The organism is Rhodococcus sp. SORGH_AS_0301 (genome assembly GCF_030818285.1).
Lineage (GTDB): Bacteria > Actinomycetota > Actinomycetes > Mycobacteriales > Mycobacteriaceae > Rhodococcoides.
Genome location: NZ_JAUTAC010000002.1, coordinates 3,539,510 through 3,652,071, shown reverse-complemented (window position 1 = coordinate 3,652,071; position 112,562 = coordinate 3,539,510). Strand labels below are relative to the sequence as shown.

Genomic DNA, 112,562 nt, shown 5'->3' with positions numbered 1-112,562 from the left:
GGCACAGGCTCGACGACGTCCACCAGGGTGAGAGCGTCGGTGCGGGCAAGCGCGATCCACGCGACTTCACGCTGTGGAAGACGGCCAAGCCCGGCGAGCCGTCGTGGCCCACCCCGTGGGGACCCGGCCGGCCCGGGTGGCACATCGAGTGCTCCGCGATGGCGGAGACCTACCTCGGGTCCGCGTTCGACATCCATTGCGGTGGACTGGATCTGGTGTTCCCGCACCACGAGAACGAGCTGGCCCAGTCCCGCGCCGCGGGGGACGGTTTCGCGCAGTACTGGCTGCACAACGGCTGGGTCACCATGAGCGGCGAGAAGATGTCGAAGTCGCTCGGCAACGTCGTCTCCATCCCGACGATGCTCGAGACCGTGCGTCCGCAGGAACTGCGCTACTACCTCGGCAGCGCGCACTACCGGTCGATGCTCGAGTACTCCGCCGAGGCACTGCAGGAAGCGGCATCGGCGTACCGGAGCATCGAGGCGTTCGTGACGAAGACCGCGGAGCGCGCGGGCGAGGTGCCGATCGGTACCTGGACGCCCGCGTTCGCCGAGGCGCTCGACGACGATCTCTCGGTGCCCAAGGCGCTCGCCGAGATCCACGGACTCCGCCGCGAGGGCAACAGTGCGTTGGCCGCGGGGAAGCTGGACGAGGCCGTCGAGGCCGCGTCGTCCGTCCGCGCCATGACGTCGATCCTCGGCGTGGATCCCCTCGATCCGCACTGGGCGTCCGGCTCGGCCGACGCGTCGGCGGAACGGGCGGCGCTCGATCTGCTCATCGCGGACGACCTCGAGCTGCGCAGCGCCGCCAAGGCAGGCAAGGACTGGCCGACGGCCGACCGTATTCGTGACCGCCTCGCCCGCGCGGGCGTGGAGGTCACCGACACCCCGAACGGCCCGGAATGGTCGATCGCACAGCCGGAAGGCACGGAGAAGTAATGGCAGGCAATTCGAGTCGACGCGGAGCGGTGCGCAAGACCGGCACCAAGAAGGGCCAGACCGTCGGGTCCGGCGGCAAGCGCAGCAAGGGCCTCGAGGGCCGCGGAGCGACCCCGCCGGCGGCCGAGCGCACCAAGCACGCCCGGCGCGCCCGGCCGACCAGCCGGGACGCGTCCGGTTCGGGTCGCGGCCGTCCGCCGGTCCGCAAGACCGAGGACGGTCCGGAGAACGTGCTGGGCCGCAACCCGGTGCTGGAGTGCCTGCGCGCGGGAGTGCCGGCGACGGCGCTGTACGTCGCGTCGGGCACCGAGGCCGACGATCGGCTGAAGGAGAGCGTCCAGATCGCCGCGGACAAGGGCATCTCGATCCTGGAGGTCTCCCGCACCGATCTCGATCGGATGAGTGCCAACGGCATGCACCAGGGCATCGCGCTCCAGGTGCCGCCGTACCGGTACGCCCACCCCGACGATCTCCTCTCGCAGGCGCGCCAGCGTCAGGAGCCGCCGCTGCTGGTCGCTCTCGACAACATCACCGACCCCCGCAACCTCGGTGCCGTCGTCCGGTCGGTCGCAGCATTCGGTGGACACGGCGTGGTCATCCCGCAGCGACGCAGCGCGAGTGTCACGGCCGTCGCGTGGCGCACCAGTGCCGGCGCGGCAGCGCGTCTCCCCGTCGCCCGTGCGACCAATCTGACTCGGACGCTGAAGGATTGGGCCGACAAGGGTGTCATGGTCGTCGGTCTCGACGCCGACGGCGATACCTCGCTGGACGACTTCGACGGCACCGGGCCGATCGTGGTGGTCGTCGGGTCCGAGGGCAAGGGTCTGTCCCGCCTGGTCCGCGACAACTGTGACAGCATCCTGTCGATCCCCATGGCCGGTCCGGTGGAGTCGCTCAACGCGTCCGTCGCAGCGGGTGTCGTGCTCGCGGGCATCGCACGGCAGCGCCGGGGCTGAACCCGGCTCAGTGGACGCGGACCGACTCGATGAACGGGGCCGGCAGCTGAGCTCCAGTCTGGGTCGGATGGGGTGCGCACACCCATTGCCTGAACCGCACACCCTCTGCAGCTGGCAGTGAGGTGTGTGCGCTCACCGGAGAGGGTGTGCACACCCCCCCCGCAACGTGCCCGGCCGCAAGCTCGATCGGTGTCGGTGGTCGGGTGCAGAATCACCCTGTGACCAGGACCACTTACTTCACCGCCAGCACGCTCGACGGCTACCTCGCCGACGAGAACGACTCTCTCGAGTGGCTCTTCCGTCAGGACATCGACGAGCACGGCCCGATGAACTACGGCGACTTCATCGCGGACATCGGCGCGATCGTCATGGGAGCCACGACCTACGCCTGGGTCCTCGAGCACAACGCGTCGACCGGTGAGGCGTGGACGTACGACATGCCGGCCTGGGTGGTGACCCATCGAGACTTCGCGGACTCCGAGCACGACGTTCGATTCGCCGCCGGAGACGTCGCCGACCTCTGGCCGGCGATCGAGGAGTCCGCCGGCGGCAAGGACGTCTGGATCGTGGGGGGCGGTGATCTGGCAGCGCAGTTCGCCCAGGCCGGACACCTGGATCGGATCGTCGTCTCGATCGCGCCGGTCACCCTCGGCGCCGGCAGGCCGCTGTTCCCGCGTCGGTTCGATCTCCGACTCGTGGACTTCGCGCGCAACGGCGCGTTCCTCTGCGCGGAGTACGACGTCGTGGAACCGCACGCGCAGACCTGAGTCCTGTCATCATCTGTCCATGACAGCGGCGGGTCGCAGAGTGCGCGGTGTGGTCCTGGTGGCCGTGGTGATCGCCGCGTACGTCGCGGTGGTGCTCACCTACGCGCTGGGAAGCCCGCCGAACGGCCCCGACCTCCGTGAGGCCGCACCCGACGCCGCGCTCGTCTACCTCGACGTGGACACCGTCTCCGGTGAGAACTTCTCGCTCGACGCCCGCGTGTCCGTGTATCCGGGGACCGAGTTGACCGATGCCGACGGCAACCTGGTCGACGACCTGATCGTCGACGTGACGCCGACCGCGAGCGCCGGCACCCTGACGTTCCCCAGCGGGACTCGCGTGGGCCCGCTCCCGGTCTCCCTGTACGCGGACGGCGACATCCGGCGATGGCCGTTCGACACCTACGACGCGTCGTCGATCCAGGTGCGGGTGTTCTCCGGCGCCGTCGCGGACCGGCAGCCCGTACCCGCCGAGATCGTGGTGACCGACTCGCTCACGTCCTGGGCGGTGGAGGCCGTCGACATCGACTCCTCCTCGGCGCAGGCCTTCGACATCCGCGTCGGGCGCACGGTGGGCACCACGATCTTCGACATCGCGATCTGTGTGGTCCTGGTAGTGCTGCCGCTGTGCACGCTGTTCGTGTCGATCCAGACGCTGCGCCGCCGCAAGCAGTTCCTGCCGCCGATCATGACGTGGTTCGCGGTGACGCTCTTCGCGGTGCTGCCCATCCGCAACCTGTTCCCCGGCGCTCCGCCGATCGGGTCGTGGGTCGACTACACCGTGGTGCTGTGGGTGGTGGCGGGTCTGGTGACGGCGATGGTGCTCTACGTCGTCGCGTGGTGGCGCCAGGGCCCCTAGGTCGAGCGCGACCGGGGTGGGGCTCGTCCGCGCGTACCGTCGAGTCATGATCGAGCGGCTGAGGACGACGGTGACACAGGTGGCCGAGGCCGCACTGGGAATCGTGGGGGTTCGTGTGGGTACCGAGGAACCACCCCACACCACCGAGGCGCTCACGGGGGCCGTCGAGATTCGCCGATACGAACCCCGGATCGCGGCGGAGACCGTCGTGGACGCCGACGAGGAACGCGCGCGCAACGAGGGCTTCCGTCGGCTGGCCGGATACATCTTCGGCGGCAATCGGAGATCCGACTCGATCGCGATGACGGCTCCCGTTGCCCAGTCGGCGTCGCGCGGGCAGACCATCGCGATGACCGCACCCGTGTCGCGCGCCGCGAGCGACGAGGGATGGGTCGTCCGGTTCTTCATGCCATCGCGATGGACGATGGACACTCTCCCGGCGCCGAAGGATGATCGGGTGCGCCTGGTGGAGGTGCCGGCCGAGACGGTGGCGGTGCTGCGGTTCAGCGGTGACCGCGGTGCGCGGGCCGTGGCCGAGCGCACCACGGAGCTGCTGGAGATCCTGAAGTCCCGCGGCATCGACACGACCGGCGAGCCGATGTCCTGGTTCTACGACCCGCCCTGGACGGTGTCGTTCCGCCGCCGCAACGAGATCGCCGTTCCTGTCGCCCGATGATCAGACGCTGAAGCGGATCGCCTGTCCCGGCGCACACTGCGCAGCGGATCCGAGATCCGCCGACGCCACGACGGCGATCACCGGGTAGCCGCCGGTCACCGGATGGTCGACGAGGAACAGCACCGGCAGTCCCGACGGCGGCACCTGCAGTGCACCGGTCACCATGCCCTCGCTCGGGAGTTCGTCCTCCCGCGATCGCGACAGTGGCTCGGCGCCCTGGAGTCTCATGCCGACGCGGTCCGAATCCGTCCGCACCGTCCAAGGTTGGGCGAGCAGCAGGTCGAGCGCGTCGTCGGTGAACCGGTCCGCGCGCGGGCCGGGAATCACCCGCAGGGTCGTCCGGTGCTCGAACGGGTACGGATTCACGTCAGCCCGAGGCCAGTCCTCGGCGTCGTGACCGATCGGCAGCAGGGCGCCGGGCGCCACTCGCTCGGGTCCGATACCGGACAGGGAGTCGGTCGATCGGCTCCCCAGAACCCGGGGCACGTCGATGCCGCCGCGGACGGCGACGTACGTGCGCAGTCCCACCGGTGCCCAGTCGAGGCGGATCTCTGCGCCCGACCCCACCACGACCACGGCGCCGTGCCCCTGCGGTACGCCGTCCACCGTGAACGGGGTCGGAGCCCCCGTCACCGCCAGAACCACCTCGGTGCGTGCGCGCAGCACCAGTCCGCCGAGTGTCACCTCGAGCGTCGCGGCGTCGATCATGTTCCCCACCAACCGATTCGCTGCGTCGTGCGAGCGTCGATCGGCTGCGCCGGACGTGCCGACACCGAGCGAGGACCACCCGGTGCGTCCGCGGTCCTGCACAGTCGTCAGCGGCCCGGTCGCCAGTACCTCGAGCATCACGTCACCGCGCGGAACTGCACGCGCGTGCCGGGCGCGAGCAGCGCGGGGTCGTCCCGGTTCACGTCCCACAGCGCCGCGTCGGTGCTGCCGATGATCTGCCACCCGCCGGGCGACGAGGTCGGGTACACCCCGGTGTACTCGCCGGCCAGCGCCACGGATCCCGCCGGCACCGAGGTGCGCGGATCGGCGCGGCGCGGGATCGACAACGGATCGGATCCGACCAGGTAGGCGAAGCCGGGGGAGAAGCCGCAGAACGCGGCGGTCCACACCTGACCGGTGTGCATTGCGACGATGTCCAGTCCCGTTGTCGCACAGACCTCGTCGAGATCGGGCCCGTCGTATCGGACGTCGATCGTGATCGTCTCACCGGAGCGGCCGAGCACCTGCGCCGGTGGCGTCTCGCGGAGCCACGCCGACACCCGTGCGGGTTCCGCGTCCTCGGTGAGGATCACCAGCACGGTGGCGGCGGCGGGGATCATCTCGGCGATATCCGGGTGCCCGACGGCCCACCCGGCGTGGTGAGCCGCGACCGTGCGGACGTCGTCGAGATCGACCAGCAGGGCGCGGTCGCCCGCCGGGGCGATCCTCACGACACGAACGGGGTCAGGGTGACGCCGTTGCGGGACAACACCGCACGCACGGCCAGTGCCATGTCCACCGCGGCGGGGGTGTCGCCGTGCAGGCACACCGAGTCGGCGTTCACCGGCACCGTCACCCCGTCGACGGAGTCCACGACGCCCTCGGTGACCATCCGCAGCACGCGTCGTGCCACGGCGTCGACGTCGGACAGGACCGCACCGGGGTCGCGGCGGGAGACGAGGGTTCCCGCTGCCGTGTAGCCGCGATCGGCGAACGCCTCGGTGACGGTCCGCAGGCCCGCCCGCGCGGCGATCTCGAGGAAGGCCGAGCCGGGCAGCCCCAGGACGGGCAGGCCGGGGTCGTACGCGGCGACGGCGTCGACGACCGCCTGTGCCTGTACTCGGTGGTGCACGATCGTGTTGTACAGCGCTCCATGTGGTTTGACGTACCGCACGCGTCCGCCGACGGAGCGGGCCAGGCCGTCGAGAGCCCCGATCTGGTAGATCACGTCGGCGCGCAGGTCCTCCGCAGTGATGTCGAGGAAGCGCCTGCCGAAGCCCACGAGGTCCCGGTACCCCACCTGGGCGCCGATACGCACGTCGGACCGGACGGCGTCGGCGCACGTCCGCAGCAGCGTGGCCGGATCACCCGCATGGAAGCCGCACGCGATGTTGGCGCTGGTGACCACACGCAGCATCGCCGCGTCGTCACCGAGCGTCCAGGTGCCGAAGCCCTCGCCGAGATCGGAGTTCAGATCGACCATCCACACGAGGGTAACGGTCAGGCGTGGACGACGGTGCGGGACGGTGTGCGTCGACCGACCGCCCGGCAGACGAGGTAGATGACGAACGAGATGGTGGTGACGAAGGTCGAGACCGGCACCCCGGGAGCGAGCGAGAGCAGGATGCCGCCCACGGCCGCGACCTCGGCGAAGAGAATCGAGAGCCACGTCGCCGTGACGGGGTTGGCGGTGACGCGGGACGCCGCTGCCGCGGGCGTGATGAGGAGCGAGAGCACCAGCAGGGCGCCGACGATCTGGACGCCGAGCGCACACGCGACACCGACGAGGATCGCGAACACGATGGACAGCAGTCGCATCGGTACGCCGCGCGCCTCGGCGCCCTCGGGATCGGTGCTGGCGAACAGCAGGGGCCGGTAGACCACGAAGAGCACGACGATGACGACGAGCGCCACCGCGAGCAGCAGGCCGAGACCCGTGCTGCCGACGCCGACGATCTGCCCGACCAGCAGCGAGAAGCTGGTGCCGGTGCGGCCGGGATACGCCCACAGGAAGAGGACCGACAGGCCGAGCCCGAAGCTCATGATGACGCCGATGACGGAGTCACGTTCGCGCGCACGACGGCCCAGCAGGGCGAACAGGACCGCCGCGATGACGGATCCCAGGATGGCGCCGACCCCGACGGCCAACCCCACCAGCAGGGCCGCGGACGCGCCGGTGAGGGACAGCTCAGACGAGCCGTGGACGGCGAACGACCACTGTCGACTGACGATGAGGGGGCCGAGCGCCCCGGCGAGCACACCGAGGATCGCCGCGGCGATCAGCGCCTGCTGCACGAAGTCGTAGGTGAGGAGATCGGCCGTCGTACCGAAGTCGAATGCCTTGCTCAGGGCGTCGAGAACCTTGTCCATGCCTACTCCGACTCGTCCACGTGGTGCATGCCGCCGGCGCTCCCGAGGGCGTCCATGGCGTCTCCGGTACCGACGACCACCAGCCGCCCGCGGACGCGCAGGACCTCGACGTCGGTGTCGTACAGCTCGGAGAGCACCTCGGAGGTCATCACCTCCTCGGTGGTGCCGATGCGGAACTTGCCGTCGACGAGGTAGACCACCCGGTCGACGATCGGCAGGATCGGGTTGAGCTCGTGCGTCACGAACACCACCGAGGTGCCGTGCGAGCGCCGACGCTGGTCGATCAGGTGCGCGACGACCTGCTGGTTGGCGAGGTCGAGGCTCAGCAGCGGTTCGTCGCAGAGCAGCACGTCCGGATCGCCGACGAGTGCCTGCGCGACGCGTAGCCGCTGCTGCTCACCGCCGCTCATCTGCCCCAGCGGCGCGTCGGCGAACGCGTCCGCACCGACCGAGGCGACGGCGATGTCGACGGCCTCGCGACGGGCATGGCGCCCACGGAAGCCGATGCCCCAGCGGTGTCCGTCCCACCCCAGGCCGACGAAGTCGCGCCCGCGCAGCGGAACGCCCTCGTCGATGGCCTTCTGCTGGGGGATGTAGCCGACGGAGGATCGACCGCCGGCGATGGTCGCGGTGCCGGCGGTGAGGTGGGCCTGCCCGAGCAGCACCTTGAGGAGCGACGTCTTGCCGGAGCCGTTCGGGCCCAGCACGGCGACGAACTCGCCCGGTGCGACCTCGAGGTCGAGATCGGACCAGAGCACCCGGTCGCCGTAGGCGAGGGTGGCTCCGGTCAGTCGGACAGCGGTCACACGACCCCCAGCGCGTCGGCGAGATCCTGCGCCGCCGTGCGCTGCCATGAGACGTAGTCCTGCCCTGCGGGCAGGGTCTCGGTGACCTCGACGACGCGGATGCCGTTCTCTTCGGCGATGCGGCGCACGTCCTCGGTCACGGCGTCCTCCGTCTGAATGTTGTAGACCAGTACGTCGACGCCCTTGCCGGTGAACAGGTCACGCGTCGCGGCGACGGCGGCGGGCGAGGGATCGTTGCCCTCCTCGATCGCGTCCTCGAAGTCCTCGGGGGTCTTGTCGTCCACCCCGGCTCCTTCCAGCAGGTAGTGCGCGATCGGCTCCGTCTGAGCGACGGGTGCGCCAGGCTTCTGCTGGGCGATGCGATCCGTGATGTCGGTGATCTCGTGGATGTCGTCGTGGAACGCCTCGGCGTTCTCGGTGTAGTAGGCCGCGTTGTCGGGGTCGACCTTACCGAGTTCGGTGGCGATCGCCTCGGCGGTGGCCGCCGCGATCTCCGGGTCGTACCAGACGTGCTCGTTGGTCTCGCCCGAATGGTCGTGGGCACCCGCCTCGTCGGCATGGTCGGCGTCGTCCGCGTGCCCCTCGAGCAGCGAGTACGCGTCGACGGAGGGCACGTCGCCCGCGGAGCCGAGCACGTCGTCGACGAACTCGTCGTAGCCGCCGCCGTTGTACACGACGAGCGAGGCCTCGGACAGTGCCGCGGCGTCGCCGGGGCTGGCCTCGTAGGAGTGCGGATCCGCGGACGGATCCGAGATGATCGCCGTGACGTCCGCTCGGTCTCCGACGACGGCCTCGGCGACCGAGCCCCACACGTTCGTCGACGCGACGACGGTGGGCCGACCGGACTCGGCCGTCGCGGTGTCGTCGGAGCTGCATCCCACCAGGGCGGTCGCCGTCAGGGCGGTCATACCCAGGGCGGTGACGAGCGTGCGGAGGGGAATTCGGGCGGGTGCGTACACGAGGGGTGCTCCTGGGTCGGTCGAACGTTATCGTTAATGGAAACCGTTGTCGTGACCTTACCGCCCCACCACCCCGACGGCGAAACCGTGCCGGAGCCGACGTGCGCGACCCCGACCGGATACCGTCTCTTCATGGCGAGGTCGACGGAACCGCGACGGATGGCCACGCTCGCGTCGCTGGCCGCCGAACTGAACGTCTCGCGCACCACCGTGTCCAACGCCTACAACCGCCCGGACCAGCTCTCACCCGAGATGCGGGAACGTGTGCTCGACGCGGCCAGGGCCCGCGGTTATCCGGGGCCCGATCCGGTCGCCCGCTCGCTGCGCACCCGGCGCGCCGGTGCGGTGGGGCTCGTCCTCACCGAGGCGCTCAGCTACTCGTTCTCCGATCCCGCCGCCGTGCAGTTCCTCACCGGCCTCGCCGAGTCGTGCGAGCGGGCCGGACGCGGTCTGCTGCTCATTCCCGCGGGGCCCGCCTCGACGCCGGAGGACGCCGCGGCCGTCGTGCAGCAGGCGGGGGTCGACGCATTCGTCGTCTACTCGGTGTCCGACGACGATCCGCACCTGACGGCGGTCCGTGACCGTCATCTGCCGACGGTCGTGTGCGACCAGCCTCGGGACGCGGAGGACACCTCGCTCGTCGGAATCGACGACAGGGTGGCGATGCGACGGATGGCCGAGGAGGTGCTCGCGAGGGGCCACACTCGCATCAGCGTGGTCTGCATGCGGCTGCGCCGCGACCGGCACGACGGACTCGTCGATCCGGAACGCCGGAGCGGCATCACCTTCCATGTCCAGCGCGAGCGTCTCGCCGGCATCCGCGACGCGATGATCGCGGCCGGCGTCGATCCCGACATCGTGATCGTCGAGCGCTTCGACCACACGCGGGAGGCCGGACGGTCGGCGGCCGCCGAGGCGCTCCGGGCGGCGCCGGACACCACCGCGCTGGTGTGCACGTCCGACGTGCTGGCTCTGGGTGCGCTCGATCACTGTGCCGCGCAGGGTGTCTCGGTACCCGAACAGATGTCGGTCACCGGTTTCGACGGGGTCGACGAGGCGCGCCGCATCGGCCTGACGTCGGTCCAGCAGCCGGTCCTCGAGAAGGGTCGGCTCGTCGGTGAGATCGTGCTGGGCGTCAGCCATTCCGGGGTGGACCGGACCGAGCACCTCCCGACGCATCTGCTCGCCGGGGTGACGCTCGGCCCGGTGCGGACCGGCTAGCGGGCCAGCAGCTGGGCGCAGCGCAGCAGGCCGAGGTGGCTGTAGGCCTGCGGGTGGTTGCCCAGCGAGCGCTCGGCCACGGGGTCGTACTCCTCGCTCAGCAGGCCCGTCGGGCCTGCCGCGGCGACGAGCTGGGTGAAGAGCGCTTCGGCCGGAAGTCGCTGCCCGATCAGAAGATACGCCTCGACGAGCCAGGCGGCGCACAGGTGGAACCCGCCCTCGCCACCGGGGAGGCCGTCGTCGTGGTGGTAGCGGTACACCGTGGCGCCGCTGCGCAACTCGGCCTCGGTCGCGGTGACCGTCGCCGCGAAGCGCGGGTCGCTCGGATCGATGAGACCGGACAGGCCGATGTGCAGGGTGGCCGCATCGAGATCGGTTCCGCCGTACGCGGCCGTGAAGGACTGCGCCTCGTCGCTCCAGCCCTTGTCGAGCACCTGACGACGGATGACGTCACGCAACGTGCTCCAGCCGAGTTGCGCCTCGCGGCCGTATGCCTCGGCCAGAGTGATGGCGCGATCGACGGTGAGCCAGCACATCACCTTGGAGTAGACGTGGTGGCGCGGGTTGCCGCGGATCTCCCAGATGCCGTTGTCCGGCTCGGACCAGCGTCGCTCGACGGCGTCGACCATGGCGCACACCAGGTCCCAGTCCTGATCGGTGAGCACCTCGGCGTTCGCGGTGACGCCGCTCGCGGTGCGGGCGCGTGCCAGTGTCGCGATGAGATCGACGATGGGTCCGAAGACGTCGAGCTGCACCTGCTGGTTGGCCGCGTTGCCCACCCGCACGGGGCGGGATCCCGCGTACCCGGGCAGGGCGTCGATGACGGCCTCGGGCGGCAGCGACTGCCCCCACAGCGTGTAGAGCGGGTGCAGGCGTTCCGGTCCGGGGACGGTCTCGAGCACGTCGTGCACCCAGTGCAGGTAGTTCTCCGCCTCGGACAGCGAGCCCAGGGACACCAGCGCGGACGCCGTCAGGGCCGCGTCGCGCAGCCAGCAGTAGCGGTAGTCCCAGTTGCGGACACCGCCGATCTCCTCGGGCAGCGACGTCGTGGCCGCGGCCATGATCGACCCGGAGTCGGCGTGCACCAGCCCGCGCAGGGTGAGCGCGGACCGCTTCATCAGATCGGGCTTGAGCTGGGGGAGGGTCAATCCGGCCGCCCAGTCGTGCCAGTAGGACTCGGCCTCGGCGCGACGCTCGGCTTCGGGCACCTCGGACGGGCCCAGATCCGACGTCCCGCAGCGCAATTCGAGGATCACGGGACCGGTGGACGGATCGATCTCCGCCCGCGCGGTCTCCTGGCCGTGCTCGCTGGTGACGGTCCAGGTGATGCCCGGCGCGCGCAGCACCATCGGGTCGTTGGTGCCGAACACGCGGAGGCCGTCGTCCTCGGCCTCGAGCCGGACGCGTGCCTGCCCGAACTCGGGGCGCGGCGCGAACGTGACCACGGCCTTGGCCTTGCCGGTGATCACGCGGGTGAAGTCGGTGCGATCGCTCGGCACGTCGTGCGCGAGGTAGTCGTCGACCTGCAGGCTGGCCCAGCGGGTCTGCACCGTCATGGTGCTGTCGATGTACTGCTGGCTCAGCGGGAGGGACGGACGCAGTGGGCCGACGGTGAAGTGGCCCGCCTCGTCGCCGCCGAGCAGGTGTGCGAAGACGGCGGCGGAGTCGGGTTCGGGGTGACACAGCCACGTGAGGCCGGCCTCGGGCGTCAGGAGTGCCACCGATCGTGGGCTCGCCATCATGGTGAGACGCTCGATGCGCGGGGCGTCCGCACCGGAGAGCCAGGTGCGGCGCTCCTCCAACAGGAACGCGAGCGCCGCGGCCACCTGCTCGAGGGTGTCGACGCGGTAGCCGGCGAGCGACTCACCGTCGCCGACCTTGACGCCGATGTCCGGCCCGTGCAGCCGTCGGAACGCCTTCTCGTCGGTGACGTCGTCGCCGAAGAAGACGGCGGCGGAGGCGCCGCCCTGGTGCCGCAGGATGTCGAGGGCCTGGCCCTTGTCGGTCGCGATGACGGCGAGCTCGATCACGGACTTGCCCTCGGTGACCTGCACGCCGTCCCAGGTGGCTGCGCCCGCACGGACCTCGTCGAGGGCGCGCTGTCCGGCCTCGGGGTCGGCGTTGCGCACGTGCAGAGCGGCGCTGGCGGGCTTGGTCTCGACGCTGATGTGCGCGCCGCGGGACGCGACCGTGCGGAGCTCGGCGACCACGCGCTCGAGCAGTGCCGTCGCCTCGCCGCCGAGCTCGGTGACGAAGCCGGCGTCGAACTCGGACCCGTGGCTGCCCACGAGCTGTACCTCGACGGGCAGGCGGGAGAGGATCGCCAGGTCACGCAGCGCGCGCCCCGAGATCACAGCAGCCTGGGTGCCGTCGAGACCGGCGAGAGCGCGGAGTGCGCGGACCGATTCGGGCAGCGGAAACGCCTTCTGCGGGTCGGAGACGAACGGCGCCATGGTGCCGTCGTAGTCGGAGGCGACCAGCAGTCTCGGCACCCGCGCGACGCCGACGAGGGCGCGGCGAAGGTCGAGGGGGAGGTCCACAGCGCTCACAGCGCACGACCTGGACGGTGACCGGGGCTTCTCACTCGGTCAAACCTAGGCGACGGGGGCCCTGCTCGCCTCATCGGGGAGAGAGGTCCGAGGAGCGGCCGCGAGGGTGTCTGTGACTCGCGATGACTGGAAATCGTGTGTCACGACTATTCGCATTAACTTTTTGGACGATTGTTCGTAATGTAATACTGAGAGCGTGACGTCGCATACGAGGCGAACAACGAGGAGCGTCATGTCGAAGCCCGTCCAGTTACCCGAGCCGATTGCCACGACGTGGGAGTGGCAGTTGAACGGTTTGTGCCGCGGTATGGATTCTGCCGTCTTCTTCCATCCGGAAGGTGAACGGGGACATAAGAGAACAGCCCGCGAGGAGCAGGCCAAACGGGTCTGCGAGCAGTGCCCCGTGCTGATGCGGTGCCGTGATTACGCGGTGGCCGCCGGTGAGCCGTACGGCGTCTGGGGTGGTTTGTCGGCGCCCGAGCGGATGCTGGGAAATGCGCTTTCCGATCAGCGCGCAATCGGTTGAACAGATGAATTCACGGTGATCGAAAACTGCACGAAGCTTGAATTGGTGGACATTATCCGACGCGGTGCCTGTACAGCGTAAAGCTCTTCGGGTGTTCCCCTCGGACGGCGCCCGGTCTACCGTGATTCGCATGTGCCGAAACATCACCGAACTGCGCGGCCTCGAGCCTGCGGCGACGGACGAGGAGATCGAGGCGGCCGCGCGTCAGTACGTGCGCAAGGTCAGCGGACTCCGCACACTGTCGGACGCGAACCGGGACGCCTTCGAGACCGCCGTGGCCGAGGTCACCGCGTCGACCACCCGGTTGCTGAGCGTGCTCCCGCCCCGCAAGCAGCCGCCGCAGACGGTGCCGCCGCTACGCCGCCTGGCGCACGCGCACCCTCACTGACCCAGGGGATCGTGCTGGACGTTCTGCATCGGCGTCCCCACCTTGCGCAGTGCGTACAGGGTGGTGCGCACCATCGACGGTGACCCACACACCTGGATCTGCCGATCGGCCCACGATCCGAACCGCGTGACCACCTGCCCGAGCTTGCCCACCATGGTGTGGTTCATGCCCGGCGGGAACTCGCGCGCCGGACCGGGCCGCCACCACGGCTCCTCGGGCTGCTCCACGACCGGCACGATGGTGAGCCACGGGTTGGTGCGTGCCAGGTTCCACAGCGTGTCCAGGTCGTAGAGGTCGCTCGGATACTCGCCGCCCACGAACAGATGCACCCGCGGATTACGGCTCCGCATCGCCATGTCCATCAGCTGCGCACGCAGGGGGGCGATGCCGGTGCCACCCGCGATCATGAGCACGTCCTCGCTGCCAGGCGACGTGTCCACACTGAGTCCGCCCAGCGGCGGCCCGAGCAGCCAGCGGTCGCCCACCGTGGTCTCCGAGACGATGGCCGGACTCACCCAGCCGGCCGACACCCGCCGGACGTGGAACTCGATGCCGCGGTAGTCGTTGGGTGCGATCGCGGGGGAGAGGTACCGCCACATCCGTGGACGCTGCGGGATCTGCACGCTGAGGTACTGGCCGGCGGCGAAGGGAATGTCGGCGTCCGTCTGCAGGCGCACGATCGCGAGGTCGTCGAGCACGCGATGGTGCTCGACCACCGTCGCTCCCCAGTACGGCGGCAGGTCCTCGGTGTCGGCCCCGACGGCCATCGAGTTGCAGATCATCGACACCACGCGGCGCCACGCCGCGTCGGTCTCGTCTGTCCAGACGTTCGGGTCCGCCGTGGTGCGGAACGCGTCGACCAGCGCGTTCTGGGCGGCGAGAAAGTGCGCGCCGGTCAGGCCGTGCTTGCGGTGGTCACGCCCGAGTTGATGCAGGAAGGGCAGGAAGTCGCGGTCGTCGAGGTGCCGGACGACGTGGTCGACGGCGCGCAGGAGGCGGTGCCGCTGCTGATCCATGGCGGCGGGGAAGAAGCCGCGGAAATCGGGGTACTCGGCGAACAGCCGAGCGTAGAAGGCGCCGGCCACGGTGTCCGCGCCGTCGTCGGACAGCGCGGAGGCAACTCCGGCGCGCACTCGCGCCAGGGCCTGCGGGTCCAGCAATGGGCACCTTCGATGGTCGTGGCGGGTGACGGGTTCGTGCGCGAGTGGTGTGTCCGAGAGTAGTGGTCGTGTCCGGTCACGGCCAGCGCGCTGGGCGGCGCCCTCCTGCGTGGTGGGGCGGCAACAAACTTGAGCGGAATAGACTCAAGTCGACTAAGGTTGTTCTCGTCGACACACCCGTTCGACCCGAAGGAAGGTGACCGGTGGACTCGTTCACTCCCACCACGAAGACCCAGGCAGCGTTGACCGCTGCACTGCAGTCGGCATCCGCAGCGGGCAACCCGGACATCCGGCCGGCTCACCTGCTCGTCGCACTGCTCGACCAGACGGACGGCATCGCCGCGCCGTTGCTGAAGGCTGTCGGCGTCGACCCGAGCGCGATCCGCTCGCAGGCGCAGACTCTGGTGGACCGTATGCCGTCGGCCACCGGCTCCACCACCCAGCCGCAGCTCGGACGTGACGCGCTGGGCGCGATCACCGCCGCTCAACAGCTGGCCACCGAACTCGACGACGAGTACGTCTCGACCGAGCACCTGGTGGTCGGACTCTCGACGGGCGATTCCGATGTCGCGACGCTGCTCCAGAGGAACGGGGCGACACCGGCGGCGCTGCGCGAGGCGTTCACCACCGTGCGTGGCAGTGCCCGCGTCACGAGCCCGGACCCGGAGGCGACGTACCAGGCTCTGGAGAAGTACTCGACCGACCTCACCGAGGCCGCACGCAGCGGCAAGCTCGATCCGGTCATCGGTCGCGACACCGAGATCCGTCGTGTGGTGCAGGTGCTCTCGCGCCGTACCAAGAACAACCCGGTGCTCATCGGTGAGCCCGGCGTCGGCAAGACCGCGATCGTCGAGGGCCTCGCGCAGCGCGTCGTCGCCGGCGACGTCCCGGAGAGCCTGCGCGGCAAGACCGTCGTGTCGCTCGACCTGGGATCGATGGTCGCGGGCGCCAAGTACCGCGGTGAGTTCGAGGAGCGGCTCAAGGCCGTGCTCGACGACATCAAGAACTCGGCCGGCCAGGTCATCACGTTCATCGACGAGCTGCACACCATCGTCGGTGCGGGCGCGACGGGCGAGTCCGCCATGGACGCGGGCAACATGATCAAGCCGATGCTCGCGCGTGGTGAGCTGCGGTTGGTGGGCGCCACGACGCTCGACGAGTACCGCAAGTACATCGAGAAGGACGCCGCACTCGAGCGCCGGTTCCAGCAGGTGCTGGTCGGTGAGCCGTCCGTGGACGACGCGGTCGGCATCCTGCGCGGCCTCAAGGAGCGGTACGAGGTGCACCACGGTGTGCGCATCACAGACTCCGCCCTGGTCGCCGCCGCCACACTGTCGGATCGCTACATCACCTCACGGTTCCTGCCGGACAAGGCCATCGACCTCGTCGACGAGGCCGCGTCCCGCCTCCGCATGGAGATCGACTCGCGTCCGGTCGAGATCGACGAGATCGAGCGTGTCGTGCGCCGACTCGAGATCGAGGAGATGGCGCTGGCCAAGGAGACCGACGACGCGTCGAAGACCCGTCTCGAGAAGCTGCGCGGTGAGCTGGCGGACAGCAAGGAGAAGCTGGCCGAACTGAGCACGCGCTGGCAGAACGAGAAGAACGCCATCGATTCGGTGCGCGACCTCAAGGAGCAGCTCGAAGCGCTGCGCGGCGAGTCCGAGCGGGCCGAGCGCGACGGTGATCTGGGCAAGGCCGCGGAGCTGCGCTACGGACGCATCCCGTCGCTGGAGAAGGAGCTCGCGGAGAAGACCGCGGCCACCGTTCCCCAGGGTGACGTGATGTTGAAGGAAGAGGTCGGCCCGGACGACGTCGCCGACGTGGTCGCGGCGTGGACCGGTATCCCCGCGGGCCGGATGCTCGAGGGTGAGACGGCGAAGCTCCTCCGGATGGAGGACGAGCTGGGCAGGCGTGTCGTCGGTCAGGACGACGCGGTCCAGGCCGTGTCCGACGCGGTGCGCCGCGCTCGTGCCGGGGTGTCCGATCCGAACCGGCCCACCGGGTCGTTCCTGTTCCTCGGACCGACGGGCGTCGGCAAGACAGAGCTCGCGAAGTCGTTGGCGGACTTCCTGTTCGACGACGAGCGTGCCATGATCCGCATCGACATGAGCGAGTACAGCGAGAAGCACTCGGTGGCTCGACTGGTCGGTGCCCCGCCCGGATACGTCGGGTACGAGGCCGGTGGTCAGCTCACCGAGGCCGTGCGTCGTCGGCCGTACACGGTGGTGCTGTTCGACGAGGTCGAGAAGGCGCACCCGGACGTGTTCGACATCCTGCTCGCCGTGCTCGACGAGGGCCGTCTGACCGACGGCCAGGGCCGGACGGTGGACTTCCGCAACACGATCCTGATCCTCACCTCGAACCTCGGTGCGGGTGGCGACAGGGACCATGTGATGGCGGCGGTGCGCAGCGCGTTCAAGCCGGAGTTCGTGAACCGGCTCGACGACGTGGTCGTCTTCGACGCCCTGAGCGAGGAGCAATTGCAGTCCATCGTCGACATCCAGCTGCTGCAACTGCAGCGCCGCCTGTCGGCTCGTCGACTCACGCTGGACGTCACGCCGTCGGCCCGGTTCTGGTTGGCCGTACGGGGTTACGACCCGCAGTACGGCGCCCGGCCGCTGCGTCGACTCATCCAGCAGGCCATCGGCGATCAGTTGGCCAAGCTGTTGCTGGCGGGCAAGGTCGTCGACGGTGACACGGTCACGGTGGACACGTCGGAGGACGGTGCGACGCTCGAGCTGAGCTGAGATCGACGCGTCAACCGTGCACGTGAACATCGATCGTCCACTCGGGCAACGGGTCCGGATAGCCTCTCCAGGCGTCCGGGCCCGCTGCCGTCTCCGCGTCCGTCAGGAGCGCGGTGTCGAGAAGATCGCGGATCAGGTGTGCGCGCAGTCGGACCCCGATGATCACGATCTCCTGCCCCGCCGGAACCTCGATCTCCCGCCAGGGCTGCGCGCCGTCGATGGTGAGTGTCGGGCCCGCCTGTGACCACACCGCAGCCTGGTCGGGTCGCGAGGCGATCCAGCAGAAACCCTTGCTGCGCAGCACACCCTGCAACCGGTCGAGTATCCGGTCCAACCGCGCCGGGTGAAACGGGCGATCAGCTGTGTAGACGAAGCTCGAGATGCCGAACTCCTCGGTCTCCGGCACGTGTGTGCCGATCAACTCGTCGTCCCATCCCGGTGCGTGCAGCGCGGCGTCGGGATCGTAGAGGCCGGTGTCGAGAATGCGGGCGGGGTCGACGACTCCCTTCACCGTGCGCACCACGTCGGCACGTGGATTCAGCCGTCGCACAGCGGTTTCGGTGGCGCCGGCGAGCGCGTCGGACACCAGATCCGTCTTGCTGACGAGGACGACGTCGGCGAACTCCACCTGGTCCACCAGAAGGTCCGAGATGGATCGTTCGTCACCCTCGGCGACATCGAGGTCACGCTCGTCGAGCGTGTCCCCTCGGGAGATCTCGGTGAGGAAGGTCGTCGCGTCCACGACCGTCACCATCGTGTCCAGTCGGGCCAGGGTGCCGAGGCTGACGGGGGAGTCGCGGTCGGCACCGTCGAAGACCCAGTCGAACGATGCCGCGACGGGCAGGGGCTCGGAGACACCTGTCGATTCGATCAGCAGGTAGTCGATGTCGCCTGCCGACGCCAGCGTGCCCACGGCCTCGATGAGGTCGTCGCGAAGCGTGCAGCAGATGCAGCCGTTGGTGAGTTCGACCAGCCGCTCCTCGGTGCGGACCAGCGTGGTCGACCCGGTGACCGACCCGTCGATGAGCCTCGCGTCGATGTTGATCTCGCTCATGTCGTTCACGATGACCGCGACCCTGAGACCCTGCCGGTTCGCGAGCACGTGTTCCAGGATGGTGGTCTTGCCGGCGCCGAGGAAGCCGGACAGGACGGTGACGGGGAGCAGAGGTGCCATGCCGTAATGATAATCATTGTCATTAAGCAGTCGGGTGGGGGGTGTCCCTCACGAGCAGTTCCGAGGCGGGTGCGGGGCGGCCGAGCAGGTACCCCTGCACCAGATCCGCTCCCACCTCGCGCGCCGTGGCGAGTTCCTCGGCGGTCTCCACGCCCTCGAAGATGCAGACGGCACCGATCTCCCGCGAGAACGTGACGATGCTGACGGCGGCGGCGCGGCGCATGGGGTCGGTGTCGATGCCGCGCACGATCGAGGCGTCGAGTTTGACCACGCCGGGACGTAGTTCCACCAGTTGGCGCAGACCCGAGTAGCCGGTTCCCACGTCGTCCACCGAGATGAGGACGCCCGCCGAGCGCAACATCTCGACGGCGACGCCCATCCCGTCGTAGTCGTCGATGCGGTCGTGTTCTGTCACCTCCACGATCCAGCGCCTGCCCCTGTCGCCGCGCCCGATCAGGTCCGCGGCGAGATCGCTGGACAGGATGGTGTCCGCCGAGGTGTTGACCGCCACGAACGCGCCCGATGGCAGCACGCTGGACGCGGTGATCGCCGCGTGGATGGCACTGAGTTCGAGGTCCACGCGCAGGCCGACGGTCGACGCGTCGGTGAACCACGTCTGCGGAGAGCCGTACCCGTCGGGGAATCGCGACAACGCCTCGTAGCCGACGACGGCTCCCGTGTCGGTGGTGCAGACGGGCTGGAAGACGATGCTCGGGCCGCCCGACGCGATGAGCGCCGCGATGCGGTCGCGCAGGTCCGCCGACGCGGACGCCCGACTGGCGTGGCGACGCTGCATCGTCGCCTCCGCGCGCGTCATCAGGTGGTGCAGCGTGGTGCCCACGTCGGCATGCGGATCGACGGTCTCCGCCACCGAGCCCGTCAGAACCGTGACCGGTGCGCTGCGCAGAGGGGTGCTCTCGAGTCCGGTGGCCAGATCTCGCATCGCGCGATCGGCGGAACCGTCCGGACCGACGAGAAGTACACACAGGAACTGCGAGGTGCTCAACCGTGCCGCGACGGCGTCCGCCGGAGCCTCGGTGGTGAGCCGCTCGGCGATCTCCTCGAGCACCTCCCGGCCCGAGCCGCGGCCGAAACGCTGCTCGACGTCCGCGAAGTCGGCGATCTCGACGAAGACGCCGAGAGCGGTGCGGCGACTCTGCACGGACTGCGATTGCGACGTCACCCGGTTGTAGAGCCCGCGTCGCGTCAGCAACCCCGTGAGTGGATCACGTTGCGAGGCCTCGACCTGTCGGCGGAGGTAGGAGACGTACATGCGGATGACGAAGGGCGTGGCGAACATGCTCATCAGCGCGAGCGTGCGTGACAGCACGAGCCAGATCTCCGTGCCCTGCTCGACCGAGACGGCGGCGAGCACGACGAGCAGGCCGCAGGAGAACGCGACATGCAATGTGAGGGTGAGGGTGTCGGTGAACGCCGCTGCGAACAGGGAGACCAGCACCAGTACGGCGCATGCCGGCATCGACAGGAACGCGGAGTCGTACATCGTCACGACGGTGAGCACGCCGACGTCGGAATAGACGACGTAGGCGGTCTCGAAGTGCCTCGGACGCGTGGTCGTGAACCAGGCGACCGCGACGGGAACGGTCGTGGCGGAGAACAGAAGTATCCACACCGCGCCGCCCGGTCGGAGGGCGTCGGAGGGCAGGAGCAGCAGGCCGGCGACGCCGACGAGCACCGTGATGCCCGCGATGACGGCGCGAGATCGTTCTGCTGGTCTCGGCGTCAACGCGAGAAACGACAGAACCGGATCAGGACTGATCCGCTGTGATCTCACGACGACTCGTTTCGACGGTCTGCGGCGCCGGAGTGCGCTGGGAATCAGCACACTCCGACGTCAGACTACCGGCGGCGAGTTCGTGCTGCGGCCAGAACCGAGTCGGCGGCGGGCTTCCACGGCATGCAGATCGCGACGGCCACGGCGCACGCCAGGCACGCGGACACCGTGACGTACGAGGCGAACTGGAATCCCTCGAGGCTTGCGGACTTCATCGCCAGAATCAGTTCCGCCTTCTGCTGTTCGAACAGCGACGGCGTGGGACGCTTCGCCATCTCGATCACCGCGATGACGGTTTCGGACGCGAAACCCTTCTCGCCGTCCGTCATCAGCGACGAGGGCACCGCATCGACCAAGGGGGTGACCCGCGCGGAGTAGACCGAGGCGACGATCGAACCCAGTACCGCCACACCGAGTGTGCCGCCGATCTCGCGTGTCGTGTCGTTGACCGCCGACCCGGCGCCTGCGCCGTCCAGGTCGACCGCGGACATGATGGAGTCGGTCGCGGGTCCCTGGACGACGGCCAGTCCCAGCCCCATGAGGACCATCGACAGCAATACCGGTCCGACGTAGGGCGTGTCCACGGTGGTCTGGCCGGCGATGGCCATCCCCGTGCTGACGATGAGCAGACCCAGCACGATGACGGCGGTGGCACCGAAGCGCTGAGCGATCAGCGTGGCGATCGGTGCGCCCACGCCCACGGCCACCGCGAACGGCAGTGAGTGCAGGCCGAACTCGAGCGGTGAGTACTCGCGGACGCCCTGGAAGTACTGGGTGATCATGAACAGGAAGCCGAACATGGAGAAGTAGCCGACGGCGATCGACAGGGCCGGGAGCGAGAAGCGACGGTTCGCGAACAGAGTCAGATCGAGAACCGGAGCGGCTGTGCGCTTCTCCCACGCGAGGAAGCCGGCGATCGCCACGGCGGAGAGCGCGTAGCCGGCGAGGGAGGTGGCCGACAGCCATCCGCGATGCGGGGCCTCGATGATCGTCCACACCAGTGCCGTGATCGCCACCAGTGAGGACACGAGTCCGACGACGTCGAAGCGGCCGACGTGCTCGGCGCGCGACTCCGGGACCAGAACCCGAGCGGCGAGGGCCACGACGAGTGCCACGGGCACGTTGATCCAGAAGACCGAGTGCCACGAGAAGTGTTCCAGCAGATAGCCACCCGCGGTCGGACCGATCGCGATGGCGAAGCCGGCCATGGCCGTCCAGGCGGCGATGGCCAGTGCCTTCTCACGGGGGTCGGTGAAGATGGTGATGATCATGGCCAGCGTCGCCGGGAACACTGCCGCCGCGAAGACGCCCATGACGGCGCGTGCCGCGATGACCTGGCCGAGGTCACTCGACAGCGCCCCCACCACAGACAGCGCCGCCACCCCGAGCAAACCGATGATCATGACGCGGCGGCGTCCGTACCGATCGCCGAAGTGCCCGAGCGCCAACAGGAAGCCGGCGAACGTCAGTGTGTAGGCGTCGACCACCCACTGCAGGCCGGACATCGAGGTCTGGAGCTCGACGCCGATGGACGGCAGCGCGACGTTGACGATGGTGTTGTCGAGGACTACCAGCAACTCGGCCGCGCAGATGACGAGGAGCGCCAGCGCGCGGCCTCGCCCTGACAGCGAGGTGGTGGGTGGTGCCTGATGCAGTGCCATGGAACCCCGCTCCGTCGGTTCTATGCGGTGGAGCATAGAAGATGGACAGAAGGTAACTGTGTCGCTGCGTCACGGTCAATCGAGTGTGGTGGCCGTCACGCTCGGGTCAGTCGACGGGGGCGACCCGGACATTCGTGGTACGGCTGGACGCAGATGTCGATCAGATACTCGACCATCGAGGGGGTACGGCAACTGCTGCAGTTCGCCGATCACCTCGAGGTGGTGGAGCCGCACGAGGCGCGGACACGCGTCGCGGAACTCGCGGCAGACCTCGCTCGTCGACATTTCTGACGGTGTCGGTGGCTCCTGTTATCTTCGTACACATGTTCGAGTCGGGGTGGGCGCAGCAGAATCCGGAGGCCATGGGCCTTCCGGTGGCGCTGACCGATGCGTCGATCGAGGAGGCTCTGGACACCGTCGTTCACGCGACCGCCGGCCTCGGCTTCCTGGAGTGGACTCGCTACCGGGCGGCCGCGCACCTCCACGCCCTGATCGTCGCGCCGGTCGAGGCCTCGGACCGCCGACGCCTGGACGCGGCGACACAGTGCGCCGCCCGCATCGCCACCGTGCTGTCCGTCAGTCAGGGTGCCGCCGACGGCATTCTCTTTCGCGCCCTCGTGTTGCGCGATCGCCTGCCGCGTGTCGCAGAGTGTCTGCGGGACGGGCTGCTCGCGCCGAAACACCTGCACACCATCGTCACTCGTACCGATCTGGTGGACGGCCGCGACTACGCCGACGAGGTCGACGCCGAGATCGCTGCCGCCCTTCGGCGTCGCCGTTCGTGGTCCGACACCCGGCTGCGGGACATGGTCGACTGCATCGTTCATCGTCATGATCCTGATGCGGTGCGCGAGAGGCGCATCAAGGCCAAGGAGAATCGCTCCTTCTGGGTCGAGAACGCTCCCGACGGCATGGCGGCCGTCGGTGCCACCCTGGCGGCCGAGGACGCGCTGCTCGTCGCAACCCGTGTCGAGGCTCTTGCTGCGAACGTCTGCTCGCGCGATCCGCGCAGCCGCAACGCTCGCGCGTCCGACGCACTGTTCGCGCTCGTCACCGGCACCGGATTCAGTTGTCAGTGCGGCGATCCCACGTGCACACACACGGAGACCGACCCCGACTCGATCAGCGCGACCACCGTCGTCGTGCACGTGGTCGGTGACGCGGCCACCCTGGATACGTCAAGTCCCGACAGTTCGCCACCCGATACCGCCTCGGACACCTCCGGCCGCTCCGGCTTCCTTCACGGTCACGGTGTCATCTCGCCCGACCACCTGCGGGATCTGGCGGACCGTTCCGATGCCGTGCGTCGACCGATGGATGCGACGCCCGCAGCCCATCAGCCGGCCGACCCGTATCGGCCCAGCGCGGCACTCGAGACGTTCGTCCGTGCCCGGGACCAGTACTGCACGTGGCCCGGATGCAACAACCCGGCGGTGACGGCGGACCTCGACCACGTGACCGAGTACGACCACGACGACCCGGCCGCCGGTGGACAGACCACGGCGGTGAATCTCAACGGCAAGTGCCGTTTTCACCACACTCTGAAGACGTTCACCGACTTCCTCGACGATCAGTACCCCGACCCGGAGCTACCCGGCAGAGTCCTCTCGACCGTCACCACCCCGGAGGGTCGCACCGTTCCCGGTCCGGCTCACAACGGATACGACCTCCACCCGGAACTGGCCGACGTCACCTTCGACGACCCAGTGGTGCACCCGCCGCCCGGGACCGAGTCGCCACCGACGAGACGACGCACTCGCCTTGCGGGCCGTTCATGCGCGGCGACGCGCTGAACGGGCACGCAACCGCCGAGCTCGAGAAGCCGCAGCGATCGACGACCCGCCACCGTTCTGAACGACGGTGGCGGGGCTGTCAGACGCGCGCGGATTCGGCGGCGGTCACGCGTCGCTGACGCAGCACACCGGCCACCACGGTGACCGCTGCCAGCACCGCGGAGAAGCCGATGGCCGTCCGCTGCTCCGGCATGATCACCATCATCACGAGGACGACGACGATGAAGCCGATCGCCAGATACGTCAGCCACGGATACAGCCACATGCGCACCGGAGGTCGGCGACCCTCCCGGTCGAGCGTGCGCCGCAACACCAACTGGCTGGCCGCGATGGCGAGGTACACGAAGAGAGCCACGGCACCGGTGGTCGCGAGCAGGTACCCGAACAGTTTCTCCGGCAGCGCGTAGTTGCCGACGACGGCCACGAATCCTAGTGCGGTGGAGGCCAGTACGGCGACGTAGGGCACGCCGCGGCTCGATGCCTTGCGTACCGCCGCGGGGGCGTCGCCACGCTCGGACAGCGAGAACAACATGCGGCTCGCCGTGTACAGCGCGGAGTTCAGGCACGAGGCGACGGCGGTGAGGATGACGACGTCCATGATGCGGTCCGCGTGCGGAATGTTCATCTGCCCCAACACGAACTGGTACGAGCCGGTCTCGGCGTCGAGCTCCGCGGCCGGCACCAGGGCGACGACGATGAAGATCGAGCCGAGGTAGAAGATCATGATGCGCCAGATCACCGAGTTGACCGCGCGGGTGATGCCCTTCTTCGGATCGGGCGACTCCGCGGCGGCGATGGTGACGATCTCGGTGCCCATGAACGAGAACATCGTCGTGAGCATGGCGGCGATGACGGCACCGAAACCGAAGGGCATGAACCCGCCGTCCGACCACAGGTGCGATACCCCGCTGACGTCGCTGCCCGGCAGCAGACCCAGGATCGCGAGCACGCCGAGCGCGATGAACCCGATGATCGCGACCACCTTGATGAGCGCGAACCAGAACTCGAACTCGCCGTAGTTGCCCACGCTCAGCAGGTTGGTGACGGTGAGGATCAGCGTGATGGCGAGCGCCCAGATCCACTGGTCACCGCCGATCCACGACGACATGATCAGCGCACCGGCCGTGGCCTCGACCGGGATGACCAGCACCCAGAACCACCAGTAGAGCCACCCGACGGAGAACCCGGCCCAATGGCCGAGCGCGCGGGTCGCATACGTGGAGAACGACCCGGTGTCGGGGTTGGCGGTCGCCATCTCCCCGAGCATGCGCATCACCAGGACGACGAGGATGCCGGCGAACAGATACGACAACAGCACGGCGGGGCCGGCCAGGTTGATCGCGGTCGCGGATCCGACGAACAGTCCGGCGCCGATGACACCGGCGATCGAGATCATGGTGATGTGACGTGGTTTCAGGCTGGTTCCCAGAGCGCCGGGTTGTCCGGTCGCGCTGACTGGGTCCGCGTCCTTGTTGTCGATCGACATGTCAGTTCTCCTCGTGAGATGCGAACCTTCCGAGTCGATCACAACGGTCGGTTCGGTGCCCGGCGCACGGCACATCTCGTCCGATTTGCCCGGTCTTTTCGGGGACTATCCTGAGGTCATGACGACGCCGACCGGACCGCGCGACAACGACGACTCGGCTCGCGACCGCGACCAGCCGACGGAGTACCTCGGCACTCCCGGTCACACGTCGGATCCGGGCCAGGCCTACGGGCAGTCCGGTTACAACCCGACCGAGGCGCTCCCGGCAGGCGACTGGTACGCCCAGCAACCGCCGTACGAGCAGGGCTACCCCCAGCAGCAGCAGTATCCGACTCAGGGCTACCCGGCACAGCAGGGTCATCCGCAGCAGCAGGGCTACCCGACACAGGGCTATCCCCAGTACCAGCAGCCCCCGTACCAGCAGCCCCCGTACCAGCAGAACCAGTACCAGCAGAACCAGTACGGCGAGGCGCCCTTCCTCGAGAACGGCGACAGCAAGCCCCCGCGCGGTCCGAAGACCACACTCATCGTCGTGGCGGCGCTCGTCGTGATCGCACTCATCGGCACCGGGGCCTATCTGCTGTACGACTCGACGTCGTCCTCGCGCACCGCGGCGCCGGCCATCACGCCGCGCTCCGCCCCGCCCACGACCACGGCGCCGCCGTCGACGAGCGTCCCGCCGCTGGGCTCGCTGCCGGGTCTGGAGCAGATTCCCGGGGGAGTGGGGGAGGCGCTGGGGTCTCAGGGGGCCTCCGTGGGCACGATCATCTCGAACGACGGCACCACCATCGTCATGGACGGGATCGGCGGGTCCACCGTCACTGTGGTGACGAACGCGAACACGCAGATCCTCGCACTCGGCGCCGCCACGGTGGCGGACCTCGCGCCCGGCACCTCGATCGTGGTGCAGGGCACCCCGCTGGCCGACGGGTCCATCACCGCCGAGGTCATCGTCAGCGCCGGTATCGGCTTCAACTGACGCTGGGGCGTCGACCGACACCACCGAACGAGAGACACCCTCCCCCGCACAGGCGGGGGAGGGTGTCTCTCTGTCGATCAGGTCAGGCCTGGCGGGCCATTCCGCGCTCGATCGCCGCGACGATCTGCGGGCGCAGTTCGGCGGCCGCCACGATGTGGTGCACCGAACCGACGGTCCGCGCTCGCTCGATGTTGTGCACCGCCTCGAACTCGGACGCCACCTCACCGAGCTTCTCCGAGCGCACCGCGGTGCGGGTGGCCGACAGCTCCACCTGCAACCGGGCCCGCTCCGTGTCGTCCTCGGAGGAGTTCATGCGTGCCTCGAGATCGCGGACGGACGGGTCGGATGCGGTGCGCTTGTTGACGTCTCGCGTGAAGACCACTGCCGCGGCCGGTGCACCACCGAGGACGGACGCGAACGATCCCTCGACGGCCAGCACCTCCATGTTCTCGTTGAGCGCTCCGGAGAACACCACGAACGCGCCGCCGTGATACCGGGAGACCACGCAGAACACGATCGGTCCGTCGAAGTTGACGATGGCACGGCCGATCTCGGCGCCGTACTCGAGCTGCAGGTTGCGCAGCGACTCCGGTGATCCGTCGAAGCCGGACAGGTTGGCCAGCACCACCAGCGGGCGGTTGCCGCTGGCGGCGTTGATCGCACGGGCCGTCTTCTTGGACGAGCGGGGGAACAGCGTTCCCGATGTCCACTGGTCGGGGCCGTCGGACGGGAACCATCCCTTGCGCGAGATGGCGCGCGATTCGATGCCGATCACCGACACCGGGTAACCGGCGAGGTGGGCGTCGAAGACGACGGACGTGTCCGCGTCGGCCATGTCGGCCCACCGCTCGAGCACGGCGTGGTCCTGATCGACCACGGCGCGCATGACGGTGCGGATGTCGAACGGCTTCTTGCGCTCCGGGTTGGTGGCCGAGGAGAAGATGTCGCCGACGGTCTTGAAGTCGCTCGACGGGTGGACGTGCGGGTAGGTCCGCACGTCGCGGTCGACCGGGTCGACGGTCGTGGTGCGGCGCGGGAAGCGTTCTCCCGGTGCGCGATACGCATGATCGTAGTGGGCGAAGAGGACATCGCACGCTGCTCCGAGGTTCGGAGCCCAGTACTGCGCCTGCCCGTTGGGGCCCATGACGCGGTCGTAGCCACCGATGCCGAAGTTGTCCTCCGCGGAGACGCCACCGGAGTAGTCCAGGGACTGCTTGCCGGTGAGCACCATCGCGCTCTCCGGCGTCATCACCAGGATGCCCTTGGTGTGCATGAGCATCGTGGCCTCGGCGTTCCAGTACGGCTGCGCGCCGACGTTGATGCCCGCGACGATCACATTGATCTCGTGACCGGCCTGCGTGAAGGTGATGATGCGGCGCAGAGCCCGCGACACCCAGTCCATGTTCTCCGTGCCGCTGCCCATGGAGATGGTCGCGCCGGAGGAGAGCGCGAACCACTCGACCGGGACGTTCATCTCCTCGGCCAGGTCGATCGCGGCGACGACGCGCGCGCACACTCGGCCTCGGCCACCGTGCCCAACGCCTTGGTCGGATCGCCGAACAGGGCGACGCGGGTCATGCCCTCCGGGTAGAGCGCCGTCGGCGTGGACACCAGGCCCACGATGATGCCCGCGGTGTTCTGGCCGTACGGACGCGAGATGGGCTGCAGCGCACCGGACTCGTCCAGGTCGTACTCGACGAAGGAACCGTCGCGCTTGGTCAGCACGGGGATCAGCTCGTACGGGTAGACGGTGCCGCGTGCCTGCGAGCGCTGCACATTCTGCGTGTACGTGTCCAGCGGGCGCATGGGCTCGGTGGGCGGGTCGGTGATCTTGGTGACCACTCCGGTACCGGGTCGGTACGAGAAGCGCAGGGCCTGCATGGTGGGCTCCGCGCCGGGGCGCACCACGACGCGGGCCATCATGGTGATCTCCTCGAGACCGGCGGCCACGGTGAGCGGCGCGAGATGCCGGGCCACGATGCGCAGCTTGTCGAGCGGCAGGTTCAGCACCGGCCACACGTAGAGGACGACGCGATTGTGGTCGAGGCGGCGGTTGCCGCGGCGAGCCTGGGCGCGGCGGATGCCGTCGAGGCACGCGGAGAGCGTGCGCTCGATGGCGGGAACCGAGACCACGTTGCCCTGGGCGTCGAACTGCACTGCGGCGTCGCGGATCTCGGCCAGGGCGACCAGTCGCTCGTCCTTGGGGTTGTCCTTCGCCACCAGATCGAACAGGTACGTGCCGGGTGCGGAGGGGATGCGGGTGCCGTTGAAGTTCTTGAGGCGCCACAGGTCCAGTCGCTGACCGGTGAGCGGATGCAGGTCGCGGAGCGAGACGTCCTCTGTCAGAACGCCTGCCTGCGGCCGGAACGTCACCTGGCGCGAGATGCCGGTGCCGCGTCCGAAGACGGTGACCGTGACGCGACGCCACGACGTGGTCGCCGGGTGTGCGGCGATCTCGGTGCGCAGCTCCTCGACCACCTGGTCGCCGTCCTCGGGAGCTGTCGGCCACGAGAGGTACAGATCCACCGCGAGGTTCTCGGGTGCCGGCCCCGCGGTCTCGGTGAGCGCCACCAGCGTCGACGAGAGGCCCGCGCGATCGGTCATCGTCGAGAGCAGGTTGACCTTGCCGCCGACGAGGGTGAAGGTGCCCGAGACATAGTGCTGCCCTTCGCGATCGAAGGCCTTCACGTCCTCGAAGTCACGGATCTCGTAGTACTGGCGGGTGATCACCTCGAGCAGGGCACCCGGATCGGACATGCGCTGGGAGAGCAGCTCCACGAGCGGCTCCTCCGTGGCGACCAGGGCGTCGATGCGCTCCTGGTGATCGTCGGCGTCGGGCCGCTCGGCCAGGTACTGCAGACTGCCGCGGACACCGTCGTAGACCTGCTCGCGCGCCTTGCGGATCTGCGGCTCGTCGAACAACTGGAAACGGAGGTTGCGGGCGACGTCGCCGATCACCGGGTACCGCACCTGGGTCGCGACGACGAGGCGGTCGAGCACCTCACCGACGGCGCTGTCCGCGTCGGGGGCGACCGACGGGTCGGCGATCCACCGATCGAGGAGCGCCGCGATGGCCGGCACCTGGTTCTCGATGCGCTGCTGCGCCAGGAAGAGTCGGTAGACGGCCTCCTCGAGATCGGTGCCGCGATCGAGATCGTTCTTGTCGTAGTGCCGCAGTGCGCGAGCCAGCTTGTCGCGGAACTCGTCCGGCAGGCCCTGGACGTCGGCGTCGAGCGACTGCAGGAACGCGTGGAAGTGCTCGCGCGGACTGTGGACGCGCTCGTCGGTGCCCTCCTCGTCCATGGTCGGACGGTTACGCGTCAGCTCGCACATGTCGGCGAAGGTGGTGAGCAGGTCCAGCTCGGCGCGGACCAGCTCGCCGTCCTTGCGCGGGAGTGCCCCGCGCAGAGCGTCGTACTCGGCGATGGTGGCGAGCGCACGGGACGCGCTGACGTCGAATCCGCTGAGGAGAGCCCGCAGTTCGTCGAGACGGGCCAGTGCGTCGATGCGGTCGTCGCGGTCGGCGTCGCCGCACGGCGAGCGGAACTCGACCCGGGCGGTGGTGGAGGCGGCGGCCGTCTCACCGATCGGGTCGACGCGCAGCAACGCCGCGCCGTTGTCGACCTGTGCGTTGACGACGGCGAGCACCTCGCTCACCCGACCGGCCGAGGCGGCGCGCACCGCGGTCTCCATCTTCATGGCTTCGAGGACCACGAGCGTCTGTCCCGCCTCGACCTCGTCGCCCACGGCGACCGGCACGGCGACGACGACGGCGGGGGCAGGTGCGCGCACCAGGCCGGCCTCGTCCTGGCTGATCTGGTGGCTCACGCCGTCGACCTCGACGAGATACCCGGCGGGGCCGGGCACGGTGACGACGGAGTAGCGGGTGCCGTCGATCTCGGCGCGACGCTCGAAGGTGCCGAGCCGCTCGATGTCGATGGTGATCTCGTGGTCGTCGACCGCGACCAGGTAGCGGTGCGGTCCCACCTGGCCGACGGTCAGGCGGTAGCCCTGGCCCTGGTAGTTGAGCTCGACCGTGCGGCCGATGTCGTGGCTGGCGCGGGGACGGCCGCCGCGGGCGGACAGCAGGAACTTGGCGCGCTCACGGGCCTCGTCCGCGTCGTAGGCGTCGACGGCCGCGGCGATCAGTGCGACGTCGGCGACGCGGGTGGGGCCCTCCGCGGTGCCCGCGCCGGTGCGGTCGAGCCAGCCGGTGTCGGCAGTGGCGTCGATGAGCTCCTCGCGGTCGAGCAGGTCGAGCAGGAACGACTTCGTGGTGGTGCCGCCGTCGATGACGACGGTGGTCTCGCGGAGCGCGGTGCGCAGCCGGGCGAGGGCCTCGGAACGGTCACGGCCCCAGGCGATCACCTTCGCGACCATGGAGTCGTAGTCGGGCGGGATGACGTCGCCCTGGGCGATGCCCGTGTCGACGCGCAGGCCCGATCCGAGCGGGAACTTCAGCAACCGGACGGTGCCGGGCGCCGGTGCGAAACCGTTGTCGGCGTCCTCGGCGTTGAGTCGTGCCTCGACGGCGTGACCGAACTCGGTCGGGCAGTCGCCCTCGAGCGCGTGGCCGCCCGCGACGAGGATCTGCAGCTTGACCAGGTCGAGGCCCGTCGTCACCTCGGTGATGGGGTGCTCGACCTGCAGGCGCGTGTTGACCTCGAGGAACGTGAAGATCTTCTGCTCGGGCTGGTAGAGGTACTCCACCGTGCCGGCGCCGTGATACCCGGCGGCGCGGACCAGCTCCGCGGAGGCGGCGCGCAGCTCGTCGGCCTGCTCCCGGGTCAGAACGGCCGAACTGGACTCCTCGATGACCTTCTGGTTGCGACGCTGGATCGAGCAGTCGCGGACGCCGGGTGCCCACACGTTGCCGTGGGTGTCGGCGATGACCTGGACCTCGACGTGGCGCGCCTCGGTGACGAGCCGCTCGAGGAAGACGACCGGGTCGCCGAACGATCGTTCGGCCTCACCCTGGGTGCGCTCGAGTGCGAGCTCGAGCTCGTCCTCGGCGAAGACCTTGCGGATACCGCGACCGCCACCGCCGCTGCGCGCCTTGATGATCAGGGGATAACCGATGGCGGCGGCGTGCCGACGTGCATCGGCGCGGGTCTCGACGGGACCACCGCTCCACGGCGCGACCGGGACGCCCACCTTCTCGGCGAGGATCTTGGCCTCGACCTTGTCGCCGAGCAGGCGCATCGAGGCAGCGGACGGGCCGATGAACGTGATGCCCAGGCGAGCGCAGATGTCGGCGAAGGTCGGGTCCTCGGCGACGAAGCCCCAGCCGACCCACACGGCGTCGGCGCGGGCCTCGACGAGTGCGCGCTCGAGTTCTACGTAGTCGAGGTACGGGTTCTGCACGCCCGTCTTGCGGAGCGTGACGGCCTCGTCGGCCTGGCGGACGAACATCGCCTTCCGCTCGGCGTCGGTGTGCAGAGCGATGACGCGCAGAGGCTCGGCGGACCGCGATTCGTTGTTCAGCTCGCGTACCGCTCGGATGAGGCGAACAGCTGCTTCGCCTCGGTTGACTACTGCTATGCGTGTGAACATGCGCTCCGCCGTCTCGAAGGGAAAGTGTCTTCCGAGCCAGTGTGACGGTCCACGAGCGTACTGGCGAGTACATCTCACCAACGCCCGAAAGGGTCGTGATCGGTCACTGACCTGTGGCGATGCGCTACCCACGGGTATACCGGCGGGTAATGACACGATGGGCCGACGACGGCGCCGTGCCCCGGGAAAAGTACAGTGGAGAGCGATGACAGCGATGTGGTTCGGCCTTGCTCTGATCGCACTCCTCGGTGCGGTGGCACTGCTGTACATCGATCGCGCCCGCCGCGGACAGCAGGGCCGGGTGCGTCAGATCTGGGCGAAAGCGCAGGGCTACCACTACGTTCCCGCCGATCCCGACCTGCCGTCGACCTTCTCGCGCGCGGCCATGGCGAACCAGGAGTTCCTCGGTGCCGTCGACGTGGTCGAGGGTGTGCGACGCGGCGAGGAGTTCGTCCTGTTCGACCTCGAGGACGCCGCGACCGTCGTGGCGGTGCGCCGCGAGGTGGGATCCGACGTCGACCTCGATCTGCGGTCCCGCACGACGCCGCCGCCCAAGGAGGCCGACATGCAGCTCCTCGGCTCGCTGGGTCCGCGCATCATCTTCGCGACCGACCTCGACGTGGCACGGCGAGTCTGTGACCAGCGCATGGTCGCATTCACGCACTCGGTGCCCGATGTGGTGCAGCTGCTGTGGAGCGAGGGTCCGTGGACGCTGGGCACCGTTCCGGTGGGCAGTTCGGGACGCGACTGGGACGCCGCGATCGACGCCGTCACCCGCCTGTCCGGCCTTCTGCACGTGTTGCCGCCCTCGCGACGCCGCGCAGCACCCGGACGCGACGACTGATCGTTTCATCAGCCACGTGCTGCCGTGAGGAACCTCACCCGTTAGTCTCGTGCGCATGTCGACTCCAACACCGCGGCCCATCGCACTCGTCACCGGTCCGACGTCCGGCATCGGCGGCGGGTTCGCCCGCCGTCTCGCCGCCAGTGGCCACGACCTCGTCCTGGTCGCCCGCGACACCGTCAGGCTCGAGGCACTGGCCGACGAGCTACGCGCGTCGTACGGCACCTCGTCGGAGATCCTGGGCGCGGACCTCGCGACCGAGGAGGGCCGCGCTGCCGTGGTCGCCCGACTGCAGGAGGGCGTGCAGGTCCTGATCAACAACGCCGGCTTCGGCACGTCCGGCGAGTTCTGGACGGCGGATCCCGCGCTGCTGCAGTCGCAGCTCGACGTCAACGTCACCGCCGTCATGCAGTTCACCCGCGCGGCGCTGCCGTCGATGATCGCGGGTGCGAAGGGCTCGGTGATCAACGTGGCCAGCGTCGCCGGCCTGCTGTCGGGTCGCGGTTCCACGTACTCCGCGTCGAAGGCGTACGTCGTCTCGTTCAGCGAGGGTCTCGCGGGCGGTCTCGCCGGCACCGGCGTCCGCATCCAGGCTCTGTGCCCGGGCTTCGTGCGGACCGAGTTCCACGAGCGCGCCGGCATCGAGATGTCGTCGATTCCGTCGTTCATGTACCTCTCCGTGGACCAGGTCGTCGACGCCTCGCTCGCCGACCTGGAGAAGAACACCGTGCTGAGTGTGCCTGGGCTTCAGTACAAGTCACTGACTTCGGTATCGCGTCTGGTGCCCCGTACCATCGCTCGCCGCGTGGTCTCCCTGGTCGGCAGCGCGCGCGGTCGCACGTAGGCTCCGGCGGCCGGGGCGAACCCTCGACCTCGGGTCGACGTTCATACTCGACGGCGCTATGTTTCTGGTGTGACTGTTGTGGCCCTGGTGGCGTTCGTGATGATCATCGGTATCGGCTGGATCGTGTCGGTCGTCCGGCGGACACGTCGGTCGGCCGACTCCGTCGCTGCCGGACTGAACCTGCTCGAGATCGAGCTCGATCGACGACGGGCCGTGATCCCCGATCTCGTGCGCGCTGCCGTCGACGCAGATCTCGACCGCGCCGCCGTGAACCAACTCGTCGGAGCGCGGTCGCTGTCGGCCATGATGCGGGATCGGCGCGCCGAGCTCGGCGCCCGGGCCGGCGCCGAGAACGCGCTGTCGGTCGCGCTGCACGAGGTGCTCTTCGACGGTCGGGCCAGTGGGCCTCTCGGGTGGGACTTCAGCTCGCCCGCAACGGAACTCGATCGCATCGAGCATCGCGTCGCCGGGGCCGTCCGCGTGTACAACACGCAGGCCTCGTCGTTGGCCTCGCTCGCCGACTCGCCGCTGTCCGGACCCGTCGTCCGGCTGTTGGGCGTCCGGGCGCCCGCTGTGTTCGCCGAGACCGCGGACGCCGACACGGCGTGGTTGCGGGCGCCGCAGCACGCCGCCTGAGCGCACCCGATAGATTCACTGGTCGTGGCAGCTACCGAGAAGTCCGAACTGGCAGAACTGGTCCGCGAGTTGGCCGTCGTGCACGGGAAGGTGACGCTGTCGTCGGGCACGGAAGCCGACTACTACGTCGACCTCCGCCGTGCGACGCTGCACCACCGCGCCGGTGCCCTCATCGGGCAGCTCATGCGAGAACTGGTGTCGGACTGGGATTTCGACGCCGTGGGCGGACTCACCATGGGTGCCGACCCCGTCGCCTTGGCGGTCATGCACGCGCCGGGCCGTCCCATCGACGCGTTCGTCGTCCGCAAGGCGGCCAAGGCCCACGGCATGCAGCGCCAGATCGAGGGCCCGGACATCGTGGGCAAACGGGTCCTGGTCGTCGAGGACACCACCACCACCGGCAACTCCCCGCTCACGGCCGTCGCGGCTCTGCGTGACGCCGGTGCCGTCGTGGTGGGCGTCGCGACGGTGGTGGACCGCGCCACCGGCGCCGACGCGGTCATCGCGGCCGAGGGTCTCGAGTACCGGTCCCTCCTCGGTCTGGGCGACCTGAACCTCTGAGCTCTACTGCCAGCCGACGGCGGTGAAGGGCGCGTTCGTCGTCACGCGGCCGACGATGCCGGCGTGCGCGAAGTCCTTGGCCGTGGCCACCGCGTCCTGGACCGAGGAACCCTTCGCCAGCTCGGCGGTGATGGCGGCGGCGAAGATGCAGCCGGCTCCGGAGACGCGCTCCTCGCCGATCTTCGGCGCACGGAACACCGAGACGTCGGTGCCGTCGAACAGGACGTCGACGGCCTCGTCGCCGGGCAGACCCGCGCCGCCCTTGACCACCACGTAGCGCGGTCCGAGGTCCGCGATGCGGCGGGCGGCCTCCGACAGATCGTCGACGGACTCGATCGAGTCCATTCCCGACAGGGTCTGCGCCTCGAAGAGATTCGGCGTGACGACGGTCGCGAGCGGGAGGATCTCGGCGCGCAGGGCGTTGTCCGTGTCCAGCGCCGCGCCCGGCTCCTGGCCCTTGCAGATGAGGACGGGATCCACGACGACGTGTCGCCACGGCTGCTGACGGAGCGACTCGGCGACGGTGGCAACGGTCTCGGGTGTGCCGAGCATGCCGATCTTCACGACGTCCAGTGAGTGGGCAGCCGTCGCCGCCTCGATCTGGTCGGCGATCACCGGTCCGGCGATGGGGACGAAACGGTGGCCCCACCCGGCCTTCGGATCGAACGAGACGATGCAGGTGATGGTGCCGACGCCGTAGACCCCGAGCCGCTCGAACGTCTTGAGGTCGGCCTGCAGGCCGGCGCCTCCCGTGGCTTCGGATCCGGCGATGACGTAGGCGAGTGTCGGCATGTCTTCATCATCCCAAAACGCCGAGAGCGCGTGGGTGCGGGGCCGAGAGAGCCCCCGCACCCACGCGCTCGGTCGTCAGGAGCGTGTGCCCTTGCGACGCGAGAGTGCGAACGCACCGACACCCGCGACGGCGACGACGGCCACGCCGGTGCCGATCGCGGCGACGGGCAGTCCGCCCTCGTCGTTCGAGGCACTCGCCTGATCCGACCCCGCGAGGCTCGACTCGGACGACACGAGACCGATCTCCGGCAGTTCGCCGGCGACGATGACGTTGCCCTCCTTCGTCGTCGGTGAAGTAGTCGACCACCTTGAACGTGCGCGTCGGGCCGTCGACGTAGAAGCCGATGAGACGGATTCCGGAGGCGGTGACCTCGACCGTGGTGGAGTCGATGGTCGCGACCTCGACGTCCTCCTTCTTCTCGTCGCCGACCTCGACCGTGACGGTCTCCTCGGCGGCGTTCTCCGCGGCAGCCTCGTCGGCGGCCTTCTTGTCCGCGGCATCCTTCGCAGCTGCGTCGGCCTCGGCCTTCGCTGCTGCGGCGGCCTCGGCTGCTGCTGCCGCCTCGGCGTCACCGGCTGCTTCGAGCCGCTTCGCGTTCTCCTCGGCGACCGTGGCGGCCACCTGCGTCGTCGCTGCCTTGACGACAGCGGCGAAGAGCGTCGACGCCTTCGCGTACGCGGCCTGGATCGCCGTGGTGACCTTGGCGGCGTCGAGCGTCGCGAACGCGTCACCGACGGCCTTCAGCGACTCCTCGGCAGCCTTCGTGGCCTCCTCCGCGGCGGTGCGCGCGGCGGCTGCGGCCTCGGCCTTCGCATCGGCGTCCGCACGCGCGGACTCTGCCTCGGTCGGATCCGCGGCAGCGTCGCCCTCGAGCTCGTCGGCCTTGTCCTTCGCAGCGTCGGCCTCGGCCTGAGCGGCGTCCGCCTTGCTCTTCTCCTCGTCCGCTGCAGCCTTGGCGGCGTCCGCCTCTTCCTGCGCCTTGGCGGCGACACCGGCGGCGACGATGCTCTCCTGCTCGGCGACCGACGCCGATTCCTCGGCCTTGGATGCCTCGAGCTCGGCCTTCGCTTCGTCGACCTCGGCCTCGGCAGCGGCGTCGCCGCCCTGCGCTGCGGCGATGGCGTCGTCGAGGAATGCCTGCGCCTTCTTGATGGCGTCGACGGCGGCCTTGGTGGCGTCCTTGGCCACCTGCAGTGCCTTCTTCTCGTCCTCGGTCAGCTTCGCGTCGATGTCGACCTTGATGGAGGAGTTGCCCTCGTCGTCGACAACGACGGAACCGGTGACCTGCGGCAGCGGCCGGGCCGGGGGAGCGGTGGTGGGCACGGTGGTGACCGGCGGCGCATCCGTCGCCGAGGGTGCCTGCTCGGTGCTCGACGTGGCGGGAGCCTCGGTGGTGGTACTCGAGGAGGACTCGCTGCTCTCCGAGCTGTCCGGCGGATCCTGCTGGGCGACGGCCACGGCGGGTGCGGCGACAGCCAGCGACACGGCGAGCACGGCGCCTGCTGCAGCGAGCCGCGTCCTGCGGGCACGGGTGATGGACTTGTCCGACATGAATGGCCTTTCGATACCGAAGACGGCATTCCTGCCGTATCCGAGAAGCGGTGAAGAATGGTGTACGCGTCCCCCGACCGAACAGAACGTACCTTCCGGTCCGCCTAGACCTTTACTTCAGATTTACTTCGTCATCGAAGTGTGACCTTTGGTGCAGATGGTGTTCATGCGGTGAATGTGACTGGTGTGATTCGGTTTTCCCTGGTCAGTCGCCGACGGTGAGCGCTGTCGCCTCGTCGACGCTGTGCGGTGCCGGGTCGTGATCGTCGACGTGTGCGAGGACCTTCCGGCCGGTCGCCAGGACGCCGATGGCCAGGAAGGTGCAGGCGGCGCCCACCCAGAACGGCACGTGCACATTGGATTCACCGAGCTTGCCGGCGAGGTACGGGGCGGCAGCGCCGCCGGCGAACCGCACGAAGCTGTAGGCCGCCGAGGCTGTCGACCGTTCGACCGGCGCCGAGATCATGACGGTCTCGGTGATGAGGGTGTTGTTGACGCCGAGGAACAGTCCGGCAAGGACGACGCACACGATCAGAACCGGCTTGCTCTCCGTGAACAGAGCCATCGCGGCGAGGTCGGCGGCGAAGAGGAGCAGCGCGAGCATCATCATGTTCAGCGTCCCGAACCGGCGCTGCAGGCGCGGTGCGAGGAACACCGAGGCCACCGCGAGCGCGAGTCCCCAGCCGAAGAAGATGAAGCCGATCGCGTAGGTGCCGAGGTCGAGCGGGAACGGCGTGTAGGCGAGCAGGGTGAAGAATCCATAGTTGTACAGCAGTGCCGTGATGCCGACCGTGAGCAGCCCGCGGTGCCGCAGTGCGCGGAAGGGGTCCGCGAGAGAGGTTCGGTGCGTGGGCTTCTCGCCCTCCGGCAGCATGACGACGAGCAGCACGACGGCCACGGCCATCAGGACGGCGACGCCGAAGAACGGGCCCCGCCAGCTGATGCTGCCCAGGACGCCGCCGACCAGCGGGCCGGTGGCGATGCCGATGCCCAGTGCGGCCTCGTACAAGATGATGGCCCGCGCGACGCCACCGCTCGCGGCGCCGACGATCGTCGCCAGGGCGGTCGCGATGAAGAGTGCGTTGCCCAGTCCCCAGCCGGCGCGGAACCCGACGATCTGGGTGATGGTGCTCGACGAGCCTGCGAGCGCGGCGAACACGATGATGATCGCGAGACCGGCCAGCAGTGTCTTCTTCGGGCCGAAGCGCGACGAGACGACGCCCGTGACGAGCATCGCCACGCCCGTCACCAGCATGTAGGACGTGAACAGAAGAGACACCTGCGAGGGTGTCGCGTTCAACTGTTCGCCGATGGGCTTGAGAATGGGATCGACGAGGCCGATCCCCATGAAGGCGATGACACTGGCGAACGCCACTGCCCACACGGCCTTCGGTTGCTGCAGAAGGCTCGGCTGGGACGCGTCCTTCTTCTCCTCGATCGTCGTCACGGGTGTTCCTTTCGTGCTGTGTTCTTGAGTACCGAGCGCAGGTCGTCGAGGCCCTCGACGATGCGTCGGAGTTGGTCGGGATCGGGCTCGCCCAGGTGGCGGAGCAGTCCGTCGCCGATGGCGCGACGCGAGTCGGCGAGCCAGGTGCGTCCGCGGTCCGAGATCGACACGACCACGGCGCGGGAGTCGGTCGGATCCGTCATGCGGTCGACGAGACCGTTCTCGTGGAGCGTGCGCAGCAGGGCTGTCGCCGAGGGTTGCGAGCATCGGTCGAGGCGGGCGAACTCGCTGATCCGGATCGCGCCGTACTCGTCGAGCAGGGAGAGCGCGCGCGACCACGTACGGGGATGCTCCGCGGGCGCGACCGAGGCCGCGAGCCGGGTGAAGCGCGAGGTCGTGGTGACCAATTCGGACAGCAGTGTCCTCAGTTCGTCGGTTCGCATCGCCGTGGTCTGCACTCCCTTAACGTTACATAAGCTAACTATCGAAATCCAGTGTGGGGTCGGTTACGGTGTCCGCATGCCGTCCGGGTCGTCCGCCACGCTGGTCCGCAGGGCCACGGCCCTGGCCTACGCCGTCGCTGCGGCGGGCACCATCGTCGGTGCCGCCACGCACCGACCCGTCGTGCAGACGGTGTGCAAGCCGCTCCTCATGCCGATTCTCGCGGTGCGATCCGGCGCCCACCGCTCGCCACTGCTGGCTGCGGGGCTCTCGGCGGCGACGCTCGGCGACGTCGCGATGATCGATCCGGACGACGATCGCCGGTTCACCGCGGGGGCGTCGTCGTTCGCCGTCATGCAGGGGTGCTGGTCGGTACTGTTGCATCGCAACGGTTCTCGCGCGCGGCCGCACCATGCTCTGCTTCGAGCGGCGGGATGGGCGGGCGGCGCCGTGCTGGCCACGAGACGCGCCCCGACCATTGCACCGATCTCCATGGCCTACGGCGTCGCCCTCGGTGCCATGTCCGTTCTCGGTGCGGACGGCGACACCCGTGCCGTCGTCGGATCGACGCTGTTCACCGTCTCCGACGGCATGGTGCTCGTGCGGCGGACCACGGCCGACGCGCGCCTGCGCGACGTCCTCGAGGTCGCGGTGCTCGCGACCTACATCGGCGCTCAGTACGCGCTCGTCGACTCCCTCACGGGAACAGCGTCGGGGTTCCCGACTCGAGATCGAGCAGCAGGCGTTTGCGCTCGACGCCGCCGGCGAAACCCGTGAGGCTGCCGGACATTCCGATGACGCGGTGGCACGGCACGACGATCGACAACGGATTGCGGGCGTTGGCCGACGCCACCGCTCGCACCGAGGTGGGCCGGCCGACGGCGACGGCCAGAGCGGAGTACGTCCACGTCTCGCCGTAGGGAATCGTGCGGAGCGCGGCCCACACTTCGTTCTGGAACTCGGTGCCCACCGGGGCCAGCTCGAGATCGAAGCGGCGCCGCCGGCCGCCGAAGTACTCCGCCAACTGATCGCGGATCTCGTCGAACCCGTCCGCCCTGGCGGTGCCGATCCGGCCGGGTGCCGGTGCCGGACGGTGACCGGGAAAGTAGACGCCCGACAGCGCCGTCCCGGTGCGCACGACGGTGAGAGGACCCACCGGGGTGTCGAGAACGGTGTGGTGCCGGGGCGAGTCGGTCGGTGTCACAACCGGATCCGCGTCCGGTCGTCGGGATCGACGACGACGGGAACGGTCGCGCCGACCTCGTACCGGACGGACCCCGTGCGTCGGACGGTGCCCGGGTAGGACCCCGACCCGGGCACGGTGATCGTGAGGTCGACCTCCGTCTCGGCTCCGACCTCCCGTATCTCGTCGACGACGGCCCACCCCTCGAGCCCGTGGTCGCGCATGCGGCGTTCGTCGGCGGTCGGGCGCCCGGCAGCCATCATCGCGAGTCCCAGTGCCGCGCCGAAGCCTGCGACCAGCGCAGCGATCTGATACGGAACGGTGCCGTCCGGGGCCTTGGGCAGGAGCACGAGCGCCCAGACCGCCAGCACGACGACGTAGATGGCGGTGACCACGGCCACCGCCCGACCCACTCTCTCGTGGTCCATCGACTCGGATCCCTCCCGTGAGCGCCTCCGAGGACACCGGAAGCTACTCGGCGGTAAGTTTTCGGCTCACCGCTCTGTTGCAGCTCAGCCCGACCCTTTACTCTTCAGACATGTCTCAACCTACTGTCTTCATCACCGGCGCAGCAGCCGGCATCGGGCGGGCCACCGCACTCACGTTCGCCGCCGCCGGGTACCACGTCGGTGCGTACGACATCGACGAGACGGGACTGGCCTCTCTCGCGAAGGAGATCGCGGCGAAGGGCTCGACGTCGACGACGGGAATCCTCGACGTCACCGACACCGCGCAGTTCACCGAGCGCCTGAAGGAGTTCGACGAGGCGGCGGGCGGGCGACTCGACGTGCTCATCAACAACGCGGGCATCCTCATCGCGGGCCAGTTCGCCGAGCAGGCCATCGAGACGCACCGCAAGCAGTTCGACATCAACGTCGGCGGCGTGCTGAACGGGCTGCTGGAAGCGTTCCCGTACCTGAAGAAGACGCGCGGCGCCCAGGTGGTGAACCTGTGCTCCGCCTCCGCCATCTACGGCCAGCCCGAGCTCGCCACGTACGGCGCGACCAAGTTCGCGGTGCGCGGGCTCACCGAGGCGCTCGACCTCGAGTGGCACAAGCACGACATCGCCGTGAAGGCCATGTGGCCGCTCTTCGTGCAGACCGCCATGACCAAGGGGATCCAGACCGGTACCACCGGTTCGCTGGGCATCAAGTTGACCGCGCAGGACGTCGCCGACGCGATCTTCAAGTCGACGCAGCCCGCCAAGCGGATCTACCACAAGGTGCACTTCCCGGTGGGGCTCCCGTCCAAGGCGCTGTCCATGGGCTCGCGGTTCTCCCCGGTCTGGCTGACCCGCGAGGTCAACCGCCGTCTGTCCCATTCCTGAGTTGACCGAGAACGACCGCCGCGACGAGGCGGGTGCCACCGAGTGGGGTGAGCACCCGCGCGGCGTACCCGCCTGGGACGTCGAGCGTGACGGGCCTCGGCCCACCGATCCCCGCTACGACCCGGAACTCCTCGACGAGGGGGATCGGCGCAACGTCGTCGACGCGTACCGGTACTGGACGCGCGAGGCGATCGTCGCGGACCTGGACACGCGCCGGCATCCGATGCACGTGGCCATCGAGAACTTCGCGCACGACGCCAACATCGGGACGGTCGTCCGCACGGCCAACGCGTTCGGCGCCGCCGCGGTGCACATCGTCGGACGTCGGCGGTGGAACCGTCGCGGTGCGATGGTCACCGACCGCTACCAACACATCGAGCATCACGAGACCGTCGAGGCGCTGACGGCGTACGCGGCGGAGGCGGGCCTGACGGTGGTGGCCGTCGACAACGTGCCCGGGTCCGTCCCGCTCGAGACTGCCGTTCTCCCGCGGAATGCGCTGCTGCTCTTCGGTCAGGAGGGCCCGGGCGTGACCGACGACGCGCGCGCCGCCGCGTCGATGACGGTGTCCATCGCGCAGTTCGGCTCCACCCGCAGTATCAATGCCGGTGTCGCAGCCGGGATCACGATGCACGCCTGGATCCGGCAGCACGCGGATCCCGACCTGGCCTGGTGACCGTGCCCGACGGCTCCCGAGCCGAGGGGTACTGGCAGGATCGAATCATGCACGACACGTGGTCCTCCAGGGCGGACGCCGCCGAGGAGGCCGTCTTCTCTCGCCACGTCCGCCGTCTGTGGGGACTGCCGGGGACGGCTCTGGGTGTCGTGGCGTGGCCGCCGGTCCGACGGGAGCGGTTGTTCTTCCGCTGGCACTACTGGTGGCAGGCGCACCTCATCGACTGTGTGGTCGACGCCGAGGAGCGGGCGCCGTCGGCGCGCCGCCGACGACGGCTGGCCCGGATCGCGCGCACCCACCGGCTGCGCAACCTCACCGGCTGGACCAACTCGTACTACGACGACATGGCGTGGCTGGGGCTGTCCCTCGAGCGAGCGCAACGTCTGCACCTCGTCGACAATCGCACCGCGATCGCGGCCCTGGAGTCGGAGCTGTTCGACGCCTGGGATCCGGCGCACGGGGGCGGTATCCGCTGGTCCAGGAAGAGCGACTTCTTCAACGTGCCGGCCAACGGCCCGGCGGCGGTGCTGCTCGCACGGACCGGCAAGCTGTGGCGCGCCCAGGCCATGGCCGACTGGATCGACGCGACTCTCGTCGATCCGACGACCCATCTCGTGCTCGACGGCATCCACGCCGACGGCCGCGTCGAGACGCCGATCTACTCCTACTGCCAGGGCGTCGTGCTCGGCGCCGAGACCGAACTCGCGATCAGCCTCGGTGACGACAAGCACCGCGAGCGCGTGCATCGACTCGTCGCCGCCGTGCAGCAGCACCTCACGAAGGACGGCGTGATCATCGGCGGCGGGGGAGGGGACGGCGGCCTGTTCAACGGGATCCTCGCCCGGTACCTCGCACTGGTGGCGACGTCGTTGCCCGGAGACGACGACGAGGACCACGAGGCGCGCTCGGTCGCCGCCGACATCGTGCTGGCGTCGGCGGAGGCCGCGTGGGACAACTGCCTGTCCATCGAGGGCCTGCCGCTGTTCGGGAGCGACTGGTCCGCCATCGCCAAGCTGCCCTCGTTCGGTGCGTCGATCGCCCGGTTCAGCGCCGGCACCGTCACGTCGTCGTCCGTGCCGGAGCGCGACTTCTCCGTCCAGCTCGGCGGCTGGATGTTGATGGAGGCGGCGCACAGCCTCGGCTGAACGTCAGCCGTCAGAGATCGTGCACTTCGGTGGTCTCCACCGGCTTCTTCATCTCCTTGCGGTACTGGTACAGACCGAAGATGGTGCCGACCACGATCGAGACGATCATCAGCGTGAGCACGGTGGGGAACAGCCACGACACCTTGTCGAGCACCGCTCCGAAGTAGAATCCGATCAGCAGCAGCACGGGTGCCCAGATGAGCGCACCCAGCGTGCTGGCGATGGTGTAGCGGCGGTGGTTCATCCCACCGGCACCGGCGACCATCGGGCACAGGGTCCGCACCCACGGGATCCAGCGCGCGACGAGCACCGCCCAGAAGCCGTGATTCTCGAGAAGTCGGTTGACCTTCTCCAGATTCGCGGTGTTGACGTACTTGCCGTTCTTGCGCGCCACGAGGCGATGACCGGTGCGTTTACCGATCATGTACCCCACCTGATTACCGGCGATGGCGGCCAGGAACGCGCCCGCGGACAGCGCCCACACGTGCGAGGTGCCCGAGGCGTGGGCGGCCAGTCCGATACCGGCGGTGATCAGCAGCGAGTCGCCGGGAAGGAAGAGGCCCACGATGACGGCGCACTCGAGGAACACGAAGGACACCACGATGAGCCAGACCAGGGTGGGCCCGGCCGATTCGAGGAATCCCATCGCGCCGCCTTCGGCGAGCACGGTGCTACCGGCGAGAAGCATGAACGGGGGACCGATCTACGAGGACGAGTCGCGCGGAGCGGGCTCGGTGCGCTGGACGGGCTCGGACCACTGAGCTGGTTCCGACCGCTGAGCAGTGTCCGGCCTCTGGGCCGGCTCGGACCACTTGGACGGCTCGATCTTGCCGTCGAGCTTGCCGTCGAACGCGTCGACGGCCTCACCGAGCGGGGTGCGGCGCGAGGAGACGATCCGCTTGCCGACCTCCCAGGCGATGGGCAGGACGGAGACGGCGACGATGAGCAGGAAGATGATGTCGACGTTGTCGCGGATGACGGCGATCTGGCCCAGCAGGTAGCCGAGCAGCGTGACGCCCGAGCCCCAGACGATGCCGCCGACGACGTTGTAGGTGATGAATGTGCGGTAGCGCATGCCCGAGGCGCCGGCCACGACCGGCGCGAACGTACGCACGATGGGCACGAAGCGCGCCAGGAATATGGTGATGGGACCGTGCTTCTCGAAGAACGCGTGCGACTCGTCGATGTAGCGCTTCTTGAGGAAGCGGGCGTCGTCCGTGAACAGGCCCGTGCCGGCCTTCTTGCCGATCAGATATCCCGCCTGATCACCCAGCACCGCGGCGATCGGAATGGTCACCAACAGCACCCACAGTGGCGCGAACGGCTCGATCTCCGCGCTCTTCGACGCGGCGATCAGACCGGCCGTGAACAGCAGCGAATCGCCCGGGAGCAGCGGGAACAGCAGGCCCGACTCGATGAACACCACCAGCAGCAGACCGACCAGGACCCAGGTGCCGAACGAGTTCAGCAGGTTGACGGGATCGAGGAACCCCGGCAGCAGGGCGAGGTCGGTCACGGAGGCGGCCACGGTAGTCACAAGCGCCCACAGTACCGGCGAGAGCAGCCGATACCCGCACGCCGAGTTTCGGGTAGTACAACTCACGAGCAACTCTCAGCAACTACCGGCGAGTAGATCGGGCAGGGCGCGACCGGCGTCACCTCGGTTGACATACTGCTAGTGACCGCACCTGATCGGGTGCCCCGTTCGCTCACCGTGGAGGTTTCTTCGTGCCGATCGCAACTCCCGAGGTGTACGCCGAGATGCTCGGCCGCGCCAAGGAACACAAGTTCGCTTTTCCCGCCATCAACTGCGTGGGATCCGAGTCCGTCAACGCGGCCATCAAGGGCTTCGCCGACGCGGGCAGCGACGGCATCATCCAGTTCTCCACCGGTGGCGCGGAGTTCGCGTCCGGCCTCGGTGTGAAGGACATGGTCACCGGCGCCGTCGCGCTCGCCGAGTTCGCCCACGTCGTCGCCGCGAAGTACGACGTCACCATCGCGCTGCACACCGACCACTGCCCCAAGGACAAGCTGGACACCTACGTGCGTCCGCTCCTCGCGGTGTCGCAGGAGCGCGTCGACGCCGGGAAGAACCCCCTCTTCCAGTCGCACATGTGGGACGGCTCCGCGGTGCCGATCGACGAGAACCTCGAGATCGCCAAGGATCTGCTGGCCCGGGCCGCCGCGGCGCGCATCATCCTGGAGATCGAGATCGGCGTGGTCGGCGGCGAGGAGGACGGCGTCGAGGCGGAGATCAACGACAAGCTGTACACCTCGAACGAGGACTTCCTGAAGACGGTCGAGGCGCTCGGTGCCGGCGATGCCGGATCGCGCTACCTGTTGGCCGCGACGTTCGGCAACGTCCACGGTGTCTACAAGCCGGGCAACGTCAAGCTCAAGCCGTCGGTGCTCGCGGACGGCCAGCGCGTCGCCACCGAGAAGCTCGGACTCGCCGCCGGCTCCAAGCCCTTCGACTTCGTCTTCCACGGCGGCTCGGGCTCGGCCAAGAGCGAGATCGAGGAGGCCCTCGAGTACGGCGTCGTGAAGATGAACGTCGACACCGACACCCAGTACGCGTTCAGTCGGCCCATCGCCGGCCACTTCTTCAGCAACTACGACGGCGTGCTGAAGGTCGACGGCGAGGTGGGCAACAAGAAGGCCTACGACCCGCGCAGCTACCTCAAGAAGGCCGAGGCCGGTATGACGGCGCGCGTCGTCGAGGCGTGCAACGACCTGAAGTCCGCCGGTCGGAGTGTGTCAGCGGGCTGACGCCCGTGCGCCTCTTGCGCATCCCCGGATGCGCAAGAGGCGCACGAGCGCGGTCAGGCGCAGACCTTCCAGGTCTCGCCGTCCAGCGCGAGGTCGAACGTGCGCGCCGAGGGCTCCGCGCCCTCGGTGCGCGCGGTGACCTGTGCGATCGCCGTCGTCTGATCCGGCGGTTCCGCTTCGGTGATCTGAATGGTGTCGACGCTCTGTACCACCGGCACCGTTCCGGATGCGACGGCGGCGTCGTGCGTCGCGGCGAAGTCGGGCTCGGAGATGCCGCCGTAGAAGGACGCCAGCGCGCCGCACGTGACGCCGCGCAGAGCGGTCAGGTCGCCGTCACGCAACGCCGTGGTGAAGGTGTCGATCGAGGTGCGGATCTTCTCGTCGTCGCTCGGACCCGTGACGCTCGTGCCGCCACGCAGCAGCGCGAACACCACGACACCCGCGATCGCCAGCAGGGCCACGAGGGCCGCCGCGATCCACGGTCCGCGCCGCCGTCCTCCGGAGCGCGTCGACACCTTCTTCGGTGCGGCGCTGGGTTCGATGCGGCGCGGTGCGGCGGGGCGCGAGTTATCCGGGGACACGCGTGCACCTTATCCAGCGCCCGACGTCTCCCGCGCGCTCCGTGGGAGACTGTCGTCATGACTTCCTTCGGTGATCTCCTCGGTCCCCAGCCCACCCTGCTGCCCGGCGACGACGAGGCCGAGTCCGCTCTGCTGAACCACACGGCGCCCGAGGAGGTGGCCGCGGCGCACCCCACCGCGTCGATCGCGTGGGCCTACCTCGCCGAGGCCGCCCTGTCCGACGGCCGCACCATCACCGCGTACGCCTACGCACGCACCGGCTACCACCGCGGGCTCGACCAGCTGCGTCGCAACGGCTGGAAGGGCTTCGGACCCGTGCCGTACAGCCACGAGCCCAACCGAGGCTTCCTGCGCTGCGTGGCCGTCCTGGCCCGCGCCGCGCAGTCGATCGGGGAGACGGACGAGTACGCCCGCTGCCTCGACCTGCTCGAGGACTGCGATCCGCGCGCCGCGGACGAACTCGGCGTCGGCTAGCACCAGCTTCATGGGCCGATTCGGGAGCTACCCACGATTCACGGCCCCGCATCTCGGCCTGCGCACCCGCGGCTCCGCGCGGATCGACGCCTCGTTGCGGCGACTGAGTGTCTCCGGGTTGCCGATCATCCAGTGCGCGCTCGCCGCGGGCATCGCGTGGTTCGTGGCGACGGACGTCGTCGGGCACGTCACGCCCTTCTTCGCACCGATCGCGGCCGTCGTCTCGCTCGGCGTGTCCCTCGGGGCGCGGATGCGACGCTCGGCCGAACTCGTCGTCGGCGTCACGGTCGGTATCGGTGTCGGTGACGCGATCATCGCCCTCATCGGGACCGGCCCGTGGCAGATCGCCCTGGTCGTCGCGCTCGCGATGTCGACCGCAGTCTTCCTCGACAGCGGCGCCATCATCGCGATGCAGGCGGGATCGTCGGCCGTGCTGGTGGCGACGCTCATCCCGCCGGGCAACGCCGGCGGACTCAACCGCATGGTCGACGCGTTGATCGGCGGTCTGGTGGGACTCGCCGTCGTCGCCGTCGTGCCGACGCACCCCGTGCGCCGCGCACGCAAGGACGCGGCCACCGTCATCGCCACGTCGGGCCGGGTACTGCAACTCGTCGCGGACGGTCTCCTGGCCAACGACGCGGAACCGATCGCCAAGGCACTGAAGGCTGCGCGCGCCACACAACCGGCCATCGACGCGATGCGCACCGATCTCAAGGGCGGGCGCGAGATCAGCCGCATCTCCCCGCTGTACTGGAACAGCAAGCAGCGCTTGGCCGAGCTCGCCGCGACGGCGGATCCGCTGGACAACGCGGTGCGCAACATCCGGGTTCTCGCCAGGCGCTCCCTGTCCCTGGTGCGCGACGACGAGATTCTCGACCCCCGACTGGTCGACCTCGTCGAGAAGCTCGCGCAGGCCACCGAGGTGGTGCGGAAGATGATGCTCGCTGATCCCGGCGAGCAGCCCGACCGAGCCGAGGCAGCGCAGGTTCTCCGGCACGTGGCGGTCGGTGCGAAGGCGGAGCTCATGCAGGACGCCGGCCTGTCCGCGGTGGTGGTGCTCGCGCAGATACGGTCCATCGTCGTCGACCTGCTCCAGGTGGCGGGGCTCTCGCGGATCTCTGCGCTGGCGACGTTGCCCCCGACCGTCGACCACCCCGCCGTGCCGCCGGAGCTCGACTACTAGGTTCCCGCTGCCGTTCCGAGCTCCCGCGGACGCTGCAACCCCTCCTCGAGTACGGAAGCTCTGCGGGAGCTGCCGGTACACAGGACGAGGATGCTCCACAGGCGGGCGCCAGGAAGGCGTGTCTCCGTCCGCGCGTGATCGACACTCACCGCCATGGACCTGCACCGCCGCGACCGGTGACGTGACAGATGCGGCGCTGCGCGGTCTGGTGAGGCGCGGCGAACTGGTCCGCGTGAGCCGCGGCTCCTACGGCCCCGGCTCGGAGTGGGCGTCGGCATCACCAGACGAGCGCTACCGCCTGCGCGTGCTCGGAGTCATGGCGGGACGCACCGCGGTGGCCGTCGCCAGTCACGAGTCTGCGGCGGCGCTGCATCGGCTCCCCCTTCTCGCTCCCGACCGAGACCGGGTGCACGTGAGCGTCGACGGTCGAGGAGGTGGTGCGTCGACGAGGAGGGTCGCCGAGCACCGAGCACCGGGTGCCGCTGTCCCCGCTGGACGTCACCACCGTCGACGGTGTGCAGGTCACGACGCCGACGCGGACGGCGCTCGACATCGCGTGCACGGTGGGACTCGATCGTGCGCTGTGCGCTGTCGAGTCCGCACTCCGCACGGAGGCGCCGGATCTGCAGGAGTGCCTCGCACGGCTCGGGCGCCGTCGCGGCATCGCCACCGCCCGCCGCGCGGTGGACCTCGCGAGCCCTCTCACCGAGAGCATCGGCGAATCGTGGAGCCGAGCCCTGATGATGCAGTGGCCCGAGATTCCCTCGCCGAGGCTGCAGCATCGCTTCCTCGACGATCGTGGTCGCATCGTGGCCCGCACCGATTTCGACTGGGACGGTCGGCTGGTGGGCGAGTTCGACGGGCTGATGAAGTATCGCGGCGGAGCACAGTCGGTGATCGACGAGAAGCTGCGCGAGGACGCCCTCCGCGCGCTCGGCTGTCATGTGGTGCGGTGGACGTGGGACGACCTGCGTCATCCCGAACGGCTACGGCGTCTGCTCGCGGCCGGGATGGCCATCGCGTTCCGCTGACGCCGGAGGTCTCTGGGTTCCCGCAGCCGTTCCGTGTTCCCGCGGAGGCTGCAACCCCTCCTCGAGTACGGAAGCCCTGCGGGAAGCGTGACTCACCATATGCACACATTCGCATGTATGGTCTCGATCATGGGAGCGGGGCACGGACATGCGCACACACCGGCGGCTGGTGAGGCCGGCACCGGGCGGCTGCGACGCATGGGGATCGCGTGGTTCGTGCTCGTCGCGTTCTTCGCCCTCGAGCTGACCGTCGGCCTGATCATCAACTCGCTGGGCCTGCTCGCCGATGCCGGGCACATGCTCACCGACATCATCGGCATGTCGATGGGCCTCGTCGCGCTCACGATGGCCCGGCGCGGATCGAGTTCCGCTGCAAGGACATTCGGGTGGCACCGGGCCGAGGTCCTCACCGCTGTCGCCAACGCGGTGCTGCTGCTCGGGGTCGCGGTCTTCATCTTCGTCGAGGCGATCCGCCGCATCGGGGACCAGCCGGACATCCCGGGCCTCGCGATGGTGCTGACGGCCGCCGCGGGACTCGTCGCCAACATCGTCGTCATGCTGCTCATCCGCGCCGACGCGAAGGACTCCATCGCGGTACGCGGGGCCTATCTCGAGGTGCTCGCGGACACCGTGGGCAGCGTCGGGGTGCTCGTCGCCGGTGTGCTGCTCCTGGCGTTCGACTGGACGTGGGCGGACATCGTCGTGGGTATCGCCATCTCGCTGTGGGTGGTGCCGCGGGCACTCTCGCTCGCCGGCCAGTCGTTGCGCATCCTCACGCAGGCCAGCCCGTCGTCGGTGGACATCGGTGCGCTCGAGGCCGATCTGCGGGCGTTGCCCGGAGTCGTCGACGTCCACGACCTGCACGTCTGGACCCTCACCACCGGCATGGACGTCGCCACGGTGCACATCACGTCGGACGGTTCCGGATCGGTGATGCTGGCCCGCGGGAAGGAAGTGCTCTCGGCCTACGGCCTGGACCACGCCACCGTGCAGGTCGAGCCCGCGGTGCACGGTGCCACCTGCCGCGACGAGCTCACCTGGTAGCAGGCCGGCCGGGATGGTGACAGGCATCGGAACACCTGTGCGACCATGACACGGCAGGTCAGTACCTGCGACGTGCTGGCGAGGGGAATCCGGTGAGAATCCGGAACGGTCGCGCCACTGTGAGCGGGCCTCGTCGTCCGTGAGTCAGATCGCCGATCCGGCACGTGAGACTCGAATCGGACGCGCAATCTGAGGAGTTCCACTCGTGCACATCGCCGAGGGTTTTCTGCCACCCGTTCACGCGGCAGTCTGGACGTGCGCCGCGGCGCCGTTCGTCGTTCACGGCGCTCGCGCCGTCGTCGTCCAGGTCCGGGAGAACCCCCGCAGCCGTCTGCTGCTGGGTGCTGCCGGTGCCTTCACCTTCGTTCTCTCCGCCATCAAGCTGCCGTCCGTCACGGGCAGCTCGAGTCATCCCACCGGAACTGGGCTGGGGGCGGTGTTGTTCAAGCCGCCGGTCATGGCGTTCCTCGGCACGGTGGTGTTGCTCTTCCAGGCGTTGCTGCTCGCGCACGGCGGCCTGACGACGCTGGGCGCCAACGCGTTCTCCATGGCGATCGTCGGCCCGTGGGTGGGGTACGCCGCGTTCCGTGTCACCGGCCGGCTGGGCGGTGGTCTGTCGCTGTCGGTGTTCTTCGCGATGATGCTGGCCGACCTGTCGACGTACTGCACGACGTCGGTGCAGATCGCGCTCGCGTTCCCGGATCCGCAGAGCGGCGTACTCGGAGCCGTCACCAAGTTCCTGTCCATCTTCGCTGTCACCCAGATTCCGCTCGCCATCGCGGAGGGCCTGCTGGGTGTGCTGGTGTTCCGCGTTCTGCGGACCGTGGCGACGCCGGAGCTGCGGGACCTCGGGGTGCTCCGCCGCGAGAAGGGTGCCGTCGATGCGTAGGAACGTCGTGATCAACCTGCTGCTCGTCCTCGGGATCGTCCTCATCGTCGGCGCCGCGCTGATGCTCGACGCGGGACGCAGCGGCGACGAGGAGCGGTTCGTCGGTACCGATTCGGCCGCCACGTCGCAGATCGAGGAGGACCACCCGGACTACGTGCCGTGGTTCGAGTCGGTGTTCTCGCCGACGTCGGGCGAGGTGGAGTCGGGACTCTTCGCGCTGCAGGCCGCGCTGGGTGGGCTCGTCCTCGGGTACGTGCTGGCGGCGCTGCGCGGTCGGCGCAAGCTCGACGCGCTCCGCACCGAACTCGAACGGACGTAGGTGCAGGGTCTCGCGGTCGACGACGCGGCCTGGGCCAGTCCGTGGCGCACGCGCGCGGTGGGGGACAAGGCGGCACTGTCGCTGGGTCTCGTGCTGTGCGCGCTGCTGCTCCCGCCGTGGCCCGGCGCGCTGATCGTCACGGTGGTCGCGCTCGGTGCGGCCGTCGGGGCTGCCCGCACACCGCTCCGGCCGGTGCTGCGTGCGCTCACCGCGCCCGCAGCCTTCATCGCCCTCGGCGCCGTCTCCGTCGCCGTCACGGTGACCGCCACGCCGGACTGGAGTGTCGGGGTCACGGCCGACAGCGCGCGACGAGCGCTGGAGGTGTCCGGTCACGCGATCGCCGGGACGTCGGCCGTGCTCCTGCTGGCCGTCACGACACCGATGATCGACATCCTGACCGGGTTGCGACGGCTGCGGGTACCGCAGGCATGCATCGACGTCGCCGCCGTGATGTACCGCTTCCTGTTCGTGCTGCTGTCGTCGGTACGCACGATCCGCCAGTCGCAGACCGCCCGCCTCGGCTACTCGTCGCCGCGCCGGTCACTGCATTCCGCGGGTCTGCTGACGGCCGCTGTGCTGATCAAGTCGTGGGACCGGGCCTCGCGACTCGAGGCGGGGCTGGCGGGTCGCGAGTTCGGCGACGCGGTCTCGGCGGATCCGGTCGACCGGCAGCGCAGTTCGCCGAGCTTCCTGGTGACCGTCGTGGCGGTGCTGGGAGCCGTGGTGGCGCTGTCCCTGCTGGGACATCGCGCATGAGCCACCGCACTCTCACCGCCCGCGACCTCGAGGTGCGGTATCAGGGCGGGCCGCCGGTGTTGGCCGGCGCGAGCCTGAGCGTTCCCGCCGCGGCGAGGGTGGCGCTCCTGGGCGCCAACGGCTCGGGCAAGACGACCCTTCTGCGGTGCCTGTCCGGAGCGATCGTTCCCGATGGCGGCCGGGTGGAGATCGACGACGTCGCACTGCGCCACAGCCGGTCGGGCCTGCGGGCGCATCGCCAGGAAGTGCAACTGGTGCTGCAGGATCCGGACGATCAGTTGTTCTCGGTCGACGTGTACCGAGACGTCGCCTACGGTCCGGTGAACCTCGGCCTGGGGCCCGACGAGGTGCGCGAGCGCACGGAGGCGGCGCTCGAGGTGATGGGCATCGACCATCTGCGGTCCCGGCCGACGCACCAGCTGTCCTACGGTGAGCGCAAGCGCGTCGCGACGGCCGGCGCCGTGGCCATGCGGCCGTGCATCCTGTTGCTCGACGAACCGACGGCCGGGCTCGATCCGCAGGGCGTCGACGAGATGTTCGCCGCGCTGCACCGCCTGGAGAATCACCACACGACCGTGGTGCTGTCGACACACGACGTGGCCCTGGCGCTGGAGTGGTCGCACTCGGTCGCCGTGGTCGTGGACGGCGCTGTGGTGCAGGGGGATCCGGTGACGTTGCTGTCGGACATCGACCTGCTGGGACGGGCCAGGTTGCGGACACCGTGGCCGTTGGCGCTCGCAGCGGACCTCGTCCGGGACGGAATGCTCGAACCGGGATCGCGACCACGGGACGCCGAAGAACTACGAAAGATGCTGAGCAGCAGTATCAGTCGGCGCTAACGTACGAGCAACCACTGCTTGTCGTGGCGGTAGATGGTGGACCGGGTGGTCTCGCGGGGGATGTCGATGCCGTCCTTCGTCAGACGCGCCGCCGTGGCTCCGAGTTGCATCGCCCGGCCGGTGATCCAGCGGCGGCGGAACAGTCCGCGCTTGCCCTGCACCCGAGCTCGGAGTCCCGGCATCTCGAGCGTCGGGGTGACCTCGATGCCCGGCACCTCACCGGAGAAGAGCTTGGTGTCGTCGACGTAGGCCTCGCCGACGAGGTGGCCCGACGGCCCCGAGACGGTGGCGAGTCCGACGACGGCCGATCCGGCGTCGTCACGGATGAGGGGAGTGGGGGAGGCGGTGCCGGACAGCGCGACCTTGGCGGCGCGCGATCCGGTGCCGACGCGGAAGAGGTGGCTGGCCTCGCTGGCGGTCTCGGCGACGTAGGCGAGCTCGATGTCGAGTCGGTCGCGCCGCATCAACCGGGTGAGGACGGCGGCGAGCGAGGCGTCGGTGCCGAGCACGATCAGCCGGGGGTCGTGTACCGCGTCGAGTTCGGCGAGCAGGGCGTCGCACTCCTCCTTCGACGGCACCTCGGGTACCGCGGTGAGCGGTAGCGAGGACAGCGCGATGGGCAGCAAGGGCCTGCCGCACTGCAAGACGAACGGAGTCACGCGAATTCCTTCTCAGCCGGACGGGTCTGCCCCACCCTAATCAGGACACGGTCGTCGTGGACCCCGGGAAGGCGCTTGCCCGGTCTCGATTTCGCGTCGCTTTGACCGTGCCGCCGCGACAGAAGACCAGGCAGTACGGTGTGCGGTCGGCTGTGAGCGGCACGTGTCGTCTCGGGCGGTACACTGTGTCACCGGTCATGGTCGGTGCGCGTTCCGCACGTCACGAAGTGCGTTCCGACACGTGCCACAGCCCGGGATGGTCCGGCTGTCCACCCGAGTGATGGAGCAACACATGCCGGCAATCGTCCTCATCGGCGCCCAGTGGGGCGACGAGGGCAAGGGCAAGGCCACGGATCTGTTCGGCGAGCGACTGCAGTGGGTGGTGCGCTACCAGGGTGGCAACAACGCCGGCCACACCGTGGTGCTGCCGAACGGCGACAAGTTCGCGCTTCACCTCATCCCGTCGGGCATCCTCTCGCCCGGTGTGAACAACGTGATCGGCAACGGCGTCGTCGTGGATCCGGGTGTGCTGCTCACCGAACTCGACGGCCTCGAGAAGCGCGACGTGGACACGTCGAAACTGCTGCTCAGCGCCGATGCGCACCTGATCATGCCGTACCACGTGGCCATCGACAAGGTCACCGAACGTTTCCTCGGTGCCCGCAAGATCGGCACCACCGGACGCGGCATCGGCCCGTGCTACCAGGACAAGATCGCCCGCGTCGGAGTGCGCGCGGCGGATGTCCTCGACGAGAAGATCCTGACCCAGAAGGTCGAGGCCGCACTGGAATTCAAGAACCAGGTGCTCGCCAAGATCTACAACCGGCGCGCCCTCGAGTCGGAGAAGGTGGTGGAGGAGGTGCTCGGCCAGGCCGAGGGCTTCAAGCACCGCATCGCCGACACCCGGCTCGCGTTGAACCAGGCGCTCGAGCGCGGCGAGACGGTGCTGCTCGAGGGTTCGCAGGGCACGCTCCTCGACGTCGATCACGGCACCTATCCGTTCGTCACGTCGTCCAACCCGACGGCGGGCGGCGCGGCCGTGGGTTCGGGCGTCGGCCCGGGTCGGATCACCACCGTCCTCGGCATCCTGAAGGCGTACACCACGCGCGTCGGCTCGGGCCCGTTCCCGACGGAGCTGTTCGACGAGTCGGGCGAGTACCTGGCCAAGCAGGGCGGCGAGGTGGGTGTCACCACCGGCCGCGCCCGGCGCACCGGCTGGTTCGACGCCGTCATCGCGCGGTACGCCACGCGCGTCAACGGCATCACCGACTACTTCCTCACCAAGCTCGACGTGCTGTCCTCGCTCGACACCATCCCGATCTGCGTCGCGTACGACGTGGACGGCGTGCGTCACGACGACATGCCGATGACGCAGACCGGGTTCCATCACGCGAAGCCGATCTACGAGGAGATGCCCGGGTGGTGGGAGGACATCTCGGGGGCGCGGACCTTCGAGGAGTTGCCCGTCAACGCCCAGAGGTACGTGCTGCGTCTCGAGGAGCTCTCGGGGTCGTACATGTCGTACATCGGCGTCGGTCCGGGCCGTGACCAGACCATCGTGCGGCGCGACATCCTGTCCTGACACGGTCGAGATATCACAAATGGCGTGACGATAACGCCAGGATGGCTCATACTGTGGCTCAGGTTCGCTATGAGGTGGAACAAAACGGATCCCCCTCTCGGCGAGAGCAGGTCAGTGGAGGACCGCTATGGACAGCACCTACGTCGGGCTCGAGGTCTTCCAGTGCCAGTTCGAGCGTTTCAGCTTCGAGCACTCGTGGATCGGTGACCGTGTCGGTGAGCTGATGCTGGGGCCGCGCGGCGGCGGCATGCTCGAGTTCCAGCACGCCACGGTCTTCGCGCTCCCCGAGGGCGGCGCGCACGAGGTGCACGGCGACATCCTCGCCTGGTACCTCGCGCACGGCGGCCCGAGTGGATCGCTCGGCTACCCGCTCACCGACGAGAAGCGCACTCCGACGGGCCACGGCCGCTACAACGTGTTCGAGAACGGCACCGTCGGATGGCTCCCGGGTACCGGGGCATTCCTCATGGGATCCGTCCGCACCGCCTGAACTGGACTGCACCCCGGTGTCCACCGAGGTGGATACTGGACCTCATGGTGACTCGCGTGATCGGTGCGTCGACTCTCTCGCGGGACCTCGGGCACTGGCGGCCGTCGGGGCGGCACCGGCCGGTCTACCGGGCACTCGCCGACGGGATCCGGCTCCTGGTGCACGACGGCCGCATCCCCCTGGGCGTCGCCCTGCCCAGTGAGCGCGATCTGGCGGGAGCCCTGTCGCTGTCCCGCACCACCGTCACCAACACGTACGCGGCACTGCGTGACGAGGGGTACCTGTTGAGCAGGCAGGGTTCCCGCAGCACGGTCGCACTGCCGCGGACCACCCTGGCGGGGCGGCCGGCCCGCGCGGCGGCGTCGGTGATCGATCTGACCCATGCCGCCGTCACCGCCCCGTCCGACGAGGTGACACAGGCGTACGCCGCTGCGCTGGAGGCACTTCCGGCCTACTACACGGGTCACGGTATCGAGCCGGTCGGTCTCGCGACACTGCGGCAGGCCCTGGCTCGCCGGTACGACGAGCGGGGGCTGCCCACGTCGCCGGACCAGATCATGGTGACGTCCGGCGCGCAGCAGGCCTGGCGGCTGCTGCTCGAGGTGCTGGTGTCGCCAGGTGACCGGGTGGTGGTCGATCACCCGACGTATCCCAATGCGCTGGAGGCGATTCGACGAACTGCGGCGCGCGCGGTGCCCGTTCCGTTGAGGCCGCGGGAGTACTCGACCCCTGGATCGGCGCGCTCGTCGCGGCGATGGGACCTCGATGCGATTCGTGACGCGACGGTGCAGACGGGGGCGCGAATGGCGTACGTGCTGCCCGACTTCCACAATCCGACGGGCGCTCTGCTCGATGTCGCCGGCCGCGCGGAACTGGCGTCGAACGCCCGCCGGACCGGCACTACGTTGGTGGTGGACGAGTCGATGGCCGACCTGTGGCTGGACGAGGCGCCGCCCGCTCCGGTCGCGGCGGTGGGGCATCCCGGCACCGTCGTCACCGTGGGGTCCGCGTCGAAGGCGTACTGGGGTGGTCTGCGGGTCGGCTGGATCAGGGCGTCGCCGTCGCTGATCTCTCGCTTGGCGACATCGCGGGCCGCCGTCGACATCGGCACGCCGATCATGGATCAGCTCGCGTGCGCGGCACTGATCGAGCGGCACGAGGAGATCTTGGTTCCCCGCCGCGCGGAACTCCGTGGTAACCGGGATGCGCTGACGGCGGCTCTGGCGCGGCACCTGCCGGACTGGTCGTACGACCCGGCGCCGGGCGGCCTGTCGTTGTGGGTTCAGATGCCTGCCGCGGCGTCCACGGCTCTCGCCGCGATCGCGCCGGCCCACGGGGTGGCGCTGGCGGCGGGGCCGCGGTTCGGGGTGGAGGGGGCGTTCGAGCGCCACGTGCGCCTGCCGTACACGGAGGGTGCCGATCGGTTGGAGGCTGCGATCGACCGAATTGCGTTCGCGTACCAATCCCTGAAACCGACCGACGGGGATTATTCTGCCGTCGTGCTGTGACTTGGGGCGGACGACGGAGAATGGTCGGCCAGTCAGCGGGAGCCGAAGACCTCGTGATCGAGTTCGGCCATGTCCCACTGGAGCTCGGATCCGAGTTCCTCGTGGTCCGCGCGCGATGCGGCGCGTCCGAGCAGCACTGCGGCACCCGCGGCGACCAGCAGCCACACCACTCCGACGACCACGACGACTATCACGATTCCGTTTCTAGCACCTCGAACTGAAAACATTCTGTGAAACGCGAGACTTGGATCGGTTTCTTACGGAGTAAACCGGAATGAATCTCGCTCGGCGCGCTCGGCGGCTGCCTGCTCGCCGATTCGCGTCGGTTTGCGCGGAGGTACTCGTGGGTACAGTCGAACGTATGAGCGATGCGAATGACACCACCAAGACAGGCAATGCGGACGTCGACCAGAGCGCGGAGAAGGATCCGTCCGACTGGGTCACCGGCGACGAGCCGCCCACCGGCCCCCAGTTGAGCTACCTCGAGACGCTGGCCCGCGAGGCCGGCGAAGAGGTGCCGTCGGACCTGACCAAGGCGCAGGCGTCCGAGATGATCGACAAGCTGCAGTCCGAGACGGGCCGCGGAACCAGCTAGACCCCGTCCGTGCCGCGCGCGTCGTACTCGGCGCGCGCGGCCGTCACGGTCGGAAGCGTCGATTCGACGAACTCGATGAGGCCGACGAGCCGGGTCGCCGTCTCGCGCCCGAGGTCGGTGAGTGCGTACTCCACCTTCGGCGGAATCTGTTCGAGCACGGTGCGGGTGATCAGCCCGTCACGCTCCAGCCGCTGCAGTGTCTGCGACAGCATCCTCTCGCTGACCCCGTCCACGCGCCGCCGCAGAGCCCCGAACCGGTACGGCCCCTCGTGCAGCGCGGCGAGCGCCAGCAGGCCCCAGCGACTGGTGATGTCCTGCATCGTGTCGCGGGACGAGCAGTGGCGAGAGAACACGTCGGCTTCGAGTGTCGGGTCGGTGTCGGGCACGAGTGCCATCCTACCAGCTGGTCCGTAAGTGATTACGAGGAATGTTGCACTGCACGAACAGTAAGTTCATAGTGGTGCCGACGGCCGGATCGGTCGCAGCGGCACACCCTCGTGGTGCGCCGGACGACGCTCACTCTCCAGGGAGACATGCTCATGACCACGACAGCGGTGACCGGCGCGACCGGACAACTCGGCAGCGCAGTGATTCGATCGCTCCTCGATCACGGGGTCGCCGCGGGCGACATCGTGGCCGTGGTGCGCGACGAGGCCAAGGCCGCCGACCTGGCGGCGCGCGGTGTCGTCGTCCGCGTCGCCGATTACGCGGATCCCGCTGCGTTGCGCGCCGCTCTCGACGGGGTGGACAAGCTCCTGCTCGTGTCGGGTTCCGAGCCCGGGAAGCGAATCCCGCAGCACAACAACGTCATCGAGGCCGCCGAGGCGGCCGGTGTCTCGCTCATCGCATACACCAGTGTGCTGAAGGCGCCGACGAGCGGCATCAGTCTCGCGCCCGAGCACGTCGCCACCGAGGAGCGCCTCGCGTCGTCCTCCGTGCCGTCCGTGCTGCTGCGCAACGGGTGGTACTGGGAGAACTACGCGGCGTCGATCGGCCAGGCACAGCACACCGGCGCCATCATCGGGAGCGGCGGGTCGGGTGTCGTGGCCGGTGCTGCTCGGGCCGACTACGCGGCGGCCGCGGCCGCGGTGCTGATCGCCGACGACCAGGCGGGCGCCGTGTACGAGCTGGGCGGCGAGCGTCTGACGTACGAGGGTCTGGCGGGTGCGATCTCCGAGATCATCGGCGCGCCGGTGGAGTACCAGGATCTGAGCACCGACGAGCACATCGGCGCGCTCGAGGGTGCGGGACTGCCCGCGCCCGTCGCGCAGATGCTGGCGAGCGCCGACGCGGGCATCGCCCGCGGCGACCTCGACACCGAGTCGGGAGATCTGACTCGACTGCTCGAGCGTGAGCCGGTCTCGGCCGTCGACGCGCTGCGCGCCACGCTGAGCTGAGCCGACAGGTCAGGACCCCGGCGCCAGCGCCGCGAACCAGCGCAGCGCGTCGGGGTCGTCGACCGACTCCGGATCGGCCACCGTCGACGGGTCCGCACCCGACAGGATCTTCTTGACCGGGATCTCGAGCTTCTTCCCGGTCCGCGTGTGCGGCACGGCGCGGATCTCGATGATGTCGTCCGGGACGTGACGCGGCGAGGCCTCCCTCCGCAGCGCCGCCGAGATGTGTTCGCGCAGATCGTCGTCGAGCTCCACGTCGTCGGACGTGACGACGAACAGCGGCATCCAGTAGCTGCCGTCCGGGCGTTCGAGACCCACGACGAGACTCTCTGCGATGCCGGGCAGGCGCTCGACCACGCCGTAGATGTCGGCGCTGCCCATGCGCACACCGTTGCGGTTGAGCGTGGCGTCCGATCGTCCGTGGATCACCACGCTGCCCCTGCTGGTCACGGTGATCGAGTCGCCGTGCCGCCAGACGCCGGGGAATGTGGAGAAGTACGCGTCGGCGTAGCGGTCACCGCTCGGGTCCTTCCAGAACCCGACGGGCATGGACGGCATCGGCGCGACGATGACCATCTCACCCGGTTCGTCCACCAGCGGGGTCCCGTCGTCGCTCCACGCCTCCAGAGCGACACCGAGATTCACGGCAGGAATCTCGCCGGGGACCACGGGCACCCCGGTGGGCGCTCCCACGAATCCGCTGACGACGTCCGTGCCGCCCGACACCGGCGCGAGGTGCACCGACCGCCCCACGTGCTCCGCCACCCAGCCGTGCGCCGCGGCGGGGAGGACCGACCCGGTGACCCCGAGAATGCGCAGTGCCGAGAGGTCCTGTGCCCGAGCCGGTTCGACTCCCACACTCTCGCAGTGCAGGAGGTACCCGGGACTGGTGCCGAGCACGGTCACGCGGTGCCGCGCCGCGAGCTCCCACAGTGCGCCGGCGTCCGGATGGCCGGGGCTGCCGTCGTAGCAGACGACGGTCGAGCCCACGAGCAGCCCGGCCAGCAGGTAGTTCCACATCATCCAGCTGGGTGAGGTGTACCAGAGGAACACGTCGTCCTCGGTCATGTCCGACTGCAGCGCAGCAGATTTGAGGTGCTCGAGCAGAACACCGCCGTGTCCGTGAACGATGCCCTTGGGGCGCCCGGTGGTGCCGGAGGAGAACAGCACCCACAGTGGGTGGTCGAACGGGACAGGCTCGGGGATCACCCGTGGGCCACCGCGCCCCTCGTCGAGCAGATCGTCCCATCGGACGGCTCCGGGTACGTCGGTGCCGAGTCGGGAGAAGGCGATCACCGCCCGCAGGGAGGGAATCGAGGCCTGCAGTACCGCCACCTGGTCCCGGCGGTCGCGGTCCACACCGGCGAAGCGGTAGCCGTCGGCGGTCACCAACACCGTCGGTTCGAGCTGTCCGAGCCGGTCCACCGCGGCGGCCGCGGAGTAGTCCTGCCCGCACGAGGTCCAGACGGCGCCGAGTGCGGCGGTGGCGAGGAACGCGACGGCGGCCTCGGTCGTGTTCGGGACGTAACCGGCCACCCGGTCGCCGCTCCGCACGCCGAGGCGGTGCAGCGCGGCGGCGATCGAGGAGATCTGCTCGGCCAGTTCCGCGTAGGACGATGTGCGGGTGCCGAACCCGCCCGGTTCGGTGTCGTCGATGATCGCCACGGACTCGGGTGACCGGTCGCACCACGCCAGTACGCGATCCACGTAGTTCACGCGGGCACCCCGGAACCACTGCCGCCCGCTGAACACGCGGGGGTCCTCCGAGGGGGACAGGACGGACTCGTGACCGGTGAGCGGCACGTCGAAGAAGGTGCCGACACCGGCCCAGAACTGTTCCGGCTCGTCGACCGACCAGCGATGCAGCGCGCCGTAGTCGGAAGAGGAGCGTCCCGTGAACGTGACGACCGAGTCCGAGAACCGGGCGAGAGGGCGGGGGTTCATGAGGACAGTCTGATGAACGCGCTCGGCGAGCCCGGCGCCGTGATCATTCCGTTACTCGCCGTGACCTGATCGTGATGTTCCGGTTGGCCGAACCGCGATGTCGATCGATCAGAGTTGTCTGCAAGGCGGTCCAGCCCAGGGCCCTTCGCTACACCCTCGGTACCGGTGCGAGACACCGCGTCCGAGCAGCGCCGCAGAAGGAACATGATGACCACGGTTGCTCCTTCCCACCACTCCTCCAGCCCGTTCGACGTCGTCGTCCACGCAGGCCACGACGGCCGCCGCATCGTCGCCGTCCGTGGCGACGTCGACCTCGTCACCGCGCGCGACCTGACCCGCTGCCTCCGGGCGGCCGTCTCGGACGGCCCCGTCACCGTCGACCTCACCGACGTCCGGTTCTTCAGCTCGGCCGGCGTGACCGCGATCGAGGACGTCCTGTCGGACGCCCCGACCGCGATCGACGTCGTGATCTCGCCGTCACCTCGGGTGCGGCGCACTCTCGGTGTCCTCGGCCTCACCCGTCTCGTGCCGGTCGTGGCTTCGGTGGAACCGGAGCCGCTCGCGAGCTGACCCGCTCGTCACGGACGCAGGATGATCTTCACGGCTCCGTCCTGCTTCTTCTGGAAGATCTCGTAGGCGTGCGGCGCCTGCGTCAACGGCAGGGTGTGGGTCGCGAAATCGTCCACGCCCAACGGATCGTCGTCCGTCAGCAACGGCATGATGTCGTCGACCCACCTCTTGACGTTCGCCTGACCCATGCGCAGTTGGATCTGCTTGTCGAACATGGTCATCATCGGCATCGGATCTGCCGCGCCGCCGTACACGCCGGACAGTGAGATCGTGCCGCCCCGGCGGACGATGTCGACCGCCGAGTAGACCGCGTCGAGGCGGTCCACTCCGGCCTTCTCCATGAACGGTTTCGCGAGGGCGTCCGGGAGCAGACCCGCCACCTGCTGCGCGGCCTTGGCCACCGGTGAGCCGTGGGCCTCCATTCCGACCGCGTCGACGACCGAGTCGGTACCGCGGCCGTCGGTCAGTTCGCGAACGACGTCCCCCACCTGCCCGCCGTGGGCCCGAAGATCCACCGTCTCGATGCCGCGAGCGCGAGCACGCTCGAGCCGTTCGGGTACGCGGTCGACGCCGATGACGCGGTATCCGAGATGGGTGCCGATGCGTGCCGCCATGTCGCCGATCGGACCGAGGCCCAGCACGGTCAGCGAGCCGCCCTCGGGCACCCCCGCGTACTGCACGGCCTGCCACGCGGTGGGCAGTACGTCGGACAGGTAGACGAATCGCTCGTCGCTCGGGCCCTCCGGGACCTTGATGTGGGTGAAGTCGGCGTGCGGCACCCTCAGGTACTGCGCCTGGCCGCCCGGCACCGATCCGTAGAGCTCGGAGTAGCCGAACAGTGCTGCGCCCATACCGGTCTCGCGTACCTGGGTGGTCTCGCACTGGGTGTACAGCGACTGATCGCACATGAAGCACGAGCCGCACGAGATCTGGAACGGGACGACGATGCGGTCGCCCACCGCCAGCGTCGACACGGCGCTGCCGACCTCGCGCACGATGCCCATCGGTTCGTGGCCGAGGATGTCACCGACGTTCATGAACGGCCCGAGCACCTCGTAGAGGTGCAGATCGGAGCCGCAGATGTTGGTGGACGTCACCTCGATGATGGCGTCCGTCGGATCCTGGATCGTCGGATCCGGGACGTTGTCGACGCGGACGTCGCGCTTGCCGTGCCAGGTCACTGCTCTCATGATGTGCCTTTCGTGTCGTGCGGATGCGGGAATGCTCAGGTGATCGGGGAACCGCCGGTCACGCCGATGACCTGCCCGGTGATGTAGCTGGACTCGCCCGAGGCGAGGAACACGTACGCGGGTGCGAGTTCCGCGGGCTGTCCCGGACGTCCGAGCGGCACCTGGTCGCCGAAACCGTCGACACTGTCCGACGGCATCGTGGCCGGGATCAGCGGTGTCCAGATGGGTCCGGGTGCCACGACGTTCACGCGGATGCCCTGTCGGGCGACGTCGCTCGCGAGCCCCTTGGAGAAATTGATGATGCCGGCCTTGGTGGTGGCGTAGTCGAGCAGTTCGGGTGAGGCGCTCACGCCCTGGACGGAGGAGGTGTTGACGATGGTCGAGCCCGGATCCATCACGGCCACAGCCTTCTTGGACAACCAGAACGACGCGTACAGGTTGGTCTTCAGTACGCGGTCGAACTGCTCGGTGGTGATGTCGGCGATACCGCCGCTCTGGGCCATCTGGAACGCCGCGTTGTTCACGAGAATGTCGAGACCGCCCAGTTCGCGCACCGCGGTGTCGATCAGGGCGTCACAGTGCGCCTCGTCGCGGATGTCACCGGGGACGCTGACGGCCCGGCGGCCGGCCTCCTCGACGAGCCGCACCGTCTCGCGCGCATCGGGCTCCTCGGACTCGAGGTACGACAGCACGACGTCGGCGCCCTCGCGCGCGAACGCCAGGGCGACGGCGCGGCCGATGCCGCTGTCCGCTCCGGTGATCAGTGCCTTCCGGCCGGTGAGCCGCCCTGATCCGCGGTAGGTGGACTCCCCGTGGTCGGGGGTGGTCCGCATGTCCTCGGTCAGCCCGGGATGCGAGATCGGTTGCTGCCCCTCGCGATCCGGCGTCGCGTAGGCGGTACGCGGGTCTCTCTTGGTGTACTGGTCGATCGAGCCGTTCGAAGAAGTCATACCGGCCGGGTACCCGCGTACCCGACCGGGAATCCTGGTCCCGCCTCAGGAACGCGGGTGCAACAGCGCTCGCGAGAATCGTCCGGACACGTCGTGACGCACCCGTCCGTCTCGGCCGATCGACACGACGCCGCCGGCCCACGAGGGGTCGGTGTCCGCCGCGGACTGCGGGTCGGTGGTGCCCTCGGCGTCGGTGCCGTCGTGCGAGCTGACCGTCAGCGACCGCCTGATGGACTCGTCGATACCCACGAGAGAGTCGACGGCGTGCGCGAACGTGTCCGTGGCCGCGTTGCCGCGACGGACGATCATGTCGTGATGCAGGCTGTCCACCAACGAGATCACGGTGCCGGGCGGCATCTGTGTGATGGCGGCGACGGCTCGCCCGACGATCGGTGTGGGAACCAGCGGCACGCGGAACTGGGGCCGCGACAGTTCGGCGATGGTCGCGTAGCGGGTGAGCAACTCGGGGTAGGTGAGCACCTCGGTCCCGCCGATGTCGTACGACCCCGGAATGGGCTCGTCACCGAGAGCGGCGGCGATGATGTGCAGGACGTCGGTCGTCGCGATCGGCTGCACCTTCTTCACCATCCAGCTCGGCACGGGGGTGACCGGGAGCCGTTCGACCATCCTGCGTACGAGCTCGAACGAGGTGGAGCCGGACCCGAGGATGATGGCCGCCCGGAACACCGTCGCCGGGACGGACGAGTTGAGGAAGACCTCCTCGACCTGCAGGCGGGACGTGATGTGGTCGGAGAGGTCCTCGTCGTCGTCGGGCACGTGGCCGGACAGGTAGACGATGCGGCCCACGCCGTGCTTCTCCGCGGCGCGCGCGACGGCCTGCGCGGCCTCGCGATCCTTGGTCACGAAGTCGCCGTCGTCCATCGAGTGCACGAGGTAGACGACCGCGTCCGCACCCTCGAGCGCGGCGTCGATGGACTTCTCGTCGGTGATGTCGAAGTGGACCGGCGTCACGTCGTCCTCCCAGCTGAAGGAGGACGCCTTGCTGTCGTCGCGCATGGCGGCGAGCACGTCGTGACCCTCGCCCAGCAGGATGGGAACGAGACGTGAGCCGATGTAGCCGGTGGACCCGGTGACCAGGATGCGCAAGACATGCCTTTCGAGTGAGTGGTCCTGGTCTACCCGTCCCCGGTCGCGGTCAATCTGTGCCGAGTGTCATGCCCGCTGCTGCTCGAGGAGGTCGGATGAATGCGTCTCGAGAACGGGAGCCGTCGGACATCGCGTCGGCGCTGGCGGCATTCGCTCGCGACCTGACGGCGCACACCGATCTCGACGACACGTTGCGCAGGGGCACCGAGGCGGCCCTCGATCTGGTTCCCGGAACGGACGCCGCCGACGTGGTGGCGATCTCGGGCAGGTCGTCGTTCACCTCGCACGGGCCCACGTCGTCCCTTCCGCCGCGGCTCGACGCAGCTCAGATCGAGTTCGGGGAGGGCCCGTGCCTGGACGCGGCGACCACCACCGCGGTGGTGCGGGCCGATGATCTGACCACCGACACCCGGTGGCCGAAGTATGCGCCGATCGCCGTGGCGGAGGGCGTGCGGAGCTCGCTCTCCTTCCAGCTCTTCACCCACCGCGACACCTTCGGTGCCCTGAACCTGTTCGCGTTCGAGCCCCGAGCCTTCACCGACGACGCGATCATGGTCGGGGAGGCGCTCGCCACCCACGCCGCGATCGCTCTGACAGCGGGTCGGGTCGAGGATCAACTGCATTCGGCCCTGGCGTCCCGGGACGTCATCGGGCAGGCCAAGGGCATGATCATGGAGCGTTTCGGCGTCGACGCCCAGCAGGCCTTCACCCTGCTGACCAGGCTGTCCCAGGACTCCAACACCCCGATCAGCCGGTTGTCGGTCCACTTGGTGGAGAAGGGGTCGGAGTCGGCTCGCTGAGGTGCCGGGTCACGAGAACTCGGCGTGCAGTTCGGGGAGGAACGCCGCGAGGTGATTCATCTCCTGCCCGCAGTGCATCAGCAGGTCACGACCGAGGTCGAGGCTCAGCTGCAGATCGGTCGGATCGACCGACGCACCACGGGCCACCGCACACGCGGCCTGCGTCACGTTCGGTACGTGCAGGCCGCGGAGGTTCAGGTGGAACCGGCTGCGCATCTCGGCGCCGCCCTCGATCGGGCGGACCTGGTGGGCGAGCCACCCCAGGTCCACGGGGGCGATGCTGCTCCCGACGCGGCCGAAGACGATGGTCTGATCCGACGGCACGGTGAACCCGTGCGCCACCGGGTCTCGGAAGTTGATCCCGAGCTGCTGCAGTTTCGGCCCCACGTACTCGTCTACGTAGGTGGTGTTGCCGATGTACTTCTGCCGGTCCGTGAGGTCGGCGGTGGTGAGGTCGGTGTCCAGGGCAGCGAACTGGTGCGCGTCGGGATGCCACAACTTGTAGCGCGCGGCCTCGCTGGAGTGCCACCCGAACCACCAGTCCCACATGGCCGCAGTGACTCTCGGCATGACGGTGCGCACCGCCACGAAGACCACCCCGTCGGCGCCCTGGCCGTACCCGGTCTCCACCGCGGACGTCCCGGTCGGGCCGAGATCGCGCGTGATGTCCTCGAACCGAGGCACTGCTCCCGCCGGTAGCGCCGGGCCGGCGAAGGCGTCGGCCACGATCTGCGGCGCGGGGGCGGTCCGGGCCTGCATGTAGCGGGCGTACGGGAGCGCGAAGTCGGCGCCGCGGTAGCCGGGATAGCGAACGGCGCAGGCCGCCGAGGGGAGTGTCGGCGCTGCGCGGACGCGCGGGGCGATCCCCACCGTGACCGCTCCCGCGGCGACGGCGGCCGCTCCCAACATCCCGCGACGACTCATGGCCCGATTCCTCAACATCTGTACAGAAAAGGCGCCGGCGACCCCGGTGTCAAGCACGAGCGGACGTGCCGAGACGGGTGTACCCTCAACGCCTGTCATGATCGTGACGCGGCAGTCGGGGGACGGTGGAGCGGGCTCGATCAGCCCGTTCCGCCGGCGCGATCATCGTGAGCCGACCGTGACCGGTGATGGTGGTACCGGCACGTCAGGGCCGTAACATCTCACCAATGAGTGATGGTGAGACGGTGGAGAAGCCCAGAAGTCGGCGCTCACTCATCTCTGCCGCCGCGGTGCAGGTACTCGCCGAACGCGGTCCCCGTGGGTTCACTCATCGTGCGGTCGATCAGGCAACCGGTCTCGGTGCCGGCGCCGTCAACTATCACGCGCCCGATCGAGCCACCCTGCTCTCGCTGGCGCTCGACGAGGTGTTCCGGAGAGATCTCGAGGTCGCCGGTCGGCACTTCGCACTCGACACCTGGCATCACGACGCCGTGGTCGACGCCGTCGTCGGGTTCGTCCGCGACATGTGCAGCGAGGAGCATCGCGGCCGCGTCGTCGCACGGCACCACCTTCTCGGCGAGGGTCTGGTGCGGCCCGAACTCAAGGCGGCGTTCGACGCCCAGTTGGCCGCGTTCGTCGGCCTGGTGTCGTCCAAGATGAGCGAGGCGGGCTACCCCGCGACCGTGGCGTCGGCGGAACTGTTCGCCATGTCCGTGGACGGTCTGCTCACCCGCCAGGTGGTCATCGGGGTCGAACCGCTTGCCGACGAGGAGATTCCGCGCATCGTCTCCATCATCGCTCGGAGGTGGTGACGCGCCGGTCCCGCGTTTGAATCGCGTCCGTTCGGGAATGCCATTCCTGAAGAAAGGCGGCAGATGCTGCCAGCGCATCTGCGCCGACGGAAGGTTCTCGTGTGACGACGATTCATCGCGACACGATCAGCATGGTGCGTGCACACCCCGGTGTGTACGCCCCCCAGGACGATTCGAGACTGCTCTGCGAGGTCATGCCGGTGGCGGCGTCGCCCCTGGGTGCGCGTGCCCTCGATCTGTGTACGGGTACCGGAGTGCTCGCACTCCAGGCTGCGTGTCTCGGTGCACGTGAGGTGCTCGCCTACGACCTGGATGCTCGCGCCGTCGCGTGCGCCCTGGACAACGCCGAGCGCATCGGTGTCGAGGTCGATGCGCGACAGGGCACGCTCATCGACGCCCTCGCCGAGGCGCCGTTCGACCTCGTGGTCTCCAATCCGCCGTACGTGCCGTCGCCGACCGCGCCTGAGGGGCGCGGTGTGCACCGTGCGTGGGACGCCGGCGCCGACGGTCGCATCGTCCTGGACCCGTTGTGCGACAACGCGTTCGATCTACTCACTCCGGGCGGCACCATGCTGATCGTGCAGTCCGAGTTCGCCGGTGTGGACCGCACGATCGAGCGTCTGATGCGGTCCGGCACCACGGTCGACGTGGTGGCTCGCCGTCGCATCGCGTTCGGTCCCGTCTTGCACGCGCGCGCCGAGTGGCTCGAGGCCACGGGCGCCCTGCAGCCGGGTCGGCGCTCCGAGGAACTGGTGGTCGTCCGTGCCCGACGCGCCTGACGCGGCTCCCGCAGCACGGCTCGTCCGGGTGGTTCCGGGCGGGCCGGTGATGGTGGAGGGGCCCGTCGACGTGGAGATGGAGGACGGCACCCGCGTGCGGTCCGACCGCTTCATGGTGGCTCTCTGCGCGTGTCGACGCAGCAAGAACTACCCCTTCTGCGACACCAGCCATCGCCGCAAGATCCGTGCGTCCACCACCGAGGACCGGGGTCGCGACGACTGACACGGCCCGGACGTTTCACGGCGCCCTGCGGGGGCACTCCGGCGTCGTGGACACCAGGGAACAGCCGACGGTCGTCTCGTCGGAAGAGCAGTGGCGTCGGGTACTGCGTGAGCGCGGGCTGCGCGTGACCCGTCCGCGCCTTCGCGTGCTGAACGTCGTGGCGCGGCACCCACACGTCGACGCCGGCTACGTGGCCCGCACGCTGAAGAGCCAGGGGATGTCGCGGCAGACTGTCTACGGCAACCTCGACGCACTCGTGTCGGTGGATCTCCTGCGCCGGATCGAGCCCGCCAATTCGCCCGCGCTGTACGAACTTCGGGTCGACGGCGACGACCACCACCATCTGATGTGCCGGCAGTGTCGCCGAGTGTTCGACACGGCCCTCACCTCCGATGTGCGTCGACGTGCTCCCGAGCCGGAGGACGACGACTTCGACATCGACGGCGTCGACGTCTTCTTCTGGGGTGTGTGCCGTGACTGCCGGACGGGTAACCAGCAGGTATGAGCGATGATCGCGAGAAGATGCTGACGGACCACCACCGTCCGGACAGGTCCGACGATGCCACGGTGTCCGCCGTCGGTTCGGTCTCGGAGGCCCTCGAGTGGGTGGAACGCGCCCGCGGCCACCTGTACACGTTCCATCAGCTCATGGGCCACGCCGATCTCCAGTTCGGCTCTGCCGCGGACGAACTCCGCGACGCAGGGCACGGTGACGCAGCGGACGCACTGGAGCGAGAGGTGATCGGCCGCAACGTCATCGAGGGTCGGTGGACGTTCCAGATGGTCGAGGACTTCGACGACGGGTACTGGACCACCGCGCGTGAGCACGAACGCCGGATCCGCGACGACCTGATGGACGGCCGCCGTCACGTCTTCGAGGCGGAGATGAAGGAGGACCGGCGCACGCACGGCAAGCGCGGTCACGAGGCAACACCCTGACAGGAGGATCGACACGATGACGATGACGAGCGACACGGTGCGCGGCGTGCTCGACGCACCCGACGGAACGCTGCTGGTGATGCGGGACGGCGAAGTGACGATGACCGACGACGATTCGGGTGCCGTTCTGGTGACCACCAAGGCGGCACTCGTCGAGCAACTGGGAGACGACAGGTCACCCGAGCGACTCGAGACGGCGGCCACCGCGCTGAACGACATGGTCGACAAGCTCGGGGCATGATCATGTCGACGTCCGACGAAAAGCACTCGGAGCCCTCCGGTTTCGCGGAGGCGTCGGGGCCACCCGACTTCGGGATCGAGCCGACGCGCCGCGACTCCGGCGACGACCGGCTAGCGGACCCGGCCGAGCAGAGCGCGACCGGTCGAGACGGTGAGCCCGAGCAGCCCTCGGACACCTGACACCGACAGGGCCGAGGACCACACGGTCTCGGTGGTGTTCGGGGGCACCGGGCGGTCGGCGATGCGATCGGCGAGCCAGTTCAGCGTCGCAGGTGCGGCGATGGGATGCAGCGACAGGTGCTCGCTGAGCCGGTCGCGCACGTACGTCACGTGGGCGCCGGCGGTGCGGTACCGCTCCACCTGCCCGTCCACGTCGTCGACGGCGATGATGGGGTCGTGCACCGCCTGCATGATGAGGAGCGGGAAGCTCGGTGCGGACTTGCCCGGCTGGATGTCCTGGAAGATCTGCACCAGCTCGGGGGTCGCCATGACGTCGGCGAGCGGGATGTCGGTGTAGCGCTCGAGGTCGTGCATCAGCAGCGTCAGAACGGCGTGCACCGTGGTCTTGCGCTCGAGTGAGGACAGAATGGTCATGCCGGGCTGCGCGACGTGCTCGCGGATCGTCCGGTCCAGATCGGGGTAGGTGCGGCGCAGCCCCTCGACCACCATGGTGGGCAACGCGGCGAAGATCGTGCCGTTGAGGCGGGAGAACGCGGACGCCGGATCACCGACGGGCGAGCCCAGCGCGGCACCGACGACGTTCAGCTCCGGCGCGTACTCGTCCGCGGCCTCGGCGGCCCACGACGTGGCCAGGCCGCCGCCCGAGTACCCCCACAGTGCGACGGGCGCCGAGTCGTCGAGCTCCAGAGGCGCGAAGGACAGGGCGGCGCGGACGCCGTCGAGAGTGCAGTATCCGGGTTCGATCGGTGCACCCCAGCGGCCGTCCATGCCCTCGTGATCCGGCAGGGACAGCGCCCACCCGCGGCGCAGCGCGTACAGGATGATGAGCAGCTCGAACTGGGGCACGGCGCCGTGGGCGTGTGCTCCGTCCCGCAGCGCGTACGACGGGAAGCAGCGGTCCGAGACGGCGTCGATGGCGCACTGGTAGGACAGCAGCGGCCTGCTCCGACCCGGAACCGCGCCGGCCGGCAGCAGGACCGTGGTGACACCCGTGCGCGGTTCGCCGTGCATGTCGGACGACCGGTAGAGCAGCTGCCATGCCGACACGCGCTGGCGGATGGTGCCGAACAGGGCGATCTCGACACGGCGTGACCGCAGCACGGTCCCCAGCTCGGCCTTCTCGAACCGGGCGGGGGAGCGGTAGAACGGGTCCTTGTTCGGCGTCGTCGTCAGCCGTTCGACGGCATCGTCGGAGTCAGTGCTCCGGTCCGCCGCCGTCCCTCGCCCACCCGTGAACGCTGCATCTCGTTCGATGCTCATGTGCGTCTCGCTTCCTGATTCGTCGAGTCACAGTAACCCGACGACGCAGGAGGCGACCGACGCTTGCGCCGGATCAGGTGAGGGAGACCAGCTCGTGGATGTCGTCCTTCGGCAGGCCGTCGGTCGCCACGGCCGTGACCGTGGAGCTGTTCAGCGTGATCGAACCCTTGTGGTTGTCGAGGAACGCGGTGTCGGCCGCATCGCGTCCGGTCGCGATCCGGACCAGCGTCGATCGAGGTGCGAGACACGTTGCGTCGACGACGTGCCAGGTGTCGTTCACCAGGGCCTCCGCGACGGCGTGGAAGTCCATCGGGTCGCATCCGGGTGCGTAGACGGCGACCAGACGAGCTGGAACGTTCAGCGCGCGCAGCATCGCGACGACCAGGTGCGCATAGTCACGGCACACGCCGGCACCGGCGAGCAGCGTGTCCGCCGCACCGTCGATGGGATCGCTGCTCCCCGGGACGTAGTGCAGTCGACGGCCGACCCAGTCGGAGACCTCCGACAACAGGACCGCGTCGTCCGACTCGCTGCCGAACTCGGTGGCAGCGAAACCGAAGAACTTGTCGGCCTCCGCGTACCGGCTCGGACGGAGGTAGACCGAGCGATCGAGATCCGTGACGGGGGACGGCTCCGCGTTCCCGGTGACGGTCGCGTCGTAGTAGACCTGCAGGTTGCCCACCGGCGCCTCGAGGACGTGGATCCGGTTGCCGTGGGCTCCGCTGACCTCGCGGGCATCGACCGGTTTCCCGTCCAGGACGAACGAGAGGGTCTCGGCGACCTGCGCGCCGGGATGCGGGGCCACGGCGATCTGGAACTCCAGGGTGCTGGCGGCCGTGATGTCGACATCGAGGCGTGCGGAGACGACGCGTTCGGTCATGGAGGTGCTCGTTTCCGGGGGGAGAGGGGGTGTGCGCGGAGGTGTACCCCGCCTGACCAGGAACGACGCGTGTCGCTGGACACAGTGGGACGACCGCGGGCCTGGATCGTGGAATGTGGGCCCCGGAATCCGGGGTCCGGATTCCACCATCGCCCGGCGGCGAGGGGGAGGCGTGGAGCCGATGACGGGAATCGAACCCGCGTATTCAGCTTGGGAAGCGGTTTCGACGTTGCGGCGTGACCGTACCCGACCTGCGGCGAGGTTGCCCGAGTCGGTGTATCAGTACTGGTCACAGCGCTAACTAGCGCGTCGTAGTCGCGAGGTAGCGGACCGTAGCGCCGTGTAGTTGCGCTGTGGTGCGCGGCCCCGTCGCGGCCCCGGAGGTGAGTCCGCGCGGGCGGTAGAGTCGGTCGCGTAAGCCGTTCAGGCCGCTCGGAGAGCGCCCCGGCGAGCACAGTTCGGGCCGGAGGCCCACACGGCGGTTCAACCGCATGCGCGCGAGGCGCACCCCTTCCTAGCAACCACGCCGACGCCTCGCGCGGCCTCTCGATTGGACCCCTTGTGAACACCACCCAGCTCACCCCCGCTCAGCTCACGGCAATGGACGACCCCGACTACTTCCCGATCTTCGGGGCGGAACGTACCGGCACCAGTACGCGCGGCGACGTACTTGTCTCCCACACCAGCGACGGCACCGACCTGAATACGGTCTGGGACGAACTCGCCGCGACCCTGGACATCTTCAACGAGCAGCGCTCGGCAATCGCGTCGTTGCTCTCGTACCCGACTACGCGTCAGGTCGACGCGGTTCAGCAGTCCGTCGGCGGGGCAACGCTGGAGCTAGCGAGCGAGTTCGGCGTGCCGACCGGTGTACGTGGGCCGGAGGTCGCCACTGTCGGGTACGACTTCAAGGACTACGACATTGCGAGCCGCTTCTCATGGAAATTCCTCCGGGACGCCGATGCGCGGCAGGTAGATGCGGTCCACAACGACGTGCTGGAAGGCGTCAACAACCACACGACAACGGCGATTCTGCGACGGCTGTTCACTCCCACGCCGTCTGTCTCGCCAGAGGGCAACGCCGTCCACGGGCTGTGGAACGGGGATGGTTCGTTCATCCCGCCGTACATGGGGAGGGAGTTCGATCCGGCCACAGAGACGCACTACCTCACTACCCAGAGCGCGGTGCTCGACGCGAGTGATTTGGAAGCGGTCATCGAGAAGGTGACCTCGAAGGGCTACGCGACCGACACCGGTCGTCAACTCCTGATTCTCGCGCATCCCAACGAGGCAAAACGGATCGCGACGTTCCGTGCAGGGAAGGCCGGTTCGGATGGAGTCGAGGCCCACCACGACTTCGTGCCCAGCGCTAGTGCCCCGGCCCGTCTGACGCTGGAGTCGATCGTCGGCGGACAAGCCCCCTCGGACTTCAACGGACTGCCCGTTCTCGGAAGCTATGGACCCGCGTACCTGATCGAGTCGTACTTCGTGCCGGCCGGGTACGTGGCAGTGGTCGCGACCGCGGGACCCGACGGGGAAGGAAACCCGATCGCCTTCCGCGAGCATCCCCGGGCCGAGTACCAGGGGCTGCGACTCTCATCCCCGGCAACGACCAGCGCTACCCGATCGTGTCGTCCTACTATGCCATTGGGTACGGTACGGGGGTACGGCATCGCGGTGCGGCGGCGGTTCTCCAGGTGAACACGAGCACGACGTACGCCGCGCCGACCTTCCTCCGGTAGGCCGACATGGGTGGGAAGCGACAGTCGTCCGAACCCGGCCGGAGCGAGTTCTCGCACGGCAAGGGGTTGACCCCGACCGGCGTAACTCGGTACTCCGGTCGCGTTGCCTCGCTCACCGTCACCGAGCGCGACAGCGAGCAGTCGAAGGCGGCGATCCGAGCCGCGACCTCCGGCCGATCGGCCTAGCCTGCCGATTGCACCCCCCCAAGTCACCATCGCGCTCTTCGGGTAGGAGTGTCCGCGATGGGCACAAGTGCCCCGCACCCCTGACGAGGGGTGCGGGGCATTTCGCGTCGGCACCCAAAGCGTGAGTCGCACTGAGTGTCTGACCGTAGTCCCGTAGACGTCTCGATACGGCTCGTATAGACTCGTATTAGTTCCGAGAAGTTACTGGAACTGGCAAGTCTCCTTTGGCCCCTGAACGCACACGGGCACGTGCAAGGTTTTCTTCAGTCCTTGGCGGGTGGATAGGCGAGTTGGGCAGGCTGCGTCTCGCCCAGGTTCACTCCACATCAGATGGAGCCCTGGTGAGACGCCTCGGCAGGGTTCCCTCTTCGTCAGGAGAACCATGGGAAAGTCATTAAACCCTCCACGTCCGGTCGACCCCTCGCTACCGACGATGACTATCGAGGATGCAGTCGTCTGGTCTGCGGCGATGGGCGTCCCCGTCACCAAGAGCACAATTCGCCGAGCCATCTACCAAGGCAATCTACGGCGGCATCTGATCCAGAATCGGGTCCGTCTGTCCGAGAACGATATTCGGTCATGGATGGCAAGTACGGCAGACGCCCATTTCGTTCCCCGCCACGTTCCAGGGCGTGCATCGTGAGCGCGCAGATGAGCCGGGACGATCTGCTGGTGAAGTACCCGTCCCTGGACCGCGACATCCATCGCGTCGACCGGTTGACCGATTTGTTCGAAGCAGCCGCAACACAGGGCCACAAGCCCGTGGGCCAGTGGAAGAGACGCCGAGACGGGCGGGAGAAGTTCGTTGTGACCGGACACGTGACGTACTCACCTGGCGCTCGGAACCATCCGCGGATCAGCGATGCGCTGGATGAGGCGCGGGCGCAGAAGCGCACAGTTCCCGAGCCGGACGACTTGGCTGCCCTTGCTCGCCTCGACTACGCCCACTCGAATCTCTCGGACCGGGACCGGCTGTCTTACGACCCCGACGGGTACGGCTTGGACGAGGTGTACTCGATCGAATCTCGCTTGCATCGACACAAGCTTGCCGCATCTCTTCATGCGGCGACGATGGGCGAACCGATGGTGTCGGTGGTCCTAATTGATCCGAATGTGCCAGCGGTGCAACCGGACATGCCCCTACGGTGGCGGAACAAGGACGGCTCCGTCTCGTCCAGCGCGGCGACCTTTCCCGTCGGACTTGGATACTCACCGAAGCGGGTCGCGGAACTCGTGATGCATTTCCTGGCGTCGCAGTGTCGATGGTGCGACCGTGCTGATGGCCGACCGGACTTCGGTCTCCTCTGCTCGGCGGGCGAGACGGTCTACCTATTCCCGACCTGTCGAAACTGTAGGGACGAGCTTGCGTCGTTCTTCGCCGATGGTGACCACGGCTCAACACAATCGCTCGACTTCATTGCGAACGACGGTGACCTCCACGGGACTGGCTGGCCGGCTGACCGACGCCGCTGAAACGCCGAGTACCCCCGACCGCCTTGCTTTGATCGGCCGGGGGTGCTTGTGACACATGCGCGCGGTTGCAGCCGCACGCTCAATCCCATTGCCCGATAGGAACTTACGTGTCTCATTCTACCCGCCGTCGACATCGAATCGTTGATGATCCGGACCTCCACGATGTGCTCGCCGCGCTCGGTCACCGATCCACCGAACGGGTTTCGCTCTGCACCAAGAAGGAGGGCTCCTCGTTTTTGTGCAGGGTCGAACCGGTGCGGCACCTTCTGGCGTGGACGCCGCCGCAGGACCGCAACGTGTACTTCGGGGTCAATCCGGTGCTGCCGACGGTCGCGTTCGGTCGCCGCGGCACCGAGAACGACGTAACCCGCGTGTACGCGCTTTTCGCTGACTTGGACGTCAAGGACAACGGCCTGCACTCCTTGGACGAGTGCCGTGAAGTCGTGGATCGGCTGTCGCGGGCACTCACCGTCAACCCCATCGCGGTGATCGAATCCGGGCACGGCCTCCAGCCGTTTTACCGGATCGCCTCGCCTCAATCCTGCTCGAACGTGGTCGGCGGAAACGAAAACCGCCTTGATCGGGAGGGGTGGAGGCTTCTCTACGACCGATGGGGCGGGTTGGTGCGGGATCAGGTGCGGAGTGTTCGTCCCGGTGCTGATATCGACAACGTCTACAACCTCGACCGCATTCTCAGAGCGCCAGGTTCGGTCAACCACAAAGCTGAACCCAAACCAGTTCGCACAACGCTGTTCCCACGCTCGGGTGCGCTGACGTGGCGAGAGATCCTGAGCGTTCTGAACCGCGACGGGACGCGGCCCCTCACCGGTGCTGTGCGGGTTCGACGCCCCTCCGTGCCGACGACGATGGAGGCCGCGATCGGGTGGGTCAATGACCAACCCGGTGCGCTCTGCGACGAGGACGAGCTGCTGGCGATGCATCCGGCCCGGACCATGCTGGCGCTCGCGGATCGGCCAGGGATGGTGCAGGCGATGGTCGCGGGAGGTTCCGACGACGCGTCGGCGTACTCGGTCATGCTGAGAAAAGTTCAACAAGCTGTGTGGTCTTCGACTGAGAACAAGGCGGGGCTGGGACTGGCGCTGGACGTGATCCGCGACGCCTACCTGGAGGTTATGGAACTACGCCGGTCGGGCTCCGCTCCGGGGACGGCGAGAGCCGACGCGGACGCTCTTGACGAGTTCTACCGCGCCCTCCGGGGCGCTGTCGGTCGCGCGAAGGCTAGGGGGAACTCCCCGGCCCCGCAACGCGACTCCGACGGCCGCATCGTCCTCCGCTTCCGTTCGGAGACGGCGGTGAACAAGTCATGACCCACGCAATGAACGTCGGTCACGCGAGCCGCAAGCGATCATGCACGCCGGCCATGGATGGACCGGGCTTCCACCACGACTTCGGAATCGACGGTGTCGACGCACCCGCTCCAGAACTTGTGGTGGTACCCGCAGCGGACGATCCCATTCAGGCGAAGCTGCGGACGCGGTTCTGGCCGCACTACAACGAACCCCGTCCCGTGGCCAGGGAGCTCATCTCGCGTACGGAAAGCTCACGACCCCTGGGTTTTTGGCGCGGTCAATGGATGGCCTGGGGTGGAACTCAGTGGCGGCGCCTGGATGAGTCCGCGTGTCGCAAACTCGTCTACGACCACCTCGAGAACGCGGTCATCGACGCCGGTACAGACAAGGACGGTGTGCCGATCCCGCCTAAACCGTGGAACCCGAACAGGACCAGGGTCTCGAACGTGCTTGATGCGATGGAGGGGCTGGTGACCATCGACAGCGAACTGACGCCGCCGTCCTGGCGTACGCCGTCTCACGGCTCGCCGCACGTCGTCGCGTGTACGAACGGCTTGCTTCGGGTGTCCGACCGAATCCTCATCGAGCACACCCCCGACTACTTCAACCTCGTGTCGGTGCCCTTCGCATTCGATCCCGCCGCTGCGCGTCCGACAGTGTGGCTGCGCAGCCTCAACGAGTGGCTTCCCGGCGATGCAGAGGCGATCGAGGCGCTGCAAGAGTGGTTCGGCTACATAGTTTCCGGCCGCACCGATATGCACAAGATCGCCATGCTGATCGGCCCGCCCCGGTCGGGCAAGGGCACGATTGCTCGCGTTCTGGAGGCGTTGGTCGGCAAGGAGAACGTGACCGGTCCGTCGACTGGAGACCTCGGTAGTCGGTTCGGGCTGGAGCCGCTCATCGGCAAAACACTCGGCACAATCGCGGACGGTCGGGTCACGGTCCGCGCCGACGGGATCGTGGAGAACTTGCTACGCATCTCCGGCGAAGACCGCATCCAGATCGACATCAAGCACCAGCAACCGTGGAACGGGAAGCTCTCGGCCCGGTTGATGTTCTTGTCGAATGAGCTGCCGCGGCTGCCGGACTCCTCCAACGCCATCAAGACGCGCATGCTCGCGTTCCAGTTCCGCCGGTCGTTCCTGGGTGCGGAGAACACCAACCTCATCGACCAGCTGACGGGGGAGCTGCCCGGAATCCTTCTTTGGGCCCTGGACGGACTAGACCGGCTCTACTCCCGCGGGCGGTTCTTGCAGCCCGATTCTGGCGCTCATCTTCTGGAGGTTCTGGGCGAGGGGGCGTCTCCTGTGGAGACGTTCATCCGCGAGGCGTGCGAGACGGGGGTGGAGCGAAGCGTTGCCGTCGAAATTATCTACAAGCGGTACTCCGATTGGTGCGGGGCGAACGGGTACACGCCCGCGAATTCGTCCAACTTCGGCCAACAACTCGTCGCCGCCATGTCGACTATCGCTCCCGACATCAAAGTGGAGAAGCGGCGCGTGGGCGGACGGGGTGGGCGCGTACCCACGTACATAGGTGTCGACGTGCGGTCTCGAGTGGGCGCGAAGGTCGTCTGACGGGTTTGGTTCCTCAGCCGTTCCCCAGCGGTTCCCTAGGAAAAATCGCAGCACGCGGCCGTATCGCCGCAGCTCGGAGGGTAGTTCCTCAGGTTCCCTAGGACTTTTCTACTTACTACGCGAAAGAGAGATAGGAATGTTAGTAGACGTATCTAGTTACGACGGAAGAATAAGAGATAGTTCAGCCCGTTCCCTAGGGAACCTACGGAACGGCCCTCTGACCAGCGAGAACAGTCCCCGATGCTGGGGAATCTCCTACGGAACCCCTGAGGAACGCCTAGGGAACCAGGGATTCCGAGGCCGGGAGGCGACCGAAGGTGGAGCCGGCCATGAGTGACTACGACGCTCATGGCGCACAATCGCCCGACTCGGATGCCGACGAGATGCTACGGGCGGCGTCGCCGGAGGCGGAGACGTGGCGCACGATCAAGCGAACGGCCAAGGCCGAACGCGCGGCGTTGGACCGCGAGCGAGAGAGGCACGAACGGGCCTACCGGGCGCGGGTGCGGCATACGGACGAGATGACCGAAGCGGAAGCACGCCGCCGCGCGAACGGGGAAAGGCCGAACCTGACGCCCGAGAACTTCGGTGCGCTCGTGACCTCCGAGCCAATTGATCCGACCGCTGAACAGACGCCTGTAGGCAAGGACTGGTTCTGAGGCTGGGCGTCCCTCGAACCAGTCGCGATAATCAGGTGCGTTGCCTGTGCGGGCGGTCGTCTCTTACGGGGGTCGCGCTCCGGCCGCGGCTTCCTGGCCGGCCAATCCATCGCCGTCTTCCCGGTCGATAGCCGCCGACCGCCGTCCCGGAGCGATCGACCTCGACACAGATTGCACCCACCTCGCTCCAACGCTCCCCAGCGTTCGGCCCGGTTCCGGGGACTCGTCGGGGTACGGGTTCTCAACGTCTTAGAGCCAAAATGCACTGTGGGGCAATGCAATCAGCGTGTATCGGTCGGTGGGCGCGTGGCGTACCTTCGGGGCCGGAAACGTTCCAACCGGTCAACGGCGACGTATCCGGCCCCACTCGGCAGGACGACAGGAGAAGCTAATGACGACGACTCAAGCCCCGGATCGGGGGCATGCGGGCGCGGGAACGGCGCACGGTCTACGCGGGTTGCGCGTGATCGGGTACGCCCGCGTCTCGACCAACGCCCAGGAGAAGGGGCACGGACTAGGGGCACAGCAGGACGAGATGCGTCGGTATTGCGCCGCGAACGAGCTCCAATTACTCACCGTCACATACGATGTGATGAGCAGTGGTAGCGTGCCGAAGCTCCACGGACGGGCGACCGCCATCGCGGCTATCGAAGCGGGCCTGGCGGATGCGCTACTGGTCCGGGCGCTCGACCGCGCCACGCGGGACCAGCTCGACGCCGCGGCAATCGCTCAGCGCGCCAACGCGAATGGCTGGACCTTGCTCGACACGCAGGGCGCGAACTCCAGCGACACCAGCCAGCGACTGCTCTTCGACATTCGGGTGGCCATGGCTGCGGAGGAAAAGCGCAAGATCAGCGAGCGGACCAAGGAGGGCTTGCGGCGGGCGAAGGCGCAGGGCGTGCGGCTGGGCCGTCCGTCGGGTATCTCGCCTGCAATCCAAGAAGAGATTGTGGCGATGCGGGTAGAGGACGGACTCAGCGCGAAGAGGATCGCGGCCAAGCTGGACGAGTACGGCATCGCAACGCCGGGGGACGGGCTCCAGTGGCACCACAGCACGATCCGCCGAGTGCTCCAACGCGCGGGGGTGATGTGAGATGGACACCCTCGGTTGGGTTCTCGTTCTCTGGCTTCCGCTCACCTTCGTGGTAATCGCCGCGATCTTCAGCAACGGGAAGAGGTAGTCGTGGCTAGCGTCCACAAGTTCACGTCGAAGCGCGACGGCAAGCCCTACTACAAGGTGAAGTGGCGAACGCCCGACGGCAAGCACCGCACCAAGGGCGGCTTCGATACCCGTAAGCAGGCCGACACCTACGCCTCGGAGGTCGAGTACAGCCAGCGGCGGGGAACCACCTTCGACCACCGGGCCGGGGAGGTCACGTTCCGGCTCGCGGCGAACGAGTGGCTGGAGAGTCGCCACGACCTAAAGCCCCGGACCCGCGCGGGCTACGCGTACCAGATCGCCGACGGCAGCGAGATCGACCGGACTTTTGGGGGCTACCCCCTTAACGCCATCACCCGCCCGATGGTCTCGGAGTGGGTCGTCGGTCTCTCCCGACGAGGGAAGCAACCCTCTACCGTTCGGCATGCGTTCTTCGTGGTTCGGATGGTCCTCGGGCAGGCGGTAGCGGATGGCCGGCTGAGCGCGAACCCCTGTGATCACGTCCGGCTCCCGAGCGAGCGAAGCGCCACGGCAGGAACGCCGGGTGTGGTCGATGACCCCGACCAGTTCCTCACCGCGACTCAGGTATCGGCGCTCGTAGAGGCGACGCCGTGGCCCTTTAACGTCATGGTGCATCTCGCGGCGTGGTCCGGGTTGCGCGCCGCCGAACTCGCGGGGCTCCAGGTAGGTGACGTGGAGTTACCGGCGAGGTCGCTGAACCCGAACGCGCCCCGCAAGCCCGGAACGCTCCGGGTCGAGCGGACAGTCATGGTCGTCGGTGGGGTGCTCTCGTATGACACGCCCAAGACGCGGGGGAGCAGGCGGCGAGTGCCGTTGCCGAGCGCGACGGTGGACGTGCTCCGGGACTACCTCGCGGTTCACCCCCGTACCGATGAACCGGGTGCGCCCCTCTTCCCCGCGTCGACGCTCGTCGCCGCAAAGCCGACGGGGAAGCGTGCGACCGACGCGGAGGGGCGTCGTACCGTGCCGAAGGCTGCGGACGTCCTCGCGGCCCTCAGCGCGGACGAGGCAGCGGAGCGGCTATCGCTCGATTGGTCGACGCCGCTCCGGCACCCGTCCTTCTACAAAGCGGTCTACCGCCCCGCTGTCTTGCGGGCGATCCGCCTTGGCACAGCGCTCCCGCCCGCGCTCAAGTTCCACTCGCTACGGCATACGTACGTGTCGCTGTGCGTCGCGGCCGGAATCCCGCCGCTGGAGATAGCACGGTTTGCCGGCCACGCGAAGGTGACGACGACGCTCAGCGTCTACGCGCACCTCTTCGAGGACGACCACTCTGACGCGATGGACGCGCTCGGTTCGATGGGTGCGGCTCGCGGGGAGAACGTGGTTCCTATTCGCCGCGCGGAGGTCAGTTGACCCCGGTCGCCCCGGCCGAAGAGGTTGCCTTGGTCTCCGCGTAGAACCGATCCCAGACGGCACCGCTGCACTGCGCGTCCGTCTGGGAGTTCGGAGGAGTAGCCGTCAGCTCCAGGTATCGCCGCATCCCGTCTTCCCGTTCTACCGAGCTGAGCGCCGGGTCCGTCGAGTCGGCCAAGGCTTGGCTCACGCTGACGGACTGAGTCGGGTTCTCCATGCGCTTGAATGACTCGCACCACTCGGCGCGCTCGGCATCCACCGGAGCGGCTGCTGACGAGGGCGGTGAGCTCGAAGCCGGGTCGGTTTGGCTGCCGCAAGCGGTCACGGCCAGAACGAACAGAGCGGCAAGGACCGCGGACTTCTTCACGTACGTCTCATCTCAGTCGGTGACTCGGGCAACCGTCGCAGAGCCTAGATGGTTCCGCACTAGACGTTTGTGCTCTGGATAGCCCCGCTGTAGACGGTTGTGCTTATCAAGCCATGCCGACAGACCCGAAGCCCCCTCTGAACGCCACGCTCGGTGCGTTCGGTGAGCGTGTCCGGGTACGCCGCCGCGAGCTGGGTCTGAGTCAGGAAGCCGCTGCCGAAGCCTGTGGGGTCCACTGGACCTACCTGAGTCAGATCGAGCGGGGTCAGCGAAGCCCGCGCTTGGAGAACCTGCTGAAGATCGCGGACGGACTTGAGTGCCAGCCGGGAGAGCTTGTCGACAGGTTGCAACCTAGGTAAGAAGCTCGTCGCCGGTGGTGGTACTTAAAGTGTTAGCCTCGGCACTCTCGTCTTTGGGGGTTAGGGCTTGGTCAATTCTTGCCAAAATCGGGAGGAAATTCTCAAACACGTGTGCGTCTGTTTCCGCACCGCAGAGCAAGTCACATAGGGCCATCTTTTTCAGTTCATGAACTACAGTCGGCCGCCCTACTCCGGTGTCCTTCTCGCGCTTTATGTACATATTGTCAGTGAAGACTTCAGCGGGCAGAAGGTTCTCAACTCCTTTGGTGCATACCGCATTTTCAACTTGAGGCAGTTGCATGACTTCGATTGACTCGAATTTCTTTTCTTTGACCTTTGCGTCGCAGTCGTACAGTATGACAATTGGTCGTTGCGTAAACGTTGGATTTGCCTCGAAGAACTGGACGGTCCGATCGAGGCTGTCGTCGCCTGTGAAGGTACCACCGCCATTGGCCGGGTTGGCGCGACCAACCCACTCGAAGTGGTTTATGAGGTGGGGGTAGTTCAGCACTTGAGCTGCCTTCGCGAAGTACTTTTGATCCGTTTCCCCTGCCAGCAGCACTAGAGGTCTTTCACTCGACCGTACTTCTTCCATGATATCGAGTGCGTAACGCTTTGTTTCGCGGAACGCGGTGAGAGCGGTCTCGAACTCGCTGTAAGCCTCAGCGTTTATTTGGAGACCATGAGGCATCTCAATGACTTGCATTTTGTCTGCGGTGAACTGATTTTCCATGCCCAGAGTGAAGAAGGGAGAATGGCTTGAAATGATGAACTGCACACCTGGAAACAGGGAGATCAGTCGTGGCAGTGCTCTCATTTGGAGATCGACGTGCATGTGTGCGTCCAATTCGTCTATCACAACGATGCCCTCGATGTTAGTCGGAGATTTGCCAATCTCATCTCCATATCGAAGGATCGTACCGAAAAGGGAAAGGAGGGTAGCTTGCCCGCCGGACAGGCTATCCAACCCGCTTATCAAAGGCTCCCCGTGCACTTCCACGCCTATCTTGCGGGCATTATGTCGTCCCGCCCAGCGAAATTTCGCCGTCGTCTCGTCTAATACCGCTTGCAGGATGTGGTCAGCCATCAGCAACGGGTACTGTGTCGACATATACTCCGAAGCATCCATTTGAACCGAGATTTGCTTTTGGTCGTCAGAAACGAAATCGGCCTGCGTTACTCTGAGGCGCGATTCCGTGATAACGCCAAGTAGCCATTGTGCAAAAGCATCAAGGCCCTGCTCGACGAATAGAGGACGGTCGAGATCGGTGCTGAACCGATCGCTTGTTTTGTACGTATCAGCGAGGAGAGCCCCCGCGTTGAACCAGTGGGGCTTCTCGGATCTGCTGGAGGGGGAGTACATGTACACACCGGATTTGAATATCTCTTCAGCCTTGGAGTCATCGAAAGTGATTACTTTCGATGAACTGGTCCCGCTCCATGTTGCACCACTATGGAGCGATTGCGGCAGGACGTCTGTTGCCTGATATGTCGTAACGTCCCCCGCATTCTCGCGATAGAAGATGCTGTCGGCTGCTTCTTCCGCGTCAAACCGCAGTATTGAGAATGTCGCGCCGGTGCCCTGCCGAATAGTGCGTCCTCCCACCACGCGAAAGAAGCTATTCGATATTCCGTTACTTCGAAGCACATCCGAGAATGCCTGACTGGCTCCGTGCATCAATGCATCAGCAACTATCGACAACAGGTTGGTCTTCCCTGAACCGTTGGCTCCGACTATCACACACGGGACCGGACAGTCGCCGCCCTGGAACTCGATGTGCAGCCGCTCGAGGGGGCCGTTGTTCGAGACGTACAGCTCGCGAAGGTACATGCTTCTCCCGGCTCCTTGGTGTCAGCGCGCCGCGCTTCTCAGTCTCCAGGGAGGCTACAGACGGGCTCAGACACATCTGCGTGGTGCGCGGCCCCGTCGCGGCCCCGCATCCTGCGCCGACGGCAAACGCCCCGGCCGATACTGCGTCGACCAGGGCGTTCGGTGGAGCCGATGACGGGAATCGAACCCGCGTATTCAGCTTGGGAAGCTGATGTTCTGCCATTGAACTACATCGGCCGGTGGAGCTGCCCCTGAAGATTAGCAGGGCGCCCGGGTGGCCTCGGCGGGCTCGGTCGATAGTCTCTGTGCGTGCTGCTCTCCGATCGCGACATCAAGGCCGAGGTGGATGCCGGAACGCTCGGCATCGAACCGTTCGACGAGGCGATGGTTCAGCCGTCGAGTGTGGACGTGCGCCTGGACGGGCTGTTCCGGGTGTTCGACAACTCGCGCTACACCCACATCGACCCGAAGCTGCAGCAGGACGAGCTGACCACCTTGGTGGAGCCCGCCGAGGGGGAGCCGTTCGTTCTGCATCCGGGCGAGTTCGTGCTCGGGTCGACGCTCGAGCTGACGACCCTGCCGAACGATCTCGCGGGGCGACTGGAGGGCAAGTCGAGTCTGGGCCGGCTGGGACTTCTCACACACTCGACGGCGGGTTTCATCGATCCGGGCTTCAGCGGACACATCACGCTGGAGCTCTCGAATGTCGCCAATCTGCCCATCACGTTGTGGCCGGGCATGAAGATCGGGCAGCTCTGCTTGTTCCGTCTCTCCAGTCCGGCGATCAATCCTTATGGCAGCTCAGCGCTGGGATCGAAGTATCAGGGACAGCGCGGCCCGACCCCGTCGAAGGCTTATTTGAACTTTCTCCAGTAGACCTACGGTCGGTTTTTGCCGTCGTATACGTTGCTATGCCCGGTTTGACGCTCTACTATCGGTCTGTCTGAAACTCCGACAGCCGATGGTGGTGATCCATGATGCGAACCGAGACGGAAACGTTCGGTGTCTCCATGAGCACCGGGTGCGTGCGCGGAGTCGTGATGGACCCGGAGGGCCGGGTCGTCGAGGTGCGCTCGCTCGCCACCGGATCCCACCATCCTCTGTCCGCGGCCGCTGCGGCAGCGTTCGAGATGGCCGCGGATCTGTGCGTGAGTCCGGACGCGCCGGTGATCGCAGTGGGGGGAGACCCCGAGAGCACCTACGGTCCCGGCGGAGTTCGACTCGTCGCCGAGTGCGACGCGCTGCTGGCCGCCGCACGGATGGAGGGCTGCGTCGACGCGGCTCGCACGCTCGCGGTCGTCGACCTCGGTCGGGTCGGCACGCGCGTGCACGTCCTGGACACCCAGACCGGTGACCTGTACTCGAGCGTGGGCATCACGGAACTGTCCGGTGACGCGATCGACGCCGCGGTCGCCGATCACCTGTCCACCACCTTCGGTGCTGCCGAGAAGATGAGCCCCGCGGCCGTGCGCACCCTGGCCCGAGACAGTCTCGCGGCCAAGGAGATGCTGTCCGACGAGCGTGCGGTCGACCTGTCGGGGCCGTTCGTCACCGACTCGGTTCGCCTGCGCCGCACCGACTTCGAACTTCTCATCGCCCAGCCCACCGCGATGCTCGTCGACCTCGTGGACGACGCCGTGGCCCGGGGAGCCGACGCCGTGCTCCTGGTCGGCGGCGGCGCGCACATCCCGTCGGTGCGCCGCGACATCGCCGCTCGGGTCGCGGTCCCCGTCATCACGCCGCGCTGGCCGCAGTTCTTCGCGGCGATGGGCGCCGCACATCTCTCCACCGTCGTGCCCCCCGCCGTGGACGCCATGCCGCTGCCCGTCGTCACCGCACCGCCGGCGGACGACGAGGTCACGGCCGCCTTCACCACGGTGGCGGAGCCGGCTCACACCCCAGCGGCGGAGCCGGTTCCCACCCCGGAACCCGAGGTGGCGCCGGAGCCGGAGACCGCTCGACCACCGCTGCCCACACCGCGCGTCGTCACCGGTGCGCCTCGACGCGCCCGCTCCACGCGGCGACGTCGGTCCTGTGCCGGTGTCGTGGTGGGAACCACGGCGCTCGTCGCCGCGGTCACCCTCGGCGCAGCCGCCGGTGCGTCGGGACGGTCGGAGACCGAGGCCGTGCAGGCGACGGATCGCGTCGTCGTCACGTCGTCCGTCGACGCCACGCCCACTGCCACCACCGTGCCCAGCACTGCCCCGCGCGTCGACGCGGCGCCGGCCTCGCCCTCGGCGGCGTCGTCGAGCGCCACCGCCGCGCCGGCGCCGTCCACGGAGACGCCCGTCGCAGCACCGTCGAGCGTCACCCCGTCGACCTCGACCTCCCAGCGCCCGACGCTCGCCCCGGCACCCTCCACCGCGGTACAGGACGAGCCGGAGGAGACGCCGGCGCCCACCACGACACGGCGGCCGAACTCGAACACCAGCACGACGACGTCACCTGCGGCTCCGTCGCCGACGTCCACGACGACTCGGACGACCACGCCCGCGGCAACCAGCGCCCAGCCCACCACGGCGCACTGATCCATCGGGCGGGACCGTACGAGACCACGCATCATCGAGAACGAACAGGCGGACGACGACGACATGCACATCGTGCTGGGAATCTCGGCGACGAGCGACGAGGTGACGGCGGCTCTCGTCGACGTCGAGCTGCCTCGGCTCGGTCCGGTCGACGAGCGCACCATCCCGATGCAGACCGGGTCGCCGGCCGAGGTGGCCGCGGCGGTCGCGACGTCCATCGGTGTCATGCGGCTCCGGGCTGCCCGCGCCGATCTGCTGCTCACCGGTGCCGCCGTCGTCCTCGAGTCGCCGCATCTGCGTGAGCCCGTCGAGTCCGCGCTGCGCGACGGTCACGTTCGCGACGTGGTCGTCGTCGACGCGGTGGACGTCGATCCGTCCCTCGAACCGGCGGTCGCCGTCGCGCTGTGGGCCGACCACGACGCCGGCGACGCGATCACCGGTCCGATCCCGGTGGTGCTGCCCGAGCCGGTCGACGCGTCCTCACGCGAGACGCGCCGGGGATTCGCCGTCGTGGGTGCGGGAGTCGCTGCCGCCGTCCTGGCCGGATCGTTCGCGGTCTGGGCCGTGACGGGACCGCGGGCTCCCGAGGCCGCCGGTGTCGCGGAACCCCTGTCCACGTCGGCCACCGACTCGGCCGAGGCGGGCACCGGTATCGCTCCCAATCCCGCAGCGCCCGCCGGATCGAGCCCCACGGCCGTGCCGGCACCCGTGCCCGGCGGCACCACGGCCGCGGACGCCCTCACCGGCATCCGCCCCGGTGTCACGCAGCAGAACGGAGCCGTGTCGGTGCCCGCCGCACCCGGTGCCGCGACCACGCGACCGGGAACCTCGTCGGCGGCGCCGTCCAGCGGCGGATCGACGAGCGGCGGATCGACGAGCGGTGGTTCCACGAGCGGTGGTTCGACGAGCGGTGGTTCGACGAGTGGAGGCTCGACCAGCGGTGGTTCGACCAGCGGTGGTTCGACTAGCGGTGGGTCGACCAGCGGAGGCTCCACCGGGGGCGGCGGCGGAACCGGCACGGGTGGTACCGATCCCGGCACCGGTACGGGCGGTGGTTCCGGCGGCGACGAGACACCCGGATCGACGGGAGGCTCGTCGTCCGAGCCGCCGACGGATTCCGAGCCGCCTAGCCAGCCGTCCGAGCCCGACCCGACGCCGGACACGTCCGGTACCGCGTCGGTCGAGTGACGCCCCGGCTCCTAGTGAAACCAACCAAACTTTGCCAATAGCCACTGAGAACCGACCTTTTCCCTGTTCGAGCGCCTAGGCTTCGTCGCGGAACACCAGGAACGGGGCGGGTCATGCGAGCAGTGGTAGGAATTTCCCTCGGAGCGTCGGCGATACGAGCCGCGGTGATGGATCCCATGGGCCGTGCGTTGCTCGGTACCGAGTCCGTCACGGTGGCACGCGGTCGCGATCGACTCGAAGCCGCTGTCGACGTGGTGGATTCGGTCTGTGCGCGCCACGGCGCCGATCGTGAGACCGCCGTGCTGGTGGTTCCGGACGAGCCCCGGTCACGCGTGGGTACCATCTCCCTGTCCGTGCACACCGGCGGATGTGTCCGTCTCGCTTCGGAACTCGGCGCCCAGCTGATGTATCTCAGAATGCGCGGCCTGGTCGAGTCGGGATCCACGATCGCCGTCGTCGACATGGGGAAGAGCGGTACGTCGGTGTCCGTCGTCGACGTGGCCACGGGCTTCGTCAAGGACGCGACGTGGACCGACCGCTACCGGGGCAGTGCCTTCGCGGACAGTGTCCGCGAGCACCTCCTGGCTGCCTACGGCACAGCGGAACCGCTGTCGCCGAACGACTCTCAGCTACTGACCGAGGGCGTCGAGTGGGCGATGGAGATGATCGCCCTGCACCGCGTCGTGCGCGTCGGCGGACCGTTCGTCGGGGGCACCGTGAACGTCTGGCGGACCACGGTGGACCGGCTGATGCTGGACTACGTCACCGAGGCTGCCGACTGGGTGAGCGATGTGGTGCGCCGGGGTGCGCATCGTGTCGACGCCGTGGTACTGGCCGGCGGACCGGCGAACCTCCCTCTGTTGCGCGGTGTGTTCGCGCGCGAGTGGGGTTCCGCTCTGGTGATGCCACAGGATCCGCAGTCCATCGCCGCGACGGGGGCTGCCCTTCTCGCCGCACGACGGTCGGAGTCTCCGTTCAGCGCGCCGCTGCCGGTGGTACCGACGCGGTCGGAACCGTTGCCCGTGGTGACGACGCAGTCGCGGCACGCACTGGTCTGACCGTCAGGCCGCGTTCCACCGCATCCGGACGGTCGTGCCGTCCTCCGAGGAATCCACCGACGCTTCGTGCGCGAGCGCATGGATGAGGGGAAGCCCTCGACCTCGGCGCGGATCGTTGCCGTTGTCGACCCAGGATCCCCGATCGGTCACGTCGATGGTCACCCCGCCGGCCCGCGGAGTACGCACCTCGAGTCCGACGGTGCGCACCACGGTGTCCGCGGAGCGCTCGTAGGCGTGCTCGACGCTGTTGGCCAATGCCTCGTACGTGGCCAGGGTGATGTCCTGGCACAGGTCCTCGTCGAGGCCGCGGTCGCGCAGCCATGCGAGCACCGTCGTACGCACACCGGTCAGCGCCCGAGGCTCGGCGGGGATGTCCTGCAGGATCAGATCGCGGGTCGCGTCACCACGGTCGGTGACCGGCATGTCGTCGGCGACGTCGGTGATCATGGAAGCGCTGTACCCACTGCGCGCAGATTTTGCACATCCATGGTCGAGATCACTCGGTCGAATCGGACCGATCGTTCACCGGACCCAGCCGGCGGCGCAACGACACGGGCAGTACGAGGCAGACCGAGACGAACAGGGTGGCCGCCACTGCGCACGCGATGATGCCCGCGGTGGGACCCACCACCAGGTCGAAGATGAGCAGCGGTACGCCGGACATCGCGATGCCCAGCAGGACGAAACCGGCGAGAGCGAACCGGTTCGCGTGGTCGACGAGCTGACGCAGTGCCCGGCGACGGAACAGGATCCTGTGCAGAGCCACCGGCGCGACCAGAAGGATGGTGGCGGTGACCGATGCTCCGAGCGTCACGAGGTACACGGCCTGCTCGTACGTCTCGAGTTCCGGGAACCGGGCCTGGAACGGGAGGGTGAGCAGGAAGCCGGTGAGCAACTGGATACCGGTCTGCACCACGCGCAGCTCCTGCAGAAGGTTCGACCAGTTGCGATCGAGGCGCTCGGTCTCGGTCTCGTGCCGCTCGCGTGCGTTCCAGTCCGACCCGGTCAGGGGCCCGTCCGCTGTCATTCGGTGATACTACGGCGGAACCTCCGATACCCGGCGTCGTGCCTGTTTGACGGCTTGTACGATGACTCGGCTGTGGAATGGACGAAACCTTTTCCCGCCCGTGACCGATACGGGGCTGGAACAGGTACGAATCACTGACGATCCGGGGGGTCACGGTGTCGGGACACGCCACGTCGGAACCATCCGACGGTGGCCTCGTAGAACGGACACGTCATGCAGAGGAGCGCACTCCGGCGCCAGAGTGAGTCGGCGCGGCACTATGTCGACTTCTCGGCCACGGACTCCACGCTGCAGACCCTCACGACTCTCGCGGCGACCACGCTGGGATTCTCCGCCGCGCAGCTCAACATCCTCGACGAGGACGTGCAGTACACCCGTGCTCAGCACGGGGGACCGTTCCCGCACACACTGCCGCGCTCCGTCACCGCCTGTCAGCACGTCGTCGCGTCCGCGGGGCCCGTCGCGGTCTCGGATTCCGGCCTCGACCGGTTCTCGAACGATCCGGTCCGGGCGGCCACCGCACAGTCGCTGCACGCCCTGTCCCTCGGGTCCTACGTCGCGGTACCGCTCCGTGGACGCGAGGGGCTGATCATCGGCACCCTCTGCGTGCTGGACGCCGAGCCGCACCCCGCGAACGAGTACACGGTCACCACTCTCACCGAGTTCGGTCGGGTGGTCGAAACCCATCTCGAGGCGCTGCGTGGTCACGGCCGCTCGAAGAGCGCCGGGTGCGTCCGCGCTGTCGCGGCCGCGATCGAGCGGGGCGAGATCACTCCCTGGTATCAGCCGATCGTGGACGTGTCGTCCGGCGCCGTCACGGCGGTCGAGGCTCTTGCCCGCTGGACGCGTCCGGGCGACGGCACCACTGCGCCGTCGATGGTGAGCCCCGCGGACTTCCTGCCCACCATCGAGGGCAGCGACCTCGAGATCGACGTCGACCACGCGGTCCTCGTCCGCGCGCTCGTCGACTTCGAGCGGTGGATGGTCGACGCTCCCGAGATGGACCTGCACGTCAACCTGTCCGCGCGGCATCTCGCGGCCCCCGACGCGGTGCACCACCTGATCGAGATCGTCGCCGCGTCCGCGGTACCGGCGGCGCGCGTGGTCTTCGAACTGACCGAGACCGTGTCGCATGCTCGACCGGCACGGGCACACGAGTTCGTCAGCGCCCTGCAGGCCGTCGGGTTCCGGGTGCTGCTCGACGACATCGGCATCGGCTTCTCGTCGCTCGAACGCCTCGTCGACTTCCCCGTCGACGGATTCAAGATCGACGCGGGCATCGCGCGGACGCTCGGGACCGCCGCGGGCGACTCGTTGGTCCGCGCACTGGCCGGATTCGCGGTCGACACCGGCCGTGCCCTGGTCGTCGAGGGAATCGAAAGCGACCACCAGGTCGCGGCCGCCCGCCATACTGGGTGCACTCGCGTCCAAGGATTTCTCTACTCTCGTGCGGTGCCCGCGCGCGACGTTCGCTCTCTGTTCGATTAGGGGGGCGCTCTCGCGGGTACCCCCCATCGTCGCGTCCTCCGGGACGCGTCGGCGGGACGGCCAGGATCGGGGACATCATGCGCAACGCGTACACAGCTCAACTCGAGGGACTGAACGATGATCTGTGCGCTCTCGCGCAGGCGGCGGAGACCGCCATGCGCGACGCCAGCATTGCCCTGCTCGACGGCGACCTGCAGGCTGCGGAGTCCGTCATCGCCCGCGGCGAGGCACTCGGAGAACTCGGTGCCCGCTGCGAGGATCAGGCTGTCACCGTGCTGGCGCTGCAGGCACCCGTCGCGGCGGATCTCCGCCGAGTGTTCTCGGCCGTGCGCATCAGCAGTGACCTCTCACGGATGGTCGGCCTCGCGGTGCACATCGCCGAAGCCGCGCGCCGTCGCTTTCCCGAGCCGATCGTTCCCGATCATCTGATGCCGCAGTTTCGTGAGATGAGCGAATTGTGTCTCGACATGTCCGGTCGAATAGTCGACGCACTGCGTACGAGTGATCTCGGGCGTATCGATTGTCTGAGTTCACAGAACGATCGGGTCGATTCTCTGAAGACAACGGTCGTGGACACCGTGTCGGCGGACGATCACGGGCACGACGTGATGAATGCCGTGGACATCGCGCTGCTGGGACGGTATTTCGAGCGCTACGCCGACCAGATCATCGATGTCGCGTCGCGGATCGTCTTTTTCGTGAGCGGCCGCAAACAAATGGCCTGAGGGTCCTCTGAAATCGTGTCGTTCGAACACGCTAAATATGTGTGAACTCACCGTGTGATTCACCGCACTGTGGTTGTCTGAGCGAGCCTTGCGGGAAGGCAATAAGCTACCGACTGCCCTGGTACACGTATCAGCGGTCGAGTCCCTGGCGGATCCAGTCGAACGGAACGAGGTACACGTGTCTGCTCCCAGCCCGGCGGAGAGCGAGTCGGCCGAGCGCCGCGACGTCGCACTGCCGCGGGCTCGGCGATCGCGGAGGGCGACCTCGCGACGCGACTGGGAGCGCGCGTACATGGACCGGCTCCGGGTGACCGACGTGCTCGTCGTCGTCGCCGCCGTCGCCTGCGCACAGGTGGTGCGCTTCGGTCGGCCGGATCTCGAGGTACCGCGCGCGGCGTTCAACTACACGTTGGTCTCGGTCACCCTCGCGCTGACGTGGATCGCATTCCTCGCGATCTTCCGCACCCGCTCGCCGCGTGTGCTCGGCGGGGGAGCCGAGGAGTACAGGCGTCTGCTGTCCGCCACCTTCCGCCTCTTCGGGCTCGTGGCCATCATCTCGTTGCTCTTCCGCTTCGAACTGGCGCGTGGCTACCTGGCCATCGCACTGCCGGTCGGGCTGATCGGGCTCCTGGTCTCGCGGTGGCTCTTCCGCAAGCACGTGGCTCGCGGACGTCGTCGCGGCGACTATCAGACGTCGGTCGTCATCGTCGGCAGTCACAGCTCGGCCCTCTCCATGGCGCGGTCGTTCAACCGCGACGGGAGTGCCGGCTACGCGGTGGTCGGGGTGTGCCTGCCGCGCACCCAGTCGGTCACCGAGGATCAGCTGTCCGTCGACGGTCTCGAGATTCCCGTCCTCGGCAACGAGAACGATGTGCTCGATGCCATCGAGGCCACGGGCGCGGACACCGTCGCCGTCACCGCGACGGACCACATCGGTCACGAGGGCATCCGCCGCATGGTGTGGGACCTCGAGAAGAAGAACGTCGATCTGGTCGTGGCTCCCGGCGTCGTCGACGTCGCCGGCCCGCGCCTGCACATGCGGCCGGTCGCCGGCCTCCCGCTCATCCACGTGGAGAAGCCGCAGTACAACGGTGCGAGCCGCTTCGGGAAGACGGCGTTCGACATGGTGTTCGCCGTGGTCGCCCTCGTCGCCGTGGCCCCGCTGTTCCTCCTCGCCGCCCTTCTCGTCAAGGCCACCAGCAAGGGTCCGGTGTTCTACCGATCCGAGCGCATGGGCCTCGACGGCACGCCGTTCCAGATGATCAAGTTCCGCTCGATGGTGCAGGACGCGGACGCTCGGGTGTCGGAGTTGTTGGCGCTCAACGACAGCGAGGGCGGCGTCCTGTTCAAGATGCGCGAGGATCCGCGTGTCACCAAGGTCGGCCGCGTGATGCGGCGGCTGAGCATCGACGAGCTGCCGCAGTTCTTCAACGTGCTGCGCCGCGAGATGTCGATCGTGGGCCCGCGGCCGCCGCTGCGCCGCGAGGTGGAGACCTACGACGGCGACGTGCGCCGCCGGCTGCTGGTCAAACCCGGTCTGACGGGCCTGTGGCAGGTGAGTGGCCGCTCCGACCTGTCCTGGGAGGAATCGGTGCGCCTCGACCTGAGCTACGTCGAGAACTGGTCCATGACAGGTGATCTGCTCATCGTGCTGAAGACCCTCAAGGCCGTCGTCGGCAGCGACGGCGCGTACTGAGTCGACCGCTCATCGGATGGTCGCGAGCACCTCGGCGGCGATCTCGGGCATCGTGGCGGACCGCGACGACGCCGTCGACGCCAGTCGCGCGACCGCGGCAGGTGCCTCGCATCCGTGCCGCACCATCAGTGCACCCACGGCGAGATCGATCGCGGCGCGCGCATCAGATCGATCGCGGCGCGCGCATCGAGGGACAGCCGGATGCGCTCGGTGACCACGGCCCCGAGTCGCTCGAGCAGTACGAGTTCGTCTGCGGCCGCGCGGATGCGTTCGTGCAACGACTGCTCCGGGTCGCTCGTCATGGGTCTCCGTGTTCTCGGTCGTTCGCCTGTTCGCCCGTTCACGAGTGCAACGGTGCGGGAAAACTTCACGCCGGTCGCCCGCGCGGTCCAGACTTGTCGCTACGGTTGACTCGCGTCACACGGGGCATTCCTCGGGTCGCGGACAACGGTGTGGACGTCGATCGACGAGGAGTGAGTGCAGGTCATGACGACGCGATCGGGTGGTGACGACGACGCGCACGCACCGTTGTCCATCACCGACATCGCCGATCTGTGCCGCAGTGTCGTGCAGTTGGTCGAGGTGGACGGCGCCGCCATCACCGTCATGAGCGGCACCACGCGCGAGTTGGTCTACGCCACCGACGCCGTGTCGCAGTACCTCGACGAACTGCAGTTCACCACCGGTCAGGGTCCCTGCGTCGACGCCTTCCACCGTGGCCGGACCGTGTTCGTCGCCGATCTCGACAGCGAGGCGGAGGAGCACTGGCCCGGATTCGCCGCCGACGCGTCGGACGGGGGCGCGGCCGCTCTGTTCGCCTTCCCGCTGCGCGGCGGCAACACCGTGTTCGGCGTGCTCGAGCTGTATCGCGCATCCGTCGGTGAACTCAGCGACGAGTTCGCCGCTGTCGCCCAGCTGACCGCGGACGCGGCAGCCATCAGCCTGCTGGAAGCCTTCGCGCCCGGCCTCGGCGCGGGACAGTCGCTCGGCGACGCCTCGGACGACTCGCCGCTGGGCGACCATCGCACCCGGCCCTACGTCAATCTGGCCGTCGGCATGATCACGGTGCAGATGCGGGTGTCGCCGACCGAGGCGCTCGCCCGGCTGCGCGCCGCGGCGTACTCGGCCCGACGCCCCGTCGACGACATCGCCCGCGAGGTGGTCGAGCGCAAGGTGCGCTTCTCCACCGACGACACCGCGTCGGACTCGACGACGAAAGGACAGCCGTCGTGACTTTCCCGCCCACTTTCGATCCGCCCGGCACCGGCGCCGTCGTGGTCCACACGTCGGGGCCGTGGCGGGCACCGGGTCACGCGGCGGCGTTCGTCCAGGCCGTCGCGGATCTGGCGGCGTTGGCCGTCAGCGTCGACACCGAGGGCGACGTGCGCCTGTCGGTCGAGGCGACGCGTCGACAGCAGGTCCTCGAGGACGCCGCCGTGATCGATCAGGCCATCGGTGTGCTCGCCGAGACCCATGGTCTCGCCATCGGCCCCGCGACCGACCTGCTCGTCACCGACGCCCGCCGCTCACGGACCTCGCTCGCAGATCGGGCGCGTGCGGTGATCGATGCCCTGAGCTGACCGGCTCGTTTCACGGCCCCCTGCCGGGGTACCGCAGGTCCATGACCGACACCTCGACCGACGACCGCCCCGCCGTCGCGCCGGCCGTCACCGGCCCACGGGCTCTCGCCTACGCGGCGCGGCTGATGGGACCCTCGATCACCTCGGGGGTGATCCTTCGTCGTCCGGCGGCCATGGCGCTGGCCGAGAAGGTCGACGCCAATGCGGCCACGCTGGCCGCGATGCGGGAGCTGCGACTCCGGTACGGCTCCGCGCCCGTGCAGTTGGCTCTGCCCGGTCGCACCATCGCCGTCGTGCTCGACCCTGCCGATGTCCGGCGCATCCTCGTCGACTCCCCGGAGGACTTCACGGCGGCGAACCGGGAGAAGATCGGCGCGCTGGGACCGTTCCAGCCGCACGGGGTGCTCATCTCCCGTGGCCGGCTGCGCGACGAGCGACGTGCGTTCAACGAGCAGGTCCTGGACACCCCTCAGCCGCTGCACCATCTCGCGTCGGCGTTCGTGGCCGTGGTGGACGAGGAGGTCGACACTCTGCTGTCCGGTCCCGGTGCGGGAGCGCCGCGCCCGGTGTCGGCGGACGAGTTCCTGCAGCTGTGGTGGCGGGTGGTGCGCCGGGTCGTGCTGGGTGCGTCCGCGCGCGACGACGAGACGGTGACCGACCGTCTGCGTTCCCTGCGCGGGAACGGTAACTGGTCGTACTTCGTACCGCAGCGACGCCGTGCGCGGGATCGCTTCATCGACGACCTGTACTCGTATGTCGATGCGGCGGAGCCGAACTCGCTCGCCGCCGTCGTCGCGCACAGTCGGGTGGGCGGTGCGGTGGACCCGGTGGGTCAGATGCCGCAGTGGCTCTTCGCGTTCGACGCGGCCGGCATGGCGACGCTGCGGGCGCTCGCGCTGCTGGCCTCGCACCCCGACCTCGAGCGGCGGGGCGTCGAGGAGGCGAGCGCGGGTGACGTCGGCCGTCCGCAGGCGCTGCCGTTCCTGCGGGCGTGCATCCTCGAGTCGATTCGTCTGTGGCCGACGACGCCGGCGATCCTGCGGGACTCGACCGTCGACACGGAGTGGACCGGTGATTCGAGCACTCGAATCGTGCGAGCCGGCACGGCGTTCGCCATTCTGGCGTCCGGGTTCCACCGGGACGCGGACGCGCTGCCCTTCGCCGATCGGTTCGCGCCCGACATCTGGCTCGACGGCACCGCTGAGCAGTACCCGCAGCTGGTGCCGTTCAGTGCCGGGCCGGTGGTGTGCCCCGGTCAGAATCTCGTGTCGTTCACCGCGTCGTCGATGCTGGCGTCGATTCTCGCTCGGTCCGGGGTGGCTCTCACGAACCCTGCGCTTGCACCGTCGCGACCACTTCCCCCGACTCTGAACACCTACGGAGTCGAGCTGTCTCTCGAGCCCCGAACCTGAGCCGACCGACCTGAAGGATCAGCTGTGACAGATCAACTGCCCTCCATCGCCACGGCTTCCGTCGCCGAGCTCGGCGGCCGCACCAGCGTGTTGACCCGGCAACGCGACGACCACATCGAGCTCGACCAGTTGCTCCACGAGCTCGGCGAGACGCCGGCCGCAGATCGTGCCGACGTGCTGAACCGCATCTGTCGGCTCGTCTTCCCGCACGCGTTCGCCGAGGAGTCGGTGCTGTGGCCCGCCATCCGGAAGTGGGTGCCGGACGGCGAGTCGCTGACCCTCGAGATCGAGCGCGAGCATCAGGAGATCAACGAGCTGTTCTCCACGCTCGAGGAGAAGGGCCACGGCACCGACGAGGGCAGCGCGCTGCTCGATCGCATCGTCGTCCTGCTGCGTGAGGACGTGCGCGACGAGGAGGACCGGCTGTTCCCGATGCTGCGCCGCGCGATGGACGACGCGCAGCTCCGTCGGCTCGGCCTGGCGTGGACCGCGGTGCGGCGCACGGCGCCGACGAGGCCGCATCCGGTGGTGGCCCGCCGCCCACCGGGCAACGTCGTCGCCGCGCTGCCGCTCACGATGCTGGACAGATCGCGGGACGCACTGGACGTGGTGTCGAGGCGGGTGACCACGCCGTCGACGGTGCAGTTGCTGCAGCGCACCAGCGGACTGCTCGCGACGGTGGCGGGCGCGGTGGAACACGTGCCGCCGCTGACCCGAGGCGAAGACCCGTCGACGCGGTCGGGGCGCACTACTCGGCCGGAGTGACCTGACCCGACGGCACGCGCGTGTGCGCTGTCATCAGCAGCTTGCCGAGTTCGGTGGACAGAGCGTCCGGTGCATCGCCGAGCGAGCCGATGTCGCGGACCAGTTGCTCGGCGAGAGTCCGTACCTTGATGTTCGTGGTCTGCGAGCGCCAGAGCAGCAGGTCGAAGGCCTTGTCGGCCGACACGTTGAGTCCCAGCATCAGGGCGCCCTTGGCCTGCTCGATCGCGGCACGGGACTCCATCGCGGCGGCGTAGGTCTCGACCTGCCTGGCGGCGTGCTCGGAGTTCTCCGCTCCGGTCAGGGCCGACTGGGCGGCCTGCACGAACACCCGCATCGCCGACTCGTCGACGGAATCGAACCGGTGGCCGGTGTGGCTGTAGAGATTGAGGGCGCCGATGAGGGCACCGCCCAAGGTGACGGGCGCGGACAGGAAACTCGCGACGTCGAGGCGATCGATCGCCTTCGCGAACACGGGCCAGCGCTGGGACACGTCGTCGAGATCGGCACGCACCACCTCGTGGGTCAACGCCGACTCGATGCACGGTCCCTGCTCGCTGCGATACTGGGCCTGGTCCACCTCGAGGACGAACGTCTCGGTGCTCGCGGCGGTCTGCGGCCTGCCGCGGCGGAAGACAGTGACGCCCGCTGCGTCGGCGTCGGGAATCGCCGTCACGACGCGCGCGCAGATCGTGTCGAGCGCGCCGTCGGCCGTGTGGGAGACGGCGAGCGCACTGTCCAGGTCTGTCAGGGCCTCCGCCAACAGGGCCAACGCCCGTCGTTCGGCCGTGGTGTCCGCGCTGTCGGTCATTCCCGCATCTCCCGCCTTCGCCGATTCATCACTCGACGACCCGTACGCGGAGTGCGAGACCACCGTACCGCTGTCGGGGTGTCCGGTTATAGTTGCGCGGAAGGCGATACCCCGCCCGGCGTCCAGCAGTAGGCGTCGGCACTGGTGGGTGTCGCCTTTTGTCGTCCGGTCCGCGACGACCGAGTGACGACGGATGATGAGAGAACCGAAGGGATCAGCACCACACATGAGCAACGACGGTCGGCCGCCGAGCTCCGAGCACCTCGATCTGGTGCGCACTCTGGCCGAGCTGGCGCGCGAGTTCGCCGGGTCGCGCCAGGTCCGGACGATCGACGAGGTTCTCGATCACGTCCTCGCGGTGTCGGTCGATCTGATCGACGCCGCGGATCACGCGTCGGTGCGGCTGGCGGCCGAGGTATCGGGGCCTGCGGAGCCCAGCCGCACGAGCAGCGACATCGCGGCCGCACTCGACCGGGTGCAGAGGCGACCGGGGGACGGACCGACCGTCGATCTCCTGCATCGGTCCTTCGAGGCGGACGTGGACCTCGCTGCCGTCGTCGCCGGTCCGGTGCATCGTTGGCCCGGTCTGGCGGAGGTGGCCGACGCCGTCGGTGTCCGCGCGCTGGCCGCCGTACCGCTGGCGATGCACGAGCGCACGCTGGGAGTGCTCACGCTGTACTCGTCGTCGACCGCGGCGTTCGACGAGGACAGCCTGACCGTGGCGACGGCGATCGCGGCGCACGCCGCCATCGCGGTGCAGAGTCTGCAGAAGGAAGCGCAGTTCCGGTCCGGTCTCGCGTCCCGCGACATCATCGGTCAGGCCAAGGGCATGCTGATGGAGCGGTTCGAGGTGGATTCGGTCCAGGCGTTCGAGATGCTCTCGAAGTTGTCGCAGAACAACAACCGACCGCTGCACAAGCTTGCCGCGGACATCGTCGAGGCCGGAGCCAAGCTGCGCTACCCGTCCACCTGAGGCAGGGTCGCGGCGAGTCGGTCGAGCAGAGCCTCGAGCGCTTTCTCGAACTCGGGCAGGCCGAGATCGCGCGCCAGCTCCGCCTTCATCCGCACCACGGTGGGGAACTCTGTCGGGTCGATGTCGTCTCCGGGCTGAGCGGTGGCGCGGGGATCGTCGGGATCGTTGCGGTCCGTCGGACCGATCGAGACTCCCTGCGCCGAGACCTCGAGCAACAGCTGTCCGAGCAGGAAACTCGTGTACGAGCGGTAGGCGGCAGCCGCGGCCGCGTCGTCGAATCCCCATTCCTTCAGGCTGGAGAGGAAGTTCTCGAGCCACCGCACGCTGCGGAGTGGGGGCCGCACCCACGGCGCGCTGTTCGGCCGGGTCGCGATGAGCGGGAACACCTCGGGATGTTCGAGCGCCATCCGTCGCACGCCGTGCGCCAGCCGCTGCAGGTAGTCCTGCCAGCTCGAGGCGCCCTTCATCAGCACCTGCGGGTCGCTGCCCAGATCGTCGATGACCTGGTCGACGATGCCGTCGAGCAGTTCTTCCTTGCCGCCGAAGTAGTGGTAGAGCGCCATCGCCTCGACGCCGAGACGCCCGCCGAGTCGGCGCATCGTCAGATCCCGCGCGCCGTTGTCGTCGATGAAGGCGATGCCCGCGCGCAGGATGACGGCGCGGGTGAGCTGACCTCTACCGGGCGGTGGCGTGGTGCCGGGTGTCGAACCCACGATGAAACGACCCCCCCGTTGTCTCGAGACTCGGACGCACCGAGTGGTGTCGACACTAGGCGTGTTCTGGCACGGTCACCACATGAGCACCGAGCGCCTGTCCGTGTACGACGCCATCGCCGCACGTCGGGACGTCCGCAGTGAGTTCAGCGGTGAGGTGGTGGACGACGCCGTCCTCACCAGGATCCTCACCGCCGCCCACCGGGCACCGAGCGTCGGGAACACCCAGCCGTGGGACTTCGTGATCGTCCGACACCCCGAGACGCTGGGGCGATTCGCCGCGCACGTGGCGCAGTGCCGCGCCGACTTCGCGGCATCACTGCCCGCCGACCGCGCCGAGACCTTCGACCCGATCCGCGTCGAGGGAATCGAGACCAGTGGCACCGGCATCGTCGTGACGTACGACGACTCCCGCGGTGGTGAGCACGTCCTGGGCCGGGCCACGGTGCGGGACACGGGCCTGCTCTCCGTGGCCCTCGCTATCGAGAACCTCTGGCTCGCAGCGGTGTCCGAGGGCGTCGGCGTCGGGTGGGTGTCGTTCTACGACGAGGCGGTGCTGCGGGACATCATCGGCCTGGCCGGCGACGACGCCGTGCGGCCCGTCGCGTGGCTGTGTGTCGGGCCGGTGACGGAGTTCCAGCAGATTCCGGACCTCGAGCGGTTCGGGTGGCGTCCGCGTCGGCCCCTGTCCGACGCCGTGCACCGGGAACAGTGGAGCCGTCGGGGTTAACGTGGCCGGGTGACCTCCTCGCGTCGGCGTTCCCCGGTGAGCGCGCTGACGCGTCGCGGTGTCCCGATCGGTAGAGCCGACATCACCGTCGCGGAGGCGGCCGACGCGATGACCCGGGCGCGGTCGAGCACCCTCGTCGTGCAGTGCCCGGGCTCGGTGTGGGGCGTGGTGACCGACGGCGACCTCCGTCGACGCGTGATCGCCGCGGGCCTGAGCACCGCGGCGCCGGTGTCGGCCGTCGCGTCCGTTCCTGCCGTCACTGTCGACGCCGAGGTGCCCGTCGCGGAGGCGGCCGCCCTCGCGCTCACTGCGGGTGTCCGCCGACTGGTGGTGCTGGATGCGAGTGGGGGCGTGCTCGGCATCGCCCTCGAACAGGATCTGCTCTCGCCGGCGCTGCGTGCGGGCACAGCGCTGCGCACCGCGGTGGAGCGCTCGGCGAGTGTCGACGATCTGGTCGAGGCGTGCGGGCGGCTTGCCTCGGTGACGTTGTCGCTGAACGATTCCCGCGTCCCGTCGGCCGACGTGACGGCAGTGCGATCGTCCGTGGTGACGGCCACCGTGCGCCGGGCCGCCGAACTGCTGGGCGACGACGCGTCCACCTGGCTGGTCTCCGGAAGCGTCGCTCGACGCGAATCGGTCCCGTCGTCCGATGTCGAGACGGCGCGGGTGGGCGGCCCGTCCTCGATGGGGTCGGACGTGCACGCCGTACTCGAACGCTGCGGTCTCGCAGCCGATCCCCATCACGCGAGTGCCGCGTCGCCGCGCTTCGTGCGGACGGTCGACGAGTGGTCCGACGCGGTGGCGGGCTGGGTGGCCGATCCGTACGAGGACACCGGTGTGGTGATGCTCTCGCTCGCGCTCGATACGCGTCCGGTGGTGCCTGGCGGATGGACACCGGCGGAGCCCGCGCGCGCCGCGCTGGCCGACGCCGCTCACTCGCGACTGCTGATGTTGCGTGAGGCGACGACGGTCAAGGCGCGGGTGACGCTGCGGGACAAGCTCTTCCGTCGTGCGGACACGATGGACGTGAAGGCGGGGATCCTGACTCCCATCGTGGACATCGCGCGCTGGGCCGGTGTCTCCGCCGGGCACGACGCCGTGGGCACGCCGGCTCGGCTCGAGCACGGTGCTCGCGCGCAGGTGCTGTCCGAGGACGACGCCGCGGTGCTCGCGGAATCGTTCGACGTCGTCCAGCGCATCCGGCTGCGGCACCAGTGCGAGGCACTGCGCGACGGCCGCCCCGTCGACGACCTGGTGCGCCCGTCGGACCTCACGCCCCTCGACCGGAGCCTGCTCGACGCGGCTGCGCGGGAAGTGGCGGGCGTGCAACGGGCCTCGGCGTACCTGGCTCGATGAGGCCGTCCGAGGAACATCCCGACACCTTCGCCGGGCTCACCCCGGAGCAGTGCCACGCCGTCGATCAGGCCGTCGCCGCCGAACGGCTCGAGGGATGGCGTCCCACGCCGGCGGACCTCGCACTCCTCGTCGCCGATTGTCGCGGCGAGACGGTGCTGCCGTCGGTGCGCGAGGGGCTCGTCGGCGACGGACCGAAGCGTGAATCACGCTGGGCGGCACTGCGTCCGCGGCACACCCCGTACCTGCTGCCCGGGTCGACGACGCTGCGCAACGTGCTGGGCATCGTCGACGCGGCCGCGTTGCACCGCGCGGAGAGCATCCTCACCGCACTCCGTCTGGTCCGCTGTCACACCGGGCGGGCCGACCTCGGGGGCGCCGTCGGTGTGCACCGCCTGCTGAGCGTGCACCGCTACGTCTTCCAGGACGTCTACGTGTGGGCAGGCGACGTGCGCACCGTGGAACTGTCGAAGAACAGCACCGCGTTCGCGAGGTGCTCCGTCGTGTGGGACGGCCTCATGGGCGTGCACGAGACCATCCTGAGCGCCGACTGGGCGGCCGCCGACCGGGGGGAGCTCGCGTACCTCCTGAGCCGCACCTACGCCGACCTCAATCAGGTGCATCCCTTCCGTGAGGGCAACGGACGGGCCGCGACCATGCTGCTGCATCTGCTCGTCGCGCCGACCGGGTTCCGGCTGGATCTGACCGACGTCGAGCGGCGGGACTGGATCGCCGCATCGCAGGACTCGGCACCGTTCCGCCAGGCCGGCGCACCGTCCGCACGCCCCTTCCTTCCCCTCTTCCTGCGCGCCCTGAGCTCGTAACGCACTCGCAACATCTCGATACATCACGGACACCACCGCGGCCGCTGTGTCCGATTAACTATCACTCGACAGATACACCCCTCCCGTCGATGGAGAACACCCATGAGCCAGGCCGTGCTCCCACCCCCGTCGGACCGTCACGCGGACGGCGACTCCGACGATCTCCTCGAGTTCGGGTACGAACAACAGCTGCATCGCAAGCTGGGGAAGTTCGCGTCCTTCGCGGCGGGCTTCTCGTTCGTCTCGATCCTGACGACGATCTTCCAGCTGTTCGGCCTGGGCTTCAGCTTCGCCGGCCCGGCGTTCTTCTGGGCGTGGCCGGTGGTGTTCGTCGGCCAGTTCATGGTGGCGCTGTGCTTCGCCGAACTGGCCGCGCGCTACCCCATCTCCGGGGCCATCTACCAGTGGTCACGCCGCGTCGGCGGTGAGATCACCGGATGGTTCGCCGGATGGTTCATGATCATCGCGCAGATCGTGACGGCCTCCGCCGCCGCCATCGCACTGCAGGTGGTGCTGCCGAACGTCTGGAGCGGCTTCCAGATCGTCGGCACCGACACCGCACTGACCTCGTCGGACGGCGCCACCAACGCCGTCGTGCTGGGCACCGCGCTGCTGGTGATCACCACGACCATCAACTCCATCGGTGTCAATGCCATGGCGCGCATCAACTCGATCGGCGTGACCTGCGAGATCGTCGGTGTCATCGCGGTGATCGGCGTGTTCTTCACTCATGCTCAGCGCGGACCGGACGTCGTGTTCGACACCGGCGGCGTGCCCGTCGATTCCGGCTACATCGGGGCGTGGATCGTCTCGGGACTCATGGCCGCCTACGTCATGGTGGGATTCGGCTCCGCCGGCGAACTGGCCGAGGAGACGAAGAATCCCCGTCGGGTCGCTCCGCGCACCATCCGTCTCGCGCTGTCCGTCTCCGCGCTGGGCGGCGGGCTCATGATCATCGGTGCGCTCATGGCGGCACCCAGCCTCACCGACGGTGAACTCGCGACGCAGGGCCTGCCGTACGTGCTGAACTCCGTGCTCTCGTCCCCGTGGGGCACCGTGCTCCTGATCGACGTGGCCATCGCGATCCTCATCTGCACGTTGGCCATTCAGACTGCCGCGTCCCGGCTCATGTTCTCGATGGCCCGTGACGGCCGGCTTCCCGCGTCCCGTGTTCTCGGATCGGTCAACAAGACCACGGGCACGCCCATCGCCCCGGCCGTCGTCATCGGGCTGGGCTGCGTTCTGGTGCTCGTGGTCAACGTCGGCAACTCGGCGATCTTCTCCACCCTCGCCAGCGTGTGCATCGTGCTCATCTACCTCGCCTACATGATGGTCACCGTGCCGCTGCTCCTTCAGCGGCTGAAGGGCTGGCCCCGCAGCACCACCGGCGCCCCGAAGGTCGACTCCGAGGGCAAGCCGCTGTTCACGCTCGGCCGACTCGGACTGCCCGTCAACCTTGTCGCCGTCGTCTACGGCGCTGCCATGGTGGTCAACCTGTCCTGGCCGCGCCCCGAGATCTACGACCCCTCCGGCGATTTCCCGCTGCTGCGCTGGGCCGCGCCCCTCACCGTGCTGGCCGTCGTCGCCGTCGGTGCGCTGTGCTTCCCGCGCGGCAAGGCCCACCCCAACCCCGTCACCACAGGAGTGTCCGCATGACCGCCACCACCACAGCCGCCCGCGAGCACGCCCGGTCGCAGGCTCGGGAGATCACCGACTCGATGCCGGTGGTCCCACCCTCCCTGTGGCCGCACGAGGTTCCCGGAACCGATGCCGCGTCGCTCGTCTGGGCCGAGACCGTTCCCGGCGGGCGGTACACGACGAAGGTGCTCCAGCGCGGAACCCGAGTCCGGTTGCGCGACATCGACGGAGCGGCCTGCGCGCACGTCCTGCTGCACCGTGCCGACGCACCGTGGGAACGCCTCAACACCGCGGACACCGTCAAGGTGCCGTGGCAGGCGTACATGGGGGTGGGTCATCCGCTGCTGTCCGACCAGGGGCGGGTGCTCGCCACCGTGCTGGCCGACTCGTCCGGACACCACGACGCACTGTGCGGTACGTCGACGCTGCTCACCAACACCGCGAAGTACGGTGACGGCAGCGCGTACTCGGCGTCGCCCGCGGGCCGCGAGTTGCTGATCCTGGCCGCCCTGAAGAACGGCCTCGGTCCCCGCGACGTGCCGCCGACACTCAGCTTCTTCCACGGCGTCACCGTCGATCCCGACGGGGCCCTCCGCAGCACGGGTTCCGCGGGTGCCGGCCGCGAGGTCGACCTGATCCTGCACCTGCCGGTGATCGTGAGCATCGCCAACACGGCGCACCCGATCGATCCGTCGCCCACCTTCGACACCACGTCGCTCCAGGTGCTGGCCTGGCCGTCGCCGCAGGATCTCGACGCGCTGCCGAACACCGATCCCGAATACCTCCGTGCCGTCGCCAACACGGAGGACACGTACGCAGCAGGAGGCTCGAAATGACCGCAGCAGTACAGGAACTGGCCCTCGTCTCCGGCGAGGTGGTGCTCGACGAGGTCGCGCCTGCCCGCGGCCCGTGGTCCGCCGTCGTGCGCGCCGGCGACGTCCTCACCATCCTCGACCTGGAGGGCAACCAGGCCGTCGACACCCTGGTCTACGGCGCCGACGATCACACCGTCCGCTACAGCGCACCGGCCACCATGGTGGGTCGGGGCAACGTCTACCTCACCACGGGAACTGTTCTGCGCGACAGCGAGTCCCGGCCGATGATGACCATCGTCGCCGACGAGGTGGGCAATCACGACACGATCGGCGGTGCGTGCTCGCAGGAGTCGAACACGCTGCGCTACGGCCACCACACCAAGCACCAGCACGCGTGTGTCGAGAACTTCGTGCTCGAGGGGTCACGGTGGGGTCTGGGCAAGCGCGACATCGTCTCCAACATCAACTTCTTCATGAACGTCCCGGTCGACGCGGACGGCAGCCTGGGCATCGTCGACGGACTGTCCGCGCCGGGCAAGCGGATCGCGCTGCGCGCGGAGATCGACTCGCTGGTCCTGATCTCCAACTGCCCGCAGATCAACAACCCGTGCAACGGTTTCGACCCGACACCGGTTCGTCTGATCGTGACGCGGCCCGCATGAGCATCCGCGTCGAGCGCCCCGGCATGCTCACCACCATTCAGGACTGGCCCGGCCGGGTGGGGTACTGGAAGGTGGGAGTACCCCCGTCGGGGCCGATGGACGACCTGTCGCTGCGGTTGGCCAACGTCGCCGTCGGCAACCCGGAGGGAGCGCCGGCGCTCGAGACCACGATGAGCGGTCCCGCACTGCGTTTCGACGACGAGACCGTCGTGTGCGTCACCGGTGCGGACGCACCCGTCACGGTCGACGGCGAGCCCGCCGAGCGCTGGACTCCGATCACGGTGCCCGCGGGCGGGGTGCTCGACGTGGGTGCGGTGTCCGGGGCCGGTCTGCGGATGTACGTCGCGATCCGCGGCAGCGTCCTGGCCGAGGAGTACCTCGGCAGTGCGTCGACCTTCACGCTCGGGACGTTCGGCGGGCTCGACGGCCGTGTGCTGCAGGCGGGCGACGACCTCGCCCCGGCGGATCGCGCGACCGGCACGCCCGCACCCGTGCCGATGGAACACGTTCCGGCGCTGACGCACTCGTGGCAGCTCGCCGTCACGGAGGGCCCGCACGGAGCACCCGAGTTCTTCACCCGCTCCGACATGGACACCATTCTCGGCACCGACTACGAGGTGCACTTCAACTCCGATCGCACCGGCGTGCGGCTGGTCGGACCCCGCCCGGACTGGGCGCGCACCGACGGGGGAGAGGCGGGTCTGCACCCGTCCAACATCCACGACAACGCGTATTCGGTCGGGGCGCTGGACTTCACGGGCGACACCCCCATCCTGCTCGGTCCCGACGGCCCGAGCCTGGGCGGTTTCGTGTGCCCGGTGACGGTGGTCGCGGCCGATCGCTGGAAGCTCGGTCAGCTGCGCCCCGGCGACACGGTGCGCTTCGTCGCGCTCGAGGCCGCTGCGGCCGCCTCGAAGAACACGCTGGGCGTCGGCCGGCGCGCCGGCCTGCCCGTGGTGTTCTCGCGCGGCGGCGACGGTGACGACGGTGTCATCGCGCGCCGCGACGGTGCCACGCCGGTCACCTATCGACGCTCCGGTGACGACAACATCCTGGTCGAGTACGGCGAGATGTCCCTCGACCTCGCGCTGCGGGCCCGCGCGCACGCGCTGCACGAGGCCGTCGAGGCCATCGCTCCCGCCGGGTTGGTCGATCTGACGCCCGGTATCCGGTCGTTGCAGGTGAAGGTCGACCCCGATGTGCTGCCGACCTCGAAACTCCTCGATCTGCTGCTCGAGGCCGAGGACGCGCTGCCGGACACCTCCGAGCTCACGGTGCCCAGTCGGCATGTGCGGCTGCCGCTCTCGTGGGACGACCCGTCCACGCGCGAGGCGATCCAGCGCTACATGCACGGCGTACGCTCCGACGCGCCGTGGTGCCCGTGGAACATCGAGTTCATCCGCCGGATGAACGGGCTCGAGTCCGTCGACGACGTGTACGACACGGTCTTCGACGCCGAGTACATGGTGCTGGGCCTGGGCGACGTGTACCTCGGTGCGCCGGTGGCGACTCCGCTGGATCCACGGCACCGCCTCGTCACGACGAAGTACAACCCGGCCCGCACGTGGACACCGGAGAACGCCGTGGGGATCGGCGGCGCGTATCTGTGCATCTACGGCATGGAGGGACCCGGCGGCTACCAGTTCGTCGGTCGCACCACGCAGGTCTGGAACCACCGTCATCCTCTGACCACGAAGGGGTTCGAAGAGGGCACGCCCTGGCTGCTGCGCTTCTTCGACCGCATCTCCTGGTACCCCGTCAGCACCGAGGAACTCGCCGACATGCGCGCCGATCTCGCGGCCGGGCGCGGAGCGGGTGTCGAGATCACCGACGGCACCTTCTCTCTGGCCGACCACGACGAGTTCCTGGCCGACAACGACAGCTCCATCGCCGAGTTCCGCAAGAAGCAGGCCGAGGCGTTCGGCATAGAGCGCGATGCCTGGTCCGCGGCCGGCGAGTTCGCCCTCACCACAGCACAGGGAGCATGATGACGACCGCCACCGATCGAGTGTTGCTCGCGTACAAGCGTATTGCCGAGGTCGACCGCCCCGAAGTGTGGATCACGCTGCGCGACGAGGCGGACGTCCTCGCGGAGGCCGCCGGTCTGGACGAGAGCCTGCCGCTGTACGGGACCGTGCTCGCGGTCAAGGACAACATCGACGTCGCGGGTCTCTCGACGACGGCGGCGTGCCCCGAGTTCGCCCGTACCCCGGACGCCGATGCGACCGTGGTCGCGCGGCTCCGTGCCGCCGGCGCTCTGGTGCTGGGCAAGACCAATCTCGACCAGTTCGCCACCGGACTCGTGGGAACGCGCAGCCCGTACGGCGCGGTGCGGCACGCGCACGACCCCGAGAAGATCTCGGGCGGGTCGAGTTCCGGCTCCGCGACCGCGGTCGCGCTGGGCATCGTGGACATCGCCCTCGGAACGGACACGGCAGGGTCGGGCCGAGTTCCTGCGGCCTTCGCGTCCCTGGTGGGCATCAAGCCGACGCTGGGACTGGTGCCGAACACCGGCGTCGTCCCGGCGTGCGTGGACTACGACGCCGTGACGGTCTTCGCCCCCGATATCACCACGGCCACAGGCGCCATGGCGATCATGATCGGTGCGGACTCGGCGGATCCGCGGAGTCGTGCGTGGCCCGCGACGGTGCCGTTGTCGGCCCCGCCGCGCCCCCGTGTCGCCGTTCCACGCACCGAGGATCTCCGCGCGCTGTGCCCCGAGTACGCGGAGGCGTTCGAGCGCACGGTGTCGGGACTGGACGCTGTGGGGATCGACCACGAGATCGTCGACATCTCCGTCCTGCTGGACGCGGCCGTGCTGTTGTACGACGGGGCGATCGTCGCGCAGCGCTACGCGGCGGTCGGCGAGTTCCTGTCGACAACGCCCGAGCACGCCGACCCGACCGTCTCCCGCATCGTGCTGGGCGCGAAGGATCCGGCAGCGCACGCGTACGTCGACGACCTCTCGACGCTGCTGGCGGCCAAGGCGCACGCGGCGTCGATTCTCGACGGGCTCGACGGCCTGGTGCTGCCGACGACCACCGAGCACCCCACCATCGCTGCGGTACAGGCGGATCCGCTCGGCATCAACCGCAGGCTCGGCACGTTCACCAACTTCTGCAACCTTCTCGACATGGCGGCCGTCGCGGTGCCGGGTGCGCGCACGACGGCGGGGGATCCCTTCGGCGTCATGGTCGTGGGCCCCGCGTTCACCGATCAGGTACTGCTCGACATCGGCGCCGCGGTGGCGGATCAGGACACGGCGGTACTCGTGGAGGACGGCGTGGACGTGCTCGTCGTCGGCGCGCACCTGCGAGGGTTCCCGCTGAACGGTCAGCTGGTCGAGCGTGGTGCGCGGTTCGTCGGTGAGGTGAGCACCTCCGCCGACTACCGCCTGGTCGATCTGGGCACCACACCGCCCAAGCCCGGACTGGTGCGCGGCGGCAGCGCCTCCATCGCGGGCGAGCTGTATCGGATGGCCCCGGCGCACCTCGGCACGTTCCTGGCCGGGCTGCCCGCACCGATGGGCCTGGGATCGGTGACGCTGTCCGGCGGTCGGGAGGTGGTCGGTTTCATGTGCGCCGCCGATGCGGCGGAGGCGGGCACAGACATCACCGAGTTCGGCGGCTGGCGGGCCTACACCGCGAATAGTGGAGTCTGAACCCCGGATTCCGGGGTCTGAGTTCCACGATCAGCTCGAGCGTGGCCGGTTCTCGTCGATGAGTCGTTCGAGTTCGCGAGGGTTCCTGGTCTGCAGCAGGACGCGGCCCGGACCGGTGAAGTCGAACACCAGCCCCTCGCCGGACTTCAGCGTCTGCATCGTCTTCCCCTGTACCGCTCGACGCACGTCGAACGTCATCGCGAGGTGGTACGCCACCACGTGACCGGTGTCGATGGTGACGCGTTCCCGGGGACCGAGGTCCATGACGTCGATGGCGCCGTACACACCCAGCAGCACGTGCCCGCGTCCCGACGCCTTGTAGCCGAAGGCGCCCTGGCCGCCGAACATCTGCTTCATTCCGCCGAACTGCGGGTCGACGGTGACGTCGGGGGAGTTGCCGAGCCACGAACCGTGGCCCACGAACCACTCCTGCCCGTCGGCGACGTCGACGGTGATGACGTCGCCGGGGAGCTTGCCGGCCAGGTCGACCCAGCCGCCCTGGTCCGGTGCCGTGTACGTGGTGACGTAGAAGGATCCGGCGCTCAGCGCGCTGCGTTTGAGTCCGCCGAGGAATCCGCCCGGGGTGCTGCTCCGGATGTCCACACCGGCCGAACACGCGAGCATCGCCCCGCCCTCGGTGTTCAGCGATTCCCGTGGTGCGAGGCGGCATCGGGCGACGGTGTTGGAGGGGTTGTGCCGGAGTTCGACGTCCATGCGCAGACGATAGAGCAGCGACGACCGCCGCGCGCGGCACGTGAGAGTGCCCGAGAAATTACTTTCGGGTAGCTCTGGTGTTGACGCCCGGTTACAGACATAATCCGATGCGTGAACAATGTAGGTGTAACCTCGAGTAACCTGATCGCACAGGCGCCGGCCGGTGGCGGCGCCGCGCTCGATCAGGTCTTCGGCATGACCGCGGCAGCCGGTGTCATCTCGCTGTTCCTGTTGTATCTGGCTGTGATGCACCGGACGAGGCGCATCACGTGGCTGCAGCGCCTCGCGGACTACGCGGGCGAGAAGCTGCACCGCCCCGGGTGGGTGGCGCTGCCGCTTGTCATGTTCATCTCGACGATCCTCACCGCGTTCTTCGGCTTCATCTGGGACGTCAGCCTGCACATCGGACGTGGTCGCGACGAGGGCCCGTTGGCCAACCCGGCGCACTACTTCATCCTGGTGGGCCTGTTCTTCCTGTTCATCGCCGGTGCGCTGGCGATCATCCTGCCGCGCGACGAGAAGCCCGGTCCGGCAGCCATCAAGATCACCCGGACCTGGTATGCCCCCACCGGCGGCCTGCTCATCGCCGGCTCGGGCCTGTACGCGCTCATCGGCTTCCCGCTCGACGACATCTGGCACCGCATGTTCGGCCAGGACGTGACGCTGTGGGGACCGACGCACCTCATGCTCATCGGCGGGGCCGGGCTCTCGCTCGTCGGCGTGCTGCTGCTCGAGCACGAGGGTCGCGTCGCGATGGCCTCCACCGCCGTGACCACCGCCGCCACCGCCGGTGAGCCCGACGGCGAGACGAAGGCGGACCCGGCGCAGGCCGTCGACTCGCGCAAGCGCTCGATCATCACCTGGTTCATGCGCAGCTCCGCCTTCGGTGGTCTCGTCATCGGCCTGTCCGTCTTCCAGATCGAGTACGACTTCGGCGTCGAGCAGTTCCGCCTCGTCTTCCAGCCGCTGCTCATGACGGCTGCCGGCGCCTTCGCGCTCATCGCCGCCCGCCTGATGGTGGGCCGCGGATCCGCTCTGTTCGCCGTCGCCTTCGCCGCGGTGATCCGCGAGATCACCGCGCTGATCGTCGGTCCCGTCCTCGGTGAGCCGCACAGCGTGTTCACGCTCTACCTGGGCATGGCCGTGGTCGTCGAGATCATGGGTCTGACCACTCTCGTCCACCGCCGCCTCCTGTTCGGTGCCGTCACCGGTGTCGCCGTGGGCACCGTCGGCCTGTACCTGGAGTCCATGTGGGTCGACGCCGTCTTCCTCTACCCGTGGCCGAACAGCATGTGGGTCGAGGCGCTCGCCACCTGCATCCCCGCCGGCCTCGTCGTCGGTCTCACCGCGGGTCTCTTCGCGCAGGCGCTCAGCGGTGACGGACTCCCGCGTCCCGCCGTCCGGCGTTCCATCGTCGTCGCGATGGTGCTGGTGCTCGGCGGCAGCGTCGCCAACGGCTTGATGATCGACGTTCCGCAGGGCGCGAGCGCGACCGTGAGTCTCACCGACGCTCCCCGCGAGGACGGCTTCCGCATGGTCACCGCCACGGTGAGCATCGACCCGAGCGACCTGGTGTCCGACGATCCCGAGTGGGTCTCCATCCTCGCCTGGCAGGGCGCAGGCGACTCGCTGCACGGACTCGTCGTCGACAACCTCGAGCGCACCGGCCCGGGTGAGTACCGCTCCACGCGTGCGATGCCGGTCGACGGGACGTGGAAGACGTTCCTGCGC

General features: G+C 68.6%; 114 protein-coding genes, 1 tRNA gene and 1 riboswitch (2 of these 116 running past the window's edge). Of the genes, 72 read left to right on the top strand and 43 right to left on the bottom strand.

Annotation, left to right across the window (positions count from 1 at the left end; genetic code table 11):
• From cysS to QE397_RS17825, 5 genes are all read left to right on the top strand, one after another.
• Nucleotides 1–938 carry the 3' portion of a cysteine--tRNA ligase gene (gene cysS, locus QE397_RS17845; protein WP_027506447.1) on the top strand. It extends 469 nt beyond the left edge of the window, so 938 of the gene's 1,407 nt are visible here — the last part of the coding sequence; its start codon lies beyond the left edge, outside the window; its stop codon occupies nt 936–938.
• Entirely contained in the window at nt 938–1,894 is a 957-nt protein-coding gene (gene rlmB, locus QE397_RS17840) for a 23S rRNA (guanosine(2251)-2'-O)-methyltransferase RlmB (RefSeq protein ID WP_027506446.1), read from the top strand. The genes cysS and rlmB overlap by 1 nt, the downstream gene beginning before the upstream one ends.
• A gap of 218 nt (nt 1,895–2,112) precedes the next feature.
• Nucleotides 2,113–2,661, top strand: coding sequence for a dihydrofolate reductase family protein (locus tag QE397_RS17835; RefSeq protein WP_307096457.1), 549 nt, complete (start codon nt 2,113–2,115; stop codon nt 2,659–2,661).
• 19 nt (nt 2,662–2,680) lie between these two features.
• The gene (locus QE397_RS17830; RefSeq protein ID WP_307096455.1) at nt 2,681–3,517 is read left to right on the top strand and encodes a DUF4436 family protein; all 837 of its coding nucleotides are present in this window, start codon (nt 2,681–2,683) and stop codon (nt 3,515–3,517) included.
• A gap of 46 nt (nt 3,518–3,563) precedes the next feature.
• On the top strand, nt 3,564–4,193 hold the full coding sequence (locus tag QE397_RS17825; RefSeq protein ID WP_307096453.1) for a heme-binding protein: 630 nt from the start codon (nt 3,564–3,566) through the stop codon (nt 4,191–4,193).
• Here the strand turns inward: QE397_RS17825 and QE397_RS17820 are convergent, their stop codons facing one another.
• Genes QE397_RS17820 through QE397_RS17795 form a run of 6 tightly spaced genes read right to left on the bottom strand, consistent with a single transcriptional unit; the run spans nt 4,194 to nt 8,985 of the window.
• A complete protein-coding gene (locus QE397_RS17820) occupies nt 4,194–5,039 on the bottom strand; it encodes a biotin-dependent carboxyltransferase family protein (RefSeq protein ID WP_307096450.1) in 846 nt (281 codons plus the stop codon).
• A complete protein-coding gene (locus QE397_RS17815) occupies nt 5,039–5,626 on the bottom strand; it encodes an allophanate hydrolase subunit 1 (RefSeq protein WP_373425302.1) in 588 nt (195 codons plus the stop codon). The genes QE397_RS17820 and QE397_RS17815 overlap by 1 nt, the downstream gene beginning before the upstream one ends.
• Before the next feature lie 2 nt (nt 5,627–5,628).
• Entirely contained in the window at nt 5,629–6,384 is a 756-nt protein-coding gene (locus QE397_RS17810) for a 5-oxoprolinase subunit PxpA (RefSeq protein ID WP_027506440.1), read from the bottom strand.
• 17 nt (nt 6,385–6,401) lie between these two features.
• The gene (locus QE397_RS17805; RefSeq protein WP_027506439.1) at nt 6,402–7,271 is read right to left on the bottom strand and encodes a metal ABC transporter permease; all 870 of its coding nucleotides are present in this window, start codon (nt 7,269–7,271) and stop codon (nt 6,402–6,404) included.
• 2 nt (nt 7,272–7,273) lie between these two features.
• Entirely contained in the window at nt 7,274–8,125 is an 852-nt protein-coding gene (locus QE397_RS17800; RefSeq protein WP_307096446.1) for a metal ABC transporter ATP-binding protein, read from the bottom strand.
• Nucleotides 8,074–8,985, bottom strand: a complete 912-nt coding sequence (locus QE397_RS17795) for a metal ABC transporter solute-binding protein, Zn/Mn family (protein WP_222633240.1) — start codon at nt 8,983–8,985, stop codon at nt 8,074–8,076. The genes QE397_RS17800 and QE397_RS17795 overlap by 52 nt, the downstream gene beginning before the upstream one ends.
• A gap of 183 nt (nt 8,986–9,168) precedes the next feature.
• On the opposite strand from QE397_RS17795, the gene QE397_RS17790 reads away from it, so the two are divergent.
• A complete protein-coding gene (locus tag QE397_RS17790; protein ID WP_056444302.1) occupies nt 9,169–10,257 on the top strand; it encodes a LacI family DNA-binding transcriptional regulator in 1,089 nt (362 codons plus the stop codon).
• Here the strand turns inward: QE397_RS17790 and otsB are convergent.
• Nucleotides 10,254–12,806: a trehalose-phosphatase gene (otsB, locus tag QE397_RS17785; RefSeq protein WP_307096442.1), complete on the bottom strand. Its 2,553-nt coding sequence runs from the start codon at nt 12,804–12,806 to the stop codon at nt 10,254–10,256. The two genes, QE397_RS17790 and otsB, sit on opposite strands and share 4 nt — an antisense overlap.
• Before the next feature lie 232 nt (nt 12,807–13,038).
• Between otsB and QE397_RS17780 the strand changes: the two genes are divergently transcribed.
• Both QE397_RS17780 and QE397_RS17775 read left to right on the top strand, forming a co-directional pair.
• Nucleotides 13,039–13,332, top strand: coding sequence for a WhiB family transcriptional regulator (locus QE397_RS17780; protein ID WP_027506434.1), 294 nt, complete (start codon nt 13,039–13,041; stop codon nt 13,330–13,332).
• 130 nt (nt 13,333–13,462) lie between these two features.
• The gene (locus QE397_RS17775; RefSeq protein ID WP_027506433.1) at nt 13,463–13,720 is read left to right on the top strand and encodes a DUF2277 domain-containing protein; all 258 of its coding nucleotides are present in this window, start codon (nt 13,463–13,465) and stop codon (nt 13,718–13,720) included.
• Here the strand turns inward: QE397_RS17775 and QE397_RS17770 are convergent.
• A complete protein-coding gene (locus tag QE397_RS17770) occupies nt 13,714–14,877 on the bottom strand; it encodes a globin domain-containing protein (RefSeq protein WP_307097619.1) in 1,164 nt (387 codons plus the stop codon). The two genes, QE397_RS17775 and QE397_RS17770, sit on opposite strands and share 7 nt — an antisense overlap.
• 206 nt (nt 14,878–15,083) lie before the next feature.
• Here QE397_RS17770 and clpB point away from each other — a divergent pair, with 206 nt between their 5' ends.
• Nucleotides 15,084–17,630 carry an ATP-dependent chaperone ClpB gene (gene clpB / locus QE397_RS17765; protein ID WP_307096439.1) on the top strand — a complete coding sequence of 849 codons (2,547 nt, stop codon included), beginning with the start codon at nt 15,084–15,086 and terminating at the stop codon, nt 17,628–17,630.
• A gap of 10 nt (nt 17,631–17,640) precedes the next feature.
• On the opposite strand, the gene QE397_RS17760 is transcribed toward clpB, so the two are convergent.
• From QE397_RS17760 to QE397_RS17750, 3 genes are all read right to left on the bottom strand, one after another.
• Complete coding sequence (locus QE397_RS17760; RefSeq protein WP_307096437.1) at nt 17,641–18,804, bottom strand: GTP-binding protein; 1,164 nt, start codon at nt 18,802–18,804, stop codon at nt 17,641–17,643.
• A gap of 22 nt (nt 18,805–18,826) precedes the next feature.
• Entirely contained in the window at nt 18,827–20,599 is a 1,773-nt protein-coding gene (locus tag QE397_RS17755; RefSeq protein ID WP_307096435.1) for an EAL domain-containing protein, read from the bottom strand.
• Between the two features lie 65 nt (nt 20,600–20,664).
• The gene (locus QE397_RS17750) at nt 20,665–22,260 is read right to left on the bottom strand and encodes an MFS transporter (RefSeq protein ID WP_037186303.1); all 1,596 of its coding nucleotides are present in this window, start codon (nt 22,258–22,260) and stop codon (nt 20,665–20,667) included.
• A 153-nt stretch (nt 22,261–22,413) separates the two neighbouring features.
• On the opposite strand from QE397_RS17750, the gene QE397_RS17745 reads away from it, so the two are divergent.
• Nucleotides 22,414–22,551, top strand: coding sequence for a hypothetical protein (locus tag QE397_RS17745; protein ID WP_307096433.1), 138 nt, complete (start codon nt 22,414–22,416; stop codon nt 22,549–22,551).
• A 32-nt stretch (nt 22,552–22,583) separates the two neighbouring features.
• On the top strand, nt 22,584–24,053 hold the full coding sequence (locus tag QE397_RS17740; RefSeq protein ID WP_307096432.1) for an HNH endonuclease signature motif containing protein: 1,470 nt from the start codon (nt 22,584–22,586) through the stop codon (nt 24,051–24,053).
• 79 nt (nt 24,054–24,132) lie between these two features.
• On the opposite strand, the gene QE397_RS17735 is transcribed toward QE397_RS17740, so the two are convergent.
• Entirely contained in the window at nt 24,133–25,539 is a 1,407-nt protein-coding gene (locus QE397_RS17735; protein WP_307096430.1) for an amino acid permease, read from the bottom strand.
• A 118-nt stretch (nt 25,540–25,657) separates the two neighbouring features.
• On the opposite strand from QE397_RS17735, the gene QE397_RS17730 reads away from it, so the two are divergent.
• Entirely contained in the window at nt 25,658–26,518 is an 861-nt protein-coding gene (locus QE397_RS17730; RefSeq protein ID WP_307096427.1) for a hypothetical protein, read from the top strand.
• 82 nt (nt 26,519–26,600) lie between these two features.
• On the opposite strand, the gene QE397_RS21850 is transcribed toward QE397_RS17730, so the two are convergent.
• Together QE397_RS21850 and QE397_RS17725 are read right to left on the bottom strand one after the other, a co-directional pair.
• Nucleotides 26,601–28,034, bottom strand: a complete 1,434-nt coding sequence (locus QE397_RS21850; protein ID WP_373425254.1) for a carboxyl transferase domain-containing protein — start codon at nt 28,032–28,034, stop codon at nt 26,601–26,603.
• Nucleotides 27,989–32,071, bottom strand: a complete 4,083-nt coding sequence (locus QE397_RS17725; protein WP_373425253.1) for a biotin carboxylase N-terminal domain-containing protein — start codon at nt 32,069–32,071, stop codon at nt 27,989–27,991. Before QE397_RS17725 ends, QE397_RS21850 begins: the two co-directional genes overlap by 46 nt.
• Before the next feature lie 214 nt (nt 32,072–32,285).
• Between QE397_RS17725 and QE397_RS17720 the strand changes: the two genes are divergently transcribed.
• The 4 genes from QE397_RS17720 (at nt 32,286) to pyrE (ending at nt 34,956) form a co-directional block, all read left to right on the top strand.
• Nucleotides 32,286–32,915, top strand: a complete 630-nt coding sequence (locus QE397_RS17720) for a hypothetical protein (protein ID WP_056444305.1) — start codon at nt 32,286–32,288, stop codon at nt 32,913–32,915.
• Nucleotides 32,916–32,970: 55 nt separating this feature from the next.
• On the top strand, nt 32,971–33,759 hold the full coding sequence (locus tag QE397_RS17715; protein WP_285187319.1) for an SDR family oxidoreductase: 789 nt from the start codon (nt 32,971–32,973) through the stop codon (nt 33,757–33,759).
• Nucleotides 33,760–33,828: 69 nt separating this feature from the next.
• Nucleotides 33,829–34,395, top strand: coding sequence for a hypothetical protein (locus QE397_RS17710; protein ID WP_222633151.1), 567 nt, complete (start codon nt 33,829–33,831; stop codon nt 34,393–34,395).
• A 24-nt stretch (nt 34,396–34,419) separates the two neighbouring features.
• The gene (gene pyrE / locus QE397_RS17705; RefSeq protein WP_037186299.1) at nt 34,420–34,956 is read left to right on the top strand and encodes an orotate phosphoribosyltransferase; all 537 of its coding nucleotides are present in this window, start codon (nt 34,420–34,422) and stop codon (nt 34,954–34,956) included.
• Between the two features lie 3 nt (nt 34,957–34,959).
• Here the strand turns inward: pyrE and thiD are convergent, their stop codons facing one another.
• From thiD to QE397_RS17685, 4 genes are all read right to left on the bottom strand, one after another.
• Entirely contained in the window at nt 34,960–35,748 is a 789-nt protein-coding gene (thiD, locus tag QE397_RS17700; protein WP_056443661.1) for a bifunctional hydroxymethylpyrimidine kinase/phosphomethylpyrimidine kinase, read from the bottom strand.
• 7 nt (nt 35,749–35,755) lie between these two features.
• The gene (locus tag QE397_RS17695; RefSeq protein ID WP_307096424.1) at nt 35,756–37,300 is read right to left on the bottom strand and encodes a hypothetical protein; all 1,545 of its coding nucleotides are present in this window, start codon (nt 37,298–37,300) and stop codon (nt 35,756–35,758) included.
• A gap of 205 nt (nt 37,301–37,505) precedes the next feature.
• The gene (locus tag QE397_RS17690; protein WP_222638856.1) at nt 37,506–38,747 is read right to left on the bottom strand and encodes an MFS transporter; all 1,242 of its coding nucleotides are present in this window, start codon (nt 38,745–38,747) and stop codon (nt 37,506–37,508) included.
• The gene (locus QE397_RS17685) at nt 38,744–39,190 is read right to left on the bottom strand and encodes a MarR family winged helix-turn-helix transcriptional regulator (protein ID WP_222638989.1); all 447 of its coding nucleotides are present in this window, start codon (nt 39,188–39,190) and stop codon (nt 38,744–38,746) included. The genes QE397_RS17690 and QE397_RS17685 overlap by 4 nt, the downstream gene beginning before the upstream one ends.
• 76 nt (nt 39,191–39,266) lie before the next feature.
• Between QE397_RS17685 and QE397_RS17680 the strand changes: the two genes are divergently transcribed.
• Complete coding sequence (locus QE397_RS17680; RefSeq protein WP_307096422.1) at nt 39,267–39,965, top strand: lysoplasmalogenase; 699 nt, start codon at nt 39,267–39,269, stop codon at nt 39,963–39,965.
• Here the strand turns inward: QE397_RS17680 and QE397_RS17675 are convergent.
• Together QE397_RS17675 and QE397_RS17670 are read right to left on the bottom strand one after the other, a co-directional pair.
• The gene (locus tag QE397_RS17675; protein ID WP_307096420.1) at nt 39,886–40,392 is read right to left on the bottom strand and encodes a methylated-DNA--[protein]-cysteine S-methyltransferase; all 507 of its coding nucleotides are present in this window, start codon (nt 40,390–40,392) and stop codon (nt 39,886–39,888) included. The genes QE397_RS17680 and QE397_RS17675 overlap by 80 nt on opposite strands.
• A complete protein-coding gene (locus tag QE397_RS17670; RefSeq protein ID WP_307096418.1) occupies nt 40,389–40,799 on the bottom strand; it encodes a hypothetical protein in 411 nt (136 codons plus the stop codon). The genes QE397_RS17675 and QE397_RS17670 overlap by 4 nt, the downstream gene beginning before the upstream one ends.
• Nucleotides 40,800–40,909: 110 nt before the next feature.
• Here QE397_RS17670 and QE397_RS17665 point away from each other — a divergent pair, with 110 nt between their 5' ends.
• From QE397_RS17665 to QE397_RS17655, 3 genes are read left to right on the top strand one after another with little or no spacing between them, the layout of a single operon-like run.
• The gene (locus QE397_RS17665) at nt 40,910–41,698 is read left to right on the top strand and encodes an SDR family oxidoreductase (protein WP_027506419.1); all 789 of its coding nucleotides are present in this window, start codon (nt 40,910–40,912) and stop codon (nt 41,696–41,698) included.
• Between the two features lies 1 nt (nt 41,699).
• On the top strand, nt 41,700–42,374 hold the full coding sequence (locus tag QE397_RS17660) for an RNA methyltransferase (protein WP_307096416.1): 675 nt from the start codon (nt 41,700–41,702) through the stop codon (nt 42,372–42,374).
• Nucleotides 42,375–42,421: 47 nt separating this feature from the next.
• Nucleotides 42,422–43,519, top strand: coding sequence for a glycoside hydrolase family 76 protein (locus QE397_RS17655; RefSeq protein WP_222638853.1), 1,098 nt, complete (start codon nt 42,422–42,424; stop codon nt 43,517–43,519).
• Between the two features lie 10 nt (nt 43,520–43,529).
• Here QE397_RS17655 and QE397_RS17650 read toward each other — a convergent pair whose 3' ends face one another.
• Both QE397_RS17650 and QE397_RS17645 read right to left on the bottom strand, forming a co-directional pair.
• Nucleotides 43,530–44,207 carry a DedA family protein gene (locus QE397_RS17650; RefSeq protein WP_307096413.1) on the bottom strand — a complete coding sequence of 226 codons (678 nt, stop codon included), beginning with the start codon at nt 44,205–44,207 and terminating at the stop codon, nt 43,530–43,532.
• A gap of 15 nt (nt 44,208–44,222) precedes the next feature.
• A complete protein-coding gene (locus QE397_RS17645; RefSeq protein WP_307096412.1) occupies nt 44,223–45,056 on the bottom strand; it encodes a DedA family protein in 834 nt (277 codons plus the stop codon).
• 191 nt (nt 45,057–45,247) lie between these two features.
• On the opposite strand from QE397_RS17645, the gene fbaA reads away from it, so the two are divergent.
• On the top strand, nt 45,248–46,288 hold the full coding sequence (fbaA, locus tag QE397_RS17640) for a class II fructose-bisphosphate aldolase (RefSeq protein ID WP_027506415.1): 1,041 nt from the start codon (nt 45,248–45,250) through the stop codon (nt 46,286–46,288).
• Nucleotides 46,289–46,341: 53 nt separating this feature from the next.
• Here fbaA and QE397_RS17635 read toward each other — a convergent pair whose 3' ends face one another.
• Nucleotides 46,342–46,869: a hypothetical protein gene (locus tag QE397_RS17635; RefSeq protein ID WP_307096410.1), complete on the bottom strand. Its 528-nt coding sequence runs from the start codon at nt 46,867–46,869 to the stop codon at nt 46,342–46,344.
• A 57-nt stretch (nt 46,870–46,926) separates the two neighbouring features.
• Here QE397_RS17635 and QE397_RS17630 point away from each other — a divergent pair, with 57 nt between their 5' ends.
• The 8 genes from QE397_RS17630 (at nt 46,927) to QE397_RS17595 (ending at nt 53,404) form a co-directional block, all read left to right on the top strand.
• Entirely contained in the window at nt 46,927–47,343 is a 417-nt protein-coding gene (locus QE397_RS17630) for a DUF3151 domain-containing protein (protein WP_027506413.1), read from the top strand.
• Between the two features lie 10 nt (nt 47,344–47,353).
• Nucleotides 47,354–48,526, top strand: coding sequence for an aromatic acid exporter family protein (locus QE397_RS17625; protein ID WP_307096408.1), 1,173 nt, complete (start codon nt 47,354–47,356; stop codon nt 48,524–48,526).
• A 434-nt stretch (nt 48,527–48,960) separates the two neighbouring features.
• Entirely contained in the window at nt 48,961–49,557 is a 597-nt protein-coding gene (locus tag QE397_RS17620; protein WP_307096406.1) for a hypothetical protein, read from the top strand.
• A gap of 129 nt (nt 49,558–49,686) precedes the next feature.
• Nucleotides 49,687–50,601, top strand: a complete 915-nt coding sequence (locus QE397_RS17615; RefSeq protein ID WP_222633144.1) for a cation diffusion facilitator family transporter — start codon at nt 49,687–49,689, stop codon at nt 50,599–50,601.
• A gap of 42 nt (nt 50,602–50,643) precedes the next feature.
• Nucleotides 50,644–50,773, top strand: a riboswitch (cobalamin riboswitch).
• Between the two features lie 33 nt (nt 50,774–50,806).
• Entirely contained in the window at nt 50,807–51,490 is a 684-nt protein-coding gene (locus QE397_RS17610) for an energy-coupling factor ABC transporter permease (RefSeq protein WP_027506410.1), read from the top strand.
• Nucleotides 51,483–51,809, top strand: coding sequence for an energy-coupling factor ABC transporter substrate-binding protein (locus tag QE397_RS17605; protein WP_027506409.1), 327 nt, complete (start codon nt 51,483–51,485; stop codon nt 51,807–51,809). Before QE397_RS17610 ends, QE397_RS17605 begins: the two co-directional genes overlap by 8 nt.
• A complete protein-coding gene (cbiQ, locus tag QE397_RS17600) occupies nt 51,810–52,565 on the top strand; it encodes a cobalt ECF transporter T component CbiQ (RefSeq protein ID WP_027506408.1) in 756 nt (251 codons plus the stop codon).
• On the top strand, nt 52,562–53,404 hold the full coding sequence (locus tag QE397_RS17595) for an energy-coupling factor ABC transporter ATP-binding protein (RefSeq protein WP_037186296.1): 843 nt from the start codon (nt 52,562–52,564) through the stop codon (nt 53,402–53,404). Before cbiQ ends, QE397_RS17595 begins: the two co-directional genes overlap by 4 nt.
• Here QE397_RS17595 and QE397_RS17590 read toward each other — a convergent pair.
• Entirely contained in the window at nt 53,401–54,063 is a 663-nt protein-coding gene (locus QE397_RS17590) for a hypothetical protein (protein WP_027506407.1), read from the bottom strand. The two genes, QE397_RS17595 and QE397_RS17590, sit on opposite strands and share 4 nt — an antisense overlap.
• A gap of 292 nt (nt 54,064–54,355) precedes the next feature.
• Here QE397_RS17590 and QE397_RS17585 point away from each other — a divergent pair, with 292 nt between their 5' ends.
• From QE397_RS17585 to QE397_RS17575, 3 genes are all read left to right on the top strand, one after another.
• A complete protein-coding gene (locus QE397_RS17585) occupies nt 54,356–55,645 on the top strand; it encodes an adenylosuccinate synthase (RefSeq protein ID WP_027506406.1) in 1,290 nt (429 codons plus the stop codon).
• Between the two features lie 127 nt (nt 55,646–55,772).
• Nucleotides 55,773–56,135: an LGFP repeat-containing protein gene (locus QE397_RS17580; RefSeq protein ID WP_056443694.1), complete on the top strand. Its 363-nt coding sequence runs from the start codon at nt 55,773–55,775 to the stop codon at nt 56,133–56,135.
• A gap of 44 nt (nt 56,136–56,179) precedes the next feature.
• Complete coding sequence (locus QE397_RS17575) at nt 56,180–57,643, top strand: PLP-dependent aminotransferase family protein (RefSeq protein ID WP_222638846.1); 1,464 nt, start codon at nt 56,180–56,182, stop codon at nt 57,641–57,643.
• Between the two features lie 32 nt (nt 57,644–57,675).
• Here the strand turns inward: QE397_RS17575 and QE397_RS17570 are convergent, their stop codons facing one another.
• Nucleotides 57,676–57,837 (bottom strand): hypothetical protein, encoded by a 162-nt coding sequence (locus QE397_RS17570; RefSeq protein WP_155957078.1) that lies wholly within the window; start codon nt 57,835–57,837, stop codon nt 57,676–57,678.
• 167 nt (nt 57,838–58,004) lie between these two features.
• Here QE397_RS17570 and QE397_RS17565 point away from each other — a divergent pair, with 167 nt between their 5' ends.
• On the top strand, nt 58,005–58,238 hold the full coding sequence (locus tag QE397_RS17565) for a DUF3072 domain-containing protein (protein ID WP_027506404.1): 234 nt from the start codon (nt 58,005–58,007) through the stop codon (nt 58,236–58,238).
• Here the strand turns inward: QE397_RS17565 and QE397_RS17560 are convergent.
• The gene (locus QE397_RS17560) at nt 58,235–58,633 is read right to left on the bottom strand and encodes a helix-turn-helix domain-containing protein (protein WP_197027821.1); all 399 of its coding nucleotides are present in this window, start codon (nt 58,631–58,633) and stop codon (nt 58,235–58,237) included. The genes QE397_RS17565 and QE397_RS17560 overlap by 4 nt on opposite strands.
• A gap of 144 nt (nt 58,634–58,777) precedes the next feature.
• Here QE397_RS17560 and QE397_RS17555 point away from each other — a divergent pair, with 144 nt between their 5' ends.
• Nucleotides 58,778–59,635, top strand: a complete 858-nt coding sequence (locus QE397_RS17555; protein ID WP_307096397.1) for an NmrA family NAD(P)-binding protein — start codon at nt 58,778–58,780, stop codon at nt 59,633–59,635.
• Nucleotides 59,636–59,644: 9 nt separating this feature from the next.
• Here QE397_RS17555 and QE397_RS17550 read toward each other — a convergent pair whose 3' ends face one another.
• Nucleotides 59,645–61,579: an acetoacetate--CoA ligase gene (locus tag QE397_RS17550; RefSeq protein WP_307096394.1), complete on the bottom strand. Its 1,935-nt coding sequence runs from the start codon at nt 61,577–61,579 to the stop codon at nt 59,645–59,647.
• A 207-nt stretch (nt 61,580–61,786) separates the two neighbouring features.
• Between QE397_RS17550 and QE397_RS17545 the strand changes: the two genes are divergently transcribed.
• Nucleotides 61,787–62,149 carry an STAS domain-containing protein gene (locus tag QE397_RS17545; protein ID WP_056443708.1) on the top strand — a complete coding sequence of 121 codons (363 nt, stop codon included), beginning with the start codon at nt 61,787–61,789 and terminating at the stop codon, nt 62,147–62,149.
• An 8-nt stretch (nt 62,150–62,157) separates the two neighbouring features.
• On the opposite strand, the gene QE397_RS17540 is transcribed toward QE397_RS17545, so the two are convergent.
• The 3 genes from QE397_RS17540 to QE397_RS17530 are packed head-to-tail and all read right to left on the bottom strand — an operon-like array spanning nt 62,158 to nt 65,396.
• A complete protein-coding gene (locus tag QE397_RS17540) occupies nt 62,158–63,339 on the bottom strand; it encodes a zinc-dependent alcohol dehydrogenase (protein ID WP_027506400.1) in 1,182 nt (393 codons plus the stop codon).
• A 35-nt stretch (nt 63,340–63,374) separates the two neighbouring features.
• Nucleotides 63,375–64,289, bottom strand: a complete 915-nt coding sequence (locus tag QE397_RS17535; protein WP_307096391.1) for an SDR family oxidoreductase — start codon at nt 64,287–64,289, stop codon at nt 63,375–63,377.
• A 45-nt stretch (nt 64,290–64,334) separates the two neighbouring features.
• Nucleotides 64,335–65,396 (bottom strand): NAD(P)H-binding protein, encoded by a 1,062-nt coding sequence (locus QE397_RS17530; RefSeq protein WP_307096389.1) that lies wholly within the window; start codon nt 65,394–65,396, stop codon nt 64,335–64,337.
• 95 nt (nt 65,397–65,491) lie between these two features.
• Here QE397_RS17530 and QE397_RS17525 point away from each other — a divergent pair, with 95 nt between their 5' ends.
• Nucleotides 65,492–66,196, top strand: coding sequence for a GAF and ANTAR domain-containing protein (locus QE397_RS17525; RefSeq protein ID WP_307096387.1), 705 nt, complete (start codon nt 65,492–65,494; stop codon nt 66,194–66,196).
• 9 nt (nt 66,197–66,205) lie between these two features.
• Here QE397_RS17525 and QE397_RS17520 read toward each other — a convergent pair whose 3' ends face one another.
• Nucleotides 66,206–67,120, bottom strand: coding sequence for a DAPG hydrolase family protein (locus QE397_RS17520; RefSeq protein WP_307096385.1), 915 nt, complete (start codon nt 67,118–67,120; stop codon nt 66,206–66,208).
• Between the two features lie 227 nt (nt 67,121–67,347).
• On the opposite strand from QE397_RS17520, the gene QE397_RS17515 reads away from it, so the two are divergent.
• The 6 genes from QE397_RS17515 (at nt 67,348) to QE397_RS17490 (ending at nt 70,114) form a co-directional block, all read left to right on the top strand.
• Complete coding sequence (locus QE397_RS17515) at nt 67,348–67,932, top strand: TetR/AcrR family transcriptional regulator (protein ID WP_027506396.1); 585 nt, start codon at nt 67,348–67,350, stop codon at nt 67,930–67,932.
• A gap of 101 nt (nt 67,933–68,033) precedes the next feature.
• Complete coding sequence (locus QE397_RS17510; protein WP_307096383.1) at nt 68,034–68,711, top strand: methyltransferase; 678 nt, start codon at nt 68,034–68,036, stop codon at nt 68,709–68,711.
• Between the two features lie 49 nt (nt 68,712–68,760).
• Nucleotides 68,761–68,934, top strand: a complete 174-nt coding sequence (locus QE397_RS17505; protein WP_082544411.1) for a CDGSH iron-sulfur domain-containing protein — start codon at nt 68,761–68,763, stop codon at nt 68,932–68,934.
• Nucleotides 68,935–68,980: 46 nt separating this feature from the next.
• Nucleotides 68,981–69,439 (top strand): Fur family transcriptional regulator, encoded by a 459-nt coding sequence (locus QE397_RS17500; protein ID WP_222646741.1) that lies wholly within the window; start codon nt 68,981–68,983, stop codon nt 69,437–69,439.
• A complete protein-coding gene (locus tag QE397_RS17495) occupies nt 69,436–69,873 on the top strand; it encodes a hypothetical protein (RefSeq protein WP_307096381.1) in 438 nt (145 codons plus the stop codon). The genes QE397_RS17500 and QE397_RS17495 overlap by 4 nt, the downstream gene beginning before the upstream one ends.
• A gap of 16 nt (nt 69,874–69,889) precedes the next feature.
• Complete coding sequence (locus QE397_RS17490; protein WP_307096380.1) at nt 69,890–70,114, top strand: hypothetical protein; 225 nt, start codon at nt 69,890–69,892, stop codon at nt 70,112–70,114.
• Between the two features lie 110 nt (nt 70,115–70,224).
• On the opposite strand, the gene QE397_RS17485 is transcribed toward QE397_RS17490, so the two are convergent.
• Complete coding sequence (locus tag QE397_RS17485; protein WP_307096377.1) at nt 70,225–71,553, bottom strand: lipase family protein; 1,329 nt, start codon at nt 71,551–71,553, stop codon at nt 70,225–70,227.
• A gap of 73 nt (nt 71,554–71,626) precedes the next feature.
• On the bottom strand, nt 71,627–72,433 hold the full coding sequence (locus QE397_RS17480; protein WP_307096375.1) for a transglutaminase family protein: 807 nt from the start codon (nt 72,431–72,433) through the stop codon (nt 71,627–71,629).
• Nucleotides 72,434–72,994: 561 nt separating this feature from the next.
• On the opposite strand from QE397_RS17480, the gene QE397_RS17475 reads away from it, so the two are divergent.
• The 8 genes from QE397_RS17475 (at nt 72,995) to QE397_RS17440 (ending at nt 81,916) form a co-directional block, all read left to right on the top strand.
• Nucleotides 72,995–74,134, top strand: a complete 1,140-nt coding sequence (locus tag QE397_RS17475; RefSeq protein ID WP_307096373.1) for a hypothetical protein — start codon at nt 72,995–72,997, stop codon at nt 74,132–74,134.
• A 47-nt stretch (nt 74,135–74,181) separates the two neighbouring features.
• The gene (locus QE397_RS17470; RefSeq protein WP_307096371.1) at nt 74,182–74,361 is read left to right on the top strand and encodes a hypothetical protein; all 180 of its coding nucleotides are present in this window, start codon (nt 74,182–74,184) and stop codon (nt 74,359–74,361) included.
• A gap of 639 nt (nt 74,362–75,000) precedes the next feature.
• Nucleotides 75,001–75,834, top strand: coding sequence for a hypothetical protein (locus QE397_RS17465; RefSeq protein WP_307096368.1), 834 nt, complete (start codon nt 75,001–75,003; stop codon nt 75,832–75,834).
• Between the two features lie 107 nt (nt 75,835–75,941).
• Nucleotides 75,942–77,162: a hypothetical protein gene (locus QE397_RS17460; RefSeq protein ID WP_307096367.1), complete on the top strand. Its 1,221-nt coding sequence runs from the start codon at nt 75,942–75,944 to the stop codon at nt 77,160–77,162.
• Nucleotides 77,159–78,721, top strand: a complete 1,563-nt coding sequence (locus QE397_RS17455) for a phage/plasmid primase, P4 family (RefSeq protein ID WP_307096366.1) — start codon at nt 77,159–77,161, stop codon at nt 78,719–78,721. Before QE397_RS17460 ends, QE397_RS17455 begins: the two co-directional genes overlap by 4 nt.
• A gap of 329 nt (nt 78,722–79,050) precedes the next feature.
• Entirely contained in the window at nt 79,051–79,380 is a 330-nt protein-coding gene (locus tag QE397_RS17450) for a hypothetical protein (protein WP_307096364.1), read from the top strand.
• Between the two features lie 391 nt (nt 79,381–79,771).
• Nucleotides 79,772–80,473: a recombinase family protein gene (locus QE397_RS17445; protein ID WP_307096362.1), complete on the top strand. Its 702-nt coding sequence runs from the start codon at nt 79,772–79,774 to the stop codon at nt 80,471–80,473.
• Between the two features lie 90 nt (nt 80,474–80,563).
• On the top strand, nt 80,564–81,916 hold the full coding sequence (locus QE397_RS17440; protein ID WP_307096360.1) for a tyrosine-type recombinase/integrase: 1,353 nt from the start codon (nt 80,564–80,566) through the stop codon (nt 81,914–81,916).
• Here the strand turns inward: QE397_RS17440 and QE397_RS17435 are convergent.
• Nucleotides 81,909–82,283: a hypothetical protein gene (locus QE397_RS17435; protein ID WP_307096358.1), complete on the bottom strand. Its 375-nt coding sequence runs from the start codon at nt 82,281–82,283 to the stop codon at nt 81,909–81,911. The genes QE397_RS17440 and QE397_RS17435 overlap by 8 nt on opposite strands.
• Before the next feature lie 113 nt (nt 82,284–82,396).
• On the opposite strand from QE397_RS17435, the gene QE397_RS17430 reads away from it, so the two are divergent.
• Nucleotides 82,397–82,642, top strand: coding sequence for a helix-turn-helix domain-containing protein (locus QE397_RS17430; RefSeq protein WP_307096356.1), 246 nt, complete (start codon nt 82,397–82,399; stop codon nt 82,640–82,642).
• Here QE397_RS17430 and QE397_RS17425 read toward each other — a convergent pair.
• Together QE397_RS17425 and QE397_RS17420 are read right to left on the bottom strand one after the other, a co-directional pair.
• Nucleotides 82,635–84,473 (bottom strand): AAA family ATPase, encoded by a 1,839-nt coding sequence (locus tag QE397_RS17425; RefSeq protein WP_307096354.1) that lies wholly within the window; start codon nt 84,471–84,473, stop codon nt 82,635–82,637. The two genes, QE397_RS17430 and QE397_RS17425, sit on opposite strands and share 8 nt — an antisense overlap.
• 163 nt (nt 84,474–84,636) lie before the next feature.
• Nucleotides 84,637–84,710 (bottom strand) — tRNA-Gly (locus QE397_RS17420).
• 72 nt (nt 84,711–84,782) lie between these two features.
• On the opposite strand from QE397_RS17420, the gene dcd reads away from it, so the two are divergent.
• The 4 genes from dcd to QE397_RS17400 all read left to right on the top strand — a co-directional run bounded on the left by dcd (nt 84,783) and on the right by QE397_RS17400 (nt 89,247).
• Nucleotides 84,783–85,349, top strand: a complete 567-nt coding sequence (gene dcd, locus QE397_RS17415) for a dCTP deaminase (RefSeq protein ID WP_027506388.1) — start codon at nt 84,783–84,785, stop codon at nt 85,347–85,349.
• A gap of 98 nt (nt 85,350–85,447) precedes the next feature.
• Nucleotides 85,448–87,001: an Hsp70 family protein gene (locus QE397_RS17410; RefSeq protein WP_307096352.1), complete on the top strand. Its 1,554-nt coding sequence runs from the start codon at nt 85,448–85,450 to the stop codon at nt 86,999–87,001.
• Between the two features lie 63 nt (nt 87,002–87,064).
• Nucleotides 87,065–88,189, top strand: a complete 1,125-nt coding sequence (locus QE397_RS17405; RefSeq protein ID WP_307096350.1) for a hypothetical protein — start codon at nt 87,065–87,067, stop codon at nt 88,187–88,189.
• A gap of 113 nt (nt 88,190–88,302) precedes the next feature.
• Entirely contained in the window at nt 88,303–89,247 is a 945-nt protein-coding gene (locus QE397_RS17400; RefSeq protein ID WP_307096348.1) for an Hsp70 family protein, read from the top strand.
• 3 nt (nt 89,248–89,250) lie between these two features.
• On the opposite strand, the gene QE397_RS17395 is transcribed toward QE397_RS17400, so the two are convergent.
• Together QE397_RS17395 and QE397_RS17390 are read right to left on the bottom strand one after the other, a co-directional pair.
• Entirely contained in the window at nt 89,251–89,694 is a 444-nt protein-coding gene (locus tag QE397_RS17395; RefSeq protein ID WP_222650701.1) for an ATP-binding protein, read from the bottom strand.
• A gap of 49 nt (nt 89,695–89,743) precedes the next feature.
• Nucleotides 89,744–90,274, bottom strand: coding sequence for a DUF6328 family protein (locus QE397_RS17390; RefSeq protein WP_222633128.1), 531 nt, complete (start codon nt 90,272–90,274; stop codon nt 89,744–89,746).
• Between the two features lie 213 nt (nt 90,275–90,487).
• Between QE397_RS17390 and QE397_RS17385 the strand changes: the two genes are divergently transcribed.
• The 3 genes from QE397_RS17385 to QE397_RS17375 all read left to right on the top strand — a co-directional run bounded on the left by QE397_RS17385 (nt 90,488) and on the right by QE397_RS17375 (nt 94,183).
• Complete coding sequence (locus QE397_RS17385; RefSeq protein WP_307096344.1) at nt 90,488–91,762, top strand: EAL domain-containing protein; 1,275 nt, start codon at nt 90,488–90,490, stop codon at nt 91,760–91,762.
• Between the two features lie 77 nt (nt 91,763–91,839).
• Complete coding sequence (locus QE397_RS17380) at nt 91,840–92,487, top strand: PhoU domain-containing protein (RefSeq protein WP_027506381.1); 648 nt, start codon at nt 91,840–91,842, stop codon at nt 92,485–92,487.
• Nucleotides 92,488–92,779: 292 nt separating this feature from the next.
• Nucleotides 92,780–94,183, top strand: a complete 1,404-nt coding sequence (locus QE397_RS17375; RefSeq protein ID WP_037186361.1) for a sugar transferase — start codon at nt 92,780–92,782, stop codon at nt 94,181–94,183.
• Nucleotides 94,184–94,192: 9 nt separating this feature from the next.
• Here QE397_RS17375 and QE397_RS17370 read toward each other — a convergent pair whose 3' ends face one another.
• Complete coding sequence (locus tag QE397_RS17370; protein WP_222638833.1) at nt 94,193–94,321, bottom strand: ANTAR domain-containing protein; 129 nt, start codon at nt 94,319–94,321, stop codon at nt 94,193–94,195.
• Entirely contained in the window at nt 94,309–94,485 is a 177-nt protein-coding gene (locus tag QE397_RS17365) for a hypothetical protein (protein WP_285187380.1), read from the bottom strand. Before QE397_RS17365 ends, QE397_RS17370 begins: the two co-directional genes overlap by 13 nt.
• A gap of 184 nt (nt 94,486–94,669) precedes the next feature.
• Between QE397_RS17365 and QE397_RS17360 the strand changes: the two genes are divergently transcribed.
• From QE397_RS17360 to QE397_RS17345, 4 genes are read left to right on the top strand one after another with little or no spacing between them, the layout of a single operon-like run.
• Entirely contained in the window at nt 94,670–95,416 is a 747-nt protein-coding gene (locus tag QE397_RS17360) for a GAF domain-containing protein (protein ID WP_056443790.1), read from the top strand.
• The gene (locus tag QE397_RS17355; RefSeq protein ID WP_307096340.1) at nt 95,413–95,763 is read left to right on the top strand and encodes an ANTAR domain-containing protein; all 351 of its coding nucleotides are present in this window, start codon (nt 95,413–95,415) and stop codon (nt 95,761–95,763) included. The genes QE397_RS17360 and QE397_RS17355 overlap by 4 nt, the downstream gene beginning before the upstream one ends.
• A 41-nt stretch (nt 95,764–95,804) precedes the next feature.
• Nucleotides 95,805–97,175, top strand: a complete 1,371-nt coding sequence (locus tag QE397_RS17350) for a cytochrome P450 (RefSeq protein ID WP_307096338.1) — start codon at nt 95,805–95,807, stop codon at nt 97,173–97,175.
• A 24-nt stretch (nt 97,176–97,199) separates the two neighbouring features.
• The gene (locus tag QE397_RS17345) at nt 97,200–97,940 is read left to right on the top strand and encodes a hemerythrin domain-containing protein (protein WP_285187385.1); all 741 of its coding nucleotides are present in this window, start codon (nt 97,200–97,202) and stop codon (nt 97,938–97,940) included.
• Here QE397_RS17345 and QE397_RS17340 read toward each other — a convergent pair.
• Nucleotides 97,924–98,748: a GAF and ANTAR domain-containing protein gene (locus QE397_RS17340; protein WP_307096335.1), complete on the bottom strand. Its 825-nt coding sequence runs from the start codon at nt 98,746–98,748 to the stop codon at nt 97,924–97,926. The two genes, QE397_RS17345 and QE397_RS17340, sit on opposite strands and share 17 nt — an antisense overlap.
• Before the next feature lie 226 nt (nt 98,749–98,974).
• On the opposite strand from QE397_RS17340, the gene QE397_RS17335 reads away from it, so the two are divergent.
• The gene (locus QE397_RS17335; RefSeq protein ID WP_307096334.1) at nt 98,975–99,721 is read left to right on the top strand and encodes a GAF and ANTAR domain-containing protein; all 747 of its coding nucleotides are present in this window, start codon (nt 98,975–98,977) and stop codon (nt 99,719–99,721) included.
• On the opposite strand, the gene QE397_RS17330 is transcribed toward QE397_RS17335, so the two are convergent.
• Entirely contained in the window at nt 99,706–100,437 is a 732-nt protein-coding gene (locus QE397_RS17330) for a TetR/AcrR family transcriptional regulator (RefSeq protein ID WP_373425301.1), read from the bottom strand. The genes QE397_RS17335 and QE397_RS17330 overlap by 16 nt on opposite strands.
• Nucleotides 100,438–100,516: 79 nt before the next feature.
• Here QE397_RS17330 and bluB point away from each other — a divergent pair, with 79 nt between their 5' ends.
• The 8 genes from bluB to atzF all read left to right on the top strand — a co-directional run bounded on the left by bluB (nt 100,517) and on the right by atzF (nt 110,117).
• A complete protein-coding gene (gene bluB, locus QE397_RS17325) occupies nt 100,517–101,164 on the top strand; it encodes a 5,6-dimethylbenzimidazole synthase (RefSeq protein ID WP_307096330.1) in 648 nt (215 codons plus the stop codon).
• Nucleotides 101,165–101,173: 9 nt separating this feature from the next.
• On the top strand, nt 101,174–102,520 hold the full coding sequence (locus QE397_RS17320; protein WP_307096328.1) for a putative nucleotidyltransferase substrate binding domain-containing protein: 1,347 nt from the start codon (nt 101,174–101,176) through the stop codon (nt 102,518–102,520).
• The gene (locus QE397_RS17315; protein ID WP_307096326.1) at nt 102,517–103,341 is read left to right on the top strand and encodes a Fic family protein; all 825 of its coding nucleotides are present in this window, start codon (nt 102,517–102,519) and stop codon (nt 103,339–103,341) included. Before QE397_RS17320 ends, QE397_RS17315 begins: the two co-directional genes overlap by 4 nt.
• Nucleotides 103,342–103,443: 102 nt before the next feature.
• On the top strand, nt 103,444–104,997 hold the full coding sequence (locus QE397_RS17310) for an amino acid permease (RefSeq protein ID WP_307096324.1): 1,554 nt from the start codon (nt 103,444–103,446) through the stop codon (nt 104,995–104,997).
• Nucleotides 104,994–105,815 (top strand): urea amidolyase associated protein UAAP1, encoded by an 822-nt coding sequence (locus QE397_RS17305; protein ID WP_307096323.1) that lies wholly within the window; start codon nt 104,994–104,996, stop codon nt 105,813–105,815. Before QE397_RS17310 ends, QE397_RS17305 begins: the two co-directional genes overlap by 4 nt.
• Nucleotides 105,812–106,456, top strand: coding sequence for an urea amidolyase associated protein UAAP2 (locus tag QE397_RS17300; protein ID WP_307096321.1), 645 nt, complete (start codon nt 105,812–105,814; stop codon nt 106,454–106,456). The genes QE397_RS17305 and QE397_RS17300 overlap by 4 nt, the downstream gene beginning before the upstream one ends.
• Nucleotides 106,453–108,444, top strand: a complete 1,992-nt coding sequence (locus QE397_RS17295; protein ID WP_307096319.1) for a 5-oxoprolinase/urea amidolyase family protein — start codon at nt 106,453–106,455, stop codon at nt 108,442–108,444. Before QE397_RS17300 ends, QE397_RS17295 begins: the two co-directional genes overlap by 4 nt.
• A complete protein-coding gene (atzF, locus tag QE397_RS17290; protein WP_307096317.1) occupies nt 108,444–110,117 on the top strand; it encodes an allophanate hydrolase in 1,674 nt (557 codons plus the stop codon). Before QE397_RS17295 ends, atzF begins: the two co-directional genes overlap by 1 nt.
• Before the next feature lie 30 nt (nt 110,118–110,147).
• Here the strand turns inward: atzF and QE397_RS17285 are convergent, their stop codons facing one another.
• Nucleotides 110,148–110,831 carry a TIGR00266 family protein gene (locus tag QE397_RS17285; RefSeq protein ID WP_307096315.1) on the bottom strand — a complete coding sequence of 228 codons (684 nt, stop codon included), beginning with the start codon at nt 110,829–110,831 and terminating at the stop codon, nt 110,148–110,150.
• Nucleotides 110,832–110,942: 111 nt separating this feature from the next.
• Here QE397_RS17285 and QE397_RS17280 point away from each other — a divergent pair, with 111 nt between their 5' ends.
• Nucleotides 110,943–112,562, top strand: the 5' portion of a protein-coding gene (locus QE397_RS17280; RefSeq protein ID WP_373425251.1) for a hypothetical protein. The gene runs 300 nt beyond the window's last position; the window shows 1,620 of its 1,920 coding nt (coding positions 1–1,620); it begins with the start codon at nt 110,943–110,945; its stop codon lies beyond the right edge, outside the window.

What these genes read in the sequence shown, in the direction of transcription:
- QE397_RS17805 (WP_027506439.1), bottom strand. Translation starts at nt 7,271, where the DNA reads ATGGACAAGGTTCTCGACGCCCTGAGCAAGGCATTCGACTTCGGTACG.
- QE397_RS17505 (WP_082544411.1), top strand. Translation starts at nt 68,761, where the DNA reads ATGGTGGAGGGGCCCGTCGACGTGGAGATGGAGGACGGCACCCGCGTG.
- QE397_RS17480 (WP_307096375.1), bottom strand. Translation starts at nt 72,433, where the DNA reads ATGACCGAACGCGTCGTCTCCGCACGCCTCGATGTCGACATCACGGCC.
- QE397_RS17520 (WP_307096385.1), bottom strand. Translation starts at nt 67,120, where the DNA reads ATGAGTCGTCGCGGGATGTTGGGAGCGGCCGCCGTCGCCGCGGGAGCG.
- QE397_RS17375 (WP_037186361.1), top strand. Translation starts at nt 92,780, where the DNA reads ATGGACCGGCTCCGGGTGACCGACGTGCTCGTCGTCGTCGCCGCCGTC.
- QE397_RS17380 (WP_027506381.1), top strand. Translation starts at nt 91,840, where the DNA reads ATGCGCAACGCGTACACAGCTCAACTCGAGGGACTGAACGATGATCTG.
- QE397_RS17405 (WP_307096350.1), top strand. Translation starts at nt 87,065, where the DNA reads ATGCACATCGTGCTGGGAATCTCGGCGACGAGCGACGAGGTGACGGCG.
- QE397_RS17385 (WP_307096344.1), top strand. Translation starts at nt 90,488, where the DNA reads ATGCAGAGGAGCGCACTCCGGCGCCAGAGTGAGTCGGCGCGGCACTAT.
- QE397_RS17580 (WP_056443694.1), top strand. Translation starts at nt 55,773, where the DNA reads ATGGACAGCACCTACGTCGGGCTCGAGGTCTTCCAGTGCCAGTTCGAG.
- QE397_RS17340 (WP_307096335.1), bottom strand. Translation starts at nt 98,748, where the DNA reads ATGACCGACAGCGCGGACACCACGGCCGAACGACGGGCGTTGGCCCTG.
- QE397_RS17450 (WP_307096364.1), top strand. Translation starts at nt 79,051, where the DNA reads ATGAGTGACTACGACGCTCATGGCGCACAATCGCCCGACTCGGATGCC.
- QE397_RS17730 (WP_307096427.1), top strand. Translation starts at nt 25,658, where the DNA reads ATGACGACGCCGACCGGACCGCGCGACAACGACGACTCGGCTCGCGAC.
- QE397_RS17430 (WP_307096356.1), top strand. Translation starts at nt 82,397, where the DNA reads ATGCCGACAGACCCGAAGCCCCCTCTGAACGCCACGCTCGGTGCGTTC.
- QE397_RS17775 (WP_027506433.1), top strand. Translation starts at nt 13,463, where the DNA reads ATGTGCCGAAACATCACCGAACTGCGCGGCCTCGAGCCTGCGGCGACG.
- QE397_RS17350 (WP_307096338.1), top strand. Translation starts at nt 95,805, where the DNA reads ATGACCGACACCTCGACCGACGACCGCCCCGCCGTCGCGCCGGCCGTC.
- QE397_RS17655 (WP_222638853.1), top strand. Translation starts at nt 42,422, where the DNA reads ATGCACGACACGTGGTCCTCCAGGGCGGACGCCGCCGAGGAGGCCGTC.
- QE397_RS17535 (WP_307096391.1), bottom strand. Translation starts at nt 64,289, where the DNA reads ATGACTTCTTCGAACGGCTCGATCGACCAGTACACCAAGAGAGACCCG.
- bluB (WP_307096330.1), top strand. Translation starts at nt 100,517, where the DNA reads ATGAGCACCGAGCGCCTGTCCGTGTACGACGCCATCGCCGCACGTCGG.
- QE397_RS17545 (WP_056443708.1), top strand. Translation starts at nt 61,787, where the DNA reads ATGACCACGGTTGCTCCTTCCCACCACTCCTCCAGCCCGTTCGACGTC.
- QE397_RS17820 (WP_307096450.1), bottom strand. Translation starts at nt 5,039, where the DNA reads ATGCTCGAGGTACTGGCGACCGGGCCGCTGACGACTGTGCAGGACCGC.
- QE397_RS17315 (WP_307096326.1), top strand. Translation starts at nt 102,517, where the DNA reads ATGAGGCCGTCCGAGGAACATCCCGACACCTTCGCCGGGCTCACCCCG.
- QE397_RS17395 (WP_222650701.1), bottom strand. Translation starts at nt 89,694, where the DNA reads ATGATCACCGACGTCGCCGACGACATGCCGGTCACCGACCGTGGTGAC.
- QE397_RS17750 (WP_037186303.1), bottom strand. Translation starts at nt 22,260, where the DNA reads ATGGCACTGCATCAGGCACCACCCACCACCTCGCTGTCAGGGCGAGGC.
- QE397_RS17745 (WP_307096433.1), top strand. Translation starts at nt 22,414, where the DNA reads ATGTCGATCAGATACTCGACCATCGAGGGGGTACGGCAACTGCTGCAG.
- QE397_RS17735 (WP_307096430.1), bottom strand. Translation starts at nt 25,539, where the DNA reads ATGTCGATCGACAACAAGGACGCGGACCCAGTCAGCGCGACCGGACAA.
- QE397_RS17360 (WP_056443790.1), top strand. Translation starts at nt 94,670, where the DNA reads ATGACGACGCGATCGGGTGGTGACGACGACGCGCACGCACCGTTGTCC.
- QE397_RS17630 (WP_027506413.1), top strand. Translation starts at nt 46,927, where the DNA reads ATGACTTCCTTCGGTGATCTCCTCGGTCCCCAGCCCACCCTGCTGCCC.
- QE397_RS17485 (WP_307096377.1), bottom strand. Translation starts at nt 71,553, where the DNA reads ATGAGCATCGAACGAGATGCAGCGTTCACGGGTGGGCGAGGGACGGCG.
- QE397_RS17295 (WP_307096319.1), top strand. Translation starts at nt 106,453, where the DNA reads ATGAGCATCCGCGTCGAGCGCCCCGGCATGCTCACCACCATTCAGGAC.
- QE397_RS17365 (WP_285187380.1), bottom strand. Translation starts at nt 94,485, where the DNA reads ATGACGAGCGACCCGGAGCAGTCGTTGCACGAACGCATCCGCGCGGCC.
- QE397_RS17810 (WP_027506440.1), bottom strand. Translation starts at nt 6,384, where the DNA reads ATGGTCGATCTGAACTCCGATCTCGGCGAGGGCTTCGGCACCTGGACG.
- QE397_RS17490 (WP_307096380.1), top strand. Translation starts at nt 69,890, where the DNA reads ATGACGATGACGAGCGACACGGTGCGCGGCGTGCTCGACGCACCCGAC.
- QE397_RS17335 (WP_307096334.1), top strand. Translation starts at nt 98,975, where the DNA reads ATGAGCAACGACGGTCGGCCGCCGAGCTCCGAGCACCTCGATCTGGTG.
- QE397_RS17715 (WP_285187319.1), top strand. Translation starts at nt 32,971, where the DNA reads ATGTCGACTCCAACACCGCGGCCCATCGCACTCGTCACCGGTCCGACG.
- QE397_RS17790 (WP_056444302.1), top strand. Translation starts at nt 9,169, where the DNA reads ATGGCGAGGTCGACGGAACCGCGACGGATGGCCACGCTCGCGTCGCTG.
- QE397_RS17305 (WP_307096323.1), top strand. Translation starts at nt 104,994, where the DNA reads ATGACCGCCACCACCACAGCCGCCCGCGAGCACGCCCGGTCGCAGGCT.
- QE397_RS17680 (WP_307096422.1), top strand. Translation starts at nt 39,267, where the DNA reads ATGCCGTCCGGGTCGTCCGCCACGCTGGTCCGCAGGGCCACGGCCCTG.
- QE397_RS17575 (WP_222638846.1), top strand. Translation starts at nt 56,180, where the DNA reads ATGGTGACTCGCGTGATCGGTGCGTCGACTCTCTCGCGGGACCTCGGG.
- QE397_RS17445 (WP_307096362.1), top strand. Translation starts at nt 79,772, where the DNA reads ATGACGACGACTCAAGCCCCGGATCGGGGGCATGCGGGCGCGGGAACG.
- QE397_RS17720 (WP_056444305.1), top strand. Translation starts at nt 32,286, where the DNA reads ATGTGGTTCGGCCTTGCTCTGATCGCACTCCTCGGTGCGGTGGCACTG.
- QE397_RS17300 (WP_307096321.1), top strand. Translation starts at nt 105,812, where the DNA reads ATGACCGCAGCAGTACAGGAACTGGCCCTCGTCTCCGGCGAGGTGGTG.
- QE397_RS17830 (WP_307096455.1), top strand. Translation starts at nt 2,681, where the DNA reads ATGACAGCGGCGGGTCGCAGAGTGCGCGGTGTGGTCCTGGTGGCCGTG.
- QE397_RS17740 (WP_307096432.1), top strand. Translation starts at nt 22,584, where the DNA reads ATGTTCGAGTCGGGGTGGGCGCAGCAGAATCCGGAGGCCATGGGCCTT.
- QE397_RS17800 (WP_307096446.1), bottom strand. Translation starts at nt 8,125, where the DNA reads ATGGCAGCGCACGGCGGCGCAGGATCTCGCCGACGCGCTGGGGGTCGT.
- QE397_RS17650 (WP_307096413.1), bottom strand. Translation starts at nt 44,207, where the DNA reads ATGCTTCTCGCCGGTAGCACCGTGCTCGCCGAAGGCGGCGCGATGGGA.
- QE397_RS17725 (WP_373425253.1), bottom strand. Translation starts at nt 32,071, where the DNA reads ATGTTCACACGCATAGCAGTAGTCAACCGAGGCGAAGCAGCTGTTCGC.
- QE397_RS17515 (WP_027506396.1), top strand. Translation starts at nt 67,348, where the DNA reads ATGAGTGATGGTGAGACGGTGGAGAAGCCCAGAAGTCGGCGCTCACTC.
- QE397_RS17615 (WP_222633144.1), top strand. Translation starts at nt 49,687, where the DNA reads ATGGGAGCGGGGCACGGACATGCGCACACACCGGCGGCTGGTGAGGCC.
- QE397_RS17760 (WP_307096437.1), bottom strand. Translation starts at nt 18,804, where the DNA reads ATGGCACCTCTGCTCCCCGTCACCGTCCTGTCCGGCTTCCTCGGCGCC.
- QE397_RS17565 (WP_027506404.1), top strand. Translation starts at nt 58,005, where the DNA reads ATGAGCGATGCGAATGACACCACCAAGACAGGCAATGCGGACGTCGAC.
- QE397_RS17595 (WP_037186296.1), top strand. Translation starts at nt 52,562, where the DNA reads ATGAGCCACCGCACTCTCACCGCCCGCGACCTCGAGGTGCGGTATCAG.
- QE397_RS17555 (WP_307096397.1), top strand. Translation starts at nt 58,778, where the DNA reads ATGACCACGACAGCGGTGACCGGCGCGACCGGACAACTCGGCAGCGCA.
- thiD (WP_056443661.1), bottom strand. Translation starts at nt 35,748, where the DNA reads ATGCCGACACTCGCCTACGTCATCGCCGGATCCGAAGCCACGGGAGGC.
- QE397_RS17560 (WP_197027821.1), bottom strand. Translation starts at nt 58,633, where the DNA reads ATGGCACTCGTGCCCGACACCGACCCGACACTCGAAGCCGACGTGTTC.
- QE397_RS17825 (WP_307096453.1), top strand. Translation starts at nt 3,564, where the DNA reads ATGATCGAGCGGCTGAGGACGACGGTGACACAGGTGGCCGAGGCCGCA.
- QE397_RS17795 (WP_222633240.1), bottom strand. Translation starts at nt 8,985, where the DNA reads ATGACCGCCCTGACGGCGACCGCCCTGGTGGGATGCAGCTCCGACGAC.
- QE397_RS17540 (WP_027506400.1), bottom strand. Translation starts at nt 63,339, where the DNA reads ATGAGAGCAGTGACCTGGCACGGCAAGCGCGACGTCCGCGTCGACAAC.
- rlmB (WP_027506446.1), top strand. Translation starts at nt 938, where the DNA reads ATGGCAGGCAATTCGAGTCGACGCGGAGCGGTGCGCAAGACCGGCACC.
- QE397_RS17285 (WP_307096315.1), bottom strand. Translation starts at nt 110,831, where the DNA reads ATGGACGTCGAACTCCGGCACAACCCCTCCAACACCGTCGCCCGATGC.
- QE397_RS17410 (WP_307096352.1), top strand. Translation starts at nt 85,448, where the DNA reads ATGATGCGAACCGAGACGGAAACGTTCGGTGTCTCCATGAGCACCGGG.
- QE397_RS17550 (WP_307096394.1), bottom strand. Translation starts at nt 61,579, where the DNA reads ATGAACCCCCGCCCTCTCGCCCGGTTCTCGGACTCGGTCGTCACGTTC.
- QE397_RS17495 (WP_307096381.1), top strand. Translation starts at nt 69,436, where the DNA reads ATGAGCGATGATCGCGAGAAGATGCTGACGGACCACCACCGTCCGGAC.
- QE397_RS17390 (WP_222633128.1), bottom strand. Translation starts at nt 90,274, where the DNA reads ATGACAGCGGACGGGCCCCTGACCGGGTCGGACTGGAACGCACGCGAG.
- QE397_RS17780 (WP_027506434.1), top strand. Translation starts at nt 13,039, where the DNA reads ATGTCGAAGCCCGTCCAGTTACCCGAGCCGATTGCCACGACGTGGGAG.
- QE397_RS17425 (WP_307096354.1), bottom strand. Translation starts at nt 84,473, where the DNA reads ATGTACCTTCGCGAGCTGTACGTCTCGAACAACGGCCCCCTCGAGCGG.
- QE397_RS17665 (WP_027506419.1), top strand. Translation starts at nt 40,910, where the DNA reads ATGTCTCAACCTACTGTCTTCATCACCGGCGCAGCAGCCGGCATCGGG.
- QE397_RS17470 (WP_307096371.1), top strand. Translation starts at nt 74,182, where the DNA reads ATGGGTGGGAAGCGACAGTCGTCCGAACCCGGCCGGAGCGAGTTCTCG.
- atzF (WP_307096317.1), top strand. Translation starts at nt 108,444, where the DNA reads ATGACGACCGCCACCGATCGAGTGTTGCTCGCGTACAAGCGTATTGCC.
- QE397_RS17695 (WP_307096424.1), bottom strand. Translation starts at nt 37,300, where the DNA reads ATGTCGGACAAGTCCATCACCCGTGCCCGCAGGACGCGGCTCGCTGCA.
- QE397_RS17605 (WP_027506409.1), top strand. Translation starts at nt 51,483, where the DNA reads ATGCGTAGGAACGTCGTGATCAACCTGCTGCTCGTCCTCGGGATCGTC.
- QE397_RS17400 (WP_307096348.1), top strand. Translation starts at nt 88,303, where the DNA reads ATGCGAGCAGTGGTAGGAATTTCCCTCGGAGCGTCGGCGATACGAGCC.
- QE397_RS17525 (WP_307096387.1), top strand. Translation starts at nt 65,492, where the DNA reads ATGAATGCGTCTCGAGAACGGGAGCCGTCGGACATCGCGTCGGCGCTG.
- QE397_RS17670 (WP_307096418.1), bottom strand. Translation starts at nt 40,799, where the DNA reads ATGGACCACGAGAGAGTGGGTCGGGCGGTGGCCGTGGTCACCGCCATC.
- QE397_RS17625 (WP_307096408.1), top strand. Translation starts at nt 47,354, where the DNA reads ATGGGCCGATTCGGGAGCTACCCACGATTCACGGCCCCGCATCTCGGC.
- QE397_RS17455 (WP_307096366.1), top strand. Translation starts at nt 77,159, where the DNA reads ATGACCCACGCAATGAACGTCGGTCACGCGAGCCGCAAGCGATCATGC.
- QE397_RS17585 (WP_027506406.1), top strand. Translation starts at nt 54,356, where the DNA reads ATGCCGGCAATCGTCCTCATCGGCGCCCAGTGGGGCGACGAGGGCAAG.
- QE397_RS17310 (WP_307096324.1), top strand. Translation starts at nt 103,444, where the DNA reads ATGAGCCAGGCCGTGCTCCCACCCCCGTCGGACCGTCACGCGGACGGC.
- QE397_RS17685 (WP_222638989.1), bottom strand. Translation starts at nt 39,190, where the DNA reads ATGCGAACCGACGAACTGAGGACACTGCTGTCCGAATTGGTCACCACG.